Annotated in this window: 91 protein-coding genes, 1 pseudogene and 1 other annotated feature (1 of these 93 cut by a window edge); of the genes and pseudogenes, 10 read left to right on the top strand and 82 right to left on the bottom strand. The window is 30.0% G+C overall.

The genetic code is table 11. The features are described 5' to 3' along the window. From KDK92_RS09480 to KDK92_RS09440, 10 genes are all read right to left on the bottom strand, one after another. Nucleotides 1-660: the 5' end (the start) of a reverse transcriptase family protein gene (locus KDK92_RS09480; protein ID WP_250859023.1), read on the bottom strand. 834 nt of this gene lie to the left of the window's left edge; 660 of the gene's 1,494 nt are visible here — the first part of the coding sequence; its start codon is at nt 658-660; its stop codon lies off the left edge, out of view. Next, nucleotides 657-2,432 carry an SWIM zinc finger family protein gene (locus tag KDK92_RS09475; protein ID WP_250859022.1) on the bottom strand — a complete coding sequence of 592 codons (1,776 nt, stop codon included), beginning with the start codon at nt 2,430-2,432 and terminating at the stop codon, nt 657-659. Before KDK92_RS09475 ends, KDK92_RS09480 begins: the two co-directional genes overlap by 4 nt. Before the next feature lie 379 nt (nt 2,433-2,811). Next, nucleotides 2,812-4,200 (bottom strand): RNA-guided endonuclease TnpB family protein, encoded by a 1,389-nt coding sequence (locus tag KDK92_RS09470; protein ID WP_250859021.1) that lies wholly within the window; start codon nt 4,198-4,200, stop codon nt 2,812-2,814. A gap of 281 nt (nt 4,201-4,481) precedes the next feature. After that, entirely contained in the window at nt 4,482-4,616 is a 135-nt protein-coding gene (locus KDK92_RS24530; protein ID WP_276575934.1) for a hypothetical protein, read from the bottom strand. A 237-nt stretch (nt 4,617-4,853) separates the two neighbouring features. Next, complete coding sequence (locus KDK92_RS09465) at nt 4,854-7,841, bottom strand: hypothetical protein (protein ID WP_250859020.1); 2,988 nt, start codon at nt 7,839-7,841, stop codon at nt 4,854-4,856. A 279-nt stretch (nt 7,842-8,120) separates the two neighbouring features. Continuing rightward, a complete protein-coding gene (locus KDK92_RS09460) occupies nt 8,121-9,047 on the bottom strand; it encodes a carbon-nitrogen hydrolase family protein (protein WP_250859019.1) in 927 nt (308 codons plus the stop codon). Nucleotides 9,048-9,080: 33 nt separating this feature from the next. After that, nucleotides 9,081-10,304, bottom strand: coding sequence for a M20 metallopeptidase family protein (locus tag KDK92_RS09455; protein WP_250859018.1), 1,224 nt, complete (start codon nt 10,302-10,304; stop codon nt 9,081-9,083). A 40-nt stretch (nt 10,305-10,344) separates the two neighbouring features. Then, nucleotides 10,345-11,745 (bottom strand): YfcC family protein, encoded by a 1,401-nt coding sequence (locus tag KDK92_RS09450; RefSeq protein WP_250859017.1) that lies wholly within the window; start codon nt 11,743-11,745, stop codon nt 10,345-10,347. An 11-nt stretch (nt 11,746-11,756) separates the two neighbouring features. After that, nucleotides 11,757-12,479, bottom strand: a complete 723-nt coding sequence (locus KDK92_RS09445; RefSeq protein WP_250859016.1) for a gamma-glutamyl-gamma-aminobutyrate hydrolase family protein — start codon at nt 12,477-12,479, stop codon at nt 11,757-11,759. Between the two features lie 422 nt (nt 12,480-12,901). Further along, nucleotides 12,902-14,923: a sigma-54 interaction domain-containing protein gene (locus KDK92_RS09440; protein WP_250859015.1), complete on the bottom strand. Its 2,022-nt coding sequence runs from the start codon at nt 14,921-14,923 to the stop codon at nt 12,902-12,904. A 467-nt stretch (nt 14,924-15,390) separates the two neighbouring features. Here KDK92_RS09440 and KDK92_RS09435 point away from each other — a divergent pair, with 467 nt between their 5' ends. Both KDK92_RS09435 and KDK92_RS09430 read left to right on the top strand, forming a co-directional pair. Beyond that, nucleotides 15,391-16,443: an endonuclease/exonuclease/phosphatase family protein gene (locus tag KDK92_RS09435; protein WP_250859014.1), complete on the top strand. Its 1,053-nt coding sequence runs from the start codon at nt 15,391-15,393 to the stop codon at nt 16,441-16,443. A 13-nt stretch (nt 16,444-16,456) separates the two neighbouring features. Next, nucleotides 16,457-17,926: a methyl-accepting chemotaxis protein gene (locus tag KDK92_RS09430; RefSeq protein WP_250859013.1), complete on the top strand. Its 1,470-nt coding sequence runs from the start codon at nt 16,457-16,459 to the stop codon at nt 17,924-17,926. A 53-nt stretch (nt 17,927-17,979) separates the two neighbouring features. Here the strand turns inward: KDK92_RS09430 and KDK92_RS09425 are convergent, their stop codons facing one another. The 27 genes from KDK92_RS09425 to KDK92_RS09295 all read right to left on the bottom strand — a co-directional run bounded on the left by KDK92_RS09425 (nt 17,980) and on the right by KDK92_RS09295 (nt 57,097). Then, the gene (locus KDK92_RS09425) at nt 17,980-18,864 is read right to left on the bottom strand and encodes an MORN repeat-containing protein (RefSeq protein WP_250859012.1); all 885 of its coding nucleotides are present in this window, start codon (nt 18,862-18,864) and stop codon (nt 17,980-17,982) included. Between the two features lie 270 nt (nt 18,865-19,134). Continuing rightward, nucleotides 19,135-19,647 carry a hypothetical protein gene (locus tag KDK92_RS09420; RefSeq protein ID WP_250859011.1) on the bottom strand — a complete coding sequence of 171 codons (513 nt, stop codon included), beginning with the start codon at nt 19,645-19,647 and terminating at the stop codon, nt 19,135-19,137. Between the two features lie 175 nt (nt 19,648-19,822). After that, complete coding sequence (locus KDK92_RS09415) at nt 19,823-20,155, bottom strand: hypothetical protein (protein ID WP_250859010.1); 333 nt, start codon at nt 20,153-20,155, stop codon at nt 19,823-19,825. Between the two features lie 186 nt (nt 20,156-20,341). Next, nucleotides 20,342-22,078: a flavocytochrome c gene (locus KDK92_RS09410; RefSeq protein ID WP_250859009.1), complete on the bottom strand. Its 1,737-nt coding sequence runs from the start codon at nt 22,076-22,078 to the stop codon at nt 20,342-20,344. A 263-nt stretch (nt 22,079-22,341) separates the two neighbouring features. Beyond that, complete coding sequence (locus tag KDK92_RS09405) at nt 22,342-22,881, bottom strand: Gx transporter family protein (protein ID WP_250859008.1); 540 nt, start codon at nt 22,879-22,881, stop codon at nt 22,342-22,344. Continuing rightward, nucleotides 22,865-23,257: a NusG domain II-containing protein gene (locus KDK92_RS09400; protein ID WP_250859007.1), complete on the bottom strand. Its 393-nt coding sequence runs from the start codon at nt 23,255-23,257 to the stop codon at nt 22,865-22,867. Before KDK92_RS09400 ends, KDK92_RS09405 begins: the two co-directional genes overlap by 17 nt. Nucleotides 23,258-23,387: 130 nt before the next feature. Beyond that, nucleotides 23,388-24,305 carry a DMT family transporter gene (locus KDK92_RS09395; RefSeq protein WP_250859006.1) on the bottom strand — a complete coding sequence of 306 codons (918 nt, stop codon included), beginning with the start codon at nt 24,303-24,305 and terminating at the stop codon, nt 23,388-23,390. A 127-nt stretch (nt 24,306-24,432) separates the two neighbouring features. Next, the gene (locus tag KDK92_RS09390; protein WP_250859005.1) at nt 24,433-25,518 is read right to left on the bottom strand and encodes a GerAB/ArcD/ProY family transporter; all 1,086 of its coding nucleotides are present in this window, start codon (nt 25,516-25,518) and stop codon (nt 24,433-24,435) included. Between the two features lie 84 nt (nt 25,519-25,602). Beyond that, nucleotides 25,603-26,694, bottom strand: a complete 1,092-nt coding sequence (locus KDK92_RS09385; protein WP_250859004.1) for a GerAB/ArcD/ProY family transporter — start codon at nt 26,692-26,694, stop codon at nt 25,603-25,605. 29 nt (nt 26,695-26,723) lie between these two features. Then, nucleotides 26,724-27,878 carry a Ger(x)C family spore germination protein gene (locus KDK92_RS09380; protein ID WP_250859003.1) on the bottom strand — a complete coding sequence of 385 codons (1,155 nt, stop codon included), beginning with the start codon at nt 27,876-27,878 and terminating at the stop codon, nt 26,724-26,726. An 11-nt stretch (nt 27,879-27,889) separates the two neighbouring features. Beyond that, nucleotides 27,890-28,993, bottom strand: a complete 1,104-nt coding sequence (locus KDK92_RS09375; RefSeq protein ID WP_250859002.1) for a GerAB/ArcD/ProY family transporter — start codon at nt 28,991-28,993, stop codon at nt 27,890-27,892. After that, nucleotides 28,986-30,473: a spore germination protein gene (locus KDK92_RS09370; protein ID WP_250859001.1), complete on the bottom strand. Its 1,488-nt coding sequence runs from the start codon at nt 30,471-30,473 to the stop codon at nt 28,986-28,988. Before KDK92_RS09370 ends, KDK92_RS09375 begins: the two co-directional genes overlap by 8 nt. Nucleotides 30,474-30,671: 198 nt before the next feature. After that, a complete protein-coding gene (locus tag KDK92_RS09365; RefSeq protein ID WP_250859000.1) occupies nt 30,672-33,761 on the bottom strand; it encodes a hybrid sensor histidine kinase/response regulator in 3,090 nt (1,029 codons plus the stop codon). 41 nt (nt 33,762-33,802) lie between these two features. After that, nucleotides 33,803-34,606 (bottom strand): C40 family peptidase, encoded by an 804-nt coding sequence (locus tag KDK92_RS09360; RefSeq protein ID WP_250858999.1) that lies wholly within the window; start codon nt 34,604-34,606, stop codon nt 33,803-33,805. A 246-nt stretch (nt 34,607-34,852) separates the two neighbouring features. Continuing rightward, entirely contained in the window at nt 34,853-35,221 is a 369-nt protein-coding gene (locus KDK92_RS09355; RefSeq protein ID WP_250858998.1) for a LytR/AlgR family response regulator transcription factor, read from the bottom strand. 85 nt (nt 35,222-35,306) lie between these two features. Beyond that, entirely contained in the window at nt 35,307-36,686 is a 1,380-nt protein-coding gene (locus tag KDK92_RS09350) for a polysaccharide deacetylase family protein (RefSeq protein ID WP_250858997.1), read from the bottom strand. 219 nt (nt 36,687-36,905) lie between these two features. Further along, nucleotides 36,906-37,667 (bottom strand): LytR/AlgR family response regulator transcription factor, encoded by a 762-nt coding sequence (locus KDK92_RS09345; protein ID WP_250858996.1) that lies wholly within the window; start codon nt 37,665-37,667, stop codon nt 36,906-36,908. Then, the gene (locus tag KDK92_RS09340; RefSeq protein ID WP_250858995.1) at nt 37,660-40,749 is read right to left on the bottom strand and encodes a hybrid sensor histidine kinase/response regulator; all 3,090 of its coding nucleotides are present in this window, start codon (nt 40,747-40,749) and stop codon (nt 37,660-37,662) included. The genes KDK92_RS09345 and KDK92_RS09340 overlap by 8 nt, the downstream gene beginning before the upstream one ends. Before the next feature lie 259 nt (nt 40,750-41,008). After that, entirely contained in the window at nt 41,009-43,783 is a 2,775-nt protein-coding gene (locus KDK92_RS09335; protein ID WP_250858993.1) for a zinc dependent phospholipase C family protein, read from the bottom strand. A 404-nt stretch (nt 43,784-44,187) separates the two neighbouring features. Continuing rightward, nucleotides 44,188-44,481, bottom strand: coding sequence for a hypothetical protein (locus KDK92_RS09330; protein WP_250858991.1), 294 nt, complete (start codon nt 44,479-44,481; stop codon nt 44,188-44,190). Beyond that, on the bottom strand, nt 44,462-47,227 hold the full coding sequence (locus KDK92_RS09325; protein ID WP_250858989.1) for a PLAT/LH2 domain-containing protein: 2,766 nt from the start codon (nt 47,225-47,227) through the stop codon (nt 44,462-44,464). The genes KDK92_RS09330 and KDK92_RS09325 overlap by 20 nt, the downstream gene beginning before the upstream one ends. 348 nt (nt 47,228-47,575) lie before the next feature. After that, a complete protein-coding gene (locus KDK92_RS09320; RefSeq protein ID WP_250858988.1) occupies nt 47,576-49,108 on the bottom strand; it encodes a hypothetical protein in 1,533 nt (510 codons plus the stop codon). A 100-nt stretch (nt 49,109-49,208) separates the two neighbouring features. Then, nucleotides 49,209-52,913: a lectin like domain-containing protein gene (locus tag KDK92_RS09315; RefSeq protein WP_250858986.1), complete on the bottom strand. Its 3,705-nt coding sequence runs from the start codon at nt 52,911-52,913 to the stop codon at nt 49,209-49,211. 588 nt (nt 52,914-53,501) lie between these two features. Then, complete coding sequence (locus tag KDK92_RS09310) at nt 53,502-54,812, bottom strand: APC family permease (RefSeq protein ID WP_250858984.1); 1,311 nt, start codon at nt 54,810-54,812, stop codon at nt 53,502-53,504. A 577-nt stretch (nt 54,813-55,389) separates the two neighbouring features. Continuing rightward, nucleotides 55,390-55,560: an alpha/beta hydrolase gene (locus KDK92_RS09305; RefSeq protein WP_250858982.1), complete on the bottom strand. Its 171-nt coding sequence runs from the start codon at nt 55,558-55,560 to the stop codon at nt 55,390-55,392. Beyond that, nucleotides 55,515-55,949 (bottom strand): alpha/beta hydrolase, encoded by a 435-nt coding sequence (locus tag KDK92_RS09300; protein ID WP_250858980.1) that lies wholly within the window; start codon nt 55,947-55,949, stop codon nt 55,515-55,517. Before KDK92_RS09300 ends, KDK92_RS09305 begins: the two co-directional genes overlap by 46 nt. Before the next feature lie 152 nt (nt 55,950-56,101). Beyond that, a complete protein-coding gene (locus KDK92_RS09295; RefSeq protein ID WP_250858978.1) occupies nt 56,102-57,097 on the bottom strand; it encodes an alpha/beta hydrolase in 996 nt (331 codons plus the stop codon). A gap of 201 nt (nt 57,098-57,298) precedes the next feature. Here KDK92_RS09295 and KDK92_RS09290 point away from each other — a divergent pair, with 201 nt between their 5' ends. Further along, nucleotides 57,299-57,871, top strand: a complete 573-nt coding sequence (locus tag KDK92_RS09290) for a hypothetical protein (RefSeq protein ID WP_250858976.1) — start codon at nt 57,299-57,301, stop codon at nt 57,869-57,871. 139 nt (nt 57,872-58,010) lie between these two features. On the opposite strand, the gene KDK92_RS09285 is transcribed toward KDK92_RS09290, so the two are convergent. The 22 genes from KDK92_RS09285 to KDK92_RS09180 form a co-directional block, all read right to left on the bottom strand. Then, entirely contained in the window at nt 58,011-58,463 is a 453-nt protein-coding gene (locus tag KDK92_RS09285) for a hypothetical protein (RefSeq protein ID WP_250858974.1), read from the bottom strand. Between the two features lie 95 nt (nt 58,464-58,558). Continuing rightward, the gene (locus KDK92_RS09280) at nt 58,559-60,829 is read right to left on the bottom strand and encodes a hypothetical protein (protein WP_250858972.1); all 2,271 of its coding nucleotides are present in this window, start codon (nt 60,827-60,829) and stop codon (nt 58,559-58,561) included. Nucleotides 60,830-61,222: 393 nt separating this feature from the next. Further along, on the bottom strand, nt 61,223-61,399 hold the full coding sequence (locus tag KDK92_RS09275; protein ID WP_250858970.1) for a hypothetical protein: 177 nt from the start codon (nt 61,397-61,399) through the stop codon (nt 61,223-61,225). A 196-nt stretch (nt 61,400-61,595) separates the two neighbouring features. Further along, nucleotides 61,596-62,366: an ABC transporter permease gene (locus KDK92_RS09270; protein WP_250858968.1), complete on the bottom strand. Its 771-nt coding sequence runs from the start codon at nt 62,364-62,366 to the stop codon at nt 61,596-61,598. Beyond that, entirely contained in the window at nt 62,366-63,283 is a 918-nt protein-coding gene (locus tag KDK92_RS09265) for an ABC transporter ATP-binding protein (RefSeq protein WP_250858966.1), read from the bottom strand. Before KDK92_RS09265 ends, KDK92_RS09270 begins: the two co-directional genes overlap by 1 nt. Before the next feature lie 22 nt (nt 63,284-63,305). After that, nucleotides 63,306-63,500, bottom strand: a complete 195-nt coding sequence (locus KDK92_RS09260) for a PLDc N-terminal domain-containing protein (RefSeq protein ID WP_250858965.1) — start codon at nt 63,498-63,500, stop codon at nt 63,306-63,308. A gap of 56 nt (nt 63,501-63,556) precedes the next feature. Continuing rightward, nucleotides 63,557-64,306: a CPBP family glutamic-type intramembrane protease gene (locus KDK92_RS09255; RefSeq protein ID WP_250858963.1), complete on the bottom strand. Its 750-nt coding sequence runs from the start codon at nt 64,304-64,306 to the stop codon at nt 63,557-63,559. Nucleotides 64,307-64,346: 40 nt separating this feature from the next. Continuing rightward, the gene (locus tag KDK92_RS09250) at nt 64,347-65,168 is read right to left on the bottom strand and encodes an ABC transporter permease subunit (protein WP_250858961.1); all 822 of its coding nucleotides are present in this window, start codon (nt 65,166-65,168) and stop codon (nt 64,347-64,349) included. Nucleotides 65,169-65,171: 3 nt separating this feature from the next. Next, on the bottom strand, nt 65,172-65,891 hold the full coding sequence (locus KDK92_RS09245) for an ABC transporter ATP-binding protein (protein ID WP_250858960.1): 720 nt from the start codon (nt 65,889-65,891) through the stop codon (nt 65,172-65,174). Between the two features lie 244 nt (nt 65,892-66,135). After that, nucleotides 66,136-67,599 (bottom strand): HAMP domain-containing sensor histidine kinase, encoded by a 1,464-nt coding sequence (locus KDK92_RS09240; protein ID WP_250858959.1) that lies wholly within the window; start codon nt 67,597-67,599, stop codon nt 66,136-66,138. A gap of 9 nt (nt 67,600-67,608) precedes the next feature. Further along, nucleotides 67,609-68,307, bottom strand: coding sequence for a response regulator transcription factor (locus KDK92_RS09235; protein WP_250858958.1), 699 nt, complete (start codon nt 68,305-68,307; stop codon nt 67,609-67,611). A gap of 377 nt (nt 68,308-68,684) precedes the next feature. Next, complete coding sequence (locus tag KDK92_RS09230) at nt 68,685-69,005, bottom strand: hypothetical protein (RefSeq protein WP_250858956.1); 321 nt, start codon at nt 69,003-69,005, stop codon at nt 68,685-68,687. 560 nt (nt 69,006-69,565) lie between these two features. Continuing rightward, nucleotides 69,566-70,123, bottom strand: coding sequence for a 2'-5' RNA ligase family protein (locus KDK92_RS09225; RefSeq protein ID WP_250858955.1), 558 nt, complete (start codon nt 70,121-70,123; stop codon nt 69,566-69,568). A 145-nt stretch (nt 70,124-70,268) separates the two neighbouring features. Then, entirely contained in the window at nt 70,269-72,173 is a 1,905-nt protein-coding gene (gene thrS / locus KDK92_RS09220) for a threonine--tRNA ligase (protein WP_250858953.1), read from the bottom strand. A 401-nt stretch (nt 72,174-72,574) separates the two neighbouring features. Continuing rightward, the gene (locus tag KDK92_RS09215; protein ID WP_250858951.1) at nt 72,575-73,453 is read right to left on the bottom strand and encodes a S66 peptidase family protein; all 879 of its coding nucleotides are present in this window, start codon (nt 73,451-73,453) and stop codon (nt 72,575-72,577) included. A 27-nt stretch (nt 73,454-73,480) separates the two neighbouring features. Continuing rightward, on the bottom strand, nt 73,481-74,368 hold the full coding sequence (locus KDK92_RS09210) for a hypothetical protein (protein ID WP_250858950.1): 888 nt from the start codon (nt 74,366-74,368) through the stop codon (nt 73,481-73,483). 44 nt (nt 74,369-74,412) lie between these two features. Then, nucleotides 74,413-75,273 (bottom strand): hypothetical protein, encoded by an 861-nt coding sequence (locus tag KDK92_RS09205; RefSeq protein ID WP_250858949.1) that lies wholly within the window; start codon nt 75,271-75,273, stop codon nt 74,413-74,415. 79 nt (nt 75,274-75,352) lie between these two features. After that, the gene (locus tag KDK92_RS09200; protein WP_250858947.1) at nt 75,353-77,749 is read right to left on the bottom strand and encodes an alpha-galactosidase; all 2,397 of its coding nucleotides are present in this window, start codon (nt 77,747-77,749) and stop codon (nt 75,353-75,355) included. Between the two features lie 614 nt (nt 77,750-78,363). Further along, on the bottom strand, nt 78,364-79,038 hold the full coding sequence (locus tag KDK92_RS09195) for a TlpA family protein disulfide reductase (RefSeq protein WP_250858945.1): 675 nt from the start codon (nt 79,036-79,038) through the stop codon (nt 78,364-78,366). 16 nt (nt 79,039-79,054) lie between these two features. Continuing rightward, on the bottom strand, nt 79,055-79,741 hold the full coding sequence (locus KDK92_RS09190; RefSeq protein ID WP_250858944.1) for a cytochrome c biogenesis CcdA family protein: 687 nt from the start codon (nt 79,739-79,741) through the stop codon (nt 79,055-79,057). A gap of 86 nt (nt 79,742-79,827) precedes the next feature. Continuing rightward, on the bottom strand, nt 79,828-81,207 hold the full coding sequence (locus KDK92_RS09185; protein WP_250858943.1) for a sensor histidine kinase: 1,380 nt from the start codon (nt 81,205-81,207) through the stop codon (nt 79,828-79,830). After that, entirely contained in the window at nt 81,204-81,887 is a 684-nt protein-coding gene (locus KDK92_RS09180; protein ID WP_250858942.1) for a response regulator transcription factor, read from the bottom strand. The genes KDK92_RS09185 and KDK92_RS09180 overlap by 4 nt, the downstream gene beginning before the upstream one ends. A 343-nt stretch (nt 81,888-82,230) precedes the next feature. On the opposite strand from KDK92_RS09180, the gene KDK92_RS09175 reads away from it, so the two are divergent. After that, nucleotides 82,231-83,217, top strand: a complete 987-nt coding sequence (locus tag KDK92_RS09175; protein ID WP_250858940.1) for an ABC transporter substrate-binding protein — start codon at nt 82,231-82,233, stop codon at nt 83,215-83,217. Nucleotides 83,218-83,374: 157 nt separating this feature from the next. Here the strand turns inward: KDK92_RS09175 and KDK92_RS09170 are convergent, their stop codons facing one another. From KDK92_RS09170 to KDK92_RS09160, 3 genes are all read right to left on the bottom strand, one after another. Next, nucleotides 83,375-84,247, bottom strand: coding sequence for an FUSC family protein (locus KDK92_RS09170; RefSeq protein ID WP_250858939.1), 873 nt, complete (start codon nt 84,245-84,247; stop codon nt 83,375-83,377). Between the two features lie 11 nt (nt 84,248-84,258). After that, complete coding sequence (locus tag KDK92_RS09165; RefSeq protein WP_250858938.1) at nt 84,259-84,894, bottom strand: nitroreductase family protein; 636 nt, start codon at nt 84,892-84,894, stop codon at nt 84,259-84,261. A gap of 242 nt (nt 84,895-85,136) precedes the next feature. Then, nucleotides 85,137-85,382 (bottom strand): hypothetical protein, encoded by a 246-nt coding sequence (locus KDK92_RS09160; RefSeq protein ID WP_250858937.1) that lies wholly within the window; start codon nt 85,380-85,382, stop codon nt 85,137-85,139. A gap of 285 nt (nt 85,383-85,667) precedes the next feature. Between KDK92_RS09160 and KDK92_RS09155 the strand changes: the two genes are divergently transcribed. Continuing rightward, nucleotides 85,668-85,877 carry a hypothetical protein gene (locus KDK92_RS09155; RefSeq protein WP_250858936.1) on the top strand — a complete coding sequence of 70 codons (210 nt, stop codon included), beginning with the start codon at nt 85,668-85,670 and terminating at the stop codon, nt 85,875-85,877. Nucleotides 85,878-86,081: 204 nt separating this feature from the next. On the opposite strand, the gene KDK92_RS09150 is transcribed toward KDK92_RS09155, so the two are convergent. The 4 genes from KDK92_RS09150 to KDK92_RS09135 all read right to left on the bottom strand — a co-directional run bounded on the left by KDK92_RS09150 (nt 86,082) and on the right by KDK92_RS09135 (nt 94,059). After that, nucleotides 86,082-86,939, bottom strand: coding sequence for a DMT family transporter (locus KDK92_RS09150; RefSeq protein ID WP_250858935.1), 858 nt, complete (start codon nt 86,937-86,939; stop codon nt 86,082-86,084). A gap of 169 nt (nt 86,940-87,108) precedes the next feature. After that, entirely contained in the window at nt 87,109-87,462 is a 354-nt protein-coding gene (locus KDK92_RS09145; RefSeq protein WP_250858933.1) for a hypothetical protein, read from the bottom strand. A gap of 190 nt (nt 87,463-87,652) precedes the next feature. Further along, a complete protein-coding gene (gene ileS / locus KDK92_RS09140; protein ID WP_250858932.1) occupies nt 87,653-90,763 on the bottom strand; it encodes an isoleucine--tRNA ligase in 3,111 nt (1,036 codons plus the stop codon). 149 nt (nt 90,764-90,912) lie between these two features. Further along, nucleotides 90,913-91,138: a binding site (T-box leader), on the bottom strand. A gap of 215 nt (nt 91,139-91,353) precedes the next feature. After that, nucleotides 91,354-94,059, bottom strand: coding sequence for an N-acetylmuramoyl-L-alanine amidase (locus tag KDK92_RS09135; protein WP_250858931.1), 2,706 nt, complete (start codon nt 94,057-94,059; stop codon nt 91,354-91,356). Nucleotides 94,060-94,228: 169 nt separating this feature from the next. On the opposite strand from KDK92_RS09135, the gene KDK92_RS09130 reads away from it, so the two are divergent. After that, entirely contained in the window at nt 94,229-94,870 is a 642-nt protein-coding gene (locus KDK92_RS09130) for an MBL fold metallo-hydrolase (RefSeq protein WP_250858930.1), read from the top strand. A gap of 107 nt (nt 94,871-94,977) precedes the next feature. On the opposite strand, the gene KDK92_RS09125 is transcribed toward KDK92_RS09130, so the two are convergent. From KDK92_RS09125 to KDK92_RS09105, 5 genes and pseudogenes are all read right to left on the bottom strand, one after another. Then, nucleotides 94,978-95,124, bottom strand: coding sequence for a hypothetical protein (locus KDK92_RS09125; protein ID WP_250858929.1), 147 nt, complete (start codon nt 95,122-95,124; stop codon nt 94,978-94,980). Nucleotides 95,125-95,333: 209 nt separating this feature from the next. Beyond that, complete coding sequence (locus tag KDK92_RS09120) at nt 95,334-95,693, bottom strand: hypothetical protein (RefSeq protein ID WP_250858928.1); 360 nt, start codon at nt 95,691-95,693, stop codon at nt 95,334-95,336. A gap of 113 nt (nt 95,694-95,806) precedes the next feature. Then, a complete protein-coding gene (gene nrdG / locus KDK92_RS09115) occupies nt 95,807-96,325 on the bottom strand; it encodes an anaerobic ribonucleoside-triphosphate reductase activating protein (RefSeq protein ID WP_250858927.1) in 519 nt (172 codons plus the stop codon). Nucleotides 96,326-96,381: 56 nt separating this feature from the next. Next, a pseudogene (gene nrdD, locus KDK92_RS09110) lies at nt 96,382-98,235 on the bottom strand (anaerobic ribonucleoside-triphosphate reductase); the annotation flags it as partial. Nucleotides 98,236-98,565: 330 nt separating this feature from the next. Beyond that, on the bottom strand, nt 98,566-99,507 hold the full coding sequence (locus KDK92_RS09105) for a hypothetical protein (RefSeq protein WP_250858926.1): 942 nt from the start codon (nt 99,505-99,507) through the stop codon (nt 98,566-98,568). Nucleotides 99,508-99,655: 148 nt separating this feature from the next. On the opposite strand from KDK92_RS09105, the gene KDK92_RS09100 reads away from it, so the two are divergent. Genes KDK92_RS09100 through KDK92_RS09090 form a run of 3 tightly spaced genes read left to right on the top strand, consistent with a single transcriptional unit; the run spans nt 99,656 to nt 102,060 of the window. Continuing rightward, a complete protein-coding gene (locus tag KDK92_RS09100; protein WP_250858925.1) occupies nt 99,656-100,636 on the top strand; it encodes an ABC transporter substrate-binding protein in 981 nt (326 codons plus the stop codon). Continuing rightward, nucleotides 100,611-101,372, top strand: a complete 762-nt coding sequence (locus KDK92_RS09095) for an ABC transporter permease (protein WP_250858924.1) — start codon at nt 100,611-100,613, stop codon at nt 101,370-101,372. The genes KDK92_RS09100 and KDK92_RS09095 overlap by 26 nt, the downstream gene beginning before the upstream one ends. 4 nt (nt 101,373-101,376) lie before the next feature. Next, a complete protein-coding gene (locus tag KDK92_RS09090) occupies nt 101,377-102,060 on the top strand; it encodes an ABC transporter ATP-binding protein (RefSeq protein WP_250858923.1) in 684 nt (227 codons plus the stop codon). Between the two features lie 16 nt (nt 102,061-102,076). On the opposite strand, the gene KDK92_RS09085 is transcribed toward KDK92_RS09090, so the two are convergent. Next, the gene (locus KDK92_RS09085; protein ID WP_250858922.1) at nt 102,077-103,111 is read right to left on the bottom strand and encodes a sensor domain-containing diguanylate cyclase; all 1,035 of its coding nucleotides are present in this window, start codon (nt 103,109-103,111) and stop codon (nt 102,077-102,079) included. A 336-nt stretch (nt 103,112-103,447) separates the two neighbouring features. Between KDK92_RS09085 and KDK92_RS09080 the strand changes: the two genes are divergently transcribed. Continuing rightward, nucleotides 103,448-103,621, top strand: a complete 174-nt coding sequence (locus tag KDK92_RS09080; RefSeq protein WP_250858920.1) for a hypothetical protein — start codon at nt 103,448-103,450, stop codon at nt 103,619-103,621. 114 nt (nt 103,622-103,735) lie between these two features. On the opposite strand, the gene KDK92_RS09075 is transcribed toward KDK92_RS09080, so the two are convergent. The 10 genes from KDK92_RS09075 to metG all read right to left on the bottom strand — a co-directional run bounded on the left by KDK92_RS09075 (nt 103,736) and on the right by metG (nt 115,284). Then, nucleotides 103,736-104,560, bottom strand: coding sequence for an Mrp/NBP35 family ATP-binding protein (locus KDK92_RS09075; RefSeq protein ID WP_250858918.1), 825 nt, complete (start codon nt 104,558-104,560; stop codon nt 103,736-103,738). A gap of 12 nt (nt 104,561-104,572) precedes the next feature. Then, nucleotides 104,573-105,391, bottom strand: a complete 819-nt coding sequence (locus tag KDK92_RS09070) for a YhfM domain-containing protein (RefSeq protein ID WP_250858917.1) — start codon at nt 105,389-105,391, stop codon at nt 104,573-104,575. 155 nt (nt 105,392-105,546) lie between these two features. Beyond that, complete coding sequence (locus tag KDK92_RS09065) at nt 105,547-106,125, bottom strand: PsbP-related protein (protein WP_250858916.1); 579 nt, start codon at nt 106,123-106,125, stop codon at nt 105,547-105,549. 53 nt (nt 106,126-106,178) lie between these two features. Continuing rightward, nucleotides 106,179-107,339 (bottom strand): hypothetical protein, encoded by a 1,161-nt coding sequence (locus KDK92_RS09060; protein WP_250858915.1) that lies wholly within the window; start codon nt 107,337-107,339, stop codon nt 106,179-106,181. A 179-nt stretch (nt 107,340-107,518) separates the two neighbouring features. After that, nucleotides 107,519-108,361 carry a 16S rRNA (adenine(1518)-N(6)/adenine(1519)-N(6))-dimethyltransferase RsmA gene (gene rsmA, locus KDK92_RS09055; protein ID WP_250858914.1) on the bottom strand — a complete coding sequence of 281 codons (843 nt, stop codon included), beginning with the start codon at nt 108,359-108,361 and terminating at the stop codon, nt 107,519-107,521. Continuing rightward, nucleotides 108,345-108,905 carry a ribonuclease M5 gene (rnmV, locus tag KDK92_RS09050; protein ID WP_250858912.1) on the bottom strand — a complete coding sequence of 187 codons (561 nt, stop codon included), beginning with the start codon at nt 108,903-108,905 and terminating at the stop codon, nt 108,345-108,347. Before rnmV ends, rsmA begins: the two co-directional genes overlap by 17 nt. 298 nt (nt 108,906-109,203) lie before the next feature. Next, the gene (locus tag KDK92_RS24525; protein ID WP_276575933.1) at nt 109,204-110,253 is read right to left on the bottom strand and encodes a 3D domain-containing protein; all 1,050 of its coding nucleotides are present in this window, start codon (nt 110,251-110,253) and stop codon (nt 109,204-109,206) included. A 168-nt stretch (nt 110,254-110,421) separates the two neighbouring features. Next, nucleotides 110,422-111,186, bottom strand: coding sequence for a TatD family hydrolase (locus tag KDK92_RS09035; protein ID WP_250858911.1), 765 nt, complete (start codon nt 111,184-111,186; stop codon nt 110,422-110,424). 22 nt (nt 111,187-111,208) lie between these two features. Further along, nucleotides 111,209-112,723 carry a DUF445 family protein gene (locus tag KDK92_RS09030; RefSeq protein ID WP_250858910.1) on the bottom strand — a complete coding sequence of 505 codons (1,515 nt, stop codon included), beginning with the start codon at nt 112,721-112,723 and terminating at the stop codon, nt 111,209-111,211. 602 nt (nt 112,724-113,325) lie between these two features. Further along, nucleotides 113,326-115,284 (bottom strand): methionine--tRNA ligase, encoded by a 1,959-nt coding sequence (metG, locus tag KDK92_RS09025; RefSeq protein WP_250858909.1) that lies wholly within the window; start codon nt 115,282-115,284, stop codon nt 113,326-113,328. Nucleotides 115,285-115,343 lie beyond the last annotated feature (59 nt).

Genomic DNA, 115,343 nt, shown 5'->3' with positions numbered 1-115,343 from the left:
TCGAAAACCACCCTTTTTCTTAGGAATATCATATCTATTATAATGATCTACGTAAACTGCATCTCTATGATAAACTAAAAATCTTAGCTTTTTATACTCAATACCCAATAATACAGCCAAATCTTTATCCGTTTTTATAATAGGTAACCCTTGAGATAATAATTTTTCCTCATCAATTTCTCTGTGATGCAGCAGCCCAGAATATCCTTTTCCAATAAACACGATTTCTTCAGCCTTCTTTTTCTCCCATGCTTCTGAACGCTGCTGTTTTTCAAGTTCTCGCTGCTTCTTTATTTCAGCACGCCTTGCAATGGACTCTTGCATGATTTTCTTTCCTACATCTAATCGAATTTTTTCATAATCCCAAGTTTGATCATATTCTTTCTTTAATTGGCGTAACTTTGTATTGATATCATCTTTTTCTTTATATAATTTATCAATATCATCAATTATTTTATTATACTCTTTTAAAAGCTCTTTTCTTTTCTCATACTGTTCAGGTGTTTCATTATCTTGTCTTTCGTATGGTGTAGGTAAATTTTTTGGCCAAAATCCATATTCCTGCATCTTTAACAGAGTGAATTCCTTTTTACCCATCTGATTTACCCTTTCTCTATATTCTGTCTTTGTATTTTGTATAGTTTCATGATTATCTATCATAGTAACAACTCCATAATATCATTCATTTTATATTCTTGATCTGGCTTTAATTCAAGTTTTAAAAATTTTGAAGCTCTCATATATAAAGCAAGAATGTGCGAACAAGGAGCTGAAATGTTCCTCGGTCCCTTCTTGAACTCCTTACATGTACATTTTACTTTAGAAATTTGACCATCCTCATCAATGGTTAGTTCCGTATCTGTCATATTATATTCTCGATTGTAGTCTTCTGAACCATGATATCTCCAATTCCTATATTTGCTATTAGGTATTTTAAATGAATGTGATGCAACAAATTCCTTATCACTTGTGATTTTTAATCTAAAATGTTCCATTCCTTCATCCATGAGCTCCTGAACTTTTAATTCCATAGGAGTTGTCTCATATAATTCTTTAGCAATAGGAGTATTGCACAACTGTCTAAATCGTACTGTATCATTAATAGCATCGAAATACCCTTCTCCACGTCTAAATAGCATACCTACTCCTGCTTTATTATCTTTTTTCGAAGTATCATCCAATTTGCCATAAATATTCTCTAAGGATAAACACCTTTGCTCTTTCATTAGCTTATAAATACCCTCATAGTTTCCATCTCCAATAAATCCACCTAAAATATTAAAGGCAGTACCCTTTACCCAGTCGTTAGAAGACCATGAAGAAAAACCAATAGTCATCTTCATTGTTCCTAAATCTGCTGTTATAAATTGTGGCATTCCAAAACCAAGCAATCGAACTTTAAAAGATTTAGCAAGGGGTATTATCTTCTCCATAACCATCCAACGTCTTCTTCCCCATATTTTTTCTTCACGCTTTTTCTCTCCATTATAAATTGCTTTAAGAATACATTCTTTTCCAAAAGGTTCAAAAACAATTTTCACTGGCTTACCAGGCTCTAACACCCATTTCATATATCTAGGACTTTTATGTGCTTTATGTCTTCTTAAAAAAGAACATATATCATACATATCTACAGGAGATAATTCAATATCTATTCCTCCAAGACTTGCTGCTGAAGATACCTGATTAAAGCCCTTTATCCAAGTTTCTGGCAAATCTATTTTCTTTTCTATATGTTCAGGCATGACCCCTGTATCTACAGTAAATCCTCCTGGATTTACTGACAATTCTACATCTGTATATGTACGAAATCTTTCCATTTCCCTAGCTAATTTAGCTGAAAAATCTATATTTGTTGTTCCAAGCTGAGGCTCTTGAAGTAATTCAAATTCATCCATATCAATAGATAAACATCCATATGTAGATTCATCTATAGAAAATGCTTCAAAGGATACTTGGTCAGGATGTACAGTTATTACAGGGTCTAATACAAACCATAATGCATAATCTCTATCTCTTATAAATTTCCAAAAATCTCTTTCGATTTTATTATAATCATTCCAAATATCATGCTTGTCAATTTCTTTCTTTATGTGGTTTTTAATATCCACTAACTTTTTTATATCTTGATCTTTTTGTCCTATTTCATTTGACAGTTCGTCCATATTTTTTTGCAAGTCTTCTCTTACTTCAGGCATATACTGTTCGTGCTCAAGTATTTGTCTTTCTATCTCCTGCTCAAGCCACGCAAAAAATTCAACTCTTTCTTTCTTTTTTTGACTCATATCTGAAACAACAATTTCACGGAGCATGAGCATAGCATCTCTAAAAACAAGGGGATGTTTTAATTTACCAGCAAAAGATACTTTCTCATCCCTTGAAAGGTCAGGACTAAGCCCTAAAACTGTCTGATCTCCTTGATTAATACACATTGATGAACTTGCATATTGATAATTAACTTTCAAGTAACATGACCTGGTTCTAAAAATATGTACAAATGTACTCAAATTAGATAATTCGCACTTATTCTATCTTATGATAGTTTAAAGCCTAGGTTGGGCCAGTGCATTTATTCATATGAATAAATCTCCCACAACCGTATTTTAAAGTTTTATAATTAAAGATGTATTCAACCCTCATTTCTGATAAAATACATGCTTCATATTTCTATGAGGTACATATATTTGTGATTAAATACTCTTTTTAGTTTTAACTATATATAAATAGAAATCATCCTTTGCACTTCCCGAATTAGAAAACAATAAACGCTTTAACATTTTTTTTAGTTCAAGATGTAACTATAATTTCTATTTATATAGCTCTGCCTTCTAAAATCTTTTTAGCTATTCTATAATTTGTATATAAACTAATTTCTTTATCATCTTTTCTATCTAAAATATTAACACTAGCGTTTATATCAGCATGAATTTCTCCACATTTAGGACAGGTAAATATATCACCTTTTCTTATTCCAAAACTACTGCATTTATTACACACCTTGCTTGTATATGCAGGATTAATATAGGTATATTTTATATTATTATAATTACATTTATATTCAAGTCTTTCTCTTATATATCCTTTTATCCATCTTGATAACTTTCTCTTAACAGATTCAGGATATTTTCCACTCCAATTAACAAAATCTAAATGCTCCATAACTATTTCCTTTGGCTTTTCTTTATCAATTAGTTTGTTTAATGAATGATTTATATAAGATTTAACTGTTTCATTGTGCTTTAATTTGTTGTGATCATATTTTACTCTACCTAAATTATTCTGTAATATACTATTAGCTTTTTTAACATTACCTTGTTCTAAATGTCGATTATATAAAGCATAGAACCTATTTCTTTTACCATTAATTTCATTCAATCTTTCAGTTTCTTTTCCTAAATAATCATTGAGATTTTCACCATAAAACTTACCACTTGATACTGCAAATAAATACTTGTATCCCTTATCTATTCCTATTATATTTTCATAATCTTTGTGATATTTAGCTCTGATATTCAAAGGTATATGAACTTCTATTCTATTTTCAACTACTTTGATTATTAAAGTTCTATCATATTTTTTACTATCTGTTAATTTAATAGGTAATCTCTTACCCTTTTTAGTACAGGTTATATTTATCCCATCATCTCTATATGAATATAACCCTATATCTACTGAAAAGGTAGTTGACTTATAAGAATAGGGTATCTTTCCCTTATACTTTCTAGTGTATCTCCTAATAAGGTTATTTAAGTATTTAAAATTCAAATCAACATCCTTGAATTTACTTGGAATGTCATATTCCTCATGTGTAAGTATTCTGTGATATAATTCATTTGATTTTAGAATATAGTTTATATAATGCTTATCTATTTTAGCCAAATTATAGTTTGCTTTGCATTGTTCTTTAATTCTTCTTTTTATATTACTCCATTCAGCTTTTATATTGCTTATAGCCTCACTTAATGCTAATTTCCAATACCTAGCGGGTAATTTCCACTGGTTCGCAAAGCTTGATTTTACCCATTCATCTCTTATTTCCCTTGGTTTTGACAATAATGGAATACTATTGATACCACTGTATCTTGAATATACGTAATTCTTAACATTCTTAAATTGATTTCCTATGAATAATAATTCTTTCAAGGTTTCTTTCTCTAATTCGTATGAATGTTGTTTTACAGTTTTCACTATAGTATTCACTATTAATCACCTCACCTTGGGATATCTTTATTATATAGTGTTCCCAATTTCAAGCACTTATCTTACATAATTATAATAAAAATACAAGATTTCAGAGGTAATATTTAAAATAGCTAAAAAGCAGAATAATATAAAAGTGAAATAACTTTTCAAAACGCCTAGCTAATTTTTATAAAACTTTAAAATACGATTGATTAGAACTAATCTAATTACACATTTGTACATTTTTTAGAGCGTTCACATGAGATCGCTAATTCTCATGCAGTTCTCTTATGAACTTCTTATGCTTTCACATAAGCACAGACTATATCACCATCCATTATGGATGCTCCCCATTTCCCCACGCTTGCAGGTACGAGATTTCTCTCTAGTCGTTGAAGGTTTCCCTTTTCGGGACTTCCCTGCTGATTACCCATTGTATAAGCACTTAGGATTTAACCTTATGCCATCTAACTATTTTTTTCTACTTTCGTAACATTCACGCTTAGGATTCTTTCAACCTTACGTTGTAGTTTAGCTAGCTTTAGGGACTTCCAGCAATTAAAGGAGTTTTGGATAGGTTATACCTATCACTCTATGCTCTTTACAAACATAGGGAGCTTTTGTTTTAAAAATATACTTTTGTCTATGTTATTACACATTTTAGCATATCTTTAACAACTATTTTGTTGCTCCTCTCTAATTTTAGCTAGTGCAATCAGTGCACGTTCTGAATCCTTAATGATATTAGAACCTCCAATATCTAGTAACATACTCTCAACTTCATCTAATCTCTGCTTATGCTTAATCACAAACTTTGGAATAGCTTCATATACTCTATCTTTACCCTTGGATATTTTATTAGGAAGTAATAATAGAGTCTTTATGTAATACATGAAAATCTCCTCATTTCCATCCCCTGAATTATCCAAAACTTTATTCATTTTATCCGAAATATAAGCTTTCACATCATGAGAAGTATGCTCTAACATTTGAATGATAAATTCTTCAGGAATTAAATTACCATAAATCATGTCCAATTTTCTAAGCCCAAATGAGTAAGCTCTAATTACAGGAGAATCAATAATAAGACCATGTAACTTTTTTTGTCTTTCCTTAGGCATATCATCAAAAATCTCTTCTGCTATTTTATTTAATACAGTTACCTCTGACTCCAACATAATTAATAAAGTTGAAAATCTACTGTATAGTTCTTTACTATTCTTTGTAACAATATCAAATAGCATTTTAATCATTTTAGAAGTACCAGAGTCCAAGATACTTATAATTTGAGCATCATTAGGTACCTTTCCATTCTTTATTGACTCTAAAACAGAAATAATTTGTCTGTTTCTCTCTGGAATTGCTTTTTTCTCAGATTCTATATCCATTTCTTCAAGTAAAGATTGTAAATCTTCGTAGGATAATGAAAAAATAATTTCTTCCACAAATACCCCTAGCCACTCTGGCATTTTTTGTCCATAAATCAATACCTGAATTAAATCTGACATTAACATTAGCTTTTCAGATTTTGAAACATCCTTCACTTTTTCTGTGGACATTGTTAGCATATCTCTGATATCTTCACAAATATCTCCATCTATTTCTGCAAATTTAGTTACATTATTCATTATATAGCTTATGAACTCTACATATTGAGTTCCCTCTAAAGCAAAAAGATTTTTCTTAAACAGTTCCATCCATTCTTCAAGATTATCTAAGAATAATAAATCTGCCACATCCCAAGCTGAAAATAAACCATCAGTGTTCTCAAAGAACTCCATAGCAATTTCATACATTTTCTTATCTGAAGAACCAATTAAAGCAATCATCAATTCTGAATCAAATGTATTTAATTGCTGCAGCTTGTTATTAAGAATATTTATGAACATTTCAGCAAGTGGTTTATAGGACACAAGCGCCAAATTAATTAACTGCTTATATGTCATATTCTCTATTAATTCATTAGTATTTGGAGAATCTTTTAAGATATAATAACATGCTTTTACTATTTGATTAACCTGCGATCCAATAGCAATATCTACTACAACCTCTAGATGATTATCCCATATTTCCTTCATGAACTCGTATCGACCTTCAAGCTTCATTAGTTGGTCATTACTCATCCACTCCGCTCGTTCTTCCCAATCATCCCATCCCAAAGGCGGTTTTTCCTTAAAATCATAATATAAATAATGCCTTATATACTTGTTAAATTGGAAGTTACTGCGAAATTTACATACATAATCTGCTGGTGTGTAACTAATGAAAAGATGTTTCATAGCTTCTATAAATTTCTCTGGATTATTCTTTCCATAAGAATCAATGATTCTTCTTACATATCTATGAAAATAATTTAATTGTTTTGTTCTATCATTCCCTTTAAAATAATAAGTTAATCTTGGTGCATCTACGTAATATGCTACTTTCCCAATTACATCAGCTAATCCATAAATCTCAGCTTCTTGTATAGTATTTTTAAAATCAATAAGTTTTAGTTTTGTACCATCTGTGTAAGGACCTATCTTATAACGCTGTGGAGCCTTATCTTCAATATATTTACGTTGTTCATAATCGTATTCTCTATAATAATCACTTAATAATCCATACCCAGCATACTTTCTATATGCAGAACCCTCTAGTACTTTATCTGGTAAAATATCTTTACCCTCTATCCTAATAAGATGTAAATCCATCTCAGAAAGAGATTCACGTATCCAGTTCGTCCTATCTGCTTTTAATTGTTGGTCCATAGCGTTTATATAGAGACTTGCACATCGTTTTACACCCTTTGCATAGTTCTCATTTGCCCATTTTATTTCAGATTCAACAAGAGTTTTCGCCTCTTCAACTAAGATTGGATTATTCATTTTTCCTAACTCTATGAATAATCCTGATATTAATTCAGAACTTCCTAACTTGAAAAGTGTCTTATATACTTCCTTAGGCGGATTCCTTGAAATTAATTGATTCAAATTCTTTTTTCTCATATAAAGATTGTTATAACTCAATATACTCTTAATAATTTCATAATACCCTGAAAGCTCACCCTGTAATTTTAAAATTTCATTTGGATCTTTTGCTAATCTGAAATCAGAAAACTCAATGTTATGTTTCTTTATTTCTATCACGTACTTCTCATAAGATTGTGGAATAAAATAAGGGAAACTAACCTGCTGTTCTGGTTCTAGATTTTTAAATTCTTCAACCAAGTAATTGTCATCTTTTCTCCAATACCAACCTTTTTTTACCCCTTTTTTATAATACATTTTTGGGTAATCATCATCGTCTCTGTTATAATATCCACTATCCTCTATAATTTGTACAGCCTCGAAAGAAGGTAAATGCCCGTCCTGTCCTTTAAATACAACATAACTTGTATACTCAACATCATCTTCAAGTATATGACTTACAGAATTATAATCATAATCATCATGATCATCATTTTCTGTACTTTCAAACTCATGTTTTCCATAAAAAATGACAAAACTAGGGTTATCATTGTCATCCCATCCCCACAAGACTATATGTCTTAGTGGATTATAATCCTTTTTCCATGTTTTCTGTGATGCATCAATTTTCTCAACTGAATCATCCTTTTGTTCTGATTTTACTAAAGATGAAATCAATTCGAAAAAGTTATTCTTTTTAAACTTTGACATAATAGTAAACCACCTTAATCCTAAATTAAAATAATAAACCCCTACAAATTGCTTCAAATACCATTCATCATTTTACCATAACTGCATTTAGCTTTACAACTATACATATAATCTCATATTATGAAAATATTAATAGGATTAGATCACCAAAAATACAAATGTATTTTTTGCAAAAATTCTTTTATTGCATTATAAAATCCCTCTGAATATTACTCAGGGGGATTTTATATCTACAAATATTCATGATAAATTTCTAAACATGGACTTTCTTTAATATTATTATTCATGGATAATTAATTCAAACACATCTGGTCTTGCATAATGCCCCATAACATCAAAATCTAATCTACTTTGAATTACTTCACCTAAATCTAAATCAGCAATTAAAATATCCTCTCTATTATAAACAGGCTCTACTATATATTTTCCAAATGGGCTTATGATAGTACTACCACCCGAACACATAATTTCTGGCTGTGATTTTAAATCATCATAATAATTAATATCCGTAGGATACATATCTTTAGTAACAAATTGGTTGCAGGAAAGAACAAAACATCTTCCTTCTAAAGCTATATGTCTCATTGTAGCCTGCCATTCCTCTCTGGAATCAGCTGTAGGCGCTATATATATTGTAACTCCTTTAGAATACATAGCAGTACGAGCTAAAGGCATATAATTCTCCCAACAGATTAATCCTCCAATCTTTCCATAAGGTGTATCAACTACAGCAAGCGTACTTCCATCTCCCTCTCCCCATATTAATCGTTCGGAGCCTGTAGGCTTTAATTTTCTATGTTTACCAAGAAGCTTTCCATCAGGTCCAAAATAAAGAGTAGTACAATAAAGTGTACAATTGCTCCCCTGTCCATCTCTTTCAATAACTCCTATAACTAGATAAATACCAGCTTTACGTGCAGCTTCACCAAGAATATCTGTAACTTTACTTGGTACAGGAACTGAGTTTTCATAATACCGTTGCCAATCTTTCCGCCCCTCCATAGTACGACTTCCTACTACAAAACCAAATGTAAGTCCTCTAGGATAAGCTGGAATAAACGCTTCTGGAAAAACAACAACTTCAGCCTCTTTTTCAGCAGCTTGCTGAATTAATGTTATAGTTTTTTCAATGGTAGCCTCTCGATTCATAATTACGGGAGCTGCTTGTACTACAGCAACCTTCACCGAATTTTTAACATTATTCATATACGACTCCTCCTATATATCTATAAAATAATGCTAATCATTTAAATACTTAACTGCCGCTGAAGCCAATATATTTAACGTCAATTTAAATACCTTTTCATCTACCATAAACTTAGAATTGTGTGGTGGTGCTGAATCTCCTGAACCAACAAATATAAAGCTAGCAGGAATCTTCTGTGCGTAGAATCCAAAATCTTCTGAACCAAGCATAGGCTTATCAATAACCTTTATTAAATTTTTTATATCAAAATTTTGGGGAACATTTAATCCAATTTTATCTTTTATTGCTTCATATCTCTCACAGGTAGTTTCCTTAACTAAATCGGTTAGTTCTTTATCATTTATTACTGATGGATATCCTTCCTTAAAGATAAATTCACAATCTCCATCCATTCCCTCAGCTACACTTTTTGAGATTTTTTCAATCTTAGTCTTTATAGTCTCTCTTGCCTCTTTTGAGACACATCTCATCATTCCAACTATTTCTATCATATCTGGAACAATATTAGGTGCAGTTCCACCATTAATCTGTCCTAAAGAAAAAGTAGCTGTTTCAAAAGGACTTATTTGTCTAGACAATATTGATTGTAAAGCTGTAATAATATTAGCTGCAATCACTATTGCGTCTACTCCCTGTTGTGGCATTGAAGTATGAGCTTTCTTTCCTTTTACTCTCAATGTGAATTTATCAGAGTATGCAGATATAGCTCCATATCCCATACCAACAACACCTAATGGCATGCTTCCAACATGCAATCCCAAAATTGCATCTACCTTTGGATTTTCAAGAACTCCTTCTTTAACCATCTCACGGCCACCGCCGCCATTTTCTTCTGCTGGTTGGAAAATAAATTTAACAGTCCCTGTAAGTTCATCTTTTAACTCAGATAATATCATAGCCACTCCTAGAAGATTAGCAGTATGACAATCATGTCCACAGGCATGCATTATTCCATCATTAATAGATTTAAAAGGTAAATCATTAATTTCCTGTAAAGGCAGCGCATCCATATCAGCTCTAAGTGCAATTACTTTTTCAGGATTTCTTCCTTTTAATATTCCTACCACACCAGTTTTACCTATTTCTCTCTGCACCTCTATCCCTAATTCTTCTAATTTTTTTGCAACTATTTCTGATGTTCTAACTTCTTGGAAACTTAACTCAGGATGCATATGAATATCTCTTCGTATTTTTATAACATCTTCTTCGTATTTATTAGCTAGATTCATTATTTTATCGTATATATCAACTTTCATATTATCCCCTCCTAAATCACTTTTTCTATGCAACATTCTTCTAAGCCCAACCAATTGATACTGCAATACTTAATGCAATGCATATAACAACAAAGAACATTAGATATATTGGTAACACAAGCTTAAACCAATCTTTCATTGATGCTTTAACCATTCCTAAACTTGCAATTAAAAATACATTGATTGGATTTAGTAAATTAGTAAATCCATCGCCTAGTTGATACGCTAAAACCGCGGTCTGTCTTGTTATACCAACAACATCTGCTAATGGTGCCATTATAGGCATTACAACTGCAGCTTGTCCTGAACCTGATGTTATACCTAAATTTATTATTGAATTTGCTATAAACATACCAATTGCTGCAAACTTTGGCCCAAATGCTGATAATGGAATTGACACATAATAAATAATTGTATCCAATATACCACCTAAATTTAAAATTACTGATATAGCCATTGCAAAAATCATAAACATAATAGGCATTGCCATACTCTGAGCACCTTTAATAAAGGATTCAGAGCTTCCATTAATCCCCAATTTCCCTATTAATCCACAAACTATAGCCACAGGTAGCATTATAGAAGCTAATTCAGAAACACCAAAATTCAACTTTGATGAACCATAACAGAAGAAAGCAAATCCTCCAAAGAATATTATCAATACAAGTATATGATTGAAAGTAAGTTTTTCACCAGATAAATCTTTTAATTCACCAAACTGATCTAAATTAACTTCCTTCATAACACTCTTGCTCTTATCTTTTCTTACTCTTTGTGCATAAAAAGTTAAATATGCCATAAGTACAACTAGTAAAATAATTGTTAAAATCAACCTAAACTTAAAACCCGAAAAAACAGGTATTCCAGCTAGTTCCTGTGCTACCGCTGTAGATACAGGACTTATTGGTGATGCCATAAATCCTGTATAAGAACCTAGGAACATTACAGCAACTGCAAAAATATTATCCACCTCTAGTCTTCTAGCAATAGTTAATCCTAATGGTATAAATGCTATAACTGTACTAATAAGTACACTAGCAGTTCCTAAAAATCCAGTAAAAGCTAATAAAATTGGTACTAGCAACACTGCCTTTTCCTGGAATCTATTAGTAAGAGAATAAATTCCTAAATCAAGTGCCCCTGTATCCTGTACAATCCTAAGTGTTGCACCAACAATCATCATTGTAATAAATAATTTTCCCATTGCCTGATATGCCATAACTGGAAGGGCAAAAAGAACTTTTATTGGATTAACAAAAATTTTATCTACAAAATGAAATGAATTTGGATCAAGAATCCCATCTATTCTTGTATATTGTCCAGATGGAATGATAAAAGTTAAAGCATATACCACAGCTATTAAAATAAATATTATTACAAATGGATTTGAATTCTTTTTTTCCTTTTTCGTTTTAACAACGTTTGCCGTTTGTGTTTTCATGATTATTCCCCCTATTCACAATTTTCTATTAATTCTTTAAATAATATTAACATTGTGTCTGAACCTGCAACCATCATTTCTGGATGCCACTGAACCCCCATAACAAAATCACTTTCTTTCATTTGTACTGCTTCAATAACTCCATCTGAAGCATTTGCAACAACTTCTAATCCCTCTCCTACCTGATTAATACATTGATGATGATAACTATTAATTAAAACCTCCTTCCCAAATAATCTATCTAAAATACTATCAGACTTGATCTTTATTTTGTGTGAGTAGTCATAACGTTTTCCTTCTTGAAAATGCTTTAGTATACTACCTGACATTTCAGATAAGTCCTGATAAAGTGTACCTCCGCATGCAACATTCAAGATTTGATGACCTCTACAAATTCCTAATAGAGGTTTTTTCTCTTGTAATGCTGTTTTAACAAGTTTTATCTGGTATTCATCGATTTTTGAATTCACATATCCTAATTTTTCATGTGGTTCTTCATTATAAGACATAGGATGTACATCTTGTCCACCAGAAATTATTATTCCATCACATGCTTTTACCTGGCTAATTATTGCTTCGTCATCATCAATAACAGGTAAAACCACAGGCACTCCACCAGCCTTTTCTACCGCTCTAACGTAATCATTATTTACATATGCACGCTCTAATCCAATCATTATACCATTTTCCATAGTCAAAATATTACCTACTACCCCTATTATTGGTTTTTTCATATTTTTACCTCCCCTTGAATTTTAGCATTAATATTCCTAATAAAATGAATAAGCAATAATCATGCCATAACAGAAGAAGTGGCTATTAGCCACTCAGGCTGTTGAAAAAGCCCAATCTCATCGTCACTAAGACTCGCTGTGCTGCTCGAGTACTATTTGTACACTGCGCTGCTCGCTCATCTTGTTCCTTGACCTTGGGCTTTTTCAACGCCTGACACTCTAAAGACAGAAAACAGAGTGAAAGCAATATATTGTAACTTTGTCAACAAGCTCAGTGGCCATTAGCCACTTCTTTACATACTATGTATTGGGGAATAGATGCTAATTAATTTTTAAAAATTAATCTTTCTTATGCATTTGTATTAATTTTTTTGCTTTGTGTATTCTATTAGAATAGGTTAATACAACCATTTTCACCCCATTTACATCCTGTTTATTAACCTATTTTTTAATTTTATACCTCTTCCAGTTATTTTTGTTCCTTTTCTTCCTATATCAGACTTAACAAATTCCTTATCTTTTAATAAACTTAAAATTCTTCTCAATCTATTTTCTCCAATATCAACATTATCACACCTTAACTTTTCCAATAACTTTTTTCTACCTATACCCGTCTCATTTCTAGTGTAATTATTCAAAATATCTAATAATGTATATATTTCTTTTTCACTTCCATAATCTAATAATATTTCTACATCCTTTTGTAAATCATCATTTTCATATTCTAAAGAAAAAGGCAGCACCCCTTCATTCATTTCTTTCATAATAATAAAATACTCTGCAGCATTTTTAAGCTCTCTTACATTTCCAGGCCACTCATAATCTAGAAGCCTTTTTTTCATGTCTTTAGTTAAATACTTATAGTCTTCTCCTACAAACAGCTTAAACATATCAATTATATCTTCCTTTCTTTCCCTTAAAGGAGGAATAGAAACAGGAAGAACATTAATTCTATAATATAAATCCTCTCTAAATTTGCTTTCTCTTACCAATTCCTTAAGATTTTTATTCGTAGCAGCAATAATTCTAACATCTATATCGATTACTCTATCGCTACCAATACGCATAATCTGTTTTTCCTGTAAAACTCTAAGTAATCTTGCCTGAAGAGCCAAAGGCATGTCCCCTATCTCATCTAAAAAAATTGTTCCATACTGTGCCAGTTCAAATACACCTAGCTTACCATCTTTTCTCGCACCTGTAAAAGCTCCTCTTTCATACCCAAATAACTCACTTTCTAATAAACTTTCAGGAAGCGCAGCGCAATTTATAGCAACAAATGGCCTTGCTGCTCTCTTTGAATAATTATGAATAGATTGAGCCATCAATTCCTTTCCAGTACCACTTTCTCCAATAATAAGCACAGTAAAATCAGAATTTGAAATTTTCTTAGCTATTTCTATACATTTTTTCATTTTATAAGATTTATAAATAATATTATCAAATGAATATCTTGCTACCAGACCCTTTTTTCTTAATTGACTACTCATATTCTGTTCCAACTGTTTTATATATGTAATACTTCGGAAATTGAAATAGTATCCGCTTCTTTCACCGAAATATTCTAATGAAGCCTTTGTTACTAATATAAATTCATTATTCATATTTAATAACTCTTGATTCAATTTTTCCTTCATAAGAAACTTAAATGTATCAGCATCAAGAAGCTTTTCTAAATTGTCATTGTGTTTTGTTGAATCTATATCTAATAACTCTTGAAATTTCATATTACGGTATACTATATGGTAATCATTATCTACTATTAAAATCCCTTCATTACTTTGCTGCATTACTTTATTCAACTGTTCATTTTTAATATATACATCTTTATACTGATTTTTAATTCCTGTATTTAAATCTAATATTTCATTAAAATATTTAATTAGATTAGTACTAATTTCTCTATTATTAATATCAAGCATATTCATTATTCTTATAAAAGTATATGAATCAAGACATCTATGTCCTACATCAATAATATTTTCAATATAACTTGGAACTCTATGTACTTCTCCTGGAGTAATTGAAATTTTAATAGACTCATCATTTTCATTTGGATTATATGGAATCATGTTAACATGCTTAACACCTATTTGATAAAGAAGTGCTACCATTTGAAGTGTAGTTTCCTGACAATCATTTACAACAAGTATTTTTGTTTCCTTTGGGATTTCAAATAACTTATAAGCTTCTCTTCCTCTAATAGTTCTCTGAACAATTATTATTTTCTGTAAATCATCAACATAAGGCTTTACTTTCACAAGACGGTTTTCGAGCATGACTAATACCACATGATCCTTTATTTTTTCCCCATCTTTGAACTCTTCAATATAGTAGTTATTTATTTTCACATAATCCTTAAAAACATATTTTAAATTTTCCATTATTGTATCTGAAACAATATGATTTTGTTTAAAATCAGTTACTATGGCAATGCTTTTCAAACTATCGCCCCCTCATTGATTATCTTCCCAATAAATTCACTTTAGATGAAATTGCCTTTCAAAACTATTTCCTAAACAATATTATACCAAACCATGTAATATTTTGTTACTATTCACATAAAAATTAAAAGTTACCTGTGAATATATATTCTCCCTTTATTTTCAACTGAAGTTTTAACTTTCTCTACTTTGGCAATGTCTTTTTTAGTCTTTTCGAAGTTTTTATAATATTATTAAATAAATGACTCAACACATAACTACTTATATTTTTCTCCTTCGACATTATTTTTGTAACACTTCCCATGTAGTGTAAATAAAGGAGTTTTCCTAAAAAATGTCGAATATTTTAAATATGATAATATTTTTATCAAAAAAACTTTCTAAAGGGGGCGAAGAATGAAAAGAATGAAAAGAATGAATAAAAATGTTGTTTAAATCAATATATATAATTTGGAGGTCAGATAATTATGAAAAAAAAATATAAAAGGTTACTTTACATACCTATAGTAATAATTTTAATATTTATAACTTTTTTTACTCATATTGCATTAACAGATTATAAACCTGATGATATTGTCTCTTTATCTGTTGAAAATAAAAGCAAGGAACTATTAGATATAGATTCTACTTTCTCTATAACTACATTTAATATAGGATATTGTGGTCTTGATAAAACAGAAGATTTTTTCATGGATGGAGGAACTAGATCTAAACCTGATAGCCACGATCAAGTTAATAATAATTTAAAGAAAATATCATCTTTTTTAGATAAAGAAAACTCTGATTTTATTATGATACAGGAGATTGATAAAAAAGCATCTAGAAGTTACGATATAAATCAATATGAATATATAGAACAAATACTTAATGAGTATAGCGCTTCATTTGCTACTAATTTTAAGGTTCCATTTGTACCAGTACCTGTAAAAAAACCAACTAGCTATGTTGAGTCTGGACTAGCATTCTTTTCAAAATACGAAGTTACTTCAAGCAATAGACTAGATTTACCAGGAAAAGAAATGTGGATAAGACAATTATTTGATTTAGATAGATGTATGATGGAAAATAGGATAGCTGTTAGTAATGGAAAGGAGCTTATAATCAATAACCTTCATTTATCAGCATATGATAAAGGAGGAAAAGTAAGAGTTCAACAAATGAAGTTCTTACAAGACTATATTAAAGAAAACTATAAAGCTGGAAATTATATAATTTTAGGTGGAGATTGGAATCATGTTATAACTAATAAGGACTCTTATGATATGTCAAATTGGCCTGAATGGCTTCAAGTTCTTCCTAAAGACTTTACTCCAAAAGATTTTAAATGGGCATTTGATGAAAAAAACCCTTCTGTACGAGACTTAAGTGAAGTTTATACATTAGGAGAAACATTTACTGAAGTAATAGATGGTTTTCTAGTATCACCAAATATAGAAATCATAGATACACATGGATATAATTTAAAATTTGAAAACAGTGACCATAATCCTGTAACAGGATCGTTTAAATTAAAAAACTAGAGGACGGTAAATTATGTATACATACAGAAAAAATAACATAATGGCTACTATATTGATTTTAATAGCATCAATAAGTATTTTCTTTATGGGAATGAATTTAAAACTTACATTATTATTAGCATTACCTTGCTTAGCATTAAGTGTATTATTTTCACTCACAGTTTTCGTAAAAAAGGTACAGAAGTATAGTCCATATATTATTTCTACCGGCTTATTATTTTATCCTCTTATGCTGATGTATTTTGATGGATTTGCTTTTATATATTTACTTATATGTCTTTTAACTATAACTGCAGCTACTCTTTATCATGAAGCTAGAGCTGCAATAATAAATGCCATAATTAGTTCAATATATATAATCTTAGCTTATTTTGTATGGTTTGATCATTATTTTCAAGATTGGTATGGAGATGTAATAGAACCTTTTCACATATATTCCTATGCTCTTATACTTATTATTGTAGGTATTTGCTCATATTTACAGTGTAAATCTGGAAGAAAGATGTTACTATATCAGAAGAAAAAATTTGAAGAAGAAAAAATAAATAGTGAAAAAAATGAAAAATCATTGATTGCTTTATCAAAAACAACAAATGAGGTAAGTCATTTAGTAAATGATATGTCTGGTATTTCAACTGAATTATTAAATATTTCTGAGGAAATATCTGCATCTATGGGTGAAATTTCAACTTCAATAGAAGACCAAGCTAATAATACTATTTATAGTGTTAAAGGATTAAACAACCTTGTGGATAAATCAGAAAAAATATTAGATTTGTCAGAAACAATGAAAGAGCATGCGTCTCATACCCATACAACTGTTACTGAAGGCAATAAGCATATTAAAACTATGGATGAAAAAATGATAACAATAAAAAATAGAGTTTATGCTGTATCCGATGTAATGAATGAGGTTGAAAAATCTGATAAGTCCATAAATGAATGTATTGAAGTAATAAAGGGCATTGCCGAACAAACCAATCTATTAAGTTTGAATGCTTCCATTGAGGCTTCAAGGGCTGGAAAAGTTGGACTAGGATTTGCAGTTGTAGCAACAGAAATTAAGAAGTTAGCTGAATCAACAGAGGAATATCTACAAAATATTAAGTCTGCTGTATCCGATATTGATAATAAAATTATTCTAGCTAAAGATATTACAAATCAATGTGTACTAGATACAGAAGAAGGTGTAGAAATAGTTCAAAATACAAGTTGTGTTTTTGATAAAATCGACCGTGATGTAATTCTAATAAATGAAAAATCTAATGAAGTATCATCATCCAGTGATATATTCTTAAAGGATTTAAAGGATATATATGAAGTATTTTCTGATATTTCAAATACTGAAGAATTTATTAATCAATCAGTAAATAATGCATCTGATTTAATTAAAAATGAAGAGAATCATATACTAATTTCAACTCAAAAACTTGATGATATAGTTAAGAGCATGGAAAAATTAAATGAAACATGGAAAAGATAATATAGACTCAAAGTTACCTAGAAATGGGTAGCTTTGAGTCTTTAATTAAATCATTATTCCTCAACTATATAACCAGCTTTAAATTCCCCTTTATTTAATATTGAGCTATCTGGATTATAAGCTGTACCTTGTCCATTATAATTATTTTCAGCAAACATACCTTCATAGATTATGTTACCTTGCTCATCATACAACTTTCCATATCCATTTACTGAATCCTCTTTATATTCTCCTTCATAACAGAGGCTTCCATTTTCATAATATGCTTTTCCTTTTCCACTACGTTTACCACCATTAAAATCCCCTTCATATTGTAAGTTAGAATTTTCATAATATGCTTTACCCTGTCCGTTAAATTTTGAATCTAAAAATTCACCTTCATATACTAAAATCCCTTGCTCATTATAAAATATACCTTTACCATTCCGTTGATCATCTTTGTATTTACCTTCATACATTATGTTACCATTTAGGTAATATCGCTTGCCTTGTCCATTACATTTATCATTAATAAAATTTCCTTCATAAATCAAAATGCCATCTTTATATAACTTTCCTTCTCCATCATATTCTGAATCACTAAAATTCCCTTCATATAGTAACTCTCCATCTTCATTATATCTTTTACCATGCCCATTAGCCTCATCATTCTTGAACATTCCTTCAAACATAAGATTTCCATTTTCCCAATACATCTTTCCTTGTCCTTCTCTACTACCCTCAAAAAAATCTCCCTCATATGCTATACTTTCACTTTTGTAATAAATCCTTCCTTTGCCATGAGCTAGCTTATTTTTTACTTCTCCTTCATACATAACTTCTTTTCCTGATTTGTTTAAACCTTTATATTTTTGATTATTAATTTCGAAATTGCATCCTGTGAAACTCGTTATTAATAAGACTATAATTAATAATGATATTTGTTTCTTATTAACCATACCTTAACAGTCCTTTCCACTTAATAATATTGTATAATATACCATTAAATCCCTCACTAAAGTATGCACTATTTTAAATATTTTGTCAAAAAAACTATAAATAAAAACATGTACTGCTACCCAAAGCAACACATGTCTATCTTAAATTCATTTATATACATATTGTCCATCTTCTTTAATCTCATAAAAAACTGAAAAATCAATATCAAATAAGTTTTTATTAATATGTCGTATATTTTGCCCTTGAAACACTTGCTCCTATTCTTATGACTAAATATTCGAATTTAAATTTTCAGAATTCACATTAATAGTAATATTATATTGCTCATTCAAAATTTCAATTAAATTTCTTTCTTCTTTATTTATGTAATCTTCATTTACCTCAAGTAAATATTTATTTTTTATATTTAAAAAATATGAGTCAAAATTATGTTCTTTATTAAAATTATTTCTTATTTCATTTATATCATTAATTTGTATCTTATTGTGCCGTATTCCGTTTTTCAGTTTAATAAAGTCATCTTTAATGATATAACTGTAATTAAAAATCCTTCTTAAAATTAATAAGCAAATAATAACATTTATTATAGCTTCTAAGTCCAAAATTAAACTATATTTTCTAAAAGTTAAATAACTATCACTTACTCTAAAAAAAACAAAGTGACTTATATTTGATATCACTGGTACCATTATCCTAAAGCATATAATAAAAATAATTATAACTGGAGCAATATTCATTGCTATACTCTTTAAAGCCCTTAAACCTCTTTTCTTAAATTTCATACTCTCATTCCCCTTATTATTCTTTATACGTCTTACTTAATTAATTAGGTAGTTTATAGTTTTATACTTCAGTATATGTTTTATACTTCAGTATATGTTTTCTATGCCCCTCTTTCTTTATTCTTAAGCTTCAAAAATTATTGCTGTACAAAAAAAACACCCGAAATCGGGTATTTTAAACATCAACTTTCTCTAATATCAATAAATCATCACCAAGTTTTATATCTAGCTTTTCTAGAAGTTCTACTTGAGATTTATATGAAAATGGAAGTTCTAGAATGGCAACTGTATAACCAGCTTCTATTTTCTTCTCAATCTTGTCTTCAAACCATGATACATAAATACTAGCTCTTGAATTTAGATCCATTGTTCTCCCTTGGATATTTTTAATTGCCTGAATATCCTCTATCTCATCGAATTCACAGATTGAATACCTAAAAAATTTATTTTTAACTTCATCTGCAATGTCCTTATGAGCTATTGCAATAACCTCATATTTAGAATTCATTGTGACATCACCTCTCTTTATTTAATATTAAGGTATATCTCTGAAAGAGTCAATTAATATTCTGAATCTTCTTGATATTCACCCAAGAATTATTATACAAATAATATATTTGAGAGATAATAAAAGCCCTAAAACTTTAAGTTTTAGGACTATCTATTAATCTATTTATTTATTATTTAAAATATACTACTTTGCAGATTTAGCAGCATTTGCTCCAGCAATTCTACCAAATGTAGTTATGTCAGCTACAGCGTTTCCACCTAATCTATTTGCACCATGTACTCCACCAGTAACTTCTCCAGCTGCGAATAAACCTTCAATTACCTCACCAGCTTCAGTTATTACTTGTGCTTCTGTATTAATTGTAACTCCACCCATAGTATGGTGTACAGCTGGTCCAACTTCAACTGCATAGAAAGGACCTTTATTAAGTTCTGTTTTCATATTTGCTCTTGCGAAATCTTTATCTTCATTATTTTGAACAAATGTATTATAAGTATTAACTGTGTTTTCTAATTCTTCAGCATCTACACCGATTTTCTCAGCTAACTCTTTTACTGTTTCAGCTTCTGTTAATAATCCCAATTTATAGTATTTCTCAATAGCACTCAAGCTTTCTCTAACGTTTTGATCAAATACTAGGAATGCTGTTGCACCTTCTTGCTTTAATTCAGCTGCAGAAACAACATCTCTTGTTTGTAATTCATCAATAAATCTCTTAGCTTCTCTATTAACTAATATAGCACCATTACCTCTAACAGCTTCTGTTATAAGCTTACTCTTACCTGGTACTACTGTTGGATGTGTTTGAATTTTATCCATATCAACGAATCCAGCTTTTAATGCTTCTAATAAACCTACTGCATCTCCAGTAGCTCCTGGACCATTAGTAGTTCCAAATCCTTTTAATTTTGCATCATATTTTACAACCATATCTTGGTTAGCTCCAAAACCACCAGTTGCTACAACTACTGCTTTAGCATTTATAACATACTCATTACCTTTAGCATCCTGTACTTTTATACCAGTAACTTTATTTTCATTATGTAATATCTCTATAGCTTTTGTCTCTAATCTTATTTCAACACCAATTTCTTTAGCATTTTTATTTAAAACCTTAACTAAGTGATCTCCTACTGGTGCTCCACCTGTAGGTCTGTGACATCTATTAACACTAGCTCCACCCAGTCTACCTACATCACTTAAGTCCGCTCCTCTTTCAGTTAACCAATCAACTGATTCAGAAGATCTTTCAGCTAAAACATTTACTAATTCAGGGTTATTTAGATTTTTTCCACCCTTCATTGTATCTTCGATGAATAGTTCAACACTATCCTCTATTCCTTTTTCTTTTTGAAATTTTGTTCCTGCAGCATTTAATCCACCAGTAGCAAAATTAGTGTTACCACCAACAACTGCATTCTTCTCTACTAATATAACATTAGCCCCATCTTCTTTTGCTTGGATAGCTGCTGTAAGACCTGCACCACCTGCACCTATAATTACTACATCAGTTGTTACATCTTCAACCTTCTCAGCTTGTCCGTTATCTACTTTCTTTGCAGTCAACTCTATACCAGATTTGTTAACAGCATCTGCTACTGCAGCAATTAATGCAGAACTTGTTAATGTAGCTCCCGATATTGTGTCAATTTCAGCAGTATTTGCTGCTACTACACTATTTACAACTTGTGTAAATACGTCCTTTGTAAACTCAGATTCATGATTTTCTACAACATCAATCTTTTTAATTTCCTTATTCTCAATTGTAACCTCTACCTTTATTATACCATTTTTCCCTTCAGCTTCACCTGTAAAAACATTACTAGTTGCCGAATCATTTTTTGTAGTTCCACAAGCAACCATTGATATCATCATCATACATGCTAATAAAACTAGACCAATCTTCTTTAAGTACTTCATATGTTCCTCCTTTGTAATGTGGATTGTATTTTTTTTAACTAACCACAAGTTAAAATTATATAAAATATATGAACAAAATGCAATTTTAGTATATTTAATTCTTTTAGTTCATATTGTAAATACAGCTTTACCGCGTATTTTAAGTAATCTAATCCCTTTTTATAAAAAAAACCAAGAGATATTTCATGATAAAATTTTGTTAATTCAATCACAAAACATTTTTCCGTTTTATATTGATAAAATATTACATATCTTAGATAACACTAATTAAAATATCTTAAATTTCTTAAATAACCTAATAAATATTTAGCTGTTATTCCTACTGCTAATCCTGTTCCTGTCCCTGTTAAAATCAAAAAAGGTAAATAGTAAAAAATTCTTCCATTTTGGATGATCATCATAGCAACAATCAATTGTCCAATGTTATGAGAAACTCCCCCCACTAAACTTACTCCAATAATACTAATTTTTTCTCTGCTTACTACCATTAAGAAATACATAACGAAAAAACTCAATAACGCTCCAGATATACTATACATAAAACTTGAAAAAGAACCCATGATAAAAGAAGTCATTATCGTTCTTAATATAATAATAGAAAATGTTTGTCTAAATGAAAAAAGATATATAGATGTCAATGTAACTATATTTGCTAACCCAAGCTTTGCTCCAGGTATAGCAAAATTAATTGGAATCATTCTTTCAATTATACTAAGTACTATTGCCTGAGCAACTAACAAAGCAACAAATATCATATTCTGCGTCTTGGTCATATTATATATTGTCTTAATTTGATACTTCATCAATCTTATCCTCCACATTAATATCTCCACGTATTTCCACGAGAACTTCATGTGGTAAACATACAATCATTTGTCCTACTTCATTTATAAAACCTGTTTTTTCACAAATGCTATCGTTGCAGTCCGCTTCTATCATTTCAACGCCACCATCATGAATTTTCACTATATTTTTTCCTAGGGGTGTTTCTATTTCTGTAACCTCTTCAAGTTTATCTGTCAAAGGTATTGATTTATATAGTTCTTGATTTGCGTATATATCCACATATATTTCACTGCTATTCTTTTCTACATAATCCCGTTTATATTTATTAAATCCAAATAAACCTACAACCGCTACTAAAATTATTACTAAAACAATAATATCTACTTTTTTCATACTATCTCCTATCTTCTGTATAAAATTTATTTCCAACTTAGTATTTTATCATACTCAGTAGAGATTTGTATATTAATATTATTTTTGGTCATAAGTTTATTTTTGTATAATAATAAACCAACCTAAACTACTACTTAGATTGGTTTAAACCACAATTTTCCTTTAAATATTTTTCTGTTCTTTCCTTTCCTCCGAATGTCAAAATAATTACAGAAAGTACAACTAAAACTCCTCCCACAATAATTCTTATTGTTATTGTTTCATTGAGTATTAACACTCCTAATAATATTCCAACTATAGGCTCAAATGTACTTAAAATTGAAGCCGTAGATGCACCTATCATTTTTATTCCTATTTGTAGCAATATTACCGCCATTATAGATGTAAAAAAAGCTATTATTACAGATATTCCCCAAGCATTAGCTGAAATATTAAATGATAATTGATCTGTAAATATTCCAACAATAAAAAGAAATATTGAAGCAATAAACGATAAATAGAACGTAAGTACATAACAGTTTAAAGTTTTAATTTTGCTATAGGCTACACTAAGTAGATAATAGGAGTAAAATATTCCTGATACAAGTGCAAGAATGATTCCTTTTATACTTGTCCCTCCCCCATCTTTTCCTATTAAAAAATAAATTCCAATGCTCGCCAGTACAAGAGCAATTATTTTACTAAAATAAATATTTTCTTTAAATAAAACTATTGATATAAGTGTAACAACTACTGGATATATGAAATGTAATGTTGTTGCTAGTCCAACTGATATATATTTGTAAGATGAAAATAAAGTTAGTGTTGTCATTGTGTATCCTAAAATCCCCAATATAATTAGAGTTTTAATTTGTTCTCTATTTACTTTCAAATTAACTTTTTTGATTATTAAATAAGCAAGAAGCATAAATACACTAAAAAATGAACGTAAAAATACAAGAGTAAATGAATTTACTCCACCATCATATGCTAATCTAGCTAATATGGGCATAATTCCAAAGATTACCGCTGATAGTATTGTATATATAATCCCTTTGACTTTTTCCATAATAGTTACTCCTTAATTTGTTTTTCTAATTCTCAGAATCATTTTACCATATTTTAGTTAACTATTCACCTTACTTTTAACTCATAAAATCCGCCATAGAAAAGGAGCCTATATAGCAAGGCTCCGTTTAACTTCTTGGTTCTTTTCCCTTAAAATATGTTAATAAAGCAACTACAGAAATAAATGATACATTAAAAATAATAGAAGCAGGATATGCAAACCCCTCAATTTTTTGTCTTAGCATTCTATCCGAAAATTTATATGCTAAATAAAGAATAAGAGGAAATATTAACAAACCTATTTTCTTAAAATCCATTTTCTTAAAACTATTAATACATATGGTTACTACAAAATAGTAATTAGCCGTAATTCTAAAGGATATCACAATCCATATAAACATAAATATATATCGAAAGTTATTAATTATTGGAACATTTATACTTTGAAAAACCATTACAAAAGACCAGTAGTTTTTAGGTGTTATATCTATACTTAAATAATATATAGTAATAAAAACAGTCCATACATATATTATTCCACATATTGCTACTGCTTTTAGCGCAGACTTTTTTATGGACTTAACATCCTTCGCATATGGGAAAAGTAAAAGTAAACATTCCCAACCGAAGTAAGAATAAGCTGTTTGCGGGGTTGTCTTCAAAACATTTGTCATTCCTGCCCCAAAAACAGGTTGCAAATTCAATATATCCCCATATTTTAGAGCTGTTAAAGATAATAAGAATACAAGAATAAACAGATAAAAAACTAATTGATTTATTTTTCCTAAAACCCCTATTCCTTTACTAGATGCATAAGTAACTAACAAAACTGTTATAAGAGCAACTTTTAAGGGAGCTAAATAACTCACTATATAAACTCTACTAAAAATCATAGTGTGTGCAATAATTACTACAGTAGTAATTATGAATTGTAACATGAAAATAAAATTCATTATATTACCAAAAAAGTTACCAAAATATTTTTTATTTATCACAAGTATATTTTCTTTTGGATGTTTATTTATAATATAACAACTAACCAGAACAATATATAGTGGATATATCAAAGCAAAGATAACACACATCCAAGAATCCTGCCCAGCTGTTTTAACAAGCTGATTTGGTAATTTTAGAAAACCTGTTCCAACTACAAAACCTAGTAATAAATAAGTCAATTGATTTGGAGTCAAAAGATTATTTTTTTCAGTATCCAATTTCCTCCCCTCTTTCATTTTAAAATATTCCCCTACAAGCTTCCCAATCATCTGTATCAAGTCCAAGTTTAATCAATAATATGACTAATTATAATTTTTTGTTTTTTTACCCTTAAGATGTATCAGTAAAGCTAATACAGTAAAAAAAATCAAATTAAAACTAATACAAAAGGGCAATCCAAAAGCCACTACTTTTTGTTTAAGAAATATATCTGTAAATTTAAAACCCAAATAGAGACTTAAAGGATATATTAATAAACACATTTTTTTTAATTCTATTTTCTTAAAATCATTTAAAAATAGGGCTACAGAAAAATGGTAATTAGCAGCACCTCTAAGCGCCAGAAACATCCATATATACATAAATATATATCGGAAGTTATTAATTATAGGAATATTTATACTTTCAAAAACTAATATTAATGACCAATAACTTTTAGGAACTATATCTATACCCAAATAAAATATACTAATAAAAACAGCCCATACATATATAATTCCACATATTGCAACAGCTTTTAGAGCACACCTTTTTACACACTTAACATCATTTACATATGGAAAAAGTAAAAGTATCGCTTCCCAACCAGAATAAGAATAAGCTGTTTGTGGGGTTGACTTCAAGATATTTTCAATACCAGCCCCAAACATAGGTTGCATATTCAATATACTCCCATATTTTAATCCTGATAAGGAGAATAAGAATACTGGAATGAAAAGATAAAAAATTAATTCACTCATCTTGCCTAATCCCTTTGGTCCTTTATACGCTGAATAAGTAGCCAAAAAAACTATTATCATAGCAACTTTTAAGGGTCCTAAAAAACTCACTATAAAAACTCTACTAAAAATTATAGTATTTGCAATAATTACTATATAAGTAATCATGAATTGCATCATAAGAATAAAATTTAATATACTTCCAAAAAGGTTACCAAAATATTTTTTATTTAATATAAGTACATTTTCTTTTGGGTGTTTATTTATTATGTACATACTAATGAAAACAACATATAAGGGATAGATTAAAGCTATGATAACACTCATCCATGCATCCTGACCAGCTGTTTTTACAAGTTCATTAGGTAATGTAAGAACGCCTGCGCCAACAATAAAACCAATTAATAAATAAGTAAATTGATTTGGAGTCAAAAGATTGTTTTTTTCAATATTCAAATCTGTCCCCCTCTTTCATTATCAATTTTCTAATAGTCGCCTCTTCCCATTTTATCAACGCTAACATTCACTTTTACTTCTATATCAGCATTAGAAACTATTTCATCCCAATCAATCTCTTTATGACGTCCATATTTAGCTGCAGCAACTCTTCCTAATTCAAGACAATCAACTTTATAATCATTTTGCATTTTCTCAATGAAATTATTAGAAATCCTTTGTACGTATTCATTCATCTCGCTCTCAAATTTTTTCATAGTTTTATCATTTTCTCTTATATCGTGATATAAATGATTTTCAGCTATATCACCATTGAGAGATAAGTCTATAAAGAACGTATATTTATCCCCCTTCTTTTCACAACGAACTTTTCTTTTTGTTGTTGCATAATAAGTTAAATATTCTTTTGAGTTTTCTTGTAATTTCAGGACTCCCTTAACTTTATTTTCTCTCAACATATTCAGAGTTTTTGATTCAGCCAAGTCAATTTTATTAACCATTTTATCTTTTTTAAATAATGCCAATCCAGTAATTTGCAGTTGCTCTCCCTTTAGTTCTACGTAAGGTAATACAAGACTTCTTCCTTCCGAATCCACTCTTACATATAAATCCATGAATTTATAGTTATCTGAGAAAAAATTAAATTTTGTTGAACTCTCCAGCATTGCTGTTATATAGTCAGAAGAACTCGGATAATCTGGAACTTGAAAACTTAAAATTTCTTTAGGGTCTCCCTTACATACAGCTACAAGCCCGGTATCATTTATAAGAGGATTTCTAAACATGGTATGTATAATATGATCTATACCAAATTCTGAAAATTCTTCACTTAATATAATTATTCTTTCAATTCCTAATATCAATTTTTTATTACTAAATACCTGACGACGCTCTCTAGTTTCAGCTATGGTTCCTGCTGTTCCAGTATGTGTCAGGGTTGAAATTTTCATATCTTCACCATAATTATAGAATGAAATAGGTATTTGATATTCAACACTATTTTTACCTTTTGGTATTACATGGATACCAATTCCTGCGGGAATATCAAGATCTTCAACTGGTACATTTACAATTCCATCACGTATATAAACGTAAATCAGAATAGAGAAAATAATAATAAATATATATTTTTTCTGATTCAAAAAATTATTAACCATATTTTTTGAAAACTTTTTATTATTCATACACTTCCCCCTTAGTTTAATTCTTTAACCCCTTCCCCCATTTTGTATTTAAATCTTACTAATAAAGCTATTAAAGAGATAAAGATTAAATTGAAAATAACAAAAGCAGGAGTGGCAAATCCTATTAATTTTTGTCTCAATAAATTACTACTAGATAGTTTTAAGCTCAAATAAAAAATAAAAGGGTAAATAATTACGCATAATTTTTTTATATTTATTTTAGTTAAATCATTTAAAATGAAGGCTGTAGCAAAATGATAGTTAGAAATAATTCTGAATATTACCAAAACCCATGTAAACATAAATACATATCTAAAATTATTGATTATAGGTATATGTATACTTTCAAAAACCATTACAAAAGACCAGTAGCTTTTTGGTACTATATCTACTCCTAAATAGTATATAGTTATAAAAACAGTCCAAACCCATATCGCTGCAGCTATTCCCACACCTTTTAAAGCTGATTTTTTTATGCTATTAATATCCTCTATATATGGATGAAATAAAAGAATAGCCTCCCAACCAGTATAAAAATAAAGAGTCTCTTTAAAAGCCATTAAAATATTCCCTGCACCAGAGGCAAAAACAGGCTGTATATTTGATAGATTTCCATATTTTAAGGCTGATAAAGAAAAGAATAGCATTACTATAAAAATATAAGAAATTACTTCACAGCTTTTTCCTATAACCTTTATTCCTTTAAAAGCGTTGTAAGCTGCTAAAGAAATTGCTATAACGATAATTTTAGAAGCTGGTATAAATCCTACTATATAAGTTCTTGTTAATCTCACAAAGTCTTCTGTTACTGCTGCCGTATATAATATAAATTGCAACATAAAAACAGTGTTTAATATCGTTCCAACTATTTTACCAAAGTATTTTTTACTTATGATAAGTATATTCTCATTTGGATGCTTCTTAATGATCAAGCAGCTTATAAGAATTGTACCTACTGGATATATAATTGCAATTGCAGCAGCAATCCATGCATCTTGCTGTGCTATTGGTACAATAACATTAGGTAATCTTAAAAAAGCAGGCCCAATTACAAAAGCCATTAAAAAAAAAGTAAATTGGTTAGAAGTTAAAAGGTACTTTTTTTCTTTATTCATCCTTCTCACCTTTAAATTGCTTTCTAAAATCATTCTGCCGTGTTTGATTATTATTCGGAATAGCTTCAGGTCTCTTATTCATCATCCATAATGGAGCTCTTATAAATATATCTTTCATATCCTTTTCTTTAATTGAAACATAAGGTACACCATAACTTTCTAAGGAGAAAAGATGAACCATTAAAAAAAACCATCCAGCTGCTATCCCCATAAATCCTATGGTATTTGCAAGTACCAGCATAGGAAATCTTATAAATCTTATACTAAGTGACATTTCATAATTAGGTACTAAGAAAGTAGATAGAACAGATATCCCAACTACAAGTAAAGTTGTAGGGCTAACTATTCTAGATTCAATTGCAGTATTTCCTATGATGATACCGCCTACAATACTTAAGGTTCCAGCTATTTTAGGTGGAAGTCTAAGTCCTCCTTCTCTCAAAAATTCCACTACTACTTCCATTGCCAATATTTCAAGAAAAGGCGTCAATGCTATACCTTCTCTCGACTGTACAATAGGATTAATAAATTTAATAGGTATAAGCTCAGCATTATATTGTATGAGGGTTAGATATATAGACGGCAATGTTATTACCATAAAAACTGCTAAAATTCTTAGAATTCTTGCAAAAGATGAAACTATTGTTCTTTCATAATAATCTTCAACAGCTTGAAAAAACTCTATAAATACAGCTGGAACCGTTATAACACTAGGATTTCCATTTACCAAAATAGCAATTTTTCCTTCCATTAAATTTGCTTTAACAATATCAGGCCTTTCAGTATTAAAGGCTTGTGGAAATACAGAGTAAGGGCTATCTTCTATATACTGTTCAATCATACCAGCAGCATTTATTGAATCAACATCTATGCTGTTTAATTTGTTACGCACTTGCTTTAAAACATCCTTATCAACAATATCATCAATATACATAATAACCACATCGGTTTGAGATCGTTTTCCAATTATTAAGTTTTCCATGGTTAAATTTTTGTCCTTGATTTTTCTTCTCAAGATACTAATATTTACTCCTATGTTTTCTACGAAACCTTCTCTAGACCCCCTAATAGCTGATTCGTTTGGTGGGTCAGCTATCGCCCTATAATGAGTTGAATCTATGGTATCAATAACTATGATGCTGTTCGTACCTTCAACTAACATGGCTGTCTTTCCAATTTTTATCGATTCTATAACCTTGTTAATATCTTCTTCTACTTTAGTGCCTCCCATAGGGATATATCTTTGAGAAATATATTCAGCAAGACTTTCTCCTGGGATTAACTCTTCATTTACATGAATCATTAATGGATTTAATATATCTCTATCAATAAGGGATCTGCTCATTAAACCATTAACAAATATAAGTGCAACATTTAAAGTTTTGTTTTTTCCTATAAGAAACTTTTTTACAGTTATAGGACTTTTCTTACCTATTTCATTAAGAATAAAATCAATATTTTTATCAAGATTTGTCTTCATTGTTTATCACCCTTTTTAATTATAGGATTTTAAATTATAAGTTTATGTTGATATATAGTAATTATATTATTCGCCTATAAATACTAAATAATGCGAGAATATGCCTCAATTATATTTTTTTTTAATATGTACTAAAAAAAACACCACCATGATTGTTCCATCATGGTGGTGTTTCCTTATTCATCTATTGTTATAACCCTAATCATTAAATTTCTCCTTTCTTAATGGAATTTTCAAACTAATAGTTGTCCCTTTATCCTGTTCAGTCTGAATATCAATTCCATAACCATAAATTAAATCTAATCTTTTAATAATATTTTTCATTCCAACACTACCCTCAATTGTTTTATTCAAAATACTATTAAGTCGTTCTTTATCAATACCCACTCCATCATCTTCAACCTTTATTAATACAAATTCACTCTCTCCTTTTGCAGAAATATTGACCGTCCCCCCCTGTCTTTTGGAAGCTATACCATGTCTAACTGCATTTTCCACTAAAGGTTGTAATATAAGTGGTGGCATCAAGCAATTTAAGTTAGGCTCTATATCATATATAATATTTAATCTTTTAGAAAATCTTGCTTTCTCAATTGCTAAATATGATTTTACAAAACTCATTTCATTTTCTAAAGACACAAATTTCTCTTTATTATTAAAATCAAAGCTCTTTCTCAAATAATTACTTAAGTCCAATAAAAGTTCTCTCGCACGCTCTGGATTTGTTCTGCAAAATGACATTATTGTATTTAATGCGTTGAATAAAAAATGTGGTTTTATCTGCGCTTGAAGAAAACATAGCTCAGATGTAACAGCTTGCTCTACTGATTTCTTTAGTTCTAATAAAGTATTTACTCTTGCTGTAAGCTCTACTTTATCAACAGGCTTAAATAAATAATCATTAGCTCCTACCTTAAACCCAACTTCAATAACCTCTGTCTTTTCTGATGCGGTAAGTAATAATACTGGAAGTTCTATCAATGAATATTTCTTTCTTATTTCACGGCATACTTCATAACCAGACATTTTAGGCATCATTACATCTAATATAACTAAATCAATACCTTTATGTTCTAAAAGTTTATTTAATGCTTCTTCACCATCACTTGCAGAAATAATAAAGTATTTTGAAGAAGAAAAATTATTTATAATAACCTGTCTATTTATAAGATCATCATCAACAACTAAAATTTTAAACTCTCCATCATTAGAATTTATACTTTCTGAGGAGTTCATATGTTTATTATTAATTACCGTATTAATTTTATTTAGTGCACCATTATTTTGGGGTATTATTTGTATTGAATTTTTTTCTTTACTAACTGGAAGGGTGAATGTGAATTTTGATCCCTTATTCAATTGAGATTCAACCTTAATTTCTCCACCATGCAATTCAATAAATCGTTTTGTAATACTTAATCCAAGTCCTATACCCTTGTTATTACCTGTCATTTCAAGTTGCTCAAAGGCTTTAAAAATTTGTTCAAATTTTTCCTCTGGAATACCAATTCCTGTATCTGAAACCGATATTTCAATCATATTATTCTTACAACAAGCTGAAACTATAATCTTTCCTTCATATGTATTTTTTATTGCATTCCCAATCAAATTGTATAAAATTTGTTCAAATCTATTTTCATCAACAAATACATAAGGAATCTCTTCACTTATAGTACTTATTAATTCAATTTTTTTATTTTCTATTAAATTATTAGAAACTTCTAGCACTACATTTACTACCTGATTTATATCAACACTTTTCTTATTTAAGGTAATATCTTTATTTTTTAACTTTGAAAAATCCAATATATCATTTATAAGTTTACTTAACCTTCTACCACTAGATACGATTAACGAAAGATTATTAATTTGATACTGATTTAAATTCTTACTATCATCTAATAAGGTTTCACTAATTCCAACTATACCATTTAACGGTGTTCTAAGTTCATGTGTGGTATTTGCTAAAAATTCATCTTTAAGCTTATCTAAGGAAATAAGTTTTTCAGACAAAGCCTCTACTGTATTAAAAGCATTTGAGAATTTTTTTGATAACATAAAAGATTGGGCAAATGTAAATAAAACTAATCCTACTGGTGTGTAATATCCTGTAAAAATAATATGATTATTATATAAAAAATCATTTGTCACTGTTATAAATACTATTAACATTCCAATAATTATTATGACTGCCCCTTCTTCTCGTTTTATTAAAGCTTTCAATACAATATAAAATCCATAAATACATAAAAATATTGTCATGAATGTGCATATAATTAAAGTACTAGCAACAATTTTTATTGGGGCAAATGAGTGAAAAATTATAATCATCATCATAGAATATTTAAGAGCATTATATACTTTTGTATTTCTATATTTTTTATAGATTGAATCTATAAACAGAAGAAACATGAGTAATGCTAATTCGGTTATCACACACTGACATTTAGCCTGTAAAATCCAATTTACATCTAAAAATAACTCATCCATTATTATTTGAGAAGATAAGATTTCTCGTAATGCTGTACATAAACAAAGGAGTCCAAAATACAAAGTTGAAATGTCTTTTCGTCGTAATAAATATAATCCAAAATGATAAAATGCCATAATAAACAAACATCCAAAAACAAATAAATTAAGTGCTATCTTTTTATATACATAGCTTTGTATTTGTTTATAATTTCCTAAAAGTATGCTTCCATTTGTTCCTCCCTTAAATATGGAATCATAGTTGGAAATCTGTAAAACTATCTCAAGGTGTTCACTTTCATTTTTAAAATTAACAATGTTCTCTTTTCTTTCTATCTTAACTTTATCTTTATCTTTTCCTACCATCCCAACGTTTGATATTAACTCATTATTTATCCATAATTTATAAGAACAATTGATACTAGGCATATATAATGATAGAATCTCTTTTTCTGTTTTTTTCTTTACTTTCACTCTTAAAGTAGCATGTCCATCAGATTGCAGAATATAATCTTTAACTTTTAAACCATCCCACGTGCCAGGGAGCTCTATAAATTCTATTTTCACAGGATTATTCACATTTTTAAAATCCTCTGGTGTTAATAGCTTATTCCAGTAAAATTCCCATGTACCATCAAGTGCTGTAATACCATCTTTAGTTAAATCCCACTCTGATAAATCAACAATTCCATCAACTGCTTTAGCTTCCAATCTTTTTTTTGAAAATCTATTATTAATACCCATAACACCGACAATTATAAAAACCATGAAGGGTATTATTATGTACAATTTTTTTTTATGCCTTACAAGTTCTTTCAAGGACTTCAACTCCCCTTGGGTGGTGATTTTAAAAATTATGATTAGTTAAAACTTAATCTTCCAATCTTAGTTAACTCCTTTGAGTCTTCTAAATCTTTAGGTGACACACATGAATCAACCATATCAGTAAATGTACCCTTTAGCTTATTTTCCTTTTCTTTTTTCTTGTAATATGCTTCTAAAAATCGCTCTTCTGATTTTTTAAAATCTCTGTCCAAATCATCCATAGTATTTTCTATTGCAAAACCTTCTACTTTTACCTCTTGAGAATGCTTACTAAATTTATTTAATGTTAAATCAGATATACTTAATTGATATTTTTTATTATTATCTGCCTCATCATAACACCTATATACAATTTCTGAACATACCATAGGTACAACACCCTTATCTAACTGTTTAAAAATAAAATCTGCTGCTTGATCTAATATTCCTCTTAACAGTTTTTTACTAAAAGAATCTAATGGAATATCACGTGTAATTGTAAGTAGTGCAAGTATTATTAAATGATCATATGCATATTTAACATGAGAATCAACATAAGCCTGTCCTATTTCCAAAATTGGTTTGTATGGATAATTTGCTTCTCCTAACTTATGTTTGTCTTTATTAAACCTTAAAACATCAACAAAGGTTTCCTCTTTAATTTTTTCTATAGGATCACATACTATCCCTCTACCTGTAGCTTGCATAATACAATGCTTACCATCAATTTTCCCTGCATATAATGCTGCATGACTATATGTACCTCCATCTAAAAGAACAATCATATCTGAAAATAGCCCCTCTCCTCTGCATAGTAAAACATCACAAGGCTGAAGGCTTGATAAATTTATTTTTTCCATAGTGTTCCTCCTCTAATAATCAACTGATTTATCATTAATCCATTTAAATCAATTATAACGTAATACTACTAATTTTTCTATATATCACAAATTTCTTCCATTTTTATCATCTATCTCCACATTGATAAGTAAAATTTTTTTTCAATATGACAAAAAAAGAATTTAAATTAAAAAACACCAACATGATTATTCCATCGTGCTGGTGTTTCCTTATATCCCTACAATCTTTTAATTTTTCAAATTATTTTAGTGATTTTTAGTTGAAGCTATTTTATTCAAAGATAAAATAATTCTTTCTTCTGATGCAGGTTTCATAATATAATCTAGTACATTTGCTTCAAATGCTTCTACAGAATATTTATCAAAAGCTGTAATAAAAATTATATTAATATTACTATCAATTTTCAAGATTTCTTTAGCTACATAAAATCCATTAACCTCAGGCATTTCTATATCTAGGAAAACAGCATCTGGTTTCAAAACTTCAACTTTTTTAAGAGCTTCTAAAGGAGATGAAAATGTGTCCACTATCTCTACATTCTCATTTTTATTTAAAATATAATTAAGTTCTTCTAAGGCTGGTTCTTCATCATCTATTGTTATAATCCTAATCATACAATTTCTCCTTCTCCTGTATTTTTTATTGCATTACTAATTAAGGCATATTCAAATAAATAAAATATATACAAACATATGAATCTTATCTTTTTGGTCTTACTTTTCTATCTATTATCTTTTCAGCATCATATAAATCTAAGAAAGATTCTCTCTGCCATCTTAAAGATATTCCATCTACATGTCTTCTATCTGTAATTACAGCATTAGTTATATTTAATATCCATTCTGTAGAGCTAGCTCCTACAGGACATATAATTTTAGAACCTGTCTTCTGTAGATACTTGAATTTATCACTGGTCGGATTCACACTTGATCCATATGGATATATAAACACCTGTGTTTCTCCAATTAAACTTTCAACTTCTTTCTTCCACTTATCAGTATCATTCACCACTCTGGTATACGATACTTCTGGAAAATCTATATGTCCATAGCTGTGAGAAGCAAAATTCCAACCATCTTCCTTAAGCTTGTCTATAATTTTCTTAACAGCTTGTCTCTCAATTTTATGGTTTTCACTATCAAAAGTTGTTCTATAACCTAAAATTCCATCAAAACCAGTTAATGCAATTGTTCCTTTCGCCCCATTTAATGAAAAATCAGGATGTTTTTTAACAAATTCATTTAATATTGGTACGCATTCATTTTCTCTAGAGATAACTTCCTTACCTTTAGTATTTATTGAAAATGTAGCTATTTCTCCATCTTCATCAAGTATAAGTTTATGAACAACTCCGTCTTTTTTCATATAATTATAATAATTCAGATCATCTATTGATAATATTAAAGGCTTTTTCCCTTCTGGTACTAAAAGTTCTGACCTTCTCATTAATTTTTTGCCATCGTGCTCATATTCCTCATATACAGAATTAATATCTACTAATATAAAATTATTTTCATATAATTGATCTAACATTCTATTAAATTCTGAAACGGTAATAAACCAGTCATCCATATCATTTTCACTATACTCACCATCAAAAGCAAGCTCTGGATATGCGATAAGAGGATGAATAAAGATATGTTCTACCGCTCCAGTATACGAAATCTTTTCTATTTTCTTCTTAATCTTAAATGGGAAAATTAAAATCAATTCATACTTCTCTTCTTCCCCTATCTCAACAAATGTTTTAACTAAAATTTTATATGTCTTTCCTTCTTCATAGGCATTAAGAGGTATAATATCTACACTTTTTCCATCTGAATTTAGCTGATATTCAATATCTACTGCTCTTTTATCACTCTCATTGTAAACACGTACACCTAATAGTTTTACATTTCCTTCTGAAATATCCTCAAAAGGAACATTCCATACTTTATTTTCATCTTCAGTTTCTTTAAGCAAATACACCTTATACTTTCGAAGTAAATTACCACTCATCTTATTTGCAGATGCATACACATTACAGTTTAATAATAAAACAAATATAAATATAATAAAAATAGCTATCCTTTTTTTCATATAAACCTCCTTGGCATACAACACATTTTAATTTTAACATAAATTGGCTATTCATTACTGTTTTTAGTTTTAAAGTACAAAAATCTAATCTAAACGGTCATAATTTGAAGTTGAACAGAAATTGGTTTAATAACAATTGACCCTGAAAAATAAAAAAATCTGACATCTATAAAATTCTGATGTCAGATGAAAGTAATGTACCCTTATTGGGATTCAATTCTATATCCCTATAATATTTTTAAATTCTTTTAAACGATTTCTACTTAAAGGTATTTCATTAGGTGTATCTTCCAAATATAATACGTATGTATTATTAAACCAAGGACTCATTTTTTGGATTTTATCTAAATTTACTAGGAAACTTCTGTGCGTTCTAAAAAAATTATATTCTCCTAATTTATTTTCCCAGTTATCTAAACTATCCTTTGTCTTAAACCTTCCTTCTTCTGTAATAGCTATAATTTCTCCATTCTCTATAGTAAAATAATATACTTGCTGTGGCTTTAAAAGAATAACTTCATCATCTTTCCATATTACTACCTTTTCTAAATTCTTCTTTAATGTTTTTTGTGCTGAAGATATTTTTTTAATAATACCTCCATCATATTTATTCTCTAAAACATGTTTACTACATATTTTATTCAAAGCTAAATTAATTCTTTCTTCTGACACAGGTTTCATAATATAATCTAGAGCATTGACTTCGAAGGCTTCAACAGCATATTGATTAAAAGCTGTAATAAAAATTATACTAATATTACTATCAAGTTTTATAATCTCTTTAGCAACAGAAAAACCATTAATCTCAGGCATTTCTATATCAAGAAAAACAGCATCTAGTTTTAATTCTTTAACCTTCATAAGAGCTTCTAAGGGATCTGAAAAAGTATCTACAATGTCTACATTTTCATTCTTATTTAAAACATAATTTAGTTCTTCTAATGCCGGTTCTTCATCATCTATTGCTATAACCCTAATCATTAAATTTCTCCTTTCTTAATGGAATTTTCAAACTAATGGTTGTCCCTTTATCCTGTTCCGTCTGAATATCAATTCCATAACCATAAATTATATCTAATCTTTTAATAATATTTTTCATTCCAACACTCCCCTCAATTGTTTTATTCAAAATACTATTAAGTCGTTCTTTATCAATACCAATACCATCATCTTCAACCTTTATTAATACAAATTCATTCTGTCCTTTTGCTGAAATCTTAACCATTCCCCCCTGTCTTTTTGAAGCTATACCATGTCTAACTGCATTTTCCACTAAAGGTTGTAATATAAGCGGTGGCATCAAACAATTTAAGTTAGGCTCTATATCATATATAATATTTAATCTTTTAGAAAATCTTGCTTTCTCAATTGCTAAATATGATTTAACAAAACTCATTTCATTTTCTAAAGATACAAATTTTTCTTTATTATTAAAATCAAAGCTCTTTCTCAAGTAATTACTTAAGTCCAATAAAAGCTCTCTCGCACGCTCTGGATTTGTTCTGCAAAATGACATTATTGTATTTAATGCGTTGAATAAAAAATGAGGTTTTATCTGCGCTTGAAGAAAACAGAGCTCAGATGTAACCGCTTGTTCTACTGATTTCTTTAGTTCCAATAAAGTATTTACTCTTGCTGTAAGTTCTGCTTTATCAACAGGCTTAAATAAATAGTCATTAGCTCCTACCTTAAACCCAACTTCAATAACCTCTGTCTTTTCTGATGCGGTAAGTAATACTACTGGAAGTTCAATCAATGAATATTTCTTTCTTATTTCACGACATACTTCATAACCAGACATTTTAGGCATCATTACATCTAATACAATCAAGTCAATATCTTTATGTTTTGAAAGTTTTTTTAATGCTTCCTCACCATCACTTGCAGAAATAATAGAGTATTTTGAAGAAGAAAAATTATTTATAATCACTTGTCTATTTATAAGATCATCATCAACAACTAAAATTTTAAACTCTCCATCATTAGAATTTTTACTTTCAGAGGAGTTCATATGTTTATTATTAATTACCGTATTAATTTTATTTAGAGCCCCATTATTTTGAGGTAATATTTGTATTGCATTTTTTTCTTTACTAACAGGTAGGGTGAATGTGAATTTTGACCCCTTATTCAATTGAGATTTAACCTTAATTTCTCCACCATGCAATTCAATAAATCGTTTTGTAATACTTAATCCAAGTCCTATACCCTTGTTATTACCTGTCACTTCAAGCTGCTCAAATGCTTTGAAAATTTGTCCAAATTTTTCTTCTGGAATACCAATTCCTGTATCTGAAACAGATATTTCAACCATATTATTATTACAACAAGCAGAAACTATAATCTTTCCTTCATATGTATTTTTTATTGCATTACCGATCAAATTGTATAAAATTTGTTCAAATCTATTTTCATCAACAAATACATAAGGAATCTCTTCGCTTATAGTACTTATTAATTCAATTTTTTTATTTTCTATTAAATTATTTGAAACTTCTAGCACTACATTTACTATCTGATTTATATCAACACTTTTCTTATTTAAGGTAATATCTTTATTTTTTAACTTTGAAAAATCCAATATATCATTTATAAGTTTACTTAATCTTCTACCACTTGATACGATTAAAGAAATATTATTAATTTGATGCTGATTTAAATTACTACTATCATCTAATAGACTTTCACTAATACCCACTATACCATTTAGAGGTGTTCTAAGTTCATGTGTGGTATTTGCTAAAAATTCATCTTTAAGCTTATCTAAGGAAATAAGCTTTTCTGACAAAGCCTCTACTGTATTAAAAGCCTTTGAAAATTTCCTTGATAACATAAAAGACTGAGCAAATATAAATGAAACTAATCCTAATGATGCATAATATCCAGTATAAATAATATGATTGTTATATAAAAAATCATTTGTCACGGTTATAAACAATAATGACATTCCAATAATCACTATAGTCGCACCTTCTTTTTTGTGTATAAAAGCTTTTAATACACTGTAAAAGGTATAAAAACATATAACCATTGCTACAAATATAAATATATTCTGAGTATTACCTAGTATTTTTATTGGAACTAATAAGTAAAAGATGATTAGTATAATCATAAAATATTTAATAGCATTATAAATTTTTGTTTTCCTGTATTCTTTATAAATTGAATCTATAAACATAAGAAACATAAGAAATGACAGTTCAGTTACTAAGCACTGACCTTTACCCTTTAAAATCCAATCTATATTTGGAAATAACTCATAAAATACTACCTCGGAATATAAAATTTCTCGTAATGCTGCACACAAACAAAGAATTCCAAAATACAAAGGTGATTTATCTTTTCTACGCAATAGATATAATCCAAAATGATAGAATGCCATAATAAATAAACTTCCAAAAACAAACCAAACAACAGCATTGTTTTTATATACATAACTTTGTATCTGTTTATAGTTTCCTAAAATTATACTTCCATTTGGTCCTCCTTTAAAAGCTGAATCATAATTTGATATCTGTAAAATTATTTCTATATTTTCACTGTCATCTTTAAAATTAACAATATTTTCTTTCCTTTGAATTTCTATTTCGTCTTTATTTTTTCCTACTACCCCCACAGTAGACATCAAATTATTATTTACCCACAATTTATGACTACAATTAATAATCGGTATATATAATGATAAAATATCATTTTTTTCTTCTTTCTTTATCAGTAGTCTATATGTGCCATGTCCATCTGATGTTAAAACATGGTCATTTACATTTAATCCATTCCATGTACCAGGGAACTCTATAACTCCTGTTTTTATTAGATTATTTTCATTTTTAAAATTCTCTGGTGTTAATAACCTATTCCAATAAAATTCCCATGTGCCATCAAGTTCTATAATACCGTCTTTCATTAAATCCCACTCTGATAAATCAACAATTCCATTAACTGCTTTAGGTTTCAATTTTTTTCTTGAAAATATATTATTAATACCCATAGCACCTACAATTATAAAAACGATGAAGGGTATTATTATGTACAATTTTTTTTTATGCTTTACAAATTCTTTCAAGGACTTCAACTCCTCTTAGATGCTGATCTTTTTAACATTAATCTCTTTAAATCAATTATAACGTAATACTACTAATTTTTCTATATATCTCAAATTTCTTCCATTATACTCTTCTGTCTCCTCATTGATAAGTTAAATTCTTTTTTAATATGACAAAAAACAACTTTTAAATAAAAAATAAGAATATATTTAGCAATTAAAATATAACCACTAAATATATCCTTTTATTTATTATATAAACATCTTTGTCCACAAAATATTAATCTTTGTATTTCATACCAAACATTCTATCTTTAAGTTCAATATCCAAATCCTCATCTTCAAGTGCTTCAGCATGTACCCATACTTTTATATGAGTTGTTCCCGTTGGAATATTAATATCATTAAATATAACCGAATCCAATTTTGTTGCATTCCCTTTTTTATAGTCCAAAATCTCGTAAGTTTGTCCGTTATCATCAGAATACCATATTACATTGTGTATTGTTTCTCCATCTTTTGTAATATACTTATTCATAACTCCACAGTACATCTTACCTTCATCTATCAAATCACGGAAATTTCCAACATCAATTGTATCTTCCCAAACCCAATACTTATGATGATTTTCATCCTCATTCCAATAAGTTGTACCTACCATATTTACTCTAGATTGCTTATTTCCAATAATCATTGCTTTATGCTCATTAACTGTCTTGTTTTGAATTGTAGTTAAATAATTCTTATTGTATGAAAAATCCTTATTATTACTTGTATTTTCATCTTTATCAGTATTCGAATCTATATTTTCGGATAGTACTAATTTATTATAAACTTTGTCTTTAAGTTCAGGAGTCTCACATAAGAAAAATTTATCATCAATAGCATTTTTCTTGTCTAAGCTGTAAATATCTTTAAAAAACTCAGGAATTATATATAACTCACCGAATACTTTATCTGTATAATTTGGTTTATCTTCAGTATCAAAACCATTTATTTGCCCACATATAGTCACACCTGTTTTACCAACATTATGATTATATTCTTTATGGGCATATTCTCTTCCATTTACTAACACCCACGCTTCTTGTACTCGCCACTCATCACCATTAGCTTTATAGAAACCAACTTCTTCCACATCACTATAATCATATCCTGGTTCAAGCTCTATAGGGTAGGTATCCTCATCACCTTTTTCAAAGTCGTTATATAGCTCTAGATCAAGCTCATAATTATGGTACTTACCTCCATAGTAAACCCTAGCATAAACATCGCCATCCGTTCCATATGTTTTCCACATATTACCGTTTTTAGTCTTTATTCTTACTTGTAATTTTTTAGCACCAATATAAGGATAAATCTTCACTTCATCACTCCTGCTTTTGAACCAAAAACTCGGCGAGCAAGTTGTTAGTTCTCTACCACCAGTGGTTTTAATAACTGCCCTCTCCAATTTCCAATCATCATCAAAATAATTGTTTTTTTCAATTTTTATAGATTCTATCTCTGAAAGTTTTCTTTGCTTATCAAACTTTACATAGTACTCCCTTTCATCGCCTCTTTCGAAATCATTAGCACCGGGATCATCTAGTGTTACTTGTTTAACAGTACCATCTTTGAACTTTATAATGCAGTAAACATCATCATCTGTTCCGTAGCCATTAACTACTGAACCACTTCCAGTCCTAAGTGTAATCTTTAACCCTCCGTGAGCTTCTACTAATGTTGTTGGATTGAAATTATCTATTTTCATTCCTGATAAATTGTAAACACCAGCAGAAGATACAAGGTTTTTTAATCCACTTTGTCCAAGAATCATAAGTTTTGCTAAATTTGTAGCTTCCTTAACACTCTTATCACCAGCAATTTTAATTTTATTTTTTAATACACTAGTCTCATCACTAAATAATTTAGGATCATTAATTAGTATTTTAGCTAATTCATTAGAACTTTTAGTATCATTTCCACCTGCTATATTAGCTGCTAAAAAATCCGTAACTTCTCCAGTAATTGCATCTGAAACTCCAAGAACCTCATCTAAAAATCCAACACCACTACCAGTTTTGAGTATTTTTATAACATCTCTAAGTGGAATCATATTTTCCAACGGTCCATTAACATACGTTGCATATTCCTTTGATAATGCATAGGCAGATGACTCTCCATTTAAAACTCTTGAAGCAGCTTTTTCATTTGACCTAATCCAATCTTCTATAGAACCTTCAATTCCACCAATCCATCGATCTATATCAGCAACACTTGAAACAACGCCCGTCACCACATTTTTATTCAATGTATTGTTGAAATTAACTATTTCATTTTGATATTTAACAAATAGTACTAAAGGCAGTTCAATACCAACTTTACTTTTGCTACTATCATAACTGTACTTATATTTATAGTTAAGTCCTCTTTTTATATCTCCACCATTTTCACCATTAAAAGCCATGTGCTTTGCCACAAAATCAATTGGTGCAGCTATCTCATAGGAATAGCCTTTTTCAGGTAAAATTGAATCATAATATCCTTCAATTGCACTATATCTAAGCAATTTATTGGCATCACTTTTGCTCATCTCATATGAAATTCTAGGGAAATCTCCTCCTGCTAATTCATTAAATTCGGTTCTTGATATTATATCACCACTATAATGCACTTGCATACCAAGTAAAAAAGCTTCAATCTTCTGACGCTCAGTTGCATTTGCTGGAGGATTATCAATGTAATTTTGAATAAGTTCGTCTAAATAATAACCACTCTCATTTGCATGTATTCCTCTTAAACCAACAAGAAAGCTTGGATAAAAATCAGGTCCAACAGCTCCCGCTCTAAATGCATCCTGTTGATTAAGTATTGCATTTTTTATATTGTCAGGCACTTCAACCTTTCCTTGGCCTTCGATTTCAATATAACCACCATTCTTTTCTAATTCTGCAATAATTTCATTTGCAATGTAAACTTGTGTTTTTGTACCATTAGCTTGTACATTTTTTCCGCTTACTGTAAATAATAATACTATCATTACCATTGACATTACTACTTTTTTTAACTTCAATTATTTCTCCCCCTTATTACTTTAACTTCATTTACCTCATGCCCATTAAGGCTTAAAGGTTTTATAATCCCTACCATCTTAAAAATACTATTTCTAACTAATTTTATCATAATTTATATTTTTATCACCATTTTTGCGCTTAATGTATAAAAAATCAATCTGAATGGTAATATCTTAGGGCTGAGTTGTAATTTTATCTTTCCCATACTATTTTAATTATTATATATGCCTATTTTATTACACCATAAACTTCATACTCTAATTCATAAGTTCAAACATTTTGTATTATAAAAAAGAATTTTGAAATATAAATAAGAATATATTTAGCAATTAAAATATAACCACTAAATATATCCTCATATATATTATTTATTTCTTAGATAAACATCCGCATCCACAAAATATTAATTTTTGTATTTAATACCAAACATCCTATCTTTAAGTTCAATATCCAAATCCCCATCTTCAAGTGCTTCTGCATGTATCCATACTTTTATATGAGTTGTTCCCTTTGGAATATTAATATCATTAAATATAACAGACTCTACTTTTGTTGCATTCCCTTTTTTATAGTCCAAAATCTCATAAGTTTGTCCGTTATCATCAGAATACCATATTACATTGTGCATTGTTTCTCCATCTTTTGTAATGTACCTATTCATAGCTCCACAGTACATCTTACTCAGTATCAAACCCATTTATACGTCCGCAGATATGCTCAAGCCTACCAACACCACGATTATATTCTTTATGCGCATATTCTCTACCATTTATGAGCACCCATGCTTCTTGTACATCCCAATCATCACCGTTAGCTTTATAAAAACCAACTGAAGTAACATCACTATAATCATATCCCCGTTCAAGATCTATATCGTAAGTATCATCATCGCCTTTTTCAAAGTCGTTATATCCCGATTTATCAAGAATATAATCACGATAAAAACTTCCATAGTTAACTCTAGCATAAACATCGCCATCTGTTCCATATGCTTTCGACCAATTTCCGTTTCTAGTTATTATTCTTACTTGTATTTTTTTCACTTCAGTATTCGAATCTTTATCTTTGGATATTACTTTTTTTACCTCAGTATTCGAATCTTTATCTTTGGATATACCTTTTTTTACCTGAGTATTAGAATTTACATCTTCGGATACTACTAATTTATTATAAACTTTATCTTTAAGTTCAGAAGTCTCACATAAGAAAAATTCGTCATTAATAACATTTTTCTTGTCTAGGCTGTAAATATCTCTAAAAAATTCAGGTATAATATATAACTCACCATATGAAATATCTTTATAATTAGGGACGTCATTAGTGTCATAACCATTTATTCTACCACAAACATACTCAATGTTTCTATCAATCCACTTTTCATAGTGTTTGTGTGCATACTCTCTTCCATTAACATGAATCCATACATCATCTACTCTCCAATCGTCACCATTTCTTCTGTAAAAACCTACTGAGGTAATGTCGCTGTAATTATATCCATGTTTTACAGGTATTATATAAGAAGAAGTAGTTCCATTTTCAAAATCATTGTATAATGATTTGTCTAGAAGATAATCCTGATAACCATCGCTATAACTCACTCGAGCATATACATCTCCATCAGTACCATACCCTTTCCACAGATATCCTTTAGCATTCTTAATTTTCATTGTTATTTGTTTTTTAGGAACGAAAGGATAAATTTGTGCTCTTGTACTGCTATCTTTAAACCACATTTCAGGATAACATTCAGTTAATTTTCTACCACCTACTGTTTTTAAAACTGCACTATTTAAATACCACTCATCGATATATTTTGTTATTCCTATTTTAATGTTTTGAATTTCTGAAAGTTTTCTCACTTTGTCAAACTCTACATAATAGTCATCTGTATCACCTGTTTCAAAATCATTATATCCCGGTTTATCCAATTTTTTAGTAACAACTGTACCATCTTTAAAGGTAACATAACAATTAACGTCCGAATCAGTTCCAAATCCTTTAAGCATAGAACCATCTAACCATGAAGTAACACTCTTCCAAGAAGCCTCATCTCCAGTTTTCAATGTAACAACCAATCCAGTATGTGCCTCTTTTAATTCAATAGAGCTAAAAGCATCCAATTTCAAACCTTTCTGTGAGATTCGATCTTCAATACCTGTATTATATATGACTTGTTTCAATCCAGTTTGACCTAAAAGAGTAAGCTTTGCTAAATTTTTAGCTTCCCTAACACTCTTATCACCAGCAATTTTAATTTTATTTTTTAATACATCAGTATCGTCACTAAATAATGCTGAATCATTAATTAGTATTTTAGCTAATTCATTAGAACTTTTAGTATCATTTCCACCTGCTATATTAGCTGATAAAAAATCCGTAACTTCTCCAGTAATTGAATCTGAAACTCCAAGAACCTCATCTAAAAATCCAACACCACTACCAGTTTTTAGTATTTTTATAACATCTCTAAGTGGAATCATATTTTCCAATGGTCCATTAACATAGGCTGCATATTCTTTTGATAATGCATAGGCAGATGACTCTCCATTTAAAACTCTTGAAGCAGCTTTTTCATTTGACCTAATCCAGTCTTCTATAGAACCTTCAATTCCACCAATCCATCTATCAATTTGAGTAGCACTTGAAATAGCGCCCGTTACCCCATTTTTATTCAATGTATTGTTAAATTTAACTACTTCATTTTGATATTTAACAAAAAGTACTAAAGGCAGTTCAGTACCAACTTTACTTTTGCTAGCATCAGAACTATACTTATATTTATCATTAAGTCCTCTTTTTATATTTCCACCATTTTCACCATTAAAAGCCATATACTTTGCCACAAAATCTATTGGTGCAGCTATCTCATATGAATAGCCTTTTTCAGGTAGAATTGAATCATAATATCCTTCAATTGCACTATATCTAAGCAATACATTCGCTTCACTTTTACTATTAATCATCTCATATGAAATTCTAGGGAAATCCCCTCCTGCTAATTCGTTAAATTCGGTTCTTGATATTATATCACCACTATAATGCACTTGCATACCAAGTAAAAAAGCTTCAATCTTCTGACGCTCAGTTGCATCCGCTGGAGGATTATCAATGTAATCTTGAATAAGCTTCTCTAAATAATAACCACTCTCATTGGCATGTATTCCTCTTAAACCAACTAGAAAGCTTGGATAAAAATCTGGTCCAACAGCTCCCGCTCTAAACGCATCCTGTTGATTAAGTATGGCATTTTTTATATTGTCAGGCACTTCAACCTTTCCCTGCCCTTCAATCTCAACATAGCCACCATTCTTTTGTAATTCTGCAATAATTTCATTTGCAATGTAAACTTGCGTTTTTGTACCATTAGCAAGTACACTTTTTCCGCTTACTGTAAATAATAATACTATCATTACCATTGACATTACTACTTTTTTTAACTTCAATTATTTCTCCCCCTTATTATTTTAACTTCATTTACCTCATGCCCCTTAAGGCTTAAATGTTTTATAATCACATTATTTCTAAAATAGTATTTCTAACTAATTTTATCATAATTTATATTTTTATCCCCATTTTTGCGCTTAATGTATAAAATTCCAATCTGAATGGTTATATTTTGGGGCTCAGTTGTAATTTTATAATATAAAAATAAGGATATAATAGATGTTATATTTTTAAAAACCTATTATATCCTTATATATTTAATTTATTTCTATTTAATCTTGTGTATTTTTATTAATTTTTTCTAGGGTAATACCCAACGCGATTAATATTTAGCGGTAATATATATGCTAATCCAAAATTAAAACCGATCCTGAAGTTACCATAATATTATATACAACTCCATCCTTTGAACTTAAATAACATACAAGGGTTTTGCCTGCGAAATCATAGGTCATAAGATAAGTAATCCCATCTGATGGCATAACGTCTTCAGTTAACGGTGTACCCAATATGTCAACAATTTCTGAATAGGACATATCCATAGTAACTCCTCCAATTCCATTTTTAAAGGAAATTGAATCTACAACTCTATTATCATTTTTATATTGGAAAATAAACCTTAGCCCTAAATCATCATAACTGATTTGATCAAATACTTCATTAGTTCTAAAAGATGGTTCACCCAATATACTTATAATCTCTTCTTCATTCATTCCTAAAGCAGAAATGATCTTTCCATCTACAAGAGACATATTATTAGATTTATTTCCAGAGTTCATTGCACTATTCGGTGTTTGAAACTTAAGTTTGAACCCTTTATTCATAAGTCCCTGTAAATATTCATACTCAATTTTACTAAATTTATCTATAACATTATTTTTGAAATCACTATTTATGTTTTCTGAGAATAATAAAATATTATCTAATATGTTATCATCTTTATTGGTATTTTCATTTTGTGAAACTCTTTTAGGAAGCTCTTTCATAAATTCATATACTGACGTAAATTCATTCTTAAGAATGTCTGAAACCTCATCATAGTAATAATTAATATATATCTCCTCAAAACGAGCTCCATCACCCATAAGATTAAACATTGTACCTAATAAACCACAATGTAAAACACTAAGTTCATCTTTTTCTATGCTTTCTTTAACTAAAAGTCTATATATCCCATCAACAGCATGTGACAAAGCTTCATTAATTACTATATCTTCATTAAAATTTTCACCTAAATAATCCAATTCAATTACTATTTCATTGTCACAATCAAAAGAACCATCATATTCATTATTTATTGCCCAGATACCATCTTCATGTATTCGAATTTGGTCATCACCTACAATGATACCGTAATAAGGATGTCCATATAACTCCTTAACACTTGTATCCGCAAGAATTTTTTTTACTTTTTCAGTGAACAGATTATCATAATTTTTTATAAAATCTTCTTTAGTTCTAATTCCTGTATTGTCCATATTATGATTTATAGGATATAGTATATACTCTGCTACTTTTTCTCTATTATCCTCAGCTACTAGTTTTTTCACTATATTAAACATTTCATCAAATTTTTCTGGATTATCAATACATCCACGTTCATAACTTTCAATTCTTTTAGCTTCTTCCTCTTTCTCTTCCTGTTCTTTTTTAGCTTTTTCTTCTTGTTCTTTTTTCTCTTTCTCTTTCTCTTCCTGTTCCTTTTTAACCTTATCTTCTTGTTCTTTTTTATCATCTATATTACTGTTATTATTATCATTAACAGTATTTTTTTCTTGTACTTCCTTAGATACGTTAGTGTTTGTACTATTATTTTTGCCACAAGCACTTAAGCTTACACTAAGTAAAATAATTAAAATTATACTTAAATATTTTTTCATTTGATATTACTCCTATCGATATTATTATCTTAGTCCATACATGGAATAACATGTATGGATAAGATTAAAGAATTCTTTTGTCACATTACTTACTTAATGTTTAATATGAATATGATCCTGAAGTTAGCTTAACGTTATATACCTCTCCATTCTTTGTATACAATGAAATAAATAGGGTATTGCTTTCTAAGTCATAGATCAAAACATGTCCCTCTGAATTATTATAGTATTCTTTTAATGGAGTTCCCAATGTATCGATAATTTCAGAATAAGGCATATTCATATAAATATCTCCTATTCCATATTTAAAGACAATGGATTCTACAATTCTAGTATCATTTTCATATTTGAAAATAAAAGTTAGTGGTAAATCATCATAAATCATCTGATTAGTTTGTTCAAATATGCGAGATGGTTCACCAAATATACTAATAATTTCTTCTTCACTCATTCGTAAAGCAAGTGTGGATTGATTCAAAATATCCTCTTTAGTATATATGGATTCATCATCAGATACTGCTTCCTCATACTTAAACCCTGGATATTCACTGCTGATTAATGAACTAATCTCACTTACTATATCCATTACCTGCTCAAGTGTTAAATCTTTTAGCACATCCAACTCCTCTTTCATTAAAATTTGTGCCATATCGTAATAAGTAGGAAGCGTAAACTCGTCTAGTTCCTTTTTAAGTTTAAGTTCTGCTGCATTGACTCTTGTCCCAATATACTCCAATTCTTCTAATGTGAATCCATATGTTGATATTAAGTAATCTATCTTATCATTATCAAAAGATGAATTACCTTTCAAATCAAAATCTTTAGTCTCTATATAATCAAACTTATCTTCTATTGGTGAATAATCCTTAATATTATTCTCATATAAATATAAAGTGTTTAGGTTGTACATATTTTTCAACGGAGTAATGTCTTCAATTTTATTTGAACTTAAACCTAAAAACTCTAAGTTAGTAAAGTTTTCTAAAACACTAATATCACTTATTTTATTTTGGCTTAGAGCCAGTATATATAAATTATTTAATTTTTCAAGAGCACTTATATCTTCTATATCTATATTTTTATACAAATGTAACTCTTCTAATTTAGTCATATTTTTTAATGGTGTTATATCCTTAATATTATTACATGATAAATTTAAATACTGAAGATTTGTTAGATTAGATAGTGGGCTGATATCTTTTATACCATTACTAAACAAATCTAAATAAGTTAATTTTTTTAGATTTTTTAATGGACTTAAATCTAATCCTTTTTCACTATTCATATATAATTCCATAAGCATTCTTGGCACAATTAATACTTCAAGGTTTTCTAGATATTCTATTCCTTCAAAATTTTCTATTGATACATCTTTAAATTCAGGTAAATATTCATATACACCTAAATCCAATCTTTTAATATTACTAAGTTCATTTTTTAGTATAGGTTCTCCATCATTCTTTTCAAGAATATATCTAAATACTTTTTCCAAATAATCATTATTAAGGGTTACTACTTGTCCGTCATCTAATTTAAAATCCTTATACACTAAATTATTATAATAGCCTTCTGTTGGACTATAATCTGTGATTTCATTATCTTGTAAGTGTAATTCTTTAAGTTTATTTAATCCCATTAATCCACTTATATCGCTAATCTTATTGAAGCTTAAATTTAACTGTTCTAATTTTTTAAGCTTGGACAATGAACTTATATTATGAATTTCATTATTATTAAGCGCCAAACTCTTTAACTTTGATAATTTACCCAATTCACTTATATCAGTAATTACATTATTAGATAAATCTAATCCTTCTAGACTTGTATGACCTTCAATACCTTCAACATCTTTTATATGATTCCATTTTATTGAAAGTATTTCCAACTTATTTAATTTTCCTAGAGATTTTATACTAGAAATCTTATTATTATTTAAAGTTAACGATTTTAAATCTTTTAATTTAGATAATTGTTCAATATTTACTATCTCATTCTCATCTAATGATAATGATTGTAATGATGTTAAATTTTCTATTCCAGCTAATGAAACAATTCCACTATTATAAGCGTAGAGTTCAGTAATTTTATTAACATCTTTTTCATAGAGAACTCCACTAGGTTTATTAATTGCTGCTCTAACTGCATTTTCTAGATTAATATCTTTAAATTCAACAGATTTTCTATTCTCCTTAGGGGCTACATTAATAGTACAAATATCCATATGGTTACCATTAGTAGCCATTACATTTATTGTACCTGGTTTATTAGCTATTACTTTACCGCTGTTATCTATAGTAATAACATCTAAATCTCCATTTCCACTGTCTAAAGAGAATTTAATATTCTTATCAGTTGCATTTTGAGGTAATACTTTTGCTCCTAGTATCTTAGTTTCCCCAACAACCATATTAACTATATTTGAATCGAAAACAACTTGAGATGTTTCAATTACGTTAATACTCTTTTTTCTAATAGTAAAAGCTTTAAGACATACATTTTCTTTCTCACCCTCACCAAGGTCGTACCATCCATAATTATCTGAACTTATATAGCTTTCACCAGGATTTGCTGTAACCGCTGAAGAGTATCCATCTCTCTTATCCTCTATAGGGATTAAATGAGTATTTCCTCCAGTACTGGTTACTTTGATCCCTACCGCAAATTTACTACCTTTTTTAATAGTAATCGATGAGTCAAGTTTTATAGTATAATATCCAGGCTGTTTAATCGTTCCTGTTTTAATAGGGTACCCTGTAAATCTTTTAAATGCACTAACATTATTTTGAATATATATTTCATAATTTATATCATTATATTTAGCATAGAAGCTTACTGCTTGAATATCTTCATTCTCCTCAGCGGTAAAAACATTAGCACCCCAATCAGTATTAGTACCATACCCAATTGATGATATATATCCATATGGATCATACTGATAAATTTTATCATATTTTGAACCTAAATCTGGTATATACACAGCATTACGAGTACCAATTATAAGGTCTTCGTAGGATACATAAAAATATCCATCATCTCCAAAGCCGCGCCCCCAACTGTTTCTAACAATAAATGCACCATCATTCTTTGGTTGTGAGCCATTTATGCTATTAAAATTATCCTTTGAATAATTATCATCCCATCCAACAATAGCAATAGCATGATTACTACTTTTTTCAATTGGATTATAGAATGAAGCTGTACTCCTATTATAATAAATATTATCCCAATTTATACTAGTACGTATAGCACCATATAGCATAATTGATTCTTTTATACTGTTATAATCTTTATTAGATATAAAAAGAACTTTATCAATTTGATTAGATACAGCTGAAGCTGAAATTTTCGGTGAATCAACTGCATATTTATCATTTACATATGGATCTAAATTTTCAGGTACAGGCCCTGCTCCTCTTGTAAGATAAGCTGTAGACATCATTCTAGTCCCACCACCATCTCTGCCATAATCAAATCCATTGGTATTCACCATGTGTTGCTCAGAAAAATCAAAGGATTCGTCTCCATAGTAAGTCTTGAAAATAGATTCTAAAGAAGCATAGGTTGCAAAAGTCCAGCAGGAGCCAACTGATCCCTGGTTTTTAATTGGTGTTAATCTACCTTGTTCTCTTAAATCAAATTTCACAGGGAAAATCCCTTCAACAAAATCTTTACTTGTAGTGTTTGTCCTTAGTGTTATTGGCTCTCTTCCAAGCCCTGTCGCTTTTTCTTCATCTTCATTATCACCAAATGCACATAAGTTTATACTAAGTAAAAGAATTAAAGTAATACTCAATATCTTTTTCATTATTATTCCTCCTATATATTTTTTTAATATTTATGTATTAAAACATAATTTAACGTATCAAAGTTGTACTTACCTTTGAATTTAAATATTCAAATTTTAAGTTTCTTATTCTTAAGCAATACTATCTATAGACTTATCAAGATTAGACATTGGAAAATCAATAAGAGGATTAACTATTATATGTATCATTGCTTTATCTGATAATCCTGTTCTCACATCTGTAATCTCAACTATAAAAACATCTTGTCCAACCCAGCATTCTTCAGGTGTATAGCTCTATTTTGAATTTGATGTATCAAATGCTATGGTTCCATGAGATGAATCTTCACTTAGATTAAATGTTATAAATACAATATTTAACTCTCATGTATTGTTAACCCTTAACAAGTATTTATTATGATATTATTAGACAATATATTTTAACATTAATTAGCTATTTATAATTATTTATCTTGTTAAAATACAAAAATCTAACCTCAATGGTTAGATTTTAAAGTTGAATAGTTTTACACTTATAATATTTAAATAAAAAACACCATCACAGATTATCTTATGCATAACCCATGATGGTGCTTTTTTTTATTTATATTAATTGGTTTGCGACTTCTTTAAATAATAGAACACTGGTAATCCTAATAAAGTTATTCCAATTCCTATTAATGAATTTACTGGTGAACTCATAATTGTACTTACTAATATATATCCTCCCCCGAAGATACCAACTAGTGGGGTTATTGGATATAGTGGAACTTTATATGGTCTTTGTTCTGCTGGCACTCTCTTTCTTAATATAAATATACCAATTACTCCCATGACAAAGAAGATCCATAAAACAAATACAAGTAAGTCTGTAAGTGTATTAAAGCTTCCAGATAATATATATAGTACAGCTAATGCACCTTCTAATATTAAAGCATTTCCTGGAGTTTTAAATTTAGGATGTGCTTTTCCTAAAACTTTATGAAAAGGTAATTGCTTTCTTTCTGCCATAGCGAAAGGAACTCTTGCTCCTGTCATAAGATATCCATTTAATGCGCCAAATACAGATACCATCATTCCAACTATAATAAACGTTCCACCCTTTTTCCCGAATAGAAGCATAGCTGCATCTGAAACTGGTGATTGAGATGCTACAATTTTGTCTATAGGTAAAACATTGGCTAATGCTATATTGAATAATGCATAAATAACCATAACACTTGATACCCCTAAAATGATAGATCTTGGAAGATCTTTCTTCGGGTCTTTTAATTCTCCTGCCATGTTTGTAACACCTATCCACCCATCATATGCCCATAATGTTCCTAGAATAGCGGCTCCAAACCCCATTCCAGTTGTTACTGCTGATTGAGTGAACGTAATATCATGAACTTCTCCATTTATTAATCCAAAAATAACAATAGCTGCTACGGGGATTAATTTACCCACTGTTGAAACAGTTTGTATTATTCCACCAAACTTTGTTGCTATAATATTCATTAATATTACAAATATTAATATACCTGCAGCGACAAGTTTTTGCTGAAAAGAATTCATCGGTATGAAGAATGTTGCAAAGCTTGTAAATGCAATTGCAAGGGCAGCTCCTGATGCTGGATAAGAAATGACTGTTTGTACCCATCCTAATAAAAAGCCCCATACATCTCCATATAATTCTTCTAGATATACGTATAATCCACCTGTTTTAGGAATAGCTGCTCCAATTTCTGCAATTGTAAGTGCTGAAGCTAAACTAATAACTCCACCTACAACCCATGCTAGCAATCCCATTCCTGTTGATCCTGCATTATTAAAAACGATACCTGGTTTTAGAAAAATACCAGAACCTATAATCATTCCAATTACAATTGCAATTGCTTCTGTAAATGTAACAGATTTCTTTAGTTTTTTTGTAGACATAATTTTCTCCTTCTTATGTTAAACTTAAAATAATTTGATCTTGAATTATATATATCCCTAACTCTCCCTATGCTATTCTATTACAATTTTGATCAATCCACAAGACTTATTGTTAAGAAAATAACAGTATTTTTTTTACCTTATTCCCCTTTAATTATTCTGATAATTTATACTTTTCTCAATTATGGCATTTGCTGAATTTTTAAAAATCATTTTCCCTAACCCCTTATATATCAATATATTGAACATTAATATTTAAATTATCTAATAAAAGAATTATTTTGAGAAATTCCTTTTAGCTATTTCTGCATTGTTAATTATGCCCCCCAAATAAACAACATACTCTGATAGATTTCAACATGCGCATACCCATTTATGTTTTTTAGTTAAATAAATAACTAACTTTTCACCCATAAATCCTTTTCATTATTCGCACATTTCATAATATTATTAATATTATGAACAATTTCAACTTTTTAAGTTTCTAACACATAATTTTAAAACATCATGATGGATTTCCTTATTAATAATCCATCATGATGCTTTCTTATTAAAATATTTTCTTCTATAAAAAACGCTATTGCTCCATAATAAACTTCAATGCCTTCTCTAACTTTTCCTCTATATCTTCTGGGTACCAATGTCCTATCCCCTTATTTATGTAATATTCATAAGGCACTCCTTGTTTTTTAAATTCCTGAATCATTTCCTCAACATCTTGAATAGGTACATCCTTTTCCCCATCCATAAATACCCCTCATATATTGATACTTGTGATGATTGCAGATACACCACAATATATCCTTCACTTAAAAGCCAATCTGGTTTCCAAAACATTTTATGGTGTTCAATATTTTTCCCATCTCCATGTAAGGTAAAAAACACTGGATATTTTTTTACTTTAGTATATCCTTCTGGTAAGAATACCTCATATTTATACTCTGATTTTTCCTGCAGTTGACTTCTTAACAATTCATTCTGCTCCTTTAACTTTTCAAACCTAACCTGTTTTTCTAATGGTTTGAACAAGCCCCAGTGCAATGGACACAAATATTTTCTCTCTATCAGATATGATAAAATATCCACCCCTTCTTCATATGCTTTCACTTGAATACATAACCAAGTTTTAAAAAACATAATAATTCATTTTACATTCTTCCCCATACTTTTCATTATACTAAATTATATAATAATGGGATATATTATCAAATATAATATTAGCCCAAACCTTTGCATAATAAAGAAGGAGGAAATACTCCGAATAGCATCTCCTCCTTTATTATTTATTATTATTTCATTATAAAACTCAAAGCTCTATCTAATTTCTCTTCTAAATCCTCTGGATACATATGACCTATTCCTTCATTAATATAGTACTCGTATGGAATTCCATGCCCCTCTAATTCAGAGATCATTTCATCCACCTCTTCCATTGGTACATCCTTTTGTCCATCCATAAATACAAACTTTACTCCTCTCTGAAGAGCACCTTTAACATTCTCTTCAGTGAAGCTTCTTGGCTTAAATGAACATAGAGGAATTGCACCTTTAACAGGAATTAAATTGGATATTGTAATATCAATTGAAGCCACAGATCCTCCTGAGTATCCTCCAATTATTACATTATCCTCATCAACAGAATACTGTTCACAGATTGTATCATAACAATCTTTAAACTCATCATGCATAGCCCCATAAGTATAAGGATATTTTCTTGTTTCAATTGATTCAGCATAGAAATCCTTATCTATCCATATGTAGCCCTCATGGTAATGCACCTTTGATGACTGTGGGCATACAACAATAAACCCTCGTTTTGTAAGCCACTCAGGCTTCCAGTATCTCTCGTGTCCTTTAATATTATCTCCGTCTCCATGAAGACTAAAGAATAGTGGATATTTCTTATCTTCACTATACCCCTCTGGAACATGAACAACATACTCAAACTTTGCATTCTTCTGAGCTTCTATCTTCATCCGCTCATTCTTCTCTTCTAACTCTTTATATTTCTCATGACCTTTCAATTCATCCCAATTCCAATCTATAGTACAGATATACCCCTTATCAATAAGATCTGAGAATGTCTCTACAGCCTCATCAAACCTTCCATCATTGCAATATAACCAACATTTTTCCGTCATAATATCGTAAAATTTCTTTTCATATTCTTCCTTAGGAAGTGTTTTTAACCCCTCTTCAAATAACTCTATAGCTTCTTTAAATTTTTCATTATCTGAAAGTTTACAGTAAGCCACCTCTAATTCATCAAAACTATTGTATTTCATAACTAATCCCCCCGTTGTTTTAACTTAACCTTATTTATATATTTTATCATAAATTTCCATTCAATTACGCTCAAGAACAATTCATAAGAGAAAATGAGTCTTATACCTAAGTATTTCTTTTTTTGTCTCCTCACTCATTTGTATCAAATTAAAATCATAGATTATATTAATAATCAATTATTAAGTATAAGGAGATTTCCAATGAAATATGTACCAATGGTTTTCAATATGGATGAAGAATTAAGAGCTTTAAAAAATCAAGAATTCAGCAATAATATTGCCCCTTTCATACAGATTATAAAAGACAATGATTCTAAAGAAGAAAAAACTAATATACTTGATAATATTGAACAAATAATTTCTTTTAAAAAGGATAACACTTTCTTTCTATCTGCACCTAACATAAATACTCAAACTCATCATCATTCAAATACATTGAATAGATTTAGTTCTTATAATAATGTTATTCCTGTATTAGAAGTCAACTTAGATTCTTACACTTTTGGAGACATAAAAAACTTAAAAAACTCCTTATCATATGAGAGATTTTGCTTCAAAGTACTCGCTAAAACATTTAGTAAAATTTCTATTGAAGTAACCACATTAATAAATGAAGATGATTATTTCCTATATGATTTTAATAATCAGGATTTATTTCATGAAGATATACAATCAGAAATAACTCTTATAAATCAAATAAAAAATCACAAGAATTTCAAAACTATAACTCTTGGTCATTTTATGCCTACTATGGATTATGAAATTGAAAAGTAAATTATATAATCCACTTTATAATTACTCTCACAAGGATACATGCAATCCCAAAAGTTTTTATAGATTCTTTGACGCTTTTCAAAAATTTTTGCTACAAAAAAGTTGCTACTGTTTTGTAGCAACTCATTCTTTCTTATTTTTATTTCATTCCCGCAAATTGTTCCCCAAATATATCTTTTAAATCAGAAATAATTTTTTCATTTGTACCAACATACAGAACAATTAATTTTCCTTTTTTATAAAAATGCGGCTCTGAAACCCAAGATACGTTGACACTTTTCGAAAAAATACTTGTAGAAGTATATTCACATCCCCCACTATCAATGTTTTTTGCATCTTTCTCCATTTTTTTATTATTACTATATAAGTAGATATCTATGGCTTCCTCTCCGATTACCATTCTTTTTCTTGTAGTTGGAAGAAAATCTTTTTTAACATGAATTAGTTGGAATTCATAGTTTTTTGCTTTCATCTCAATTTCAAATTTTTCTGAATCGAAAGTACTATCAGTAATATCATTTCTATATATATAAGCAAAAACTACCCACAATACTACAGCTAATAATACTATTTTTTTTGTTAAATTTCTCATAACTACCTCTCATATTCCATTGCTAATATACTATTATTATATGAATATATACATTTTTAGGAATCCTTTAGATAAAAATTATACATAGTATCGTCCTATTCGAAAATAATATTTGTGTTATATTTTCTATTTACCTCTTCAAATACAACTTGTAAAACCTCTTTTATTAAGTGATTAGTGAATCTTTTAATCTCAATATTTTCATCAGATATGTTATAACTAGGCATTGCGAATCTATTAATTTCTTTTATATCTTCTGCTCTTAATTCAGTAGCACCTTCTCCTCTTCTTAGATGATACGCTCTATACCATAGTTCAGTTTGTCTATTTAATGTTAATATTCTCTCTTTGCACACATCATAGATTTTTTCACTCATTTTTTCCATAATAATCTTAACCAATTCACTTTTATTTTCTTCTGATATAAAGAAATCCTTTTGAAAGTAATTAGGTTTAGTTACTAATTTATATATACACTCTAATAAATATTTTTGCATATCTCCAACTGGGCTTAATCCGTCATAGGATAAGCTATTTAATTCAGCATATCTCCTTGATAATGCTTTTACATTCTGCGCTGGGAGAGCCTTTATACTTTGATCCTCTATAAAACCTAAAAGTGCATCCCACCTTTCATTATATTTCTTAGTAGATTCTATTAGGTCAATAGGAAATAAATACTCATAATATTTTAATGGTTCACTATACAGAGTCCCCTGTTGTTTTGGTGACTTTAATTTATGAATCAAGTCTTTTACCTCTTCAATAATCATAGAATCACTGTCTTTATTGACTTCTTTGTGCAAGTTTTCTAAAAAAAATAATTTATCATTTAAATTCCTTTTTATGTTTTCCACTTTTGAACCCTCTAACAATTCTAGCACTTGATTCATATTTCCAACTATGTGATGAACTTTACTCTCTATTCCATAAAAATTATCTCCCTGAATTTTATCAAAATGAGTGAATGCCATATAAAGTTTGCTTGTATATCCTGAAATCTCTATATGATTAAAAAACTTCTCAGCATCGTATTTCATACCCTTAGAAGCATCATTAACCCATAATATTTTATCAGCTTTTCTCAATTTTTCATCTATCTCGGGAGGAATACTGAAGGCCTCTTTTAATATATGATCCAATCCTCTACCATCAAAAAATATAAATTTATAATCATCTTTTTTTTCAATAAACCTTGGTATAAAAGGTCCTTTAGTTCTTATACTTTCAACTATCGGAGTTATAATTTGTCCAAATAAATTCTTTTTATTAGAAGCCACACTCTCTAGTATCTTTAAACAAGATTTTCTATCCAATTTCTCTGCGAAGATGAAATCTATCCACCCATTCTTATTCACTTCTTTATATATTAAATTATCACCTAGAACTCTATGTATAACAGTATTTATCAAACTCATTATTTTTTCAACAAACTCCAGACACCAATCCCTCTTCATGATTTTCTCAATGAACTTAATCTCTAATCCCATTCTTCTTTTTTTAGATAGTTTGTCTATATTTACATCTTCATTTTTTAAGTACTCTCTCCATTCACCTTCTGAATAGCTTATTATATCGGTTAATAACACTTCTAACTCTTCATTATTTTCAGTTCCATCCTCTTCAAATTTCTCATATTTAGTTATTTTGCTCATATATCCACTAGATTCCATGGATTTATCTTTTGTACTTATGTTCCCTAATATATAATTCAACCTAAATTCTCTATCATTTGTCTCTAGGAAACTCCTCACTATAACATCATATGTACTATTCTTTATGGTCTCTAAAATGGCTCCTTCAATTAATTCTTTTACATATTTCTCTATCTTTGCCTTCTCTTTAAAAATACAAACTATACTGTAATCCTTCTCATTACTTACAATAAATTCTTTGTTTGAAATAGTGGTCTTATTTGTTGAAGTTGCTAGAATCTTCTCCCCTTGTAAGTCTAACCCTAATAATTGTTCTAACAACGTAGTCTTACCCGCCCCACTAAATCCTTCAATATCAATACGCTTATGAGCTTTTAGGTGATCTATTGGGATGTATCCCTCTCTTATCCTCTCATATTCATGGCTATTATTAATATAAATATCTCTATAAAATATCTCAACTGCCTTTTCATTTATCCCTTGTTTTATTGCAACTTCCCTCTTAGCGCTATTATGATAACTGATATCGTTTATAAGCTTTTGTAGGTCCTCAATTATCAAATCGACCTTTTCTTCTTCTTCTATCCCTGTACCTCTTCTTATTCTTTCAAGATTACCTGTCTTTTCATCTATAATCATTGGGTGATAAAAATTAATGCTCCAACTCTTTCTTCCTTTATTTTTACTCTTCGATACCTTATATTCAATCATCGAATTTCCTCCTTGGTTCTCTTAGTCCAATCTCATCAAGCCGCCTATACAGCCACTTCCCACATGGTGCACAACAACTTGTACACCACATATCAATATTATAGCACAAACCTCCATAAACTTGAAATTCGGTGCACATTTTCATGTGCACCGGATAAATTTGATTTTTTACCTTTTTTTTCTTGTAAAGTCTCTGATTTTTCCATAATAATGAGTAATGGAATTACTTTAGCATATTCATTTGTCCCTCTAACCAGATTAATCTAATCAAGTACCATAAGTTCACTTTCATATTCCACACCTAAATTAATACAACAAAAAAAGAAAGAGTCTATGCTCTTTCTTATGTTTGTCTTATTGTCTTATTATTTTATTTCATATGCCTTAACTTCATCATGACAGATATTTGGTTTCAGTTTCAAATATTTCATCAACCATTGTCAAATAATCTATGAACGGACTCTCTATTAATAAGAAATCTGAAATATTGTTTTTAATTTTCTCTAGTCTCTCAATTATACTCTCATCAAAATCTAATTCTAGTAATTCTAGTAATTCATTATCTTTCATATTCCATACTCCACTTTCTCTATCTGATTTGATTTAATAACTATTCATATTATATCATGAATTCTTGATTTTGATGATTGTAAGAATTTATTATACTTTCACTTTTTCTTTACTAAAAGCTTATCACTTGTCCCTGCCAATTAATTATTAAAACAAAAGAAGAGTATGACACTCTTTCTTAAATATATTCTAGTATTTAAATTTCTTGTTTCCTAAATATAAACCATCCACATAATACTAATATTATGGACAATCCCATTACCCCTAATACTGGTTTTAAGAATTCAACATTATTTCCACCTACTAATATATTACTTGCACAAACACTTAATTTATTTGGTGAAATAGAATTTATAAATTCACCTAAATATTGTGGAATTGTACTAAAAAGAATGTATGAAATAAATGCTGCACCAGCTACTGCCATTTGACTTTTAAAGAAACTTGAGAAAAATATCACAACCGCAATAACTAGTAGTAAATTAGGTAAATAAACTGTAGTACCTAAAAGTATATGTGCCCAACTTATTTCACCAAAGATTATTTCAGTATAATACGCACTAACAACTAGAGCAATATAAGTGCTGAAAATTACTAATACGGAATAGGTGAAGATTTTTGCAAAATAATATTTCGCTCGTCCTATTGGTTTCACCAATACCATTGCAGTTATATCTAAGGAACGTTCTCCAGCAATTGTCCCCATGACCATCAATATAATTACGATAATACCCAATTGAGCAAACTGACCTAATAATCCACTTAAAACATCACTCACTAAAGGATCAGCTATTTGAATTACAGTACCTTTGGGTAAATCACCTGAGTTCTTTAATAGATTTGGAAGCATCTTTATTGTTATTGGTTGCATCAACGCTAACAAAGTAAATATTAAAGGCATAATTAATATTTTATAATTTTTACATAACTCTTTTGTTTCTTTAACCAACATTGGACATCGTTTCATTAATTGCCCACCACCTTTAAGAAAACATTCTCTAATGAAGTACCACTCACTCCGTATGAGATTAAACTTAATTTCTCATCTATGATTAATTGAAGCAACTGAGTACGCGCTATTTCAAATTGATTTGTAGTAATTTTAAATTTACTTCCATCCACGTCTATCTTAGATACCCATGATTTATTATTTAATATCTTTACTATATTTTTATCTGTTGGCTCAATACTAAATTCTATAATTTGTTTTGCATATTTTTTCATTATTTCATTCATAGAATCAGATAGTATTACAGACCCTTTATCAATTATTACAATTTTATCTGCAACTCTAGCAATATCGTCTATAATATGTGTTGACATAAATATTGTCATTTTATTTTTCAATTTCCCTATTAATTTTAATACATCATAACGTCCCATAGGATCTAGTGCTGAAACCGGTTCATCAAGTATGAGTAATTTAGGGTTATTAATGAGTGCTTGTGCTATTGCCAATCGTTGTCTCATCCCCCCACTATATCCACCGATTTTTCTATTTCTTGCTTCCCAGATTCCACACATTTTTAATAACTCTTCATTTCTTTTCTTTATAGTTTCTTTGTCTAAATCAAACATAGAACCAACCCAATTCATCCATTCTTGTCCAGTCATATAGTTGTAAAATTTTGGTGTTTGAGGGCAATAACCTAATTCTTTTCTAATTTTATTAATATCTTTACTTACATCGTACCCTACAACCTCTACTTTACCTGAAGTAGGTGCTGCAAGTCCTGTTAAAATACGCATTGTGGTAGTTTTACCTGCCCCATTTGCCCCTAAGAAACCAATACATCCTGTTCCCTCTATACTAAATGTTATATCTTCTAAGGCTTTTTTATCTTTATATTTTTTAGATAATCCTTCACAATTAATAATTTTCATTTTTTCACCCATCTTTCAATAACTACTCTGTTCTACCTACAGTTAAATAAATAATTGGTCCAACCATTGAAGCAAATAGAATTATCAGAATCCATATAAGTTTATTACCACCTCTAACAGCTGACTTATCACGTTTTATTAAATCAATCACTGCAATTAAAACTAATATACCTTGAATAATTACTAATGGTAAAATTAATCTTAAATCTAAATTCATATTATCACTCCTGTAACTTTTTTATTAAACAGAACTACAGTTAAACTTTTATTCACTTAGTATAACATTGGAACAAACACAAGCTGCATAAAAACATGGGTTAACATATGAGCACAAATTGCATATGGTAGTCCTTTCTTCCAGTACAAGTATCCATAACCAATACCAGCAACACTATTTAATAAAATACATCTTATTATAATTGGTGTAGACAAGCCAAACATCTGTGAGGTAATAGGAAGATGCCCTGCTGCAAATCCAAGTGTAGCAATAAATATAGCTACTACATAGATAATATTAGGTATATTTTCTCTATCTTTTCCCCTTGCAAAAAGTTTCCAAAGTATGAAAACAATCAATGACATGAAAAATAATCTAAGCATTAATTCTTCAATTACTCCACCATATAAAACTCCAAATAGAAGATACCCTAAGGAAAACTTGTATGAAGTTGTTTGTACTGGTAAATAAGAAAAAAATATAAATTTATCAGAAGCAACTATTATAAATGCTGATAATAAAGCTAATATTATTGCCAAAATCATGCCTTTATTGTCAAAATGAGGCAGTACCTTTAAATTTACTTTCCTTGCAAGTTTTACTCCTAAAAAAGTTGCAATAAATGCATATATTCCTGACATCAATATATTTATACCTATTAACGCACCCATAGATCCAAACTGTGATATTGTCTGTTGTTTCATTTCCTCTGGAACTGATAACATTTGATATATTCCTGAATATGCTCCAATAACAATACCTATGAGAGTAAATATTAGTGTAATTTTAATATCTTTATTTTTCATTATTTTCATCTCCATTATTTTTTATAATCAACATCTTAATCTATTCTGTAACTTCTTTCCTATTAAACACAACTACAGTTAAAATAACAGATATTACTACATAGACAAAGAATATTATTCCCTCTTCTATCCTAATACTCCTACTTACCATACTAGTAAATGCTTTAAAGTATGTTGTTATGATGTATTTAGATACATCTTTCCATAAAAACTGTACAAATGTTGATCCTATAATAATGGCTACTGATACCATAATCATGCTTGTTCTTTTTTTTAACAAAAGACATATCGGCGTGAAAGTAACTGTAAATATCGCTAACACCATGTAACTTTTTAAATACACTCCTAATGTGTGAAGCACAGCACTTACTCCCTGTAATGTTCCATTTTCAGTTGCATACATCCCACTTTTCATAAATACATTACCAGATATATATGAGATTATTAGCATAAATCCCATCAAAAACATTATTATAGTCATAACCGCCATACTTTTTCCTAAAATTATCTTCCATCTACTGATTGGTCCTACTAAGGTATATCTCATCTTTCCATCAGCTATATCTCCTGTTATGATTTCAGCAAGAAGAACCACAATCATTACTGGCAATACAAAATCTATTACAAATCCTAAAAGAATTCGTGGATAGTTTTGTGTATTCATCAATGCAATCTCTACTGAAACCTCTTCCCCCATCACTTGAGAACTACTTCCATTTTCCATAGTCTTCTCAGCCACTTTTCCTAAACCCTCTAATCCAACAGCCGTCACTATAGCAATTACAGCTAAAATACCCATGAATATATATATCTTCTTGTCATGTATTATTCTAATCAATTCATTCTTTATAATCGCACCCATGTGTTAAACCTCCTCTATTAACTTTAAAAAATATTCTTCTAGATTCTCATTGTTGTTCTCATCTAGTAGTTTATCAACACTTCCTTCTCTTACAATCTTCCCTCTTGCTATAATTCCTATCTTAGTACATACCTTTTCTATATCGCCTAGAAGATGAGATGAAATTATTATTGTTTTCCCTTCCTTGGATAGCTTCTTTAGAATTTCTCTTACATCCCTCATCCCCTTAGGGTCAAGTCCATTACTCGGTTCGTCTAATATCAAAAGTTCAGGATCATTCACAAGAGCTCTTGCTATTCCTAATCTTTGTTTCATCCCAAGGGAGTATTTCTTAACTTTGGTCTTTGCACTATCCTTGATACCTACTAGTTCTAATAGTTCCATATATTTTTCTTCCTTGAATCCTCCAAATAGATTACCATGTAACTTAAGATTCATAAGACCACTAAGATCATCATAGAATACTGGCGCCTCTATTATCCCCCCAATCCTACAAAATATCTTTCTTGATTTGTTATTCATTTCATTATTCAATACGTTTATATTTCCTTTATCTACTTTCAAGAGACCCATTATCATCTTTAATGTGGTTGTTTTTCCTGCACCATTTTCTCCTAAGAAACCATATATTTCTCCCTTCTTAACCTCCATATTGAGCCCTTCTATAACCTTCTTATTTTTAAACGTCTTATGAACACCACTTAATTTTAAAACTGTATCCATCTCATCCCCTCCTTATCTTTTTTTTAATATGTCACTATATTTTTATATCAATTAATTTATTCATTTCTTATATTACTAATAATACTCCCCATTCCTTTCATCACCATAAATCCAATGTGAATTTCCCCTAAGTTTTTCCTTAAGATAACCTTAAGAAAAAAGACAAGCCGGGGACGGTTCATTAAAACTTTAGAAGTTTTAATGAACCGTCCCCGGCTTGTCGATTACTAATTTCTCGCATTTCTTATTTTTTTCTTACCTTAACTTCATACACTTCGCTCTTCGGAATTATCATAGTGAATCTTGATCCTTTATTTTTCTTCGTATCTAATTTTATTCCCCCTCCATGTAATTCTATTATCTTTTTAGTGATAGCAAGACCAAGTCCACTTCCACCATCTGTTCTTCTGGCATAATCTCCTCTTGTAAACTCCTTAAAAATATCTTCTTTTATATACTCATCCATACCAACACCATCATCCCCAATGACTATAGTGATATTCTCCTCATCCTCTGCTAGAGACACCTCTATCTTTGTCTCTTCTGGGTTATACTTGAGGGCATTTCCAATTAAATTACTAAGACCTCTCTCCATCTCGAACCTATCGAATCTCAGTATTATCTCCCTCTCTGGAATATCTGCTATAAGTTCAAATCCTCTGCTCTCAATATCTCCGTGATTAGCCACTAAAAACGCTCTTAAGAATTGGCACATATCGCCTTTTACTTTCTTAAGAACAAAATCTCCACTATCTAGTTTAGTGTAATTGAATAGGGATTCTATTAGATAATTCAACCTAATTGATTTATCATGGATATATCCAAGATACTTCTTTTTTTTAACCTCATCAATATTATCATCATCAATAAGCAGTCTTGAATACCCCTGTATTGTAGTTATTGGAGTTTTAAGATCATGTGAAATATCCCTTATCATCCTCTTCTTGTTCTCCATAATACTATGATTAACTTCTTTCTCTTTAACCAATCTCTTAGTCATATCATTTATGGAATCCTTTATATATTCAATTTCCTTTGGTGCATGAATTTCAATAGGTTTACTCAATTTATCAAAATCTATATCCTTTATCCCCTCTGAGAGCTTTTCAAGTGGACTTAGTATCTTCTTATTCAATCTCCTACTAAATATTAACACTAATAATACTATTCCTACTATAAAGAATAACCATATGAATCTTCCGTAGAATGACATATTTCTATTTATATCTGTCCCATCATATTCTGAACCAAGTCCCAAATTTATCTTGTTAAGCTCTATAGGAATTATTACGAGACAAGTATATGTTTTTCCATCAACCCCTTGAAACTCTGTGGCTGTAGCACTGAATTTTTCTTGCACCCTATTAATTCCGTTGTTACTTAGCATATCCAACAGTTCTTTTTGTGTGTAATTCATATTATCCTGAAGTTTTTCCCCGATAACATGGATCACTTGATTATTGTATAATATTTCTATCCAACCCTTAGATTCCATTATAAGTTCACCATCTATATTTTCATAATCGGGTCTCACTATCTGTTGTGCTGTCAATCTAGGTATATCATCAGTTTTTGCATATTTAAATACATTTATCAATAGAAACATAAGCATTGAACCTGCTATTACCGCCACTAAGATTATACCCAATACCAAAAACACATAATTCTTTAAAAAGATACTTTTTAGATTTTTATTATTCTTTTTCATATCAACCACCTAATCCATAACCTTATATCCAAGACCTCTTACTGTCTTTAAATATTTCGGTTCTTTTGGAATATCTTCTATCTTATCTCTCAACTTACTCATGTGTACCATTATCACATTATCTTCACCAAAATATTGTTCTTCCCACACCTCTTCATATATCTGCTTTTTAGTGAATATCTGTCCTATCCTTCTCATAAGCATGGCCATTATTTTAAATTCCTTAGATGTTAAATTTATCTCCTTTTCCCCTTTTAACAAGAGACATCTTCCAGTATCCAAAGTAAGCTCCTTATGTTTAATTATCTTTTCTACCGACTGCTCTGTTTTTACCTCATTGAATTCATAAAATCTCCTTAACTGGGCATTTACCCTTGCAACAAGTTCTAGAGGATTGAATGGTTTAGTTATATAATCATCCGCCCCTAAATCCAATCCTAATATTTTATCCTGTGGTTCGCTCTTTGCAGATATCATTATTATAGGAATCTTTCCACCATCTCTTATTTTCTTCACTACCTTATATCCATTTATCTCAGGTATCATTATATCTATCAATGCTAAATTTACATCCTCTTTTCTTATTATGTTAACAGCCTCTAGACCATCATACGCCTTAAATACATTGTATCCTTCTTTCTCAAGATAGATCTCAATGAGTTCACAAATTTCCTTTTCATCATCAACTACTAATACATTTATATCCATAGTTATCCTCCCAAAGCTCTATTGCACTATCTGATTCTATCATTTATTTTAAGTTATCTCTATTATACAGTTTATTGTATTTACAGGCAATTTTAGTTAATACATAAAAAAGGCGCGTTGCACGCGCTTCGCTAGGGAAACCTACGTTTCCCTTCGACGCAACTATCGTTGCTGAGCACCCTTCTTAAACCGGCAGGGGAAATACTTCCCCTACAACCCCTTCATTTTTTTATTCTTTAGAAATTGAACTGGTACAATTTTACACAAACATGCACCCCGTTGATATAAGCAACATTACATGTGATAAATTCTTTAGGAAATTTTTCAATTTCCTAAAGAATAAAAAATGAAAGAGACCTAAATCTCTTTCCAACTTATTATTTAATTTTGTTACGCTTCCTAACACCAAAAGTGATTAATGTACTCACGGAAGGTATTAATGCAAGTAAAATTAATTCACTTAATGTAGTGCTCATGCTCATTAGTATTCCTATGATTATCATGACAGCTGCTATTGAGCCCCTCTGCAAACCTATAACCATACAGTATTTTTTCTTATCAACAACATCATACTCATTTGGTACGATACCGAATAGTGTTCCTTTAGTATTTTTAATAATTTCTATGTTTCTTATGGTCTCAACGATAATCCATATTCCTCGTAATATAACTATTACTCCTAAAACCGTATTTAGCATATACTCCTCCTTGTGATAGATTTTATTTCTTATGTAATTGAACTTCGCTCCTGACCTTCATATATTATCTTATGCACGTTGATTTTATGTTGCTATAATTAAAACCTATAATTATGCGTATTCAAAAATAACCAACTTATTCTTTTTAAGTTCTATTCTGATTACATATTTAAAAACATCCACAATTGTCTGATAATTTCCACATATTTATTTTAAATCTGTTAATAACTTCTGCTTTTTATCTATTAACTGTTGATAACTATTAATTTAGTTTAACTATTCGATTTACTTTCACCATTCATGAGTTACTTAAATTTGTAACATATCGCTCTTTTATTATCGCAAAAGGCGCTTCGCGCTTCGCTAGGGAACCCTATGGTTCCCCTCGACGCAACTAACGTTGCTGACCCCCCTCCTTAAACCGGTAGGGGAAATACTTCCCCTACAACCCCTTCATTTTTTTATTATTAAGAAAATTTTTCAATTTCCTTAATAATAAAAAAACTGTGATTAGATTTTATAAATAAAATCCAACCACAGTTTTAAATCATCATATTAACTTACACGAATTTCTTCGAGCTCAATGTCCTACAAACCAAACACTTATCTTCCTCAAACTCTATTTCAATAAGTGCAACCTCACAAACTTTCACCTTCTTAGGTTCGAAATTATCATAACAGAATTGAAATGCATCTCCAATCCTTTCATCACCCTTCAACTTTCCTAGTGTACAATGGGGATTCCATCTCTCTGGAGAATAAAAAACACTCTCATTTCTACTATGATTTTCGAAGACCTTTTTGACATCCATAAACAGATTAAATATTTCAGTATTTATGTTTGCTCTTGTATATATAACATCTGTTGCCTTAAACATTGCAATAGTATCAAAGTATAACTCAAAGCTCCGAAAATCTTTTTCTATATATTTACTGAAATCTTCTTTTAACTTTTCACTATCAACATCATTATATACAGATAATGCTATATGAGGAACAACACCATCTATTGAATCCATGAAATGAGATATATTATTATCATGAAGTCTCTTCCACATTCCTCTTACATATTCGTCAAATTCATTATTAAAAAATATCTCTATGGCATAACTCTTCATTTCAATCCCTCCCTACCAAATACTTTCAATATATTTTATACATTCGAAATTTTCTTCATCATCTCTTCTTTGTTATCTAATTCTTTCTTTTTACTTATTGTCTTATTATTTCCTAATAAATTTATACCCCTAATATTCTTTAAATCTATCTTTTCTTTTCTATATCCTGAAGTATACGGTCAATAAACTGTTCAATTGAAACATTTCCCTCATCGCCATTTTCTCTACTTCTTAGTGAGACAACACCATCTTGCGCTTCTTTTTCTCCAGCTATTATTATATACGGAACCCTCTCATTCCTTGCTTCCCTTATCTTATATCCAATCTTCTCTGCTCTGCTGTCTATTTCTACTCTAATACCACTTTCTTTAAGCCTATCAACTATACTATTGCAGTATTCATTGTATTTATCTGATATAGGTAGTACTTTTACTTGAACAGGCGCGATCCACGCTGGAAATTTTCCTTCAAAATGTTCAATTAGTATACCCATAAATCTTTCAAGACTTCCTAGAATTGCTCTGTGTATAACTATTGGTTTATGCTTCTCACCATCTTTTCCAATATAAGATAAGTCAAACCTTTGTGGAAGTTGAAAATCAAGTTGTATAGTTCCACACTGCCAAGTTCTTCCTAATGAATCCTTAAGATCAAAATCAATTTTGGGGCCATAGAAAGCTCCATCTCCTTCATTTATAACATATTCCTTACCTATATGATCAAGGGCCTCTTTAAGGGCACTCTCTGCCATATTCCAATCTTCTATGCTTCCTATTGAATCATCCGGTCTAGTTGATAGCTTGATATTATATTGGAATCCAAATGCTGAGTATATTTCATCTATTAACTCTATTACTCCTACTATTTCATCTTTTATCTGCTCTGGTAACATAAATATGTGAGCATCATCCTGTACGAACGATCTTACTCTCATGAGTCCATGGAGTGCTCCTGATAGTTCATGTCTGTGAACTCTACCAAGTTCTGCTGATCTTATAGGTAAATCTCTATACGAATGAACTTCACTCCTATATATCAGCATTCCACCTGGACAGTTCATAGGCTTTATTGCATAATCCTCATCGTCTATCTTAAGTGCATACATGTTCTCTCTGTAATGATCCCAATGTCCTGAAGTCTCCCATAGATGTCTATTTAAAATTATTGGAGTTTCTACCTCAACATATCCACATTTCTCATGTATCTTCTTCCAGAAATCTATAATCTTATTCTTCAGAATCATTCCTTTGGGAAGGATAAATGGAAATCCTGGTCCCTCATCCATGATTGCAAATAGCTTTAGCTCTTTACCTAACTTTCTGTGATCTCTTCTCTTAGCTTCTTCTATAAACTCCAGATAATCCTGTAGCATAGACTGTTTTGGAAATGCAGTTGCGTATATTCTCTTCAACATCTCCCTCTTCTCATCGCCTCTCCAGTATGCCCCAGCAACACTCATAAGCTTTATAGCCTTAACCATCTTTGTATTTGCAAGATGTGGTCCTGCGCATAGATCAACAAAGTCTCCCATTCTGTAGAAAGATATTATTTCATCTTCTGGAAGGTCATTAATGAGTTCAATTTTATATTTCTCACCTTTCTCTTCCATATACTTAATTGCTTCCTCTCTTTTCAGTTCAAATCTTTCAATAGGGTGAGCCTCTTTAATTATCTTCTTCATCTCTTCTTCTATCTTGTTAAAATCATTTTCTGATAATTTATAGTCCATATCAAAATCATAGTAGAAACCATTCTCTATTGAAGGTCCTATGGCTAATTTAACATCCTTATACAATCTCTTCACAGCATATGCCATGATATGAGCAGCAGTATGTCTATATACCTCTGCCCCCTTTTCATCCTCAAACTTTAAGATATTCACCTCATCACCATCATGGAGTTCAGTTGTGAGACCAACCACCTTCCCATTGACTTCTCCCGCTACTGCTTCTTTGTACAATCTTCCACTAATGCACTTTGCAAGCGTAGTTAGATTTTCACCTCTTTGAATTTCTTTTACTGCTCCATTGTTTAATTTTACTTTGATCATCACAATTTACCTCCTTTTGAAAGTTTATATAATAAAAAAACATCCATCCCATACAAGGGACGAATGTTCTATTCGCGGTTCCACCCAAGTTAACACATCCATTCATATGAATGCATTCACTCAATTTCTAATTTAACGGATTATCCGATGACATTTCCTAAACAGATTAATTTTCTGTTTCAAAAACTATTTCATAGTTTCTAGTACTCAGCCATGACTCAAGGGTAGTTTTCACATAGCCATATGGGATTTGCTCTCAATCGGTGACATATCCTCCCTGTACACTGGGCTCTCTGCTACTCTTCCTTTTCACTGCCTTCAATTTTATGTGATTTCTTAAAATAATACCACTCTTTATATATGTTGTCAAATTAATTTTCTGAGTATTTTGAAATATTTTTCTATTTCTTGATTTCTATCTCCCTACCGATTACAATACAACCAGCATCATAATGATGTCCTAACTTATCAGTTTTCACTATTGGTATTTTTCTCTCCCCTATAGTTTCTTTTATCAACTCTTCTAGATCAGGTTTTGTATTTTCTGCCTCTAGCTGACTGAATGTACCTAGTATAATACCATTTAATTTATCTAAATATCCAAGGTGCCTCAGTTGCCACATCATAGAGGAAATTCTATCTGATAATCCCCCAAAACCCTCTATCAGTAATATTTTTCCTTCTAAATTAGGCATATATTTTGTACCTGCTAGTTTAAGAAAACATCTTATATTTCCGCCTATTACAATACCCTTCATGGAGTTTCCCTTAATCCATCTATACTCCCTATGGAAAAGATCATTTTTTCCTTCAAACAATGACTTCTTGAACTGTTTTATCTGCTCTTCGCTATCTTCCCTTATAATGTTTCTTAGAGTATAATGATATGTCTCTATGCCCGATTGACTATATAGTGTATTCAATATAACAGATAAATCACTTATTCCGAAATAAGGTTTATTATTTGCTCTTATGATATTGAAATCAAGATACTCTAATATCTGATTCGCAGCATCGCCCCCTGATATATCAAATATAGCCTTAATACTCTTATCCTTGAATAATCTCATAAGCTCATTTCCACGCTCCATAGGAGTTCCAGCAAAAGGACCATTGGTTCTATATAATGTATGTGCCAATTCAACCTGTAATTCCATACTTTTAAGCTCTGCTATTATTTTATGTAATTTTTCCTCATATTCTAATTCCACCCCATTTGAGCAGGATATTATAGCTACTTTATCGTTTTTTTCTAATCTCATGTTTATCACCACTTTCATCTTTATACTTATAAATATCCCCTTAGTTTAAATAATAAATCCTACAATAATTATTGTAATATACGCTATCAATTCAAAAATATTAAACTTGAATTTTCTTGAGCTTTTTTTAATACCATCTCCTATAATTATACTAAATATAATGCATATAATTGAATATATAAATATAATCATACTAAAATATTTTATAACTCTTTCCGTTGAAAGAAGTTCATCCTTTAGAGCCTGTGGTACTACAATCCAAGCAGATACCGTCAATATTATTATCTTTAAAACTATTGTGGGAATATCTATTTTCTTCTTATAACTTACTCCCTTTTCAATTAAAATTTCAAAATTAAACCACCCTTCTTCATCAATTAAACTACTATCCTGCACCCTTGACTTTTTTTCATGAATATCATCAGTTACCTCTATACTCTCCTTAGTAATTACTATGCGTTTCCCAAGATAATTCCTATACCATAAAGCAACACGCTTTAAGAAATAAAAAGGATCATTTCTCTTTAATGCTCTAGGCGTTGATATTCTTATTTTTTTCTTGCTCAAAAAGTTTATATCTTCACTATTTTTTTCTAATCCCTTATACGTTCTAATCTCGTTTATGTATTTTACTAATTTACACTTTAAATCATAAATCTCTTCACTTATATTATATTCAATGGCTTCATCATCATATTCTTTTTGCATTCTTTCATAATCTTGCTGTAATTCATGCTCCCCATTCCATTCTTCGATTTTAATTGTTTTATTAAATGCTTCTTCTATTATTTGGAGAGCAATTTCATAGGTTAAATTATTATCTCTAAAATCATCTATTGTTCTAAAGATTCCAATTAGATATTCTTCTAGACTTCCAGTATACTTATTTTTATAATTCTCTATAATCTCTAATATCCCCTCACTAAAATTCATAAGTTTATCCCCACCTTATATATATATATATTTATTTTAAGTACCTAAAGTATAAATCCAATAGCTATTATAATTAAATGTACTATCAACTCTACCTTGCTTACCTTAAAGTTTTCTGATACTTCTTTTGCTGCTCGTACTGTTGCTAATCTAGCTACATAACAAACAAATAAATAAATAAGTGCTAATATTCCAAAATACTTGATTGATCTAATTGGTGACATGAGTTTATCATTCATCATCTGTGGTATTACAATAATAGCTGAAATAACATATATAATTATTTTATATATTCCAAAGTTATATCCATTACCCACTCTGTTAAAATTCCATCCGTATTTAATCAGCCTCTCAAAGTCTATCCATTCTTTTTTCTTACTCTCTTTATCACTTCTCATCCCTCTATAATCAGAGTTATACTCATCTATATAATCTTGATTATTTAAAATTATATTCTCTAAGAATATGAATGGATCTTGCTTCTTGTCATCTCTCATTTCTGTTGCATCATCTATGAATTTTTCTAGGGTTCTTTTAACTTTATATAAGCCATATTCACCCTTCTTAAGTTTGACTTTTTCATATTCTTTTTGGTCTTTCTTATCTGCTATCTCATCACAAATAGTTCCACAGAAACCTATGTATTTGCACTTAGGATAATGATTCTTTACAGGTTCCTTTTCGAAACCTTTACCACAAGTGCAATACCTCTCCCCACGAAAACCTTCTTCTAAAATGCCTAGAAATAGGTCTTCTGAAACTATAACATCTTTTTCGCTTTCTCTAAGATATTCTTCAAGTTCTTCTAATTCCCTGTACACCCCTTTGATATAGTCTTCTAAGCTTCCCCTATACTTGCCCTTGTATTTTGATATAATACTAGATAAATTATCATTGAAATACATAAGCTCCCCCCTAAATTCTATCATTTATGAATTCACTATACAATATTATACTATATTTGAAAATTAATACAATAAGATTCTATTTAGATGTCCTATTTGTTCTTATGTAGTATATCCTTGAACCAAAATCCCCTATATATCTAACCTTCTCATTATATCCTCCCCCATTGAACTGAGGGTATGGTTTAAACCCAGCATACATAAGCTCATCTCCATATGCCTCAATCCGCTGGTTTTCTCCTTTGAATAGATAGTTATCACTTACAATCTTATGAACTAACCCTTTAAGCCCATTGGTACGTACCTCAAAAGGCACAAATTCATTTATGAGTTCCCCGAACTGTTCAATATTCATAAACTGCTCTCTTGTGTAAAGATTATATTGATTATCTTCTTTTAGCCCTTTGAGTTTTATAGTTTCAAGTGTCATATTACTCTCCTGTAATTTTTGATAATAACCAATCATCCCCTCATTCTTATCCTCTGATACAACCATCAAAATTGATTGATTAGACTTAAATGGCGATTTAATCCTATAAAATTCACCAAACTGAAATAGTTTTCTATGTTTCTTGTAGAATTCAATCTGCTTTTTAATTACCTTCCCCTCAAAATTTGATATCTTGGTTATATCTAGTTCATACCCTAGAATTCCAAATGCGGCCACATTGAATCTACTCTCTATAGAGTTATTTCTCAGTGTTTGAAGAGATGGATTTGAACCAACATGAGCACCTAATGTGCTTTGAGGATACAACAATGATGCTCCATACTGTATGTTCATCCTTTCCCCAGCATCTGTATTATCACTTGCCCAAGTCTGAGGCATATAGTAGAGCATCCCAAGATCATATCTATTCCCTCCACTAGCACAACTCTCAAAGAGTATATGTGGAAACTCCTTGGTTATTCTTCCTATAAGCTCGTACACTCCAAGAACATACCTATGGTGAAACTCCATCTGTTTCCAACTCTCAAGATAGTTTGAATACACATCCGTTACACTCCTATTCATATCCCATTTCACATATTTAATATTGGAAGATGAGAATATCCTCTTTAAAGTTTTATAGAGATACTCTCTCACCTCAGGGTTTGTCATATCAAGTATAAGCTGATTTCTCCCTAATGAGGGTTCCCTATTTGGGAGTTTTATTGCCCATTCTGGATGTTTCCTGTATCGTTCACTTTTCTCAGATATCATCTCTGGTTCAACCCATAACCCGAAGTGTAACCCTATTTCATTTATCCTATGACATAATTGCGTAAGCCCCCCTGGAAGCTTTTTATCATCAACCATCCAATCTCCAAGACTACTTGTATCATCGTTTCTACCTCTGAACCACCCATCATCAAGAACAAATAATTCCATACCAAGTTCCTTAGCATTTCTTGCAAGATTCAATAATTTCTTCTCATTAAAATCAAATCCAACAGCCTCCCAGCTATTAAAAATGATACTCCTCTCCTTATGTTGCCATTGGGGTGGAATCACATTGTTATTTATTATGTTGTGAAAATTCCTAGATAATTTATTTAGACCTTCATAAGAGAATGTCATAATAACTTCTGGGGTTTGAAATCCCTCTTCTTTATGTAGAGTCCAGCTAAAATCAAAAGGATTTATTCCCATCTGAAGCCTTATTATTTCATGTGGATTCACTTCCACCAACCCCTGGTGATTACCGCTATATATAAGTGCAAATCCATAACATTCTCCATTGTTTTCATCTGAATTTTTCTTCTTTATGGACATGAATGGATTGTGATCAGCCCCAGAAACGCCTCGTTTTGAATCTAAATAATACACCCCTTTTGAAAGAGCCTGTTTCTGTATATGCTTCTCTCTAATCCACTTTCCCTCAAGTGTTATAAGTTCGCAATCTTCATGTGTGAGATCAATGTTCATACTCATAGCTTTATGGATCTTTATGATTCCCCTCTCTCCATTTACTATTCTACAGCTTCTTGTTATAACATCCTTATAATAGAACACTGAGTATTGCAGAATAACATACACATCACTATTCTCATCATACATAGTTATCTCCAATGAATTAACCTCGTCCCTATTCTTCCCCTTCTGATCAGTTGTATTTTCAAAAGTGTGAGGCAATCCTTCTATCTTATATTTCCCTTGAAAAATCTTATGTGATTCATATATAAAATCGCTAACCCTCGAGCCATTCTCCATCTCAATATGTATTGATGGCTCTTTGAAGTCACCCTTACCGTATGTTGATAATTCTAGTTTTGTTGTGTTAAGTGTAAAATCATCAATATACTTACTATAGTTCACCTCCAGTCCAACAGGTGTATTAAAATTTTGGTAAAGTGAATCAAAATTTTCTCTATGCTTTATCTTCCTGCCATAATGAAGATTAGTTATATGCCCACTTGGTAGTACCTTGATAATATAACTTGTTTTATCTGTAGTGAGATGAAACTCTTTATTATTCTCATAGATCATTTTCATTACGCTCCATCTTATTTCTTTATACATCCTATTATCTTTTTCTGTTCAATATTCGATTTCATATTTTTCTTAATAATTCTGTATAATATTTACCCTTATGTATATACTACTAATGAAGCACAAGCGAGATATATACTCGTAGAATTTTATGTGCTTTAATAGAAGCTTTTCAATGTCGCCACTCTGGAAAAGCTTCTATTTATTTTTTGTGTCACTAGCTATGCTTTTAAATGTCCATAAGTCGTATATTCTATATTTTTCCTCATTTCTCTTTTATTTTTTCTAGTTTTCAACTATAATATTAGTATTGTTATTATATTAACAACACTAGAAGGGATGTATGATTTTATAATAATATTATTTCATTGATATGTTCGACAATACTTTCATGAAATTAATCTCTTATCTAATCCTCCTCATCCCTTCTATTGACTTCATATTAAATAAACTCAGCTACCAATTTCATATTTGGTAGCTGAGTTTATTTAAAATTATTTTAATATCTTTAAGTTCTTCTTCATACAAGCTTTTCTCTTATACATCTTCTCATCTGCATCATTTATTAAATAAAATATATTCGTATCATTATTAAAATCATAACTAAACTTTTACCATTAATTACTGTTCCTCAGTTCCCCCTTTACAAATTTAACCATGCTCTCATATGTCATTGCTCCTCTTACACCATATATTAAGTTTCCATTCTCATCTAACAATATAGATGTTGGAACAGCTGTTATTCCAAATTTTCCAGCTATATCATTTTTCTCGTCTAGTAATACCTTAAATTTATATCCCGCTTTATCAATGTATTTCTTAACTGTCTCCTTTGATTCTCCAATATCCACTGCTACCACTACTACCTCTTCCCCAAACTCTTCCCAGATTGTCTGCATATGAGGCATCTCTACTTTACAGTTAGGACACCATGTAGCCCAGAAATTTATGAATACTTTCTTTCCTTGGAAATCGCTAATACTAACTTCATTTCCATTAAGATCTTGAAGAGTAAAGTTTATATCCTGATTATATTCAACCTTTTCCTTAGATGTATCTTCTTTCTTTATATTTTCTTTTTGTTTTATATTTTCTTCTTTCTTACTCTCTTCTTCCATGTTATCTTTATTTATTTCTTCTTTGTTCTTTTCCTCTTTATTCTTTGAGTCCAGCTTCACTTCATAGCTCTGAGCCTCAGCATTCATGTTATAGTCATCAACAGCCTTCTTCATTAAGAATAATCCACCAATAATCCCTATACCAATTATTCCGTATATAATCTTTTTATTCATAGCTTTCACTCCTATACTAAAATATACTATTTATTTGTTCAAACTTATCAAAGAATAGTAGTAATCCCATGATTATTAGTAGAATTCCACTAACTATACTGATACCTTTTGAATATTTCTTCATTAAAATAAATTTTTCTTGAGCTCTTGTTAATAATAGTGCCGATAGTAAAAATGGCACTGCTAAACCTATTGAGTAAAATATTAATAGAATTACTCCTTTTGTGAAACTTTCTGCATTACTTGCATATATTGCAATTGATGAACTTATAACACTTATGCATGGAGTCCAACCAGCTGCAAAAGCAACCCCTAATATGAATGGTCCGAATTCCCTTTTTCTAAAATTTATCTTAATTGCTTTTTTTTCTTTCTTAAAAACCTTCAGTCTAGATATTCCCATGGTCTGTATACCAAGTATTATTACAAATACTCCTCCAACCTGTGTTAATACCTTTTTATTAAATACTAAGAACCTACCTATAGAAGTTATAGTCAACCCCATAAGAGTAAATACCAATGTGAATCCTATAACAAATAGAAATGCCTTTACCATAATACTTTTTTTATTTATATCCTTTCCTTCATCTTTATTCAATCCCATTAAATATCCTAAATAACCGGGCATTAACGAAAGAGCACAAGGTGATAAGAATGATAATACCCCTGCTGAAAATGCTAAAAATATGTTTACATCTTTCATATTCATGCCTCCTTTGATTACATTATATATATATAATTTGTGATTTATATGAAGAAGCAAAAAAAGTCCCTATTAAATAATATTAATTACTTAATAGGGATTTTTATAATAAATTCACTTCCATTATTCTTTTTTGAATTAACAACAATTTCACCCTCATTAACTTCAACACATTTTTTAGCTATTGTAAGCCCTATACCTGCTCCCCCTTTACTTCTTTCTCTTGTTTTATCTCCTCTATAGAACCTATTGAATATATATGGTAGATCCTCTTCATCAATTCCTGGACCCTGATCTATGAATGAAAGTTCAAAGTATCCGTCTCTCCTTTTAAGTGAAATTTGTATTTCTCCTTCTTCTCCATATTTATGAGCATTCTGGAGAATATTCACTATTGCTTGATGTAATTTATCTTTATCAACAACTGAATATATATCTTCTTCTATATCCCATACCTGATTGTTATTATCATCCAAGACGTACACATTTTTTATATCTCTTACTAGCTCACTTATATTTGTCTTCTTTTTGTTAATAACTATATTCTGACTCTCATATTTGCTCAACCGCCAAAGATCCTCAACTAATCTCTTCAACCTCATAATCTCTTTATGACATACATCCAACCGTTTAACTGATGGTTCCCATACTCCATCAATCATAGCTTCAATATGACTCTGAAGTGTTGCTAATGGTGATCTTAGTTCATGTGCTGCATCAGCAGTTATTCTCTTTTGCACTTCTCCTTGCTCTTTTAATGAGTAAGCCATATTATTTATTGAATTTCTAAGTGTTTCTATCTCAACAATATTGCTCTCCGTAGTTATCTGAGTGTTAAACTCCCCTTCCGCTACTCGCTCTGCTGCATTTGTTACCTCTTTTATGCTATTACTTATCTTCACAGAAAGATAATATACTATGCTTCCTAGTATGAAAAGAAGAAATATTCCAATGCCTAATAATGCTGAATTTAGAGATTTGAAGAACCAAAGTTCATTTTGGCCATAACTAAAATTTCCTACACGCCCAATCTCAACAAGTCCAACATTTTTCCCTTCAATATTCACAGGGTATGTCTCTTTCTTATATGACGCATCCCTATCCTTAAACACTCCTTGCATGTCTCTCTCTATATCATCCAATATTATCTTACATTGTCCCTCATCATAAGATTCTGTATCCCAAATAACCTTACCACAATCCTGTTTTATGGTTATTATGTATCCATCACTTAAGGATCTTAATGCAATACTTTTCAAATACTCTTTATTCCATCCCCCATTTCCTTCATACTGCATTTCTACCTCTTCAATAATGCTCCTAACCTCCTTATCCGAGTTCATTATCATATAATCCTTGAACTTTGATTTCAGATATGCATTACTTATAAATACTGTGAGACCAATTGCTGCAATTATCATTATAGAATTTATAAAAATCCAGTATTTTTTTATTGAAATCTTCATGATTTCCCTCCAAACTTATATCCAATACCATGTACGGTTTTGATATATTTGGGATGTTTATTATCACATTCAATCTTCTTTCTCAAATTCTTGATATGTGTATCAATAACTCTATCATATCTATCTACCTGAAGACCCATTGCAATATCCATTAGTTCATCTCTTGTGTACACCTTATTTTGATTTTCTAAAAGACTACACAACAATTTATATTCTATTGCCGTCACATTCATATCTTTTCCTCTTATATTCAATGTTTTTGAGTCTTTATTCAAAATTATATTTCCATCATCACTGGATAATATATTATCATTTTTCTTAGTTCTCTTTAAAATAGCTTTTACTCTTGCCACCACTTGCCTAGGACTGAAAGGTTTTGTAACATAATCATCTGCTCCAATTTCAAATCCTTCAAGTATATTCTCCTCTTCTATTTTAGCTGTTAACATTATTATAGGAGTATCAGCAATTTCTCTAATTCTACAGCATAAGTCTTCTCCACCAATCCCTGGCATCATAAGGTCAAGAATAACTATGCTAGGTTTATTCTCCATAAAAAGCATTAATCCATCTGTTCCGTTATTTGCAGTATATACCTCAAATTTATCTTTTTCAAAGTAAGATCTCAATACTTCCAAAATATTCCTATCATCATCACAAATAAGGATACTTTCCTTCATTTAAAACACCACTCCTTATTATAAAATTACTAATTGTTTTACTAATCCCCTAATTTAATGTTATTTTATTTGTTATTTATTTTCATACGCCTTGAATACTTTAAAAGTATACGATAATTATATCTAACAATACAATATAATAAAATTAATTTTTTTTGTATTATTTTTTCTTGTTTATGAAATAATAACTATGTATTAACCACTCAGACATACTGCTTATAGGTTGTTTATTAAAAAGGATAAATGAGGTTTTCCATAGGGTTTCCAATGTGATTATCGATGACTTTTTCCTTGCCTATAAGCAATTTTCATAATATGAAGCATATTGAAAATGGAGGGACTTATGAAACATTTAAAGAGAAATATCATATTTTCACTTCTATTAATATTCACCCTCTCATTCTTGGGATGTATTAAGGAAGACCAAAAAAAACCTTCTAATAATTCATCTAATAATTCATCAAATGAGAAGAAGAATAACAATAAAGAACAAGCTGAGCAAAAGTATCCTATAAGAATAGTTGATTCCCTAGACAGAAAGGTTACTATAGTAGATGAACCTGAAAAAGTAATCTCATTAGCACCTAACATTAGCGAGATAATATATGCTCTAGGCAAAGAAAACCTTTTAGTTGGTCGCACAGCTCTATGTGACTTTCCGGAGAGTATATTAGGAATTGAAAGTATAGGGGATTTTTATAATCCAAATATTGATAAAATAGTTGAATTAACCCCTGATATTATAATCATGTCATCTTTAGCTTCTGAAAAAACCTTATCAAAATTAGATGAGTTAAAGTTACCTTATATGGTGATTAATGAGGATGAATCCATAGAAGGTACTTATACTTGTATAGAAAAGATTGGTTATGTTTTAAATTCTGAAAAAGAAAGTGAAGATTTAATAAATGAAATGAAAACAAAAATAGGGGATATTTCATCAAAAGTAAGTAAATCCAATAAACCACGAGTACATTTTATAGTAGATTTCGGCTATAGTGCTGGAAAAGATACATATATATCTCAGATGATTAATGCTGCAGGAGCTATAAATGCAGCTGATAACATTACAGGCTGGAACTACAGTTTAGAAAAGCTAATTGAAAGTGATCCCGATATCATAATCGCACCTAAAAAACTTATAGCACAAGTACTAGAACGAAATGGTTATAAAGATTTAAGAGCTGTGAAGAATAAAAAATTATATGTTATAGATGATGCTGTTATATCTCGTCAAGGCCCTAGAATAACTGATGGGATTGAAATATTAGCTAGAATTATTCACCCTGATGAATTTAAAGAAGAAATGGAAAATGAATCTTCTAAATAAATGAAACTTATTAAAACAAATTAATAAAATCCAAAAATATTGTTTCCCCTCTCTTTTCCATCTCGAAAATTTCAATAGCCTAAGGACTAACACTTAAAATTAATTCATGTGTTAGTCCTTACTATTTTTATATTTAGGTTTATTTTTTTCATGTACCTTATAATTTATTTATTAAATTTATCATCTTATCTACATGAAAGTTAAAAACTATGTTCTCATGATCATCAATTGGAAGCACAGCACTCTTCTTCAGATTTATCTCATAATCATGTTGTTCAAGTTTTGCATAATTAGCTGTGCTAAGACAGCAACTATCTCTCATGTCATATAATAATTTAAGGTGTACATTTGCCTCCCTAAGGAGCTTTATTCTATTATTGATTAATTCAAGCTCTTCTTCATATTTATTATCATCCATATGTTCAAATTGATATGAGCTAAATATTGTTTTGAACTTTGATATATCATCTCTTAATAAAAACAGTTTAGGGTTCTCTCCATCTAATATGATATTCTGAAATATCTCATGAACCTGTTCCTTAAGTTTACCATAATACTCATACACCCTCTTCTGAGACTCATTAGGAGACACCACATAGTTCACTCCTAAAGCAATTATTATTCCCATGAAAGTCTCTAATAACCTACTAATTCCGTACTCAATTGGTGATATATTGTCCGCATAAAGTATTATCATCAAAAATACTATACATGCAATTCCTACAGATTGTTTGAAATTAAAAACATTACACAGATATATCACCAATATTATTCCCACAAATATGAGAATACTATTAACCACGACATTCACGGATAATTCTACAGCAATTATTGCGATAACCGCTCCAATGGTGGTTCCAATCATTCTATTCAATCCAGTCTTAAATGAACTATAAACAGTATTCTGCATTGTCATTATGGCAGCTATAGGTGCAAAAAAGTAAGTTTCTGAACTAAAAATTCTCAAAATGACGACAGATATTACAACTGCCAATGCAGTCTTAATATTTCTTAATCCTATTTTCTTCATTATTCCATTCCTTATTCGATGACAGTAATGACTTCTTCTAAAGGTTTTCTCTCTGGACTCTTACCTTCAATAGCTGGTACCCCTAAAGGCGTCACTGCTGCCAAATAATATCCTTCTTTATTGAAATTAACATATTCACTTATCTCTTTAGCCGCATAATTAGGACTAGTCATCCAGCATGTTCCATATCCTAATTCACCTGCTGCAAGCATAAGATTCTCAATTGCTGCGCTTACCCCCTGTAATCCTGGATTTGCCTTACTAAGTTCATCAATTTCTTCCTGTGATGCACCTATTGCCTTTAATTCCTTTAACCCTGTTGGAGTATATTTCCCAGCATATACCAAAACAAGTACAGGTGCTGTTCTGAATACAGTAGCGAATTTGACGAATTTTTTAAAGTTCTCAGCCCATTCTTCGTCTCCTAAATTATCTGCTATTTTCTTATTCTTCTCTTCTACTAATTTTGCTATTCTCTCAATCTTTTCCTTGTTCTTAACTATAACAAAGTGCCAGTTCTGTTTATGCTTTCCTGATGGTGCTTGGATAGCAGCCTCCAAAATAGCTTTCAGATCCTCTTCTTTAACTTCTTGTTCTGTGTATTTTCTTATACTATGTCTTTTATAAATAAATTCTAGATTCTTCATCTCAATATCCTCACTTGATTATATTATTTGAATCTGCCTAAGGCATATTCAAATAATATAATCAATCCCTAAAATAATCAAGAGGATTTTTAAAATAAAAACAAATTGAGAATGGAGAATAAAATGTGTTATACTGATATAATCAAAGTTATAAACGATAATTTTCTAAAGCGTAACAAAGTCTTAATATTCCTCGAAATAATCAGAATATTAAGACTCTTTTCTACTACCTTATATTTGATTTATAATAACTTTTTAAGTTGATCAGGTTTGAATTCCTTTATGACTTTCTCTTTTGCCTGAGTTATAACAATAAGTTTAACAACGTCATCTTTCATTTGGAATACTTTACCCTTCTGCTTTGTTCCAATTACATTAACAGGAGTTCCTACTTTTAATACCTTAAGGTTATCCTTTTCACACTTCTCACATTTTTCTTCATTGCTACTTATTCTTAAACAATCTAAACAATAATAATATTTCGCCATTTTTGTCACCCTACCTTCTTAAATTAGTTTTAACTGGTTTTATATATATTTTCTATAAATTCCTTAAAATACCTTTTAATTTTTCAGACTTTTTTGAATATTTTTTATTTTTAGATATCTTGGATGCTTTTTGTGAAATTTCCCCCTCCTTAAGCTATCTTATTACTTCCACAAAAATTTTATGCCCTTAAGGCATATTCAAATAAATATTTTTATATCACATAATTTTTGTGATTTAGGAAACTATAACTATATATCATTTATATTATGGAGTGGAGTGATGTTATGTACAATGAACCATATTTACCAGAAAAAAAAGAATTAGATATTTTTTATGAGTTAGACAGAGAAATAAGCGATGCTGTAATAAACAAAGACCCCAATGAAATGTCTGAAGGATATTCTTCACCCTCTACTCAAGATAAACCAACTGATATGGTAGATATGAGGGATAACAGTATCGACTTATACAAAGATATGCCTCCAATATATTAAATTTATTAATTATATATACCCAGGCTAAATACCTTACGTGTTTTAGCCGTACCCTTTATAATTTTTACCCTCTAAATCTTATTTTAGATTTAACTTAAAAGCTCGACCTTAGCAATAATGCTATAGTCGAGCTTTCTCCTTGTATTTTTACCTTTGAAAATCATTATTAAATATACTATTAATTGAGCTTTTTCAACAGCCTAATTAATTCGTACTATGTTTTCTATTGTACATATATAAGAAGAAGGCAGTCCCGATAATTAACGCTGCTCCTAATATACTCTTGCCATCCATAACCTCTCCAAACATTACAAACCCAACAATTGCAGAGAAAACTACACTGAAATAATTAAATATAGATACCTCTGAAGCAGGTGCTAATTTATATGCATATGTTAATGTAAATTGCCCCATAGCAGCAAACACTCCTATCATTAGAAGAAATGCACATTGTGCTGGAGTAGGTATCACAAAATTCATTGCTGTTAAAGGGATCATTCCCAATACAGAAATCAATGAGAAATAGAATACTATTGTAGCTGGTTGTTCTCTATCCTTTAAATATCTTACAAGAGTATATGCTCCACCTGCACAAATTGCAGAGGCTACTCCTGCCATTGATGGAATCATATCAAAATTCATCTTCGGCTGTATTATAAACAACGCTCCAATAAACACAAAAAATAATGCCGGTATTTGAACCTTGGATAACTTTTCTTTAAGGAAAATCGCTGCAAATACCGTAACAAAGAATGGAGATAACTTATTTAAAATCGCTGAATTTCCTAAATTTATATTATTAATAGCATAGAAATATAGTAACACTCCACTTAATCCCAACATAGATCTTCCTATTAGATATTTCTGATTCTCTTTCTTTCCAAACATAGATGCACTACTCTTCTTCAATGTTATGAAAGCAATCGCTAGACTCACCATATTCCTGAATAAAACTTTTTCAGCAAGTGGTATATCTCCAGCTAGCTTTACCATAGCACCCATAAAAGCAAATGCCAAAGCACTTAAAATCATCAATGCAACAGCTCTTGGCTTATTGTCCATTTTCATCCCTCTTTCTTAAAACCATAGTTGACAGTTGACATTGGATAACTAATGAGTAAAAACATCTTGTCCTAAACAACAGTAAGATATAGTTTCTGCCCCTAAAGGCAGAAACATCCATAATTATCAATCATCAACTATCAACTTCTTTTAAATCTCTTCATTTCTTTTAAACCACTTCTTCGCTATCATCAATAAAATAAAATTCCTTATTATTTAAATTCTTGAGATTATCTTTTAATCTTTCGTAATCAGATATCTCATCAATACCCTCTTTTAGTCTTCTATTAGGTAACATTTCAGTAAAAGTTCTAAATAGCTCTTCACTAAAGTACTCAATATTATGTCTAGATAGCTTTGGTAATAATTCAAAATCTTCTTCATCAATTATTTTTTCAACTATATCATAGAAATATTTAAAATAAAACCTATTTTTGATTTTTTTTAATCTTCCTATCCTGAAAGCTTTTCCTTCAGAATTCTTCCATATAAGATATAATCTTTCAACTTCATTTTTTTTCATAATACCACCTTTATTTTTTAACCTTGTATTTTCTTTTATTATTTAATTTTACCAATGGTATATGAAAATATTCTATTTATTTAATTTCGTTGACCAAAAGATTTTAACACAAGCCACCCTATGTTACAACCTAAATATCATTAAACTTCAAAAAAAGCAGAGCAAACGCTCTGCTTAAACTTAGTGGCTATTACTTAACAACTTCTACAGCCATTTGTAATACTTCACCATTGATTTTTTGTTCTTTGTAATCTCTATCAACACCATAAACTATTTCAAGAGAAAGTGTTTCCTTCTTAATTGTATCTTCAAATTTCTTAATTATACAATCTAACTCTTCATTTCCAGCAACAAATAATTTTATCTTATCTGAAACTTCGAATCCGCTATCTTTTCTCATATTCTGAACTTTACTTAAGATCTCTCTTAGGAATCCTTCTTCCTTAAGCTCTTCAGTTATATTTGTATCAAGAATAACTCCGATTGAACCTTCTCCAGCGAATGCATATCCTTCAAGACCATTCATAGTTACAAGGAGATTTTCGCTGTTAAGCTCTATCTCTGTTCCATTTGCATTTATAGTTACTGTTCCACCATTACCTATTGTTTGAGCTAATTCCATTTGATCCTGTGCTGCGATCTCTTTTTTGATTGCAGGAATCATCTTACCATAGCTTCTTCCTAATATAGGTAGGTTCGGCTTGATTTCAAAGTTAACATATTTAGATATATCAGCTCCAAATTCGATATTCTTGATGTTTAACTCATCCTTTATGATATCTCCATAGTATTCAGGTATTGACTTTGTAGCTAGAAGCATTGTTCCAAGTGGCTGTCTGTTCTTTATATTAGCTCCACTTCTTGCTTTTCTTCCTAATTTAACAACCTTGTAAGCAAGTTTCATCTCTTTTTCAAGTTCTTCATTAACTTCCTCTTGGTTGTACTCTGGCCAGTTACATAAATGAACACTCTCAGGAGCTTCCTTATCTAATCCAACTACTAAATTTTGATAGATTTCATCAGTCATAAATGGTATGAATGGTGCGGCAACCTTTGAAAGTTCAACTAATACTCTGTGAAGAGTTACATATGCCCCAATCTTATCATTATCTAATGAATCACTCCAGTATCTAGCTCTATTTCTTCTTACATACCAGTTAGATAACTCATCAACAAACGCTTCTACAGCAAGTGCTCCTTGAGTGATTCTATAGTTATCAAGGTGATCTCCAACCTCTTTAGATAATGTATTTAATGTTGATATTATCCACTTATCCATAACATTCTCAGATACGAATCCTTCATGATCATATGGGTTGAATTTATCTAAATCTGCGTATAATACGTAGAATGAATATACGTTCCATAATGTACTTAAGAACTTTCTTTGAGCCTCTGCAACTTCGCTTGGCGCAAATCTAGTTGGAAGCCATGGTGCACTTGCAGTGTAGAAATGCCATCTTGTAGCATCTGCCCCTTGTTGTTCTAGTACGTCAAATGGATCAACTACGTTACCTTTATGCTTAGACATTTTTATACCTTTTTTATCAAGTACGTGTCCCAGTACTACACAGTTTTCAAATGGCGCTTTACCATAAAGAGCTGTAGAGATAGCTATTAATGTGTAGAACCATCCTCTTGTTTGGTCTGTAGCTTCTGATATAAATTGAGCTGGGAAATTACTCTCAAACAGCTCTTTGTTTTCAAATGGATAGTGATGTTGAGCGAATGGCATTGAACCAGAATCGAACCAACAGTCGATAACCTCTAAAGTTCTCTCCATTGTTCCTCCACACTTCTCACAATTAAGCTTAACGCCATCAACATATGGCTTGTGAAGTTCTAAATCCGCTGGAACATCAATTCCTTTTGTATTTAATTCTTCTCTGCTTCCTATACATTCTTTATGTCCACATGAACATTCCCATATTGGAAGTGGAGTTCCCCAATATCTATTTCTACTTATACCCCAATCGATATTGTTCTCTAAGAAGTTACCCATTCTTCCTGTTCTAACATTGTCTGGGTGCCAGTTAATATTGTTATTGTTCTCTACTAACTGATCTTTTATAGATGTTGTTCTTATAAACCAACTATCTGTTGGATAGTATAGAAGTGGAGTATCACATCTCCAACAGTGTGGATATGAGTGAGTAAACTTCTCTGATTTATAAAGCATGTTGTTCTCATCCATATAAGATAAAATCTTATGATCTGCTTTCTTAACAAATACTCCAGCCCATGGCTCAACACATTCTACAAATTCACCTTTACCATCAACAAGATTGATAAGTGGTAAGTTGTATTTTTGTCCAAGTAAATTATCGTCTGCACCATATGCTGGCGCAATGTGAACGATACCAGTACCATCAGTTAATGTTACGAAATCACCGTGAACAATGTAGAATCCTTTCTTGTCAGTTGGAACCTCAAACTTGAATAACTGCTCGTATTCCATTCCAAGAATTTCTTCTCCTTTAAACTCTTTAACGATTTCATATTCATCTTCTAATATATTTAATAATCCTTTTGCTAAGATTAAGTTCTCACCCTTGTTTACAACTTCAACATAATCATATGCCTTGTTAATAGCTAATGCTGTATTTGAAGGTAATGTCCAAGGAGTCGTTGTCCAAGCTAGGAAGTATTTATTCTCTTCCCCTACTATCTTGAACTTAACAAAAGCAGTAGCTTCTTTAACATCTTTGTATCCTTGTGCAACCTCGTGTGAAGAAAGAGAAGTTCCACATCTAGGACAGTAAGGCATTATCTTATGTCCCTTATAAAGAAGTTCTTTATCCCACATAGTTTTTAAAGCCCACCATACAGACTCAATATAAGTGTCATGGTAAGTTACATATGGGTTATCCATATCTACCCAGTAACCTAACTTTTCAGACATATCTTTCCAAAGCTCAGTATACTTGAATACACTGTCCTTACATTCTTTTATGAATTTCTCAACGCCATAATCTTCGATTTGGTCTTTTCCTGAGATTCCTAATTTTTTCTCAATTTCAAGTTCAACTGGTAATCCATGAGTATCCCATCCAGCTTTTCTTACAACCTTATATCCCTTCATTACTTTATATCTTGGTATAAGGTCCTTCATTACTCTTGTTAAAACGTGACCAACATGTGGCTTACCATTAGCTGTTGGAGGTCCATCATAGAAAGTAAAATACTTACCATCTTTGTTTGCATCGAAATTCTTTTGTATAACATTTTTATCATTCCAAAGCTTTGCTATGTCTTTTTCCATTTGAACAAAACTTCTTGAAGAATCAATTTTATTGTACATTAACCTAACCCCTTTCCTTTCAATTGTATATTTGATGAAATATCATACTTGATAAACTACCCTTTACACTTCTACTCTTTATTGATTATTTCCATAATTCCTTTATAAAATCATTGTAAACTGTATAAAAATAAAAAACTTCGCCCTTAATTAAGGACGAAGTTAAATTCGCTATACCACCTATAATGGGATTTCAAGTACTATCATACTCTATTCTTTAACGCAGAAACACGTAGAAGCTTACTAAGGTACATACCTAATGTTCAGCCCTAAGCTCATAGGTGATTTTCACTAAAAGTCTAAGTTATGGGTTTCCACCAGCCCCACTCTCTGCTAACTACACAAATAGTTACTCTTCCTAATCTTTGCTTTTATCATTTCAATCATATACATTATTTTAATACATTATATTATAGAGTTCTTATATTGTCAATGAATTAAATTTGTATTTATATCCAGACTGTTGAAAAAATTCAAGGTCAAGGAACAAGCTAAACGAGCGGCGCAGTGTACATATTTGGTACATGCGCAGCACAGAGAAGCTTAGTGACGCAGAAATTGGGCTTTTCACAACTGTCTGAGCACTTTTATTAGTCTGTTACATCATAATCAGTAACACCTAATTTTTTGAATATACCTACTGCAACTGCTTTAGCATACTTCTGCTGTTCTTCAAATGACTTAAACCTTGCTTCCTCATCTTTATTTGATATAAATCCTAATTCCACAAGTACCGCTGGTGCATCAGAATACTTAATTACATAGAATCCTTTTTGTTTTACTCCTCTGCTATATGCTCCAGTATATTTTATTAGCTCATTTTGTATGTAACTAGCTAATAAATATCCTTCGTCACTTCCATAGAATGAAAATGTTTCGATACCATGTGTTGTTTCATTATAAGTAGAGTTTAGATGTATACTAACAAATAGATCTGGTTTAAGATTATTAGCGATTTTTGTTCTCTCTTTAAGATCTTGTGATACATTTGATGGCCATGAAACCTTGTCCGACGTACGAGTATATCCAACGTCCACACCATTTCTAACAAGATAGTTTCCAATCATCAATGAAACACTCAGTGCAGTATCCTTTTCCCTCATTTTCGTATAACCAATAGTTCCTGAATCATATCCACCATGTCCCGGATCGAGAACAACCTTGTAACCAGTCTTCTGAGCCTTTCCAATTATCAAAGTTAATACAACTCTATCATCTCTATCAATAAGTGTTCCTTCATATTTAAATACACCTGGTTTTGATGTATTTACAGTATTCTTATCCCATTTTACTTTGATAGATTTTTCTCCATTTCCATCTAAAATTATATCCACTTTGTCAGGTAATGTGAAATTTTGTCCCTGCTCTATTCTCTTTGTTATTTCTTTTACATGCATCTCATCTTTTACATCAACATCAGTACCATCAAAGTATTCTGTTACAGCATCAGCTATACCAAGCGCTATCCTATCTTTATATGCTTTTTCCTTTAATTTCTGTTCTTCTTCTACATTTGATACAAAACCAACTGCTACCCATATTGCAGGTGCCTTTGATAATCTTAATGTATTTAACTTTGTATTACCTTTTACTCCTCTGTATGTTGCACCAGTTTTCTGTACAATATTATCCTGAACAAGTTTAGCTGCCTTCTGACCTGCTTTATTCCCTTCACGATAATAAGTCTCTACTCCACTAGCATCTGTATTAGAAACGCTATTAGCTCCTATATTTATCATAAGTTCTGATTTTGCTTCATCAGATATCTTTACACGCTCTATTATCTCATTGCTTGCATTCCATGTTACAAAATCACTATCTCTTGTGTATACAATATCAAATCCTCTAGCTTTAAGGATTTCTCCAGCTTTCAGTGCTATTTGAAGATTTAATTCTTTCTCAATCACACCATTATCACTGATTACTCCGCTATCAAATCCACCTCTTGATGCATTCAATGTAACAACATGTTTTTCTTCGTTTTCATCTTTATTTTTGTCTGTATCTTTGTCTGTATTCTCATCAGTATTATTGTCTTTATCTTTGTCTTTATCTTCCTCACCAGTATCAGGTTCTTGCTCTTTTACTACTAACTTGTATTCTATAATTACTTCAGTACCACTATTATCAATAGTACCGTAAGAATAGTATGTTCCTGGTTTATTAATGTTATAACTCTTTCTTTTCCAATTTACTGTTAGAACTTTTTTCTTATCACTATTCTTATAATTAATCGTAAGTGACTCTGGTAATTTAAAATCTGCTCCTGCCTTTATTTCTTTTGACATAGATTTTAAACTTGGTTTTGCTGTAGGTTTTGTAGAATTTGAGTTCTTAACCTTCGACAATATTATTTCACTTATTCCCAGGGCAATATTGTCTTTATATTTACTCTTTTTAAGATTACCAGCATCGGTTGCATTTGTTAAAAATCCTGCCTCCACTATAACCCCTGGCATTTCCAGTTTTTCAAAAAGTTCAAGGTTCGACTTAGTCTTTATTCCTCTATCATTTGCTCCGGTTTTTTTTATAATACTATCTTGGATTTCTTGTGCAAACTGCCTGTCCTTTTCTTTTCCCTCAAGATAGTATGTTTCTATACCCTTCGATGTCTCAGTTTCGGATAAGTTACAATAAATACTCACCATATAATCAGCATCAGCTTTATTAGCAATATCTGCTCTTCTTTTCATATCCACTTCTCTTGACCATGATACATTTTCACCTTCACGAGTATATATAACATTTATCCCTTGGGATTTTAATTTATTTCCAACCCTTTTAGCTATATCTAAATTTAGATCCTTTCCAAGGATTCCGAATCCTTCAACATATGTAGAAAATGTCTGTGCTGGATCTATCACAACAGTTAAGTCAGGTGTTGTCACTCCACCTTTAGTTAAAAATTCAATGCTGTATTCCGTTCCAAATAACTCTCCATCTGCTGCTTTCAAATCTCTATCAACAAATATGTAATAATATCTTCCTGGTTCATAATCTTTCTTTGGTTTTATAACAATAGTTGTATTATTCTTACTATAAGATCTCGTTGTATCTATGTAATTAAAGTTTGAATCATATACTCTCACTTTATTGATATTCTCTATAGTTGGTTTTAAACTTTTACTGAATTCTATTTTCCACACTTTATCTAGTTCAACATTTTTAAATTTCTTTCGAAAGGATAAAGCCTCTGCTTTCTTAGTTATATCAATTGTTCCAAATTGGAAACTTGTAATAATCAAAACAAAAGTTAAAATCATACAAATCCTACTTAAAAATATGTTTTTTTTCATTATTTCTTTAACACCCCCATATATTTATTGTTTTTTGTAAAAAATATAAAATAACGAGGTTATAAGTAGTTTTTCACCATAATTTTACCTCTAATTTATATTATACCTTTGCAGTATAATAAATTCCATAGTAAAAAGAGATTTTAATGTAATTTTATAGGAGGATTATATGAATATTTTTTATATTGGTCATTCAACTTATTATATAAATACTGGTGAATTCAAAATAATCACTGACCCTGGTGAATTCGTAATAAAAAGATTAGAAAAAAAAGAGTTATTAAATAAAATTACTCATGTAACTATTAGTCATTCTCATTTTGATCATTCTTTTATAAATGATTTTTCTGGTGATGTAACTATTGTAAACAAATGTGATGTTTATGAAAATAAACATTTGAGAATAATGGGATTTAGAAGCTATCATGATAACTATAAAGGATACAAAAGAGGAGAAAATATAATATATTTAACCAAAGTAGGGAATCTAAACTTATGTCATTTAGGTGATATAGGTCACACATTAGATGATAATTTTATTGATAAACTTGGAAGTATAGATATTCTTTTCATCCCTGTTGGAGGGAATATGACCATTGATGGTAAGGTTGCATCTGATTTAGTTCATAAGCTTTCTCCAAAACTAGTGTTACCTATGCACTATAGAACACCTGATTTCCCATTGCCTATTGAAGGTCTGGAAAAATTCTTATATGAAGTAAATTTACCTATAATACATAAAAAATCATTAGAGATAAACTCTAATGATTTAAAAAATGAAAAACCAAAGGTTATTCTTTTAAGCATGTAAAATGCTCCAAGGCAAGTTCAAATAAATAACTAGTCAGTATACTCGTCTATTTTGCAAAATATACTTCGCATCTTTGACTTGTTATTTATTTTCACATGCCTAAACTACTATTTACCGCAAAGTCTACAAACATTAATATCCTTGTCCTCTTTTGTTGCAACCCAAAGAAGTTTAACTCCTGTTTTTGAGCATAAAGGACAAGTTCCTCTCCATCCTGGTTTCTTTATATTTTTACCTCTTTTTGCTTTTGCCATTTTTATCCCCCTTTGTAATATTTATTCAAATACACACTTCCATTATAGAACTTTCATAATTTTCTGTCAAATCAAAGCGCACCTTAGAAACATACTGGAGAGTTGACAACTAAAAAAAGACCTTAACCAAGGTCTTTTTTTTAATAGTATATTAATTAAAATATGAATAATTTCATTGTAATTCATTAGGGTTATTTTTTTCAATACCCTTAAGTCATAAGTATTATTTTCTTAGGTTTAATTATGTTAGAGTCCGTTTCATCATGTTCAACTATTACTTCAATTAGATCATCTTCCTTCAAACATTTAGATGTTATAATCTCATTTGTGAATTTTCTAATTATCCTTGTGCTGTTATCTAATCTAATAAGTGCCTTATCTTTCACTGTATCATCATACTTAATCCCAATTACACTTATTTCAGATATGCGATTCTCATCCAAGAAAATCTTGTCAACACGCCCTCTTACTAGAACCTTATCCTCTCTATTCCTTTCAAAATATCCAGACAAAGCAGCCCCAGCAAAAAGTAATCCAGTAGAAAAAAGAACTTTATGCCTCATTTTCATTCTTACTCCTCCTCTCACATTGAATACTACTCTACACTATAATAATATACCCCTTATTTACCATATTCAATGTTTCCTGAAAAAATATAATAATATGTTAACACTTTATAGTTTTATATATCTAATTTTATTATTCTATTAGAAACAATACTCTTTTGCACATTTATAATTCTCTGGTTTTTTGAACCTCTATATCTCAAAGATTCATCTTTAAATTCTCTTATAAATTTTCCATCAATAAGAACATCTATACTTTTCAGAAGCTCTTTCCATTCGCTTTTATCAGAATTCATCAGCTCTTCATATTTATATCCTGTATAACACCATATATTCATATCACTATTATTTTTTATTTTTCTTGCTAACTTGTATAATGCATCTGAATTCTCAAAAGGTTCTCCCCCTGAAAATGTAACCCCATTGATCAAGGGATAATTCCTCATGATACGTTCATATACATTATCAAGTCCCACTAATTCTCCATATTCTCTACTCTGCATAGCTTTATTGTGACACTCTTCACAGTTATGAGTACATCCCGATACGAATAACACGCTTCTTATACCATCTCCATTAACTAATGAATTTTCTAAAAAACCTGCTACTTTTATTTTTTCTTTTAAACACCCCATAATAAAACCTCTCTTAACTTCTATGAGTATTCTGCCTTGAAGGCAGAAACTATATTTTAATAGCTGTTTACATGTCTATCAGTATGAGATACTCTATCAGCTCTCTCAGCACTCTTACCTCCACCGAATCGTTCGTCTAAGCTAAGATATCCAGTAACTCTAGATATCCCTTGTATTCTTTTACTTCCGCATTTAGGACATGCACTACCATTCTCTTGAATGCTAGTTCCACATTCTTTACAGTATCTTATATGAAAATTTATACCCATATAATTTATGTTAGTATTTTTATACGAATAATTAATTATATTCATTACATCTTCGGTACTTGGTGTACCATCAAGTTCAATATATGTTATATGTCCTGCATTACATATCTTATGATAAGGGGCTTCAATATCAACTTTATCTTTAATTGATACCTTAGCTGAAACTGGTACATGATAACTATTAGTGTAATAATCTTTATCTGTTACCCCTTCAATAATTCCATACTTAGCTTTATCCTGTTGTATGAATTTACCTGACAATCCTTCTGCTGGAGTTGCATAGCATGACCAGTTAAGTCTATCTGTATTTTTAAACTCATCACATTTTTTTCTGATATGATTTAATATTTCTAATCCTAACTTTCTTGATTCTTCACATTCTCCATGATGCTTCCCTGTTAAAGCCATCAATGTTTCTGCAAGACCAATAAACCCAATTGCAAATGACCCCTGTTTAAGTACCGGTTCGATATTATCATCTTTGCTAAGTCCTTCTGACCCTCTAAGAAGACCTTCACCTGCTACAAATGGCAGATCCTTAACCTTTAAATCTTTTAAAACAGAATATCTATGTAGAAGTGATTCCCTTGCTACTGATAATCTATCATCTAAAAGCTTATAAAACTTTTCTATATCCTTATCTGCTTCAATCCCAATTCTAGGTAAATTTATAGTTGTAGGAGCAATATTTCCTCTTCCCCCTGGTCCATCTTCTCCATTTATATTTGACATAATATATGTTCTACACCCCATTGTTGAGGCTATTATACCTTCATTGTATTTCTCCAAATTAAAATCTGCATCTAAATTCATAAACATTGGATTCATTCTCTTTGATGCTACTCTACATGCTAGTTCATAAAGATGATAATACTTATCTTCTTTTTCTCTGTTTACCCCTTCTTTAACTCTGAATATAATATTAGGGAATATTGGTTGTTCTCCTTTTCCCAATCCTTTTTCATATTCTTCAAGGAACATTCTACATACTAATGCTGCATCATCATCTTCTGGTATTCCTATATTTATTGAACTAAAGGGAACCTGACTTCCAGCTCTTGAATGCATTGTATTAAGATTATATACAACACCCTGCATTGCCTGTCGAACTTCTTTCTCTAGTTTCTTTTCTACCTCACTACTAATCAGCTCATCATTTACTTCAATCTTTAAATCATTGAACAAAACATTAACATCTCTATGTATTTCTTCTCTTGTAAGCTTAACAAAGTAAGCCATGTCATTATCGAAATTAACATGCGATTGTCCACCGAACATGTCATTTTGAGTACTCTGAAGTAAGATACAAGATAATTCTGCGGCACTTCCGATTCTCTTAGGCGGTTTTATTGTTCCATACCCAGTGTTAAATCCTCTTTTAAGTATTTTTCCAGTCTCTACATTCAAACAATTTATCGTTAAATTATAGCTATCTAAATCATGAAAATATAAATCTCCATTCGAATGTGCCTCTACCAAATTCTCTGGAAGGTACGAAAGCATATGCCACTTGTTAGCTTCACTTGCTATTCTCAAAAGTTTAGCACTAAAATTATTACCTACATTTGCATTATCTCTGTCAGTTTCTATTCCTATTGCTCTTATCTTCTTCATTATCTCTAAATTCTTTTCCATGTTCTTCTCCAAAATAACGCCTCTTTCCTGTTAATCACATTTTTTCACTGATGTACAAGATATAGCACTTTTCCTTTTTCCAAACACTATATATAGTACTCATGTATTATAAACAACATTTACTCTATTATCAATTTTGCTTTTTGTTTGTAAAATTTAATATACTATACTAACAGTGAGTTATTATAAAATAATCGCATATATTAATTGATTTAGAAATTGACATAATATTTTTTTCATTATATAGCGTTTAATAAAAAAATAAAACTGCTGTAAAAAACAGCAGTGATGTTGTTGAAAAAGTCATAAAATGTTGTTTTTTTTTTGACACTTAATTTATCTTTTTCTGTCTAACTCATCATGCAATTCATCTAAAGTATTTTGTATATTGCCGTATAAGAAATTTGACATAGCATCAAATGCACCTAATAACATGTTACCAAAGGGTTTATTTCTTGTCCTTCTATTTTTATTTTTCTGATTTCCATAAGATCCATAAAATATTGATATGCTGAAAAACCTCATATTTTGTTTATTATTATCATAAATTTTATCCAGATTATTATCATGATTATATCTTGTTATTTCACTTAGTTGATTATCATAATATTCCTGGGGATAAGGCTCATTTTTATTTTCTAAAAATTTATTTTGCTGCATATCACTAGGTAAATTTTCGCCATAATTATCATATATTTCTGTTGGGTAATATAGCTCCACTGGTGGAGACTTATACCTAACCCCCTCCATGGCTCTTTTTCTTGTTTCTACTGCTCTAACTAGATTAGTTTTATATTCGTCAACGAAATAAACTAAAATATTCTCTAGCTTTTCATTTCCATATTTAGTTTGTGAAAATGTATTACTAAACTCAATAACCAGATTTGATATATCTTTCTGTGTAGCTCCACTAAGTAGCTTTTCAAATACTCTATGAACAACACTGTTTATTCCATTTTCAATGCCACCAATCCATTCTCTGAAGCTGTGTTCACATCTATACATCTCTTCTTTCTTATGTTCAATTTCTGTCATAATTTCAAAAGTCATTTTTTGATCAGCTCCAGAAAGCTGCTTTTGAAGATATAACACTTCATTTTTCAGTTTATTTACGTAAAATTCCATCTTCTCCTTGTTATTTTTCCAAGTTTTAAAAAGTTCATTGGGAGTTATTGATAGAATATTCTTAGCATCTATGCGTTTCATTCTATAATTCATAGGTACAATTTTATTTTTCCCATTCTGTTTAGCAGGTAAATTTCTATGTTTTCTACCCATATTCTATTCCTCCAAAAGCATTCCTATATATATATTATTTTTGCACGTGAAAATTGTGAATCTTTATCAGTCATAATTGCCAATATAACTAAAATAATATAATATTAGTAGTGTCAATATTAAATATTTAGTAATTTAGGAGGTATTTATGAAAAAAATTTATTTAGTACTTTTTATGGTTTTTATATCCTTAAATTTAATGGCCTGTGGTGCAAAAAATAGTCCTGTTGAGCCTGTTTCTGTTTCAATTGCAACTCTTAAAGGACCTACTTCAATAGGAATGATTAAACTTATTGATGATTCTTCTTCTATAGATTCTGACAATGCTTCTGTTTCTATGGAAGTTATCCCATCGCCTGATTTATTAGTCCCTAGATTGTTAAATGAAGAGTTAGACATAGCTGCGGTTCCTGTTAATGTAGCTTCTAAAGTCTATAATTTAACAAAGGGAAAGTATGAGTTAGCTGTAATTAACACATTAGGAGTTTTGTATATTGTAAGTGCTGATAAATCAATTAATTCCTTAGATGATCTTAAAGGACAAACTATATACTGTGGTACTCCTGGAGCAACACCTGACTTTATATTAAAAAATCTTATGAATAAAAATAATTTAAAACCAGATGAAGATATCCTTATAGATTATTCTCTAAACAATTCAGAATTAGCACAAGCCGTTATAGGTGGAGATATTCAATATGCTATACTTCCAGAACCTTTTGCTACAATGGTTTCAATGAAGAATAAAGATATTAAAAGATGTATTAATATACAAGAAGAGTGGAATAAAGTTGAAGAATCTGCTGAAATAATAATGGGAGCAATCGTTGTAAAAAAAGAATTCAGAGAAAACAATACTGAATTTATGAATAAGTTCTTAAAAGAATACGAGAAGTCTGTTTCTTGGGTTAATGATAATCCTGTTGAAGCTGGTAAATTACTTGAACAACATGAAATACTACCAAGTAGCAAAATAGCCGAGCTATCTATACCAAATTGTAATGTAGTTTATATTGATGCGCAATCAAAAAAAGATGAAATTTTAAATTTCCTCAAGATATTATATGATTTCGATGTGAAATCTGTAGGAGGCAAATTGCCAGATGAAAACTTCTTCATGGAAAAATAAACTATTTAAAATAACACCTATGATATTCTGGTTAAGCCTTTGGCATATAGCCTCTCTATTAATTAATAGAGAGGTTTATCTTCCATCACCAATAACCGTTTTCAAAAGCCTTATTTATATGCTTGGATCAAGTTCTTTTTATTATTCCATCATATGGACTATTTTCAGGGGATTGTTAGCATTTATTATGTCTATATTATGTGGTATAATCATTGGTTTCATCTGTCATTTTAGCAACTCAGTGTATGTCTTATTGAAACCCCTCATAAACACCCTGAGATCAATTCCAATAATATCTATAATTTTCTTAATCGTAATATACATGAACATAGGAAGTGTCCCCATAGTTGTAAGTTTCTTAGTATCCTTCCCTATAGTATGGTCTACTGTTGTTGAAGGATTGAAAACTGTTGATAAAGATATTTTAAATATGGCTAATGTTTATAAAGTATCATTATTCCGTCAAATATTTACAATCTATCTTCCAAGCATATTCCCGCAACTTCTTGCTGCAATGTTAAGCTCACTTGGTTTAACTTGGAAAGTAATTGCCACTACTGAGGCTTTAACCCATCCCCAGTATTCAATTGGTAAATATATTTCTCTTTCTAAATATAACCTTGATACAAGCAGTCTCTTTGCTTGGACTCTAGTATTACTGTTTATAGGAAGTTTATTTGAAAAGATTTTGAGAATTTTATTGACTCCAATTGCCAATAAAAGATTTAGGATGTGATGTTATGATTACAATCAAAAACTTATGTTTCTCCTATGATGATAATAGAATAATAGAAAACTTAAATGTAAGCTTTAATGAGAATAGTATCAATTGTATATTAGGTTCTTCAGGTTCTGGAAAATCCACTTTACTAAATTTAGTATGTGGCATAAATAAAAATTATTCCGGCATTATTGAGTCAAAGGGGGATAGTTTTTCATACGTTTTTCAATCTCCAACCTTAATTCCTTGGTTAACAATTTATGAAAATATGAATTTTGCACTTAAACATGTTATACCTGGTGCTGATATACATAAAAAAATTGAACATTATCTGAATTTAGTTGACCTCTTAGAATATAAAGATATGTTTCCCCATGAATTAAGTGGAGGTATGAAACAAAGAGTTTCTATTGCAAGAGCTTTTGCTTTCCCCAGTAATTATCTCTTAATGGATGAGCCTTTTACTGGACTTAATGCAAGCTTAAAGAAAAGTTTAAAAGAAATTTTTATTAAACTTTGGAGTATGGAAAAGAAGACCGTTCTTCTTGTGACACATGACATCGAAGAAGCATTATCACTATCTAAAAATATCTATGTTATAAAAAAGAAACCAGTAACTGAACTTCTGAAATTCTCAATAAATACTCCTCTTGGTTCGGAAGAGCTTAAATTATTTAAAAAGCAATTGCTTCATTATCTTTAGCAATTGCTTTTAATCTTCACCGTGACTGTGACTCATTAGAATACTCATTAATATTAATCATAATTAATTTTTTATCCTTTTTATCTTTATACATCAATTCATCAACATCATGCATCAATGTTTCATAGCTCTTGTCTAAGTTATTCTCATCAATTTTTATTATTCCATAACTAAAACTTTTTACATTTGTCTTTATCATACAATCTTGTAACATATACTTTAAAGAATCTATCTTCTCTCCAATTTTACAGATATTTTCCCCTCTACAAAGAATAGCAAATTCATCTCCATATATTCTACTTACTACATTTTCTGAAAAATATTCTTTCAATAGATTTGCAAAATAACGAAGTGCCATATCTCCAAAGTAATGTCCTTTTTCATCATTTATATTCTTGAAGTTATCTATATCCATAAATATTAAATATAGTTCTTCAGAATCCTTAACGTTCTTTAGTGATTTTCTTAATATCTCAATCTCACTTTCAAGAATCTTCTTAAAAAGTCTCTTATTAAGAAGTCCAGTAAGCTCATCAATGTTTGCAAGTTGTGTAAGTTTCTCCCTCACATTATAGTTCTCAAATATACTATTCAAATCATATTTTATCTGTTCATATAAAAGTTTCGTTTGTCTATTTTTTTCAAATGTAACCCGCTCTGAGTCAAGATTCATTATTGCTATCACTTCTCCATTTACATGAATAGGAAAAGATATTGTAGATTTAATATTAAATCCACCTAAATCTTTGAGTTGATCGTATTTCATTTCATTTAATAATCCCTTATCCAACTTATCAATTCCTGTGAGTATAGCCGGTTCCTTGAAGTTATTTATCTTATATAAATACAATTCCTCTTTTTGGAATCTCAGATTTTTCAACTCTTCAGGATAACCTTTAATTGCAACATATTCAAACAACCCATCTTCATTTATCAATAATAGGCTTCCTCTAGTTGAAAACTTAATAAAATCTATAGCTTTTGTTAAGATTATTTCACATACTTCGTGCTTATTATCTAAATCTGAAATTTCTAAATGAATTTCTTTCATTAATCTTTTTAATTGTTGAATGCTAATCATGTTTCTCTTCAGTAATTTATATTTAAAATAATATATAATATTGCTTGTTATCAATAAAACACTTAATAATATTAATAATTTAAGAGCCACCAAAACACCTCATCAAAAAATATTTATGAATAATTTAATTAAATTTAGCTAATAATAAAGTTAAAATTTACAAGTATATATATATACATTTTAATATTATTCCTAAACTTTTTCAACTGTAAGGAAAAAAACGCATATTTTATTTACTTTTTATGTTAATGCTCACTTATATTTCAAACCTAGTTGTATGATATTTTAAAAAGGAAGGTTTTGCTTATGAAAGGAAAAATCATAGATAAAGATACTTTATTTGTTACTGTATTAATGGATGACAGTTCAACCCGTTCATTTCCTATCACTTGTCTACCTAAATCATCAACTTTGGGAGATGAAATTAATTTATATTCCTTAAGATCCCCATATCAAAATGATATATCGAATCTTATGTAACACGTATAAAAAGCACGCATTGCGTGCTTTAAAAATAAATGGATAATGTATAATGAAGAATGATGGATGCTTCATTTTCAAATTTTCTAAGATTAGATTTTCAACAGTCTAAAATTATACTATTTCATTTACTATCTTGTCATATTCAACATTATAGATAATATAGTCCTCTATTTCGCCTTTCTCCATACGTTCAATCAAATCTAGATCTACTGGTAGTTCTGCAAGAAGTTTAACTCCTAAATATTTAGCATGCTCCTCAGCAGGCTTTTTACTAAAGATTCTTGTCTTTTCTCCACAACTTCCACATTTTATGTATGACATATTTTCAATTACACCCATAACGTCTATATTCATTTTTTGAGCCATTGTTATTACTTTCTTAACAATCATTGAAACCATATCTTGAGGAGTAGATACAACAACTATACCGCTTAAATCTATACTCTGCATAACTGTAAGAGCAATATCCCCTGTGCCTGGTGGCATATCAATTAACAAATAATCTAGGTCGCCCCAATTTGTATCTCCATACATTTGATTTAGAACACCTGTGATCATAGGACCTCTCCAAATTACAGGATCATCTTCATTTTGAATTAATAAATTTAAAGACATTACTTTTATACCTGTCTTAGTTTCCACAGGTTCGAATTCTGCTTTATCTTCTCCCACTTGCTTTATAGTAGCTCTTTCCTCATTTATACCAAATAATCTTGGTATAGAAGGACCTGTTATATCGGCGTCTAAAATACCTACCTTATATCCACTTTTCTTTAAAAGTGTAGCTAAAAGAGTTGTAACCGTAGATTTTCCCACTCCACCTTTTCCACTTATAACACCTATTATATTCTTGATATTTCCTTTGTGCTCCATAATATTGCAATTTTCTTTACCAGAGCATGAAGATTTTTCACTACAACTATCACATTTACTCATAATATTTCCTCCTTAAAAATCACTTGGTTTTTTATCTTTATATACATTAATAACCCATTTTTTATTTTCATAATTCCCTAAAACGTAAAATTCTTTCAAAATATTCCCTTTTTGTTTAAACTCAATTTTCATCTTAATAATAGTTGATTTGTATCCAACTGTTGAAACAACCATATCAATAGCTGACGTTCCTAATTCTTGATTTAATACAACATTATCATACTTATTTTCTAGTGTTCCTTTAAATTCTTCTTCTTCTATAGATAATATAAATTTTGCAGATTCTCTATCTTTATTTAAATAAACATTTATTTTATCACTATCAAAAGATTCCCTATAAATATCTAAAACTTCAATAATGCTATCATAATATACACTGCTAAATTTAATTGGTGTTCTTATATTGAAAAAATTATCTAAAAGATCATTATCTAGTCTTTTAGAAACAATATACTTTTCATCTTCATTATAAAAATTTCCTTTATTTTCTTTATCTAATCCAGCAATATAATAATACTTTTCAACTTTATTTCCAGTAAGATGGAGCTCAAATATGAAATCTGGATTTAAAGTGGAACTTTCTTCTGCTCCCTTTGCTTTAGATAATATATCATATAATTCATCAAGAACAGTTTTATCTGTTATTATAAACTTGAAGTTTTTATCCCTTACACTTTGTATTACAACCTTTGTCACATTTCCTTCATTAATATATTCAAATCTGTCATTTTTAAATCCAACTTTAATAAATACATCATCTAAAACACCACAACTTGTAAATAAAACACAAGTTATTATTATCATTAAAATAAACTTAAATCTCTTGAACAAATTATTTTCCCCCCAAAGAATATCAAAACTATAAGATATACTTAACAATAAAAAAAATTCTAAGAATCTCTTACCTTAGAATTATAAATCACTTATTAAATTAAATCAATTAACATAAAATTAATTTTTAATATTTTTAACACTTTTTACATCTTTTATTGTAATTTTATTGTATCAGTTATCGCCTCAAATATTCTTTCAAAGTTTTTTTCATATTTTTCATCTGGAGCATAAAATGTTACAACCGCTCTATCCCCTTGGCTCTCTATGTAATATTGAACAAACTTCATTTGCTTATTATCAACAAAAGATTGCAACTTATATTTCACAAGATATCCTTTGTATCCATTAACCTTTATTGGTCTATAATTATATTCTTGCACTTTATTTTTATCTTGACCAAATGCGCTCACCACATCTTGCAATTCTCTATTTTTACTTTGCAGCTGTATATATCCACCTATAGAGCTTTCTCTATCATAAAACTCACTGTGATATATTACCTTCTCTACATTTATTTTTTTTTCCGTATTACCCCAGTTTTCAGGTAATTTATATACTATTCTCATATTGTCATCATTATATTCTTTAAGCTTATAAATGTTATTTTCATTCAATGATGCTACTTTCAATTTTTCATGAAATCTACTCTCTAATCCAAACATTACAATCATAAAAAGAATAACAGTTAGAATGATTGTAACCTTTTTACTATAAATAAATATTACTCTCAACTTTCATCCTCCTCTTTGTAAATATAAAACTGCTCATTTGCGAGCAGTTTTAATTATTTATTTTTCTTTACTGGCACAACTACTGTGGAATTTCTTACATCATAAAACATTAACCAGTATCCATTATTAGGTTTGTTCTCTGTAGAAACCCATGTTACATATCCTGTTTTTCCACCAAACGGTTGCTCTTCTTTTGCCTTATCTCCCGGCACACCATAGATTATATATTGTAATTTACCTTTTTCATTGCATTTATATCCTACACAGAAATGGTTATATTTTTGAATATAAGCATAATACATCATCATTGGATGGTATATAACTGCATACCTATCGTAGTCTGACATATCATACATATCGTCTATTGACGATATCTTTACTGAATACCAATTACAATATTTTAATTCTTTTGTGATATCCTCTTCTTTTTCAAAGCATTCTACTAATGATTTAAAGAAATCTCCAATCATCCCAAGTGGGAATTCTTCTTTGTTTAATTGTTTTGATAATTCATTAATTGATTCACACATGTAATCATCTTGTTTTTTATCTGTTTTACATTTATCACGTGATCTTATGTCATTATTTTTATTGTTGTCATTTTCAATGTCGTCATTTTCTTTGTGTTCATTTTCAATGTCATCATTTTCTTTGTGATTATTTTCTTTGTGATTATTTTCTCTGTCAGCCTTTACACTGTCACTATGTGCACTATCGTCATTTCCAATATTTTCTTCATATTGTTCGTAAATATTTTGTTCTTCTGTTTCCTCTTCTCTCTTATCTTTCATTATTGAGTAGTTTTTCCATTCCTTAGGTATCTCAGCTGATGTGAATCCCGCCATAATTGAAACAACATTACCATCTACTATCTTTGCTATAGCAGCTCCAATTATTTTATCCATACCTATGTGCATGTTTGCGATGTCATCCATGTCATACTCATTCACTAAATCAATTCTACCATGCTCATCAACCATTACTTTAGTAATTGGCAATAAACTTTTCACGTCTTTCTTATTACAAACTAAGATTAGATGATACGGTTGTTTTTCCATACTCAAGTTCTGTGCATAGTAAGAAATTTTGCACTTATTATTTTTCTTTTCTAATTTAACATAACCTGAAGGACTTTTTTCCGTATCAAGAGAGAAGCCTTTTTCATCTTCTTGCAAAATTATAAAATATCGACTGTAATTTTTTTTAGGTGCCAACTTAAGAACCTCCAAACATTTAAACTTATTCTTTATACTATATGTATTAGGGTTCTTAAAATATCACAAAGAAAATAAAAAAAGTGGTTTCATTTATGAAACCACTAAAAAAAGCACGGATAACCGTGCTTTTGGAAACAAATGTATAATGTAAATTTTCCATTCTCCATTAAGATTTTTTAAAGTTTAGTTTTTTTATAAATACAATTAGCTAATGTAGCAAACTCTTCAATACTAAGAGTTTCCCCTCTTCTTTTCATATCTATGTTAGCCTCTTCAAATGCTTCTATTAGTCTTTCCTTTTCTAATCCTAAAACCTTCATGCAATTCCATAAAGTCTTTCTTCTCATTTGGAAAGCTTGCTTAACAACTTTAAAGAAGAATTTTTCATCATCCACTTCAACCTTTGGCTTTTCTAATTTATCAAGTTTTATTACAATAGAATCAACTTTTGGTTGTGGTATAAAACATCCTGCTGGTACTCTTTTTACGATACTTGTATCACAGTAATATTGTGCAAATACTGAAAGTGCTCCATACGCCTTTGTTCTTGGTACACCATTGATTCTCTCAGCAACTTCTTTTTGTATCATTATTGTAAGAGATTTAAAATTATATCCCTCAGTTAAAAACCTTGATATTATTGGTGTAGTAACATAGTATGGAAGGTTAGCAACAACTTTTACACTTTGTTCATCCCCAATTATTTCCTTGAAGTTCACTTTTAAAGCATCACCGTGAATTAATTCAAAATTTTCACAGCTTCCAAGCTCTTGTTCTAAAATAGGAATCAACTTATCATCTAATTCTATTGCACAAACACTCTTAGCTTTATTTATCAATCTACAAGTCAAAACTCCCACTCCAGGACCAATCTCAATAACAAAGTCATCTTTATCCACTTCAGCGCCTTCTACAATAGCATCCAGTACACTATCATCTGTTAAAAAGTTCTGACCCAAGCTCTTTGTAAATTTAAATCCGTATTTTTTTACCAAATCTACACTAGATAATATCTCCATATTCCATCTCCTTGTTCATTTTATTTATGGATTCAATAAATTCTTCTCTCTCTATTCCATAGTTATTTAACTTAGTAAGAAACCCATTCGTATTTGAATATCCTATTCCTAGTATTTTACCTAATCTTTCTCTTCTCTCTTTAGCCTTTTGGTCAGCTGTGAGTTTAAAGAACATCATATCATCTATATTAAAGTATTCTCTTTTATCGCTTATTTCACACTTAGCTTTTTTCAATGCTTCAATTATTACTTCTGGTTCTGCATTCTCTACTCCAATATCATCATCTTTCGTACCATCTTCTCTAGAAATATAAGCATGCTTTATACCTTGCACTCTTTTTGAAATTATTTTTCTAATTTTATCTCCCGCAAAGTCAGGATCCGTAAGTACAATAACTCCACATCTCTTCTGCGCTTCTCGAATTTTATTGATAACTTTAGCATTTATACCAAATCCACCTACTGCAATCATCTCAGCATCTACTGCTCTTTTTACCGCTGTTATATCGTCACGACCTTCAACTACTATTACTTCTCTAATCATCTATTTTAGTTCAACCTCCGACATACTAATATTTGTATATATTTCAAATTTAAAAACTTATTTTATTCAAGAAATTCTAAAGTATTATAAATTTATTTAAAGAACAATTGACAAAGAACAGAGAACAACTAATGATACATTTTTTCTCACATTAGGAATAAAAATAACCAAATTTGTTCTTTATTCTTTTTTCTTTATTCTCTAGTTTATCCATATCTATATATAATACCATAAACACACAAAAAAACTAGAGCATGGCTCTAGTTTTTTCCTATCAACTCTTGATAAGTGAAACTTATCAACGTTGAATATCTTCTAAAATATAGACATTTACATGTCTAACTCCCCAATTGAGAGTATCAGAGTATTTATGGACATAAACATCAATTTTATTGCCCTTAATAGCTCCACCTACATCCTCTGCTATTGCTAGACCATATCCTTCTACATAAACCTTTGTACCTAAAGGAATTACTCTTGGATCTACAGCTATTGTGCTCATTCCATTTGGATTTCTCTTTGCTCTTGTACCCACTGCTGTTGCTCCAAGATACGGATCATCTGGGACCCCTTGACTATTCACATCTGCAGTATATGCAGTAGCTCTAACTTGAATTATTGATGAATAATAAACTGTTTCACCATTAGGAACTTCCATCTTAGTTAAGGTTCCAACATCAACCACTTCGCTAACAGATTCTTTCATGATTGTTTCCTTTAAAATAACTTGATCCACAATCTCACCGTCTTCTAATGTAAGTTCTTTCACAACTTCTTTCTCACCAATTCTACCCTGGCTAACAAGCTTTTGTTCACCTTTAACCATCCTGTCATTAGGTTGTTCAATCGTAATATACTCTACTGGTAAATTTTGAGCTTGTTTAACTTTAACAACCCTTTTAACCTGTATAGTCATATCTTCATAAACTTTTGTATCTAGCGATGGTGTAACTTTATCAAGTTCACCTATTTCAATCCCCTCCGCATTAAAAAACTCTCTTACTGTTCCCTCTGCAGTGAAAATCACCTTCTCTTCGCCATCAGCTTTAAAACTTACATCTACGGCTCTTTTAATGGTTATTAAATCTCCATTTTGAAGGCTACTGTTTAATCCAACAGACATCTTATCTTTATTATTTAATTTTATTCCACTACTTTTCAGGATTGAATTTGTTTTACTCATAAATGTCACAATCTTTTTCTCTTCATTGTCTATAACTATAGTTACTTCCTTTTTAAAACTCAATACTATTGTAAATATCAAGCTAAAAACTAATAATCCAACGAACAATATTTTGGGGAAATTAAAGGAGATTTCCTCCTTTTTATTATATACGTTTAATCCCATGCTTTACCTCCTTAAAGAGCACAAAATTTCACTGCCACACTTCTTGCATCATATGCATAGGCAGTTCCTCTCTTTGAAGGATTGCGTGTCTAACAATATTAAAATATATGCACCACAATCTCCTTTTATATCAATAAATACTCTTTATTTATTATAATTGTTTCCAAATTATGGTATTTTAATCATATTTTCTATATTTTTTTTAGTTACTCTTTCCACTTCATCATAAGATATTTCTTTAATAGAACTTATTTCTTCAATTATGAATTTAATATAATCAGATTTATTTCTTTTTCCTCTATTTGGTGATGGCGCCATGTAAGGACAATCAGTTTCAACTAATAACCTATCCATAGGTATTTCTTTCACAACTTCCTTTAATTTTTTTGAATTTTTAAATGTTACAACACCTGTTACTCCTATGTAGTATCCAAGTTTTACACATTCTTTAGCAAATTCAACACTTCCAGAGAAACAATGAACTACTCCAGTTACATTAGGAAACTCTTTTATGATTTCTAATGTATCTTTGTGAGCTTCTCTATCATGAATTACCACTGGCATATTTAACTTGTCTGCCAATGCCATCTGTTCTCTAAATACTTTTTTCTGAACATCCTTTGGTGGGTTTTCTTCCCAGTAATAATCAAGTCCTATTTCTCCTATAGCTTTCACCTTATCATCTTGAGTATACTCTTCTATTTCTTTTAAAATTTCATGATTATACTCATCAGCATTTTCTGGATGTATCCCAACTGCAGCATAGAAAAAATCATATTTTCTTGCAAGTTCTACTGAACTTCTCATACCCTTAACTGAAGAACCGCAGTTAAGAACTCCTACTACACCACTTTCTTTTATTTCTTTTATAACACATTCTCTATCCTGATCGAATTTTTCATCATCGTAGTGTGCATGTGAATCAAATATCATGTACTCTCCTCCTACATAGTTCTTAGATACTTCCTACAACCTGTGAGATAACACCCATTGCAAATCCAAGTAGCGCTCCAAACCAAGTTATAGCTTTCAATTCTTTACTAGCTATCTCTAGTATTATTTCTTCCATCTCAGCCATTTCAAATTCATGTATCTTCTCTTCAACAACTGCTGGTATATCAATCATCTGAGTAATTTTCGCTGAATTATTCTCCATAAATCCTTTATATAAAGCAACAGTTTCAATTTCTATTGCTTCAGCCATTCCATTGTTCTTTTCAAGTATCTCACCTATATGTATAGACTCAATAAGCTCCATAATTTTTATCACAGATTTTTCTATGTAGTTATTTTCTTCTACTTTTTTAATAATACTCTCAAAGATTTTTTCAATATATCTATCAATATTTTCTAACGCTTCTTCATCTATCTTCTCAACAAATTCTTTAAGAGTTATATCTTTATCAAAAGAATTAAGGAATCTGTTAAATAAATCATCAATTGTCTCATTATTAATAAAATTATCCAGTAATATGCTGCTAACCTCGTGGATTATACTCTTTATTTTATCTTGACCATATTTTTCTACAATCTCTCCAACTGTATTATCCAACAAGTTTTTGATTTCATTATTTACTAGACCAACAATCATCATTCTATTTTCATCTTCTTCTAAATAACTATTTAATGTACTTATTATAAGAGGATAAATTGATTCACCTTTCACAAACATAGCTATCATAGGACTTAATTTTGTATTAACTAGATCATTTATACTACTAATTATTTCTTCTTTTACAGACTCTTTTTCAAGAGCATTTATTATTTTACTACATATCTCTTCTCTATTATTCTCTACAAGCGAATAAATTGTTTCTTGAGTACTCTCAGGTATTATCTGATTCAATTTTTTTAAGGTATTTATATCATCATTTATGAATGAAACCATAGCATTACTTATAGTTACTTTTATATCATCAGATTCTTTAATACCCTTTATCTTTTTAAGAGCATAATCTTGAAACTTAATTGATAAATCATGTTTAATGATATCTTCAATCTTAATACTAATCAATTTCTCAATCTCACCTTTTATTATTTTAAAAAGCTTAGCTCTTGTTTCTTCATTATCGAGAACCTTTTTTGAATAACCCACAGTAAGATTTACCACATATTCTTTTAAACCCTCATATCTCTTTCCTATCATCTTCTTCAATAATGTTTTTAATGTTTCTTTTTTTTCTATCAATTCTTTAATTTTAATATTCATCCAGGTTCTTATTGCATTATCAACCTTTTCACCACAAAGATGTTCCTGTATGGTCTCCTCTGTTAATAAATGATCTCCTATACCGTTACCAACACTTTTGGCAATTCTTGCTTTTTCTTTTGGAATTAACCCCGGTGTGAATGGTACTTTTATTCCCATTATTCTTACTTCTTTATATGGTCTAAAAAGCATCTTTATTGCTAACCAATTGGTAACATATCCTATAAGTGCCCCTATCAAACCAGTTAATAATATTTTCATATATATCACCTTCACATTTTTTTTCTATCTAAACACCTATTATAAAAGGAATAAAGAGAAATTTCAAACTTTTCGACTAAAATATACATTTTTTTAATAATCTTGTAACACTATTATTAGTTTATTCTAAAATAAAAATATATTTTTCATTAACTAAAAAACAGCTAAAATTAAATACTTTTAAAAGAAGTTGAGAGTTGTGAGTGGAGAGTGGAGAACGTAGGATGTTTCTGCTTTAGGGCAGAAACTATATCTTGTTGTTCTATAGAACAAGATATTTTCTACTCATTTTATCATGTGATAAAATATCGTATTTCAAGTACAATGTTTCATTTTTAATGAAACGAGTAAACACCTTTTGTTCAAGAAACAATAAAATTAAAATTTCACGGAGTGAAATGTCAAGCGTTCTCAACTCTCAACTCTCCATTCTCAACTTTAAAAGTTATCTCTCTGGAAATTTATTATATAATTTAACAAATGTATTAACCCTTAAGATCTCACAAATATTTGGTCCTTTTATATATACGGTTAACCGAAAAGAACAGTTTCATGTAAGTTATTCACACTCTTACTTAAACTGTTCTTAATGGAATATTATTTTATTTTATCATACTTCCTGTAGGAAGTTCACCATCTATCGTTACTGTTAATAACTTACTATCGTCATTAGTAGCTGCACTCAATATCATGCCTTCTGATAGCTCTCCTCTTAGTTTTACTGGTTTCAAGTTAGCAACAACCACAACATATTTACCTATAAGCTCTTCTGGCTTGTAATGTTGTGCTATTCCTGAAATTACCTGTCTCTTTTCTCCACCCACATCTAACTGGAATTTTAATAATTTTTTAGTCTTCTTAACGGGTTCACATTCTAAAACCTTAGCCAATCTTAAATCAACTTTATCGAAATCATCAATTGTTATTTCTTCTTTTAATGGAAGCATCTCTTGTTTTTCTTCTGCTTTGTTAGCTACTTCTGCTAATTTTTTTTGTTCTTCAGCAATCTTAGTTAGCTCTTCCATCTTCTTTTCAACGTCTATTCTAGGGAATATTACACCTTTTTTCTCTACCTTTGTTCCTGCTTTAGTTCCATCGAATGATGCTAAACTATCCCAAGCAGTATATTCCACATTAAGTTGTTCATTTATACTTTCACTTGTCTTGGTTAAGAAAGATGATAACAATACTGAAGTAAATCTTAATGATTCAGTAAGATTATAAAGAACTGTAGCTAATCTATCTTTTTTACTTTCATCTTTACCAAGTATCCATGGAGTTGTTTCATCAATATATTTGTTGGTTCTTCTAATTAAAGTCCAAATATGATCAAGTGCTCCTGGAATTCTTAAATTATCAATTGCTTCCTCAACTTTTTTAGGAGTCTCAAGTGCAAGAGTTATTAATTCATCATCCACTGGTGCTTTTTCTACTGGTGCAGGTATTTCACCACCAAAATATTTTTCAATCATAGTAACTGTTCTTGAAAGTAAGTTTCCAAGGTCGTTTGCTAAATCTGAGTTAGTCTTTTTGATGAATATCTCATTGCTGAATATACCATCTGAACCAAATGGTATTTCATGAAGAAGGTAATATCTTACTGCATCTACACCAAAATGATTAACTAATACTTCTGGGTCTACAATGTTTCCTTTAGATTTAGACATTTTCCCGCCTTCTAGCATTAACCAACCATGACCAAATACTTGTTTAGGAAGCTCTATGTCTAATGCCATAAGCATAATTGGCCAATAAATTGTATGGAATCTTAATATATCTTTACCTATTAAATGTACATTTGCAGGCCAATATTTATCCATTAAATCACAATCATTATTCTCATATCCTAAAGCCGTTATATAGTTTGAAAGAGCATCAATCCAAACATAAACAACATGCCCTGGATCAAATTCTACTGGCACTCCCCAGTCAAAACTAGTTCTAGATACGCAAAGGTCTTGTAGTCCTGGTCTTAAGAAGTTATTTAACATTTCATTTTTTCTTGACTCAGGTTGAATAAACTCTGGATGTGTCTCAATATATTCAATTAATCTATCTGCATACTTAGACATCTTAAAGAAATAAGCTTCTTCTTTAGCCTTCTCAACAACTCTACCACAATCTGGACATTTGCCATCATTTAATTGAGTATCTGTCCAGAATGACTCACACGGTGTACAATACCACCCTTCATATGCATCCTTATAAATATCTCCTTGATCATAAAGCTTCTTGAATATCTTTTTTACAGACTCCTCATGGTATTCATCTGTTGTTCTAATAAATTTATCATACTTTATATCCATAAGCTTCCAAAGTTCCTTGATTCCATCAACAATCTCATCAACATATGCCTTTGGAGTAATCCCTTTTTCTTCTGCTATTCTCTGAATTTTTTGTCCATGTTCATCACTTCCTGTAAGGAACATAACATCATAACCTGTTAATCTTTTAAATCTAGCAACAGCATCTGCCGCTACAGTTGTGTATGTATTACCTATATGTAATTTTGCTGATGGATAGTAAATCGGTGTAGTAATATAATAAGTTTTCTTATCCATTTTCTATTCCTCCCGTTATATAAAAATTTTATTAAACAAATAAATGTGCTCACAGCGTT

This window comes from Oceanirhabdus seepicola (assembly GCF_023684385.1).
Classification (GTDB): Bacteria; Bacillota; Clostridia; order Clostridiales; family Clostridiaceae; genus Oceanirhabdus; species Oceanirhabdus seepicola.
The sequence above is the reverse complement of the archived record's forward strand: the minus strand, read 5'-3'. Positions and strand labels throughout refer to the sequence as shown.

Bases quoted from the DNA above. Each gene is read 5' to 3' on its own strand.
- KDK92_RS09420 (WP_250859011.1), bottom strand. From the start codon at position 19,647: ATGAAATTTAAGAAAAGAGGTTTAAGGGCTTTAAAGAGTATAGCAATG.
- KDK92_RS09290 (WP_250858976.1), top strand. From the start codon at position 57,299: ATGAAATATGTACCAATGGTTTTCAATATGGATGAAGAATTAAGAGCT.
- KDK92_RS09090 (WP_250858923.1), top strand. From the start codon at position 101,377: ATGATTACAATCAAAAACTTATGTTTCTCCTATGATGATAATAGAATA.
- KDK92_RS09125 (WP_250858929.1), bottom strand. From the start codon at position 95,124: ATGGCAAAAGCAAAAAGAGGTAAAAATATAAAGAAACCAGGATGGAGA.
- KDK92_RS09410 (WP_250859009.1), bottom strand. From the start codon at position 22,078: ATGAAGTACTTAAAGAAGATTGGTCTAGTTTTATTAGCATGTATGATG.
- KDK92_RS09435 (WP_250859014.1), top strand. From the start codon at position 15,391: ATGAAAAAAAAATATAAAAGGTTACTTTACATACCTATAGTAATAATT.
- KDK92_RS09285 (WP_250858974.1), bottom strand. From the start codon at position 58,463: ATGAGAAATTTAACAAAAAAAATAGTATTATTAGCTGTAGTATTGTGG.
- KDK92_RS09235 (WP_250858958.1), bottom strand. From the start codon at position 68,307: ATGGATATAAATGTATTAGTAGTTGATGATGAAAAGGAAATTTGTGAA.
- KDK92_RS09320 (WP_250858988.1), bottom strand. From the start codon at position 49,108: ATGAAAAAATATTTAAGTATAATTTTAATTATTTTACTTAGTGTAAGC.
- KDK92_RS09250 (WP_250858961.1), bottom strand. From the start codon at position 65,168: ATGGGTGCGATTATAAAGAATGAATTGATTAGAATAATACATGACAAG.
- KDK92_RS09225 (WP_250858955.1), bottom strand. From the start codon at position 70,123: ATGAAGAGTTATGCCATAGAGATATTTTTTAATAATGAATTTGACGAA.
- KDK92_RS09170 (WP_250858939.1), bottom strand. From the start codon at position 84,247: ATGAAGAAAATAGGATTAAGAAATATTAAGACTGCATTGGCAGTTGTA.
- KDK92_RS09275 (WP_250858970.1), bottom strand. From the start codon at position 61,399: ATGAAAGATAATGAATTACTAGAATTACTAGAATTAGATTTTGATGAG.
- KDK92_RS09345 (WP_250858996.1), bottom strand. From the start codon at position 37,667: ATGATTAGGGTTATAGCAATAGATGATGAAGAACCGGCATTAGAAGAA.
- KDK92_RS09380 (WP_250859003.1), bottom strand. From the start codon at position 27,878: ATGAATAATAAAAAGTTTTCAAAAAATATGGTTAATAATTTTTTGAAT.
- KDK92_RS09130 (WP_250858930.1), top strand. From the start codon at position 94,229: ATGAATATTTTTTATATTGGTCATTCAACTTATTATATAAATACTGGT.
- KDK92_RS09135 (WP_250858931.1), bottom strand. From the start codon at position 94,059: ATGAAAAAAAACATATTTTTAAGTAGGATTTGTATGATTTTAACTTTT.
- KDK92_RS09120 (WP_250858928.1), bottom strand. From the start codon at position 95,693: ATGAAAATGAGGCATAAAGTTCTTTTTTCTACTGGATTACTTTTTGCT.
- KDK92_RS09175 (WP_250858940.1), top strand. From the start codon at position 82,231: ATGAAACATTTAAAGAGAAATATCATATTTTCACTTCTATTAATATTC.
- KDK92_RS09240 (WP_250858959.1), bottom strand. From the start codon at position 67,599: ATGAAAAAGAATAATAAAAATCTAAAAAGTATCTTTTTAAAGAATTAT.
- rsmA (WP_250858914.1), bottom strand. From the start codon at position 108,361: ATGGAGATATTATCTAGTGTAGATTTGGTAAAAAAATACGGATTTAAA.
- KDK92_RS09210 (WP_250858950.1), bottom strand. From the start codon at position 74,368: ATGAATTTTAGTGAGGGGATATTAGAGATTATAGAGAATTATAAAAAT.
- KDK92_RS09425 (WP_250859012.1), bottom strand. From the start codon at position 18,864: ATGGTTAATAAGAAACAAATATCATTATTAATTATAGTCTTATTAATA.
- KDK92_RS09195 (WP_250858945.1), bottom strand. From the start codon at position 79,038: ATGAATAAAAAGATTATATACGGAATAATTGGTATAGGGATTATTGGT.
- KDK92_RS09190 (WP_250858944.1), bottom strand. From the start codon at position 79,741: ATGAAAGATGTAAACATATTTTTAGCATTTTCAGCAGGGGTATTATCA.
- KDK92_RS09165 (WP_250858938.1), bottom strand. From the start codon at position 84,894: ATGAAGAATCTAGAATTTATTTATAAAAGACATAGTATAAGAAAATAC.
- KDK92_RS09375 (WP_250859002.1), bottom strand. From the start codon at position 28,993: ATGAATAAAGAAAAAAAGTACCTTTTAACTTCTAACCAATTTACTTTT.
- KDK92_RS09300 (WP_250858980.1), bottom strand. From the start codon at position 55,949: ATGTTTTTTAAAACTTGGTTATGTATTCAAGTGAAAGCATATGAAGAA.
- KDK92_RS09270 (WP_250858968.1), bottom strand. From the start codon at position 62,366: ATGAAACGATGTCCAATGTTGGTTAAAGAAACAAAAGAGTTATGTAAA.
- KDK92_RS09315 (WP_250858986.1), bottom strand. From the start codon at position 52,913: ATGAAAAAGATATTGAGTATTACTTTAATTCTTTTACTTAGTATAAAC.
- KDK92_RS09415 (WP_250859010.1), bottom strand. From the start codon at position 20,155: ATGAATTCTAAATATGAGGTTATTGCAATAGCTCATAAGGACATTGCA.
- KDK92_RS09450 (WP_250859017.1), bottom strand. From the start codon at position 11,745: ATGAAAACACAAACGGCAAACGTTGTTAAAACGAAAAAGGAAAAAAAG.
- KDK92_RS09305 (WP_250858982.1), bottom strand. From the start codon at position 55,560: ATGGATGGGGAAAAGGATGTACCTATTCAAGATGTTGAGGAAATGATT.
- KDK92_RS09080 (WP_250858920.1), top strand. From the start codon at position 103,448: ATGAAAGGAAAAATCATAGATAAAGATACTTTATTTGTTACTGTATTA.
- KDK92_RS09255 (WP_250858963.1), bottom strand. From the start codon at position 64,306: ATGAAAAATAAAGATATTAAAATTACACTAATATTTACTCTCATAGGT.
- KDK92_RS09280 (WP_250858972.1), bottom strand. From the start codon at position 60,829: ATGATTGAATATAAGGTATCGAAGAGTAAAAATAAAGGAAGAAAGAGT.
- KDK92_RS09200 (WP_250858947.1), bottom strand. From the start codon at position 77,749: ATGAAAATGATCTATGAGAATAATAAAGAGTTTCATCTCACTACAGAT.
- KDK92_RS09395 (WP_250859006.1), bottom strand. From the start codon at position 24,305: ATGGAAAAAGTCAAAGGGATTATATATACAATACTATCAGCGGTAATC.
- KDK92_RS09160 (WP_250858937.1), bottom strand. From the start codon at position 85,382: ATGGCGAAATATTATTATTGTTTAGATTGTTTAAGAATAAGTAGCAAT.
- nrdG (WP_250858927.1), bottom strand. From the start codon at position 96,325: ATGGGGTGTTTAAAAGAAAAAATAAAAGTAGCAGGTTTTTTAGAAAAT.
- metG (WP_250858909.1), bottom strand. From the start codon at position 115,284: ATGGATAAGAAAACTTATTATATTACTACACCGATTTACTATCCATCA.
- KDK92_RS09465 (WP_250859020.1), bottom strand. From the start codon at position 7,841: ATGTCAAAGTTTAAAAAGAATAACTTTTTCGAATTGATTTCATCTTTA.
- KDK92_RS09400 (WP_250859007.1), bottom strand. From the start codon at position 23,257: ATGAAAAAAGTAGATATTATTGTTTTAGTAATAATTTTAGTAGCGGTT.
- KDK92_RS09310 (WP_250858984.1), bottom strand. From the start codon at position 54,812: ATGTCTACAAAAAAACTAAAGAAATCTGTTACATTTACAGAAGCAATT.
- KDK92_RS09095 (WP_250858924.1), top strand. From the start codon at position 100,611: ATGAAAACTTCTTCATGGAAAAATAAACTATTTAAAATAACACCTATG.
- KDK92_RS09215 (WP_250858951.1), bottom strand. From the start codon at position 73,453: ATGAAAGTGGTGATAAACATGAGATTAGAAAAAAACGATAAAGTAGCT.
- KDK92_RS09370 (WP_250859001.1), bottom strand. From the start codon at position 30,473: ATGAAGACAAATCTTGATAAAAATATTGATTTTATTCTTAATGAAATA.
- KDK92_RS09035 (WP_250858911.1), bottom strand. From the start codon at position 111,186: ATGATATTTGATTCACATGCACACTACGATGATGAAAAATTCGATCAG.
- KDK92_RS09085 (WP_250858922.1), bottom strand. From the start codon at position 103,111: ATGAAAGAAATTCATTTAGAAATTTCAGATTTAGATAATAAGCACGAA.
- KDK92_RS09260 (WP_250858965.1), bottom strand. From the start codon at position 63,500: ATGAATTTAGATTTAAGATTAATTTTACCATTAGTAATTATTCAAGGT.
- KDK92_RS09350 (WP_250858997.1), bottom strand. From the start codon at position 36,686: ATGAAAAAAAGGATAGCTATTTTTATTATATTTATATTTGTTTTATTA.
- thrS (WP_250858953.1), bottom strand. From the start codon at position 72,173: ATGATCAAAGTAAAATTAAACAATGGAGCAGTAAAAGAAATTCAAAGA.
- KDK92_RS09100 (WP_250858925.1), top strand. From the start codon at position 99,656: ATGAAAAAAATTTATTTAGTACTTTTTATGGTTTTTATATCCTTAAAT.
- KDK92_RS09405 (WP_250859008.1), bottom strand. From the start codon at position 22,881: ATGAAGTATCAAATTAAGACAATATATAATATGACCAAGACGCAGAAT.
- KDK92_RS09205 (WP_250858949.1), bottom strand. From the start codon at position 75,273: ATGTATTTCAATGATAATTTATCTAGTATTATATCAAAATACAAGGGC.
- KDK92_RS09245 (WP_250858960.1), bottom strand. From the start codon at position 65,891: ATGGATACAGTTTTAAAATTAAGTGGTGTTCATAAGACGTTTAAAAAT.
- KDK92_RS24530 (WP_276575934.1), bottom strand. From the start codon at position 4,616: ATGGGTAATCAGCAGGGAAGTCCCGAAAAGGGAAACCTTCAACGACTA.
- KDK92_RS09355 (WP_250858998.1), bottom strand. From the start codon at position 35,221: ATGATTAGGATTATAACAATAGATGATGAAGAACCAGCCTTAGAAGAA.
- KDK92_RS09430 (WP_250859013.1), top strand. From the start codon at position 16,457: ATGTATACATACAGAAAAAATAACATAATGGCTACTATATTGATTTTA.
- KDK92_RS09030 (WP_250858910.1), bottom strand. From the start codon at position 112,723: ATGAAAATATTATTAACTGGTTTGATAGGGGCACTTATAGGATATGTT.
- KDK92_RS09455 (WP_250859018.1), bottom strand. From the start codon at position 10,304: ATGAAAGTTGATATATACGATAAAATAATGAATCTAGCTAATAAATAC.
- KDK92_RS09360 (WP_250858999.1), bottom strand. From the start codon at position 34,606: ATGGAAAAAATAAATTTATCAAGCCTTCAGCCTTGTGATGTTTTACTA.
- KDK92_RS09445 (WP_250859016.1), bottom strand. From the start codon at position 12,479: ATGAAAAAACCAATAATAGGGGTAGTAGGTAATATTTTGACTATGGAA.
- KDK92_RS09105 (WP_250858926.1), bottom strand. From the start codon at position 99,507: ATGGGTAGAAAACATAGAAATTTACCTGCTAAACAGAATGGGAAAAAT.
- KDK92_RS09230 (WP_250858956.1), bottom strand. From the start codon at position 69,005: ATGCTAAATACGGTTTTAGGAGTAATAGTTATATTACGAGGAATATGG.
- rnmV (WP_250858912.1), bottom strand. From the start codon at position 108,905: ATGATTAGAGAAGTAATAGTAGTTGAAGGTCGTGACGATATAACAGCG.
- KDK92_RS09295 (WP_250858978.1), bottom strand. From the start codon at position 57,097: ATGAAATACAATAGTTTTGATGAATTAGAGGTGGCTTACTGTAAACTT.
- KDK92_RS09330 (WP_250858991.1), bottom strand. From the start codon at position 44,481: ATGGGTTTGATACTGAGTAAGATGTACTGTGGAGCTATGAATAGGTAC.
- KDK92_RS24525 (WP_276575933.1), bottom strand. From the start codon at position 110,253: ATGGGATTAAACGTATATAATAAAAAGGAGGAAATCTCCTTTAATTTC.
- KDK92_RS09145 (WP_250858933.1), bottom strand. From the start codon at position 87,462: ATGAAAAAAAATGAAGTTGAAAGATTATATCTTATATGGAAGAATTCT.
- KDK92_RS09075 (WP_250858918.1), bottom strand. From the start codon at position 104,560: ATGAGTAAATGTGATAGTTGTAGTGAAAAATCTTCATGCTCTGGTAAA.
- KDK92_RS09185 (WP_250858943.1), bottom strand. From the start codon at position 81,207: ATGAAGATTTCAATAAAAAAATACTGGATTTTTATAAATTCTATAATG.
- KDK92_RS09475 (WP_250859022.1), bottom strand. From the start codon at position 2,432: ATGTGTATTAATCAAGGAGATCAGACAGTTTTAGGGCTTAGTCCTGAC.
- KDK92_RS09265 (WP_250858966.1), bottom strand. From the start codon at position 63,283: ATGAAAATTATTAATTGTGAAGGATTATCTAAAAAATATAAAGATAAA.
- ileS (WP_250858932.1), bottom strand. From the start codon at position 90,763: ATGTACAATAAAATTGATTCTTCAAGAAGTTTTGTTCAAATGGAAAAA.
- KDK92_RS09155 (WP_250858936.1), top strand. From the start codon at position 85,668: ATGTACAATGAACCATATTTACCAGAAAAAAAAGAATTAGATATTTTT.
- KDK92_RS09150 (WP_250858935.1), bottom strand. From the start codon at position 86,939: ATGGACAATAAGCCAAGAGCTGTTGCATTGATGATTTTAAGTGCTTTG.
- KDK92_RS09460 (WP_250859019.1), bottom strand. From the start codon at position 9,047: ATGAATAATGTTAAAAATTCGGTGAAGGTTGCTGTAGTACAAGCAGCT.
- KDK92_RS09180 (WP_250858942.1), bottom strand. From the start codon at position 81,887: ATGAAGGAAAGTATCCTTATTTGTGATGATGATAGGAATATTTTGGAA.